Annotated in this window: 102 protein-coding genes (2 of these 102 running past the window's edge); 55 read left to right on the forward strand and 47 right to left on the reverse strand. The window is 68.5% G+C overall.

The window, feature by feature from the left end; genetic code table 11:
• The 3 genes from FGL94_RS02270 to FGL94_RS02280 all read left to right on the forward strand — a co-directional run.
• Window positions 1-1457, forward strand: partial view of a thioredoxin domain-containing protein gene (locus tag FGL94_RS02270; protein ID WP_144920532.1) — the 3' portion only. Its footprint begins 790 nt before the window's first position; only the last 1457 of its 2247 coding nucleotides appear in the window; the start codon falls outside the window, past its left edge; its stop codon occupies window positions 1455-1457.
• An 85-nt stretch (window positions 1458-1542) separates the two neighbouring features.
• The gene (locus FGL94_RS02275; RefSeq protein WP_144920534.1) at window positions 1543-2916 is read left to right on the forward strand and encodes an HAD hydrolase family protein; all 1374 of its coding nucleotides are present in this window, start codon (window positions 1543-1545) and stop codon (window positions 2914-2916) included.
• 41 nt (window positions 2917-2957) lie between these two features.
• Window positions 2958-4067: a geranylgeranyl reductase family protein gene (locus tag FGL94_RS02280; RefSeq protein WP_144920536.1), complete on the forward strand. Its 1110-nt coding sequence runs from the start codon at window positions 2958-2960 to the stop codon at window positions 4065-4067.
• A 19-nt stretch (window positions 4068-4086) separates the two neighbouring features.
• On the opposite strand, the gene FGL94_RS02285 is transcribed toward FGL94_RS02280, so the two are convergent.
• The gene (locus tag FGL94_RS02285; protein ID WP_144920538.1) at window positions 4087-4554 is read right to left on the reverse strand and encodes a TRAM domain-containing protein; all 468 of its coding nucleotides are present in this window, start codon (window positions 4552-4554) and stop codon (window positions 4087-4089) included.
• Window positions 4555-4682: 128 nt separating this feature from the next.
• On the opposite strand from FGL94_RS02285, the gene FGL94_RS02290 reads away from it, so the two are divergent.
• The 11 genes from FGL94_RS02290 to FGL94_RS02345 all read left to right on the forward strand — a co-directional run bounded on the left by FGL94_RS02290 (window position 4683) and on the right by FGL94_RS02345 (window position 17754).
• On the forward strand, window positions 4683-5921 hold the full coding sequence (locus FGL94_RS02290) for a mandelate racemase/muconate lactonizing enzyme family protein (RefSeq protein ID WP_144920540.1): 1239 nt from the start codon (window positions 4683-4685) through the stop codon (window positions 5919-5921).
• A gap of 287 nt (window positions 5922-6208) precedes the next feature.
• Window positions 6209-6559: a DUF2209 family protein gene (locus FGL94_RS02295; protein ID WP_144920542.1), complete on the forward strand. Its 351-nt coding sequence runs from the start codon at window positions 6209-6211 to the stop codon at window positions 6557-6559.
• On the forward strand, window positions 6556-7905 hold the full coding sequence (gene hflX / locus FGL94_RS02300; protein ID WP_144920544.1) for a GTPase HflX: 1350 nt from the start codon (window positions 6556-6558) through the stop codon (window positions 7903-7905). Before FGL94_RS02295 ends, hflX begins: the two co-directional genes overlap by 4 nt.
• A 153-nt stretch (window positions 7906-8058) precedes the next feature.
• Complete coding sequence (gene acs / locus FGL94_RS02305) at window positions 8059-10023, forward strand: acetate--CoA ligase (RefSeq protein ID WP_144920547.1); 1965 nt, start codon at window positions 8059-8061, stop codon at window positions 10021-10023.
• Between the two features lie 73 nt (window positions 10024-10096).
• Window positions 10097-10333, forward strand: a complete 237-nt coding sequence (locus FGL94_RS02310) for a DUF2061 domain-containing protein (protein WP_144920549.1) — start codon at window positions 10097-10099, stop codon at window positions 10331-10333.
• A 372-nt stretch (window positions 10334-10705) separates the two neighbouring features.
• A complete protein-coding gene (locus tag FGL94_RS02320) occupies window positions 10706-12496 on the forward strand; it encodes a bacterio-opsin activator domain-containing protein (protein ID WP_144920552.1) in 1791 nt (596 codons plus the stop codon).
• Window positions 12497-12594: 98 nt separating this feature from the next.
• Window positions 12595-14589 carry an acetate--CoA ligase gene (acs, locus tag FGL94_RS02325; protein ID WP_144920554.1) on the forward strand — a complete coding sequence of 665 codons (1995 nt, stop codon included), beginning with the start codon at window positions 12595-12597 and terminating at the stop codon, window positions 14587-14589.
• Between the two features lie 113 nt (window positions 14590-14702).
• The gene (locus tag FGL94_RS02330) at window positions 14703-15185 is read left to right on the forward strand and encodes a DUF4212 domain-containing protein (RefSeq protein WP_144920556.1); all 483 of its coding nucleotides are present in this window, start codon (window positions 14703-14705) and stop codon (window positions 15183-15185) included.
• Window positions 15182-16945 carry a VC_2705 family sodium/solute symporter gene (locus FGL94_RS02335; RefSeq protein WP_144920558.1) on the forward strand — a complete coding sequence of 588 codons (1764 nt, stop codon included), beginning with the start codon at window positions 15182-15184 and terminating at the stop codon, window positions 16943-16945. The genes FGL94_RS02330 and FGL94_RS02335 overlap by 4 nt, the downstream gene beginning before the upstream one ends.
• Window positions 16945-17406 carry a universal stress protein gene (locus FGL94_RS02340; RefSeq protein WP_144920560.1) on the forward strand — a complete coding sequence of 154 codons (462 nt, stop codon included), beginning with the start codon at window positions 16945-16947 and terminating at the stop codon, window positions 17404-17406. The genes FGL94_RS02335 and FGL94_RS02340 overlap by 1 nt, the downstream gene beginning before the upstream one ends.
• An 87-nt stretch (window positions 17407-17493) precedes the next feature.
• Window positions 17494-17754 (forward strand): hypothetical protein, encoded by a 261-nt coding sequence (locus tag FGL94_RS02345; protein WP_144920562.1) that lies wholly within the window; start codon window positions 17494-17496, stop codon window positions 17752-17754.
• A gap of 19 nt (window positions 17755-17773) precedes the next feature.
• Here the strand turns inward: FGL94_RS02345 and FGL94_RS02350 are convergent, their stop codons facing one another.
• Window positions 17774-18430 carry an SDR family oxidoreductase gene (locus FGL94_RS02350; RefSeq protein WP_144920564.1) on the reverse strand — a complete coding sequence of 219 codons (657 nt, stop codon included), beginning with the start codon at window positions 18428-18430 and terminating at the stop codon, window positions 17774-17776.
• A gap of 101 nt (window positions 18431-18531) precedes the next feature.
• On the opposite strand from FGL94_RS02350, the gene FGL94_RS02355 reads away from it, so the two are divergent.
• Window positions 18532-18726: a cold-shock protein gene (locus FGL94_RS02355; protein WP_144920565.1), complete on the forward strand. Its 195-nt coding sequence runs from the start codon at window positions 18532-18534 to the stop codon at window positions 18724-18726.
• Window positions 18727-18857: 131 nt separating this feature from the next.
• Here FGL94_RS02355 and FGL94_RS02360 read toward each other — a convergent pair whose 3' ends face one another.
• Window positions 18858-19826: an oxidoreductase gene (locus FGL94_RS02360; RefSeq protein WP_144920567.1), complete on the reverse strand. Its 969-nt coding sequence runs from the start codon at window positions 19824-19826 to the stop codon at window positions 18858-18860.
• A gap of 169 nt (window positions 19827-19995) precedes the next feature.
• On the opposite strand from FGL94_RS02360, the gene FGL94_RS02365 reads away from it, so the two are divergent.
• Genes FGL94_RS02365 through FGL94_RS02375 form a run of 3 tightly spaced genes read left to right on the forward strand, consistent with a single transcriptional unit; the run spans window position 19996 to window position 24567 of the window.
• Window positions 19996-22449 (forward strand): DNA topoisomerase VI subunit B, encoded by a 2454-nt coding sequence (locus FGL94_RS02365; protein WP_144920569.1) that lies wholly within the window; start codon window positions 19996-19998, stop codon window positions 22447-22449.
• Window positions 22450-23535 (forward strand): DNA topoisomerase IV subunit A, encoded by a 1086-nt coding sequence (locus FGL94_RS02370; protein ID WP_144920571.1) that lies wholly within the window; start codon window positions 22450-22452, stop codon window positions 23533-23535. It abuts the gene before it with no gap.
• Between the two features lie 12 nt (window positions 23536-23547).
• Window positions 23548-24567 carry a carbohydrate kinase family protein gene (locus FGL94_RS02375; RefSeq protein ID WP_144920574.1) on the forward strand — a complete coding sequence of 340 codons (1020 nt, stop codon included), beginning with the start codon at window positions 23548-23550 and terminating at the stop codon, window positions 24565-24567.
• A 41-nt stretch (window positions 24568-24608) separates the two neighbouring features.
• Here the strand turns inward: FGL94_RS02375 and FGL94_RS02380 are convergent, their stop codons facing one another.
• Window positions 24609-24845 (reverse strand): CDGSH iron-sulfur domain-containing protein, encoded by a 237-nt coding sequence (locus FGL94_RS02380; RefSeq protein ID WP_144920576.1) that lies wholly within the window; start codon window positions 24843-24845, stop codon window positions 24609-24611.
• 109 nt (window positions 24846-24954) lie between these two features.
• Between FGL94_RS02380 and msrB the strand changes: the two genes are divergently transcribed.
• Window positions 24955-25392 carry a peptide-methionine (R)-S-oxide reductase MsrB gene (gene msrB / locus FGL94_RS02385; protein ID WP_144920578.1) on the forward strand — a complete coding sequence of 146 codons (438 nt, stop codon included), beginning with the start codon at window positions 24955-24957 and terminating at the stop codon, window positions 25390-25392.
• A 40-nt stretch (window positions 25393-25432) separates the two neighbouring features.
• Here the strand turns inward: msrB and FGL94_RS02390 are convergent, their stop codons facing one another.
• From FGL94_RS02390 to FGL94_RS02400, 3 genes are all read right to left on the reverse strand, one after another.
• Window positions 25433-26587, reverse strand: a complete 1155-nt coding sequence (locus FGL94_RS02390) for an acyl-CoA dehydrogenase family protein (protein WP_144920580.1) — start codon at window positions 26585-26587, stop codon at window positions 25433-25435.
• Window positions 26588-27301: 714 nt separating this feature from the next.
• Window positions 27302-28444 carry a pyridoxal phosphate-dependent aminotransferase gene (locus FGL94_RS02395; protein WP_144920582.1) on the reverse strand — a complete coding sequence of 381 codons (1143 nt, stop codon included), beginning with the start codon at window positions 28442-28444 and terminating at the stop codon, window positions 27302-27304.
• Entirely contained in the window at window positions 28441-28929 is a 489-nt protein-coding gene (locus FGL94_RS02400; protein WP_144920584.1) for an Lrp/AsnC family transcriptional regulator, read from the reverse strand. Before FGL94_RS02400 ends, FGL94_RS02395 begins: the two co-directional genes overlap by 4 nt.
• A 153-nt stretch (window positions 28930-29082) precedes the next feature.
• On the opposite strand from FGL94_RS02400, the gene FGL94_RS02405 reads away from it, so the two are divergent.
• Window positions 29083-29949, forward strand: coding sequence for an aldo/keto reductase (locus tag FGL94_RS02405; protein ID WP_144920586.1), 867 nt, complete (start codon window positions 29083-29085; stop codon window positions 29947-29949).
• Window positions 29950-29978: 29 nt separating this feature from the next.
• Here the strand turns inward: FGL94_RS02405 and FGL94_RS02410 are convergent, their stop codons facing one another.
• Entirely contained in the window at window positions 29979-31331 is a 1353-nt protein-coding gene (locus FGL94_RS02410) for an adenylosuccinate synthase (protein WP_144920587.1), read from the reverse strand.
• A 269-nt stretch (window positions 31332-31600) separates the two neighbouring features.
• Here FGL94_RS02410 and FGL94_RS02415 point away from each other — a divergent pair, with 269 nt between their 5' ends.
• Window positions 31601-31906 carry a hypothetical protein gene (locus FGL94_RS02415; protein ID WP_144920589.1) on the forward strand — a complete coding sequence of 102 codons (306 nt, stop codon included), beginning with the start codon at window positions 31601-31603 and terminating at the stop codon, window positions 31904-31906.
• 219 nt (window positions 31907-32125) lie between these two features.
• Here FGL94_RS02415 and FGL94_RS02420 read toward each other — a convergent pair whose 3' ends face one another.
• From FGL94_RS02420 to FGL94_RS02430, 3 genes are all read right to left on the reverse strand, one after another.
• The gene (locus tag FGL94_RS02420; protein WP_144920591.1) at window positions 32126-34429 is read right to left on the reverse strand and encodes a DUF7527 domain-containing protein; all 2304 of its coding nucleotides are present in this window, start codon (window positions 34427-34429) and stop codon (window positions 32126-32128) included.
• A 113-nt stretch (window positions 34430-34542) separates the two neighbouring features.
• On the reverse strand, window positions 34543-35016 hold the full coding sequence (locus FGL94_RS02425) for an NUDIX hydrolase (RefSeq protein WP_144920593.1): 474 nt from the start codon (window positions 35014-35016) through the stop codon (window positions 34543-34545).
• Between the two features lie 116 nt (window positions 35017-35132).
• Entirely contained in the window at window positions 35133-36113 is a 981-nt protein-coding gene (locus tag FGL94_RS02430; protein WP_144920595.1) for a transcription initiation factor IIB, read from the reverse strand.
• A gap of 313 nt (window positions 36114-36426) precedes the next feature.
• On the opposite strand from FGL94_RS02430, the gene FGL94_RS02435 reads away from it, so the two are divergent.
• Both FGL94_RS02435 and FGL94_RS02440 read left to right on the forward strand, forming a co-directional pair.
• Complete coding sequence (locus FGL94_RS02435) at window positions 36427-37608, forward strand: M24 family metallopeptidase (RefSeq protein WP_144920597.1); 1182 nt, start codon at window positions 36427-36429, stop codon at window positions 37606-37608.
• Between the two features lie 69 nt (window positions 37609-37677).
• Window positions 37678-38862 (forward strand): MFS transporter, encoded by a 1185-nt coding sequence (locus tag FGL94_RS02440; protein WP_144920599.1) that lies wholly within the window; start codon window positions 37678-37680, stop codon window positions 38860-38862.
• A 48-nt stretch (window positions 38863-38910) separates the two neighbouring features.
• Here the strand turns inward: FGL94_RS02440 and FGL94_RS02445 are convergent, their stop codons facing one another.
• The 4 genes from FGL94_RS02445 to glpA all read right to left on the reverse strand — a co-directional run bounded on the left by FGL94_RS02445 (window position 38911) and on the right by glpA (window position 44074).
• Entirely contained in the window at window positions 38911-39147 is a 237-nt protein-coding gene (locus tag FGL94_RS02445; protein ID WP_144920601.1) for a hypothetical protein, read from the reverse strand.
• 160 nt (window positions 39148-39307) lie between these two features.
• Complete coding sequence (locus FGL94_RS02450; protein WP_144920603.1) at window positions 39308-40858, reverse strand: anaerobic glycerol-3-phosphate dehydrogenase subunit C; 1551 nt, start codon at window positions 40856-40858, stop codon at window positions 39308-39310.
• Window positions 40855-42234, reverse strand: a complete 1380-nt coding sequence (glpB, locus tag FGL94_RS02455) for a glycerol-3-phosphate dehydrogenase subunit GlpB (RefSeq protein WP_144921407.1) — start codon at window positions 42232-42234, stop codon at window positions 40855-40857. Before glpB ends, FGL94_RS02450 begins: the two co-directional genes overlap by 4 nt.
• Window positions 42221-44074, reverse strand: a complete 1854-nt coding sequence (gene glpA, locus FGL94_RS02460) for an anaerobic glycerol-3-phosphate dehydrogenase subunit GlpA (protein ID WP_144920605.1) — start codon at window positions 44072-44074, stop codon at window positions 42221-42223. The genes glpB and glpA overlap by 14 nt, the downstream gene beginning before the upstream one ends.
• Before the next feature lie 394 nt (window positions 44075-44468).
• On the opposite strand from glpA, the gene glpK reads away from it, so the two are divergent.
• Both glpK and FGL94_RS02470 read left to right on the forward strand, forming a co-directional pair.
• On the forward strand, window positions 44469-46010 hold the full coding sequence (gene glpK / locus FGL94_RS02465) for a glycerol kinase GlpK (RefSeq protein ID WP_144920607.1): 1542 nt from the start codon (window positions 44469-44471) through the stop codon (window positions 46008-46010).
• Window positions 46011-47117 carry a hypothetical protein gene (locus FGL94_RS02470; RefSeq protein WP_186313316.1) on the forward strand — a complete coding sequence of 369 codons (1107 nt, stop codon included), beginning with the start codon at window positions 46011-46013 and terminating at the stop codon, window positions 47115-47117.
• Window positions 47118-47134: 17 nt separating this feature from the next.
• Here FGL94_RS02470 and FGL94_RS02475 read toward each other — a convergent pair whose 3' ends face one another.
• Window positions 47135-47536 carry a hypothetical protein gene (locus FGL94_RS02475; RefSeq protein ID WP_144920609.1) on the reverse strand — a complete coding sequence of 134 codons (402 nt, stop codon included), beginning with the start codon at window positions 47534-47536 and terminating at the stop codon, window positions 47135-47137.
• 88 nt (window positions 47537-47624) lie between these two features.
• Here FGL94_RS02475 and FGL94_RS02480 point away from each other — a divergent pair, with 88 nt between their 5' ends.
• The 3 genes from FGL94_RS02480 to FGL94_RS02490 all read left to right on the forward strand — a co-directional run bounded on the left by FGL94_RS02480 (window position 47625) and on the right by FGL94_RS02490 (window position 49867).
• A complete protein-coding gene (locus tag FGL94_RS02480) occupies window positions 47625-47831 on the forward strand; it encodes a hypothetical protein (protein WP_144920611.1) in 207 nt (68 codons plus the stop codon).
• A gap of 88 nt (window positions 47832-47919) precedes the next feature.
• Window positions 47920-49092, forward strand: coding sequence for a Cdc6/Cdc18 family protein (locus tag FGL94_RS02485; RefSeq protein WP_144920613.1), 1173 nt, complete (start codon window positions 47920-47922; stop codon window positions 49090-49092).
• Between the two features lie 91 nt (window positions 49093-49183).
• Window positions 49184-49867 (forward strand): phosphoglycolate phosphatase, encoded by a 684-nt coding sequence (locus FGL94_RS02490; RefSeq protein ID WP_144920615.1) that lies wholly within the window; start codon window positions 49184-49186, stop codon window positions 49865-49867.
• Window positions 49868-49892: 25 nt separating this feature from the next.
• On the opposite strand, the gene hpt is transcribed toward FGL94_RS02490, so the two are convergent.
• The 3 genes from hpt to FGL94_RS02505 form a co-directional block, all read right to left on the reverse strand.
• Window positions 49893-50462 carry a hypoxanthine/guanine phosphoribosyltransferase gene (hpt, locus tag FGL94_RS02495; protein WP_007999325.1) on the reverse strand — a complete coding sequence of 190 codons (570 nt, stop codon included), beginning with the start codon at window positions 50460-50462 and terminating at the stop codon, window positions 49893-49895.
• Between the two features lie 199 nt (window positions 50463-50661).
• The gene (locus tag FGL94_RS02500) at window positions 50662-51441 is read right to left on the reverse strand and encodes an enoyl-CoA hydratase/isomerase family protein (protein ID WP_144920617.1); all 780 of its coding nucleotides are present in this window, start codon (window positions 51439-51441) and stop codon (window positions 50662-50664) included.
• A 59-nt stretch (window positions 51442-51500) separates the two neighbouring features.
• A complete protein-coding gene (locus FGL94_RS02505; RefSeq protein WP_144920619.1) occupies window positions 51501-51722 on the reverse strand; it encodes a hypothetical protein in 222 nt (73 codons plus the stop codon).
• A gap of 82 nt (window positions 51723-51804) precedes the next feature.
• On the opposite strand from FGL94_RS02505, the gene FGL94_RS02510 reads away from it, so the two are divergent.
• A complete protein-coding gene (locus FGL94_RS02510; RefSeq protein ID WP_144920621.1) occupies window positions 51805-52953 on the forward strand; it encodes a S1C family serine protease in 1149 nt (382 codons plus the stop codon).
• 90 nt (window positions 52954-53043) lie between these two features.
• A complete protein-coding gene (gene aroC, locus FGL94_RS02515; protein WP_144920623.1) occupies window positions 53044-54231 on the forward strand; it encodes a chorismate synthase in 1188 nt (395 codons plus the stop codon).
• 40 nt (window positions 54232-54271) lie between these two features.
• On the opposite strand, the gene FGL94_RS02520 is transcribed toward aroC, so the two are convergent.
• From FGL94_RS02520 to FGL94_RS02530, 3 genes are read right to left on the reverse strand one after another with little or no spacing between them, the layout of a single operon-like run.
• Window positions 54272-54481 (reverse strand): hypothetical protein, encoded by a 210-nt coding sequence (locus FGL94_RS02520; protein ID WP_144920625.1) that lies wholly within the window; start codon window positions 54479-54481, stop codon window positions 54272-54274.
• 51 nt (window positions 54482-54532) lie between these two features.
• Window positions 54533-55441 (reverse strand): ZIP family metal transporter, encoded by a 909-nt coding sequence (locus tag FGL94_RS02525; RefSeq protein ID WP_144920627.1) that lies wholly within the window; start codon window positions 55439-55441, stop codon window positions 54533-54535.
• 60 nt (window positions 55442-55501) lie between these two features.
• Entirely contained in the window at window positions 55502-56059 is a 558-nt protein-coding gene (locus FGL94_RS02530; protein ID WP_144920629.1) for a TIGR04206 family protein, read from the reverse strand.
• Between the two features lie 98 nt (window positions 56060-56157).
• Here FGL94_RS02530 and aglM point away from each other — a divergent pair, with 98 nt between their 5' ends.
• Window positions 56158-57474 (forward strand): UDP-glucose 6-dehydrogenase AglM, encoded by a 1317-nt coding sequence (gene aglM, locus FGL94_RS02535; RefSeq protein ID WP_144920631.1) that lies wholly within the window; start codon window positions 56158-56160, stop codon window positions 57472-57474.
• 58 nt (window positions 57475-57532) lie between these two features.
• Entirely contained in the window at window positions 57533-58411 is an 879-nt protein-coding gene (locus FGL94_RS02540; protein ID WP_144920633.1) for a DUF7847 domain-containing protein, read from the forward strand.
• A 224-nt stretch (window positions 58412-58635) separates the two neighbouring features.
• Here the strand turns inward: FGL94_RS02540 and FGL94_RS02545 are convergent, their stop codons facing one another.
• Both FGL94_RS02545 and FGL94_RS02550 read right to left on the reverse strand, forming a co-directional pair.
• Window positions 58636-59496 (reverse strand): GAF domain-containing protein, encoded by an 861-nt coding sequence (locus tag FGL94_RS02545; protein ID WP_241659109.1) that lies wholly within the window; start codon window positions 59494-59496, stop codon window positions 58636-58638.
• A 187-nt stretch (window positions 59497-59683) separates the two neighbouring features.
• The gene (locus FGL94_RS02550) at window positions 59684-61030 is read right to left on the reverse strand and encodes an alkaline phosphatase family protein (RefSeq protein WP_144920635.1); all 1347 of its coding nucleotides are present in this window, start codon (window positions 61028-61030) and stop codon (window positions 59684-59686) included.
• Between the two features lie 155 nt (window positions 61031-61185).
• Here FGL94_RS02550 and FGL94_RS02555 point away from each other — a divergent pair, with 155 nt between their 5' ends.
• Window positions 61186-62157, forward strand: coding sequence for a phosphoadenosine phosphosulfate reductase family protein (locus FGL94_RS02555; protein WP_144920636.1), 972 nt, complete (start codon window positions 61186-61188; stop codon window positions 62155-62157).
• 75 nt (window positions 62158-62232) lie between these two features.
• Here FGL94_RS02555 and FGL94_RS02560 read toward each other — a convergent pair whose 3' ends face one another.
• The 3 genes from FGL94_RS02560 to FGL94_RS02570 all read right to left on the reverse strand — a co-directional run bounded on the left by FGL94_RS02560 (window position 62233) and on the right by FGL94_RS02570 (window position 64980).
• On the reverse strand, window positions 62233-63156 hold the full coding sequence (locus tag FGL94_RS02560; RefSeq protein WP_144920638.1) for an NAD-dependent epimerase/dehydratase family protein: 924 nt from the start codon (window positions 63154-63156) through the stop codon (window positions 62233-62235).
• 100 nt (window positions 63157-63256) lie between these two features.
• The gene (aglF, locus tag FGL94_RS02565) at window positions 63257-64042 is read right to left on the reverse strand and encodes a UTP--glucose-1-phosphate uridylyltransferase AglF (protein ID WP_144920640.1); all 786 of its coding nucleotides are present in this window, start codon (window positions 64040-64042) and stop codon (window positions 63257-63259) included.
• 122 nt (window positions 64043-64164) lie between these two features.
• Complete coding sequence (locus tag FGL94_RS02570) at window positions 64165-64980, reverse strand: TrmB family transcriptional regulator (RefSeq protein ID WP_186313317.1); 816 nt, start codon at window positions 64978-64980, stop codon at window positions 64165-64167.
• A 386-nt stretch (window positions 64981-65366) separates the two neighbouring features.
• Here FGL94_RS02570 and FGL94_RS02575 point away from each other — a divergent pair, with 386 nt between their 5' ends.
• Window positions 65367-66152 carry a TrmB family transcriptional regulator gene (locus FGL94_RS02575; protein WP_144920642.1) on the forward strand — a complete coding sequence of 262 codons (786 nt, stop codon included), beginning with the start codon at window positions 65367-65369 and terminating at the stop codon, window positions 66150-66152.
• Between the two features lie 231 nt (window positions 66153-66383).
• Window positions 66384-66608: a HalOD1 output domain-containing protein gene (locus tag FGL94_RS02580; protein ID WP_241659110.1), complete on the forward strand. Its 225-nt coding sequence runs from the start codon at window positions 66384-66386 to the stop codon at window positions 66606-66608.
• A gap of 39 nt (window positions 66609-66647) precedes the next feature.
• Here the strand turns inward: FGL94_RS02580 and FGL94_RS02585 are convergent, their stop codons facing one another.
• Complete coding sequence (locus FGL94_RS02585; RefSeq protein WP_144920646.1) at window positions 66648-66908, reverse strand: hypothetical protein; 261 nt, start codon at window positions 66906-66908, stop codon at window positions 66648-66650.
• Between the two features lie 300 nt (window positions 66909-67208).
• On the opposite strand from FGL94_RS02585, the gene FGL94_RS02590 reads away from it, so the two are divergent.
• From FGL94_RS02590 to FGL94_RS02620, 7 genes are all read left to right on the forward strand, one after another.
• Window positions 67209-69119: a hypothetical protein gene (locus FGL94_RS02590; RefSeq protein ID WP_186313318.1), complete on the forward strand. Its 1911-nt coding sequence runs from the start codon at window positions 67209-67211 to the stop codon at window positions 69117-69119.
• 187 nt (window positions 69120-69306) lie between these two features.
• Window positions 69307-69525 (forward strand): hypothetical protein, encoded by a 219-nt coding sequence (locus FGL94_RS02595; protein ID WP_144920648.1) that lies wholly within the window; start codon window positions 69307-69309, stop codon window positions 69523-69525.
• Window positions 69522-72230: a right-handed parallel beta-helix repeat-containing protein gene (locus tag FGL94_RS02600; protein ID WP_144920651.1), complete on the forward strand. Its 2709-nt coding sequence runs from the start codon at window positions 69522-69524 to the stop codon at window positions 72228-72230. The genes FGL94_RS02595 and FGL94_RS02600 overlap by 4 nt, the downstream gene beginning before the upstream one ends.
• A gap of 126 nt (window positions 72231-72356) precedes the next feature.
• A complete protein-coding gene (locus tag FGL94_RS02605) occupies window positions 72357-73652 on the forward strand; it encodes a glycoside hydrolase family 55 protein (protein ID WP_241659112.1) in 1296 nt (431 codons plus the stop codon).
• Window positions 73653-73805: 153 nt separating this feature from the next.
• On the forward strand, window positions 73806-74591 hold the full coding sequence (locus tag FGL94_RS02610) for a ParB N-terminal domain-containing protein (protein WP_144920656.1): 786 nt from the start codon (window positions 73806-73808) through the stop codon (window positions 74589-74591).
• 154 nt (window positions 74592-74745) lie between these two features.
• Window positions 74746-75009, forward strand: a complete 264-nt coding sequence (locus FGL94_RS02615) for a hypothetical protein (RefSeq protein ID WP_241659114.1) — start codon at window positions 74746-74748, stop codon at window positions 75007-75009.
• Window positions 75006-76085 carry a glucosamine inositolphosphorylceramide transferase family protein gene (locus FGL94_RS02620; RefSeq protein ID WP_144920657.1) on the forward strand — a complete coding sequence of 360 codons (1080 nt, stop codon included), beginning with the start codon at window positions 75006-75008 and terminating at the stop codon, window positions 76083-76085. Before FGL94_RS02615 ends, FGL94_RS02620 begins: the two co-directional genes overlap by 4 nt.
• 9 nt (window positions 76086-76094) lie before the next feature.
• Here FGL94_RS02620 and FGL94_RS02625 read toward each other — a convergent pair whose 3' ends face one another.
• Both FGL94_RS02625 and FGL94_RS02630 read right to left on the reverse strand, forming a co-directional pair.
• A complete protein-coding gene (locus FGL94_RS02625) occupies window positions 76095-77294 on the reverse strand; it encodes a carboxylate--amine ligase (protein ID WP_144920659.1) in 1200 nt (399 codons plus the stop codon).
• The gene (locus FGL94_RS02630; RefSeq protein ID WP_144920661.1) at window positions 77291-77872 is read right to left on the reverse strand and encodes a low molecular weight protein-tyrosine-phosphatase; all 582 of its coding nucleotides are present in this window, start codon (window positions 77870-77872) and stop codon (window positions 77291-77293) included. The genes FGL94_RS02625 and FGL94_RS02630 overlap by 4 nt, the downstream gene beginning before the upstream one ends.
• A gap of 241 nt (window positions 77873-78113) precedes the next feature.
• Here FGL94_RS02630 and FGL94_RS02635 point away from each other — a divergent pair, with 241 nt between their 5' ends.
• The 3 genes from FGL94_RS02635 to FGL94_RS18525 all read left to right on the forward strand — a co-directional run bounded on the left by FGL94_RS02635 (window position 78114) and on the right by FGL94_RS18525 (window position 81007).
• Entirely contained in the window at window positions 78114-79295 is a 1182-nt protein-coding gene (locus tag FGL94_RS02635; protein WP_144920663.1) for a glycosyltransferase family 4 protein, read from the forward strand.
• Window positions 79292-80467: a glycosyltransferase family 4 protein gene (locus FGL94_RS02640; RefSeq protein WP_144920665.1), complete on the forward strand. Its 1176-nt coding sequence runs from the start codon at window positions 79292-79294 to the stop codon at window positions 80465-80467. The genes FGL94_RS02635 and FGL94_RS02640 overlap by 4 nt, the downstream gene beginning before the upstream one ends.
• A 177-nt stretch (window positions 80468-80644) precedes the next feature.
• On the forward strand, window positions 80645-81007 hold the full coding sequence (locus FGL94_RS18525) for a DUF7344 domain-containing protein (protein ID WP_144920667.1): 363 nt from the start codon (window positions 80645-80647) through the stop codon (window positions 81005-81007).
• Window positions 81008-81112: 105 nt separating this feature from the next.
• Here FGL94_RS18525 and FGL94_RS02650 read toward each other — a convergent pair whose 3' ends face one another.
• The 7 genes from FGL94_RS02650 to FGL94_RS02680 form a co-directional block, all read right to left on the reverse strand.
• A complete protein-coding gene (locus FGL94_RS02650; RefSeq protein ID WP_144920669.1) occupies window positions 81113-83119 on the reverse strand; it encodes an alginate lyase family protein in 2007 nt (668 codons plus the stop codon).
• Window positions 83116-84330 carry a glycosyltransferase family 4 protein gene (locus FGL94_RS02655; RefSeq protein ID WP_144920671.1) on the reverse strand — a complete coding sequence of 405 codons (1215 nt, stop codon included), beginning with the start codon at window positions 84328-84330 and terminating at the stop codon, window positions 83116-83118. Before FGL94_RS02655 ends, FGL94_RS02650 begins: the two co-directional genes overlap by 4 nt.
• 273 nt (window positions 84331-84603) lie before the next feature.
• Window positions 84604-85503 (reverse strand): NAD-dependent epimerase/dehydratase family protein, encoded by a 900-nt coding sequence (locus FGL94_RS02660; RefSeq protein ID WP_144920673.1) that lies wholly within the window; start codon window positions 85501-85503, stop codon window positions 84604-84606.
• 245 nt (window positions 85504-85748) lie between these two features.
• Window positions 85749-87560, reverse strand: coding sequence for a glutamine--fructose-6-phosphate transaminase (isomerizing) (gene glmS / locus FGL94_RS02665; protein ID WP_144920675.1), 1812 nt, complete (start codon window positions 87558-87560; stop codon window positions 85749-85751).
• Window positions 87560-88738: a sugar phosphate nucleotidyltransferase gene (locus tag FGL94_RS02670; protein WP_144920677.1), complete on the reverse strand. Its 1179-nt coding sequence runs from the start codon at window positions 88736-88738 to the stop codon at window positions 87560-87562. Before FGL94_RS02670 ends, glmS begins: the two co-directional genes overlap by 1 nt.
• 305 nt (window positions 88739-89043) lie before the next feature.
• Window positions 89044-89271 carry a HalOD1 output domain-containing protein gene (locus FGL94_RS02675; RefSeq protein WP_144920679.1) on the reverse strand — a complete coding sequence of 76 codons (228 nt, stop codon included), beginning with the start codon at window positions 89269-89271 and terminating at the stop codon, window positions 89044-89046.
• 466 nt (window positions 89272-89737) lie between these two features.
• On the reverse strand, window positions 89738-90916 hold the full coding sequence (locus FGL94_RS02680) for an alpha-D-ribose 1-methylphosphonate 5-triphosphate diphosphatase (protein ID WP_144920681.1): 1179 nt from the start codon (window positions 90914-90916) through the stop codon (window positions 89738-89740).
• 324 nt (window positions 90917-91240) lie between these two features.
• Here FGL94_RS02680 and FGL94_RS18760 point away from each other — a divergent pair, with 324 nt between their 5' ends.
• Window positions 91241-91429 (forward strand): DUF7344 domain-containing protein, encoded by a 189-nt coding sequence (locus FGL94_RS18760; protein ID WP_449405027.1) that lies wholly within the window; start codon window positions 91241-91243, stop codon window positions 91427-91429.
• Window positions 91430-91662: 233 nt separating this feature from the next.
• On the opposite strand, the gene FGL94_RS02685 is transcribed toward FGL94_RS18760, so the two are convergent.
• The 3 genes from FGL94_RS02685 to FGL94_RS02695 form a co-directional block, all read right to left on the reverse strand.
• Window positions 91663-92697: a DUF1616 domain-containing protein gene (locus FGL94_RS02685; RefSeq protein WP_144920683.1), complete on the reverse strand. Its 1035-nt coding sequence runs from the start codon at window positions 92695-92697 to the stop codon at window positions 91663-91665.
• Window positions 92698-92803: 106 nt separating this feature from the next.
• Complete coding sequence (locus FGL94_RS02690; RefSeq protein WP_144920685.1) at window positions 92804-93826, reverse strand: glycosyltransferase family 2 protein; 1023 nt, start codon at window positions 93824-93826, stop codon at window positions 92804-92806.
• Between the two features lies 1 nt (window position 93827).
• Window positions 93828-95108 (reverse strand): FG-GAP repeat domain-containing protein, encoded by a 1281-nt coding sequence (locus FGL94_RS02695; RefSeq protein WP_144920687.1) that lies wholly within the window; start codon window positions 95106-95108, stop codon window positions 93828-93830.
• 159 nt (window positions 95109-95267) lie between these two features.
• Here FGL94_RS02695 and glmM point away from each other — a divergent pair, with 159 nt between their 5' ends.
• On the forward strand, window positions 95268-96614 hold the full coding sequence (glmM, locus tag FGL94_RS02700) for a phosphoglucosamine mutase (protein ID WP_144920689.1): 1347 nt from the start codon (window positions 95268-95270) through the stop codon (window positions 96612-96614).
• A 69-nt stretch (window positions 96615-96683) separates the two neighbouring features.
• Entirely contained in the window at window positions 96684-97865 is a 1182-nt protein-coding gene (gene glmU / locus FGL94_RS02705) for a bifunctional sugar-1-phosphate nucleotidylyltransferase/acetyltransferase (RefSeq protein WP_144920691.1), read from the forward strand.
• Between the two features lie 113 nt (window positions 97866-97978).
• Here glmU and FGL94_RS02710 read toward each other — a convergent pair whose 3' ends face one another.
• A complete protein-coding gene (locus FGL94_RS02710) occupies window positions 97979-98827 on the reverse strand; it encodes an orotate phosphoribosyltransferase (protein ID WP_321168794.1) in 849 nt (282 codons plus the stop codon).
• A 315-nt stretch (window positions 98828-99142) separates the two neighbouring features.
• Between FGL94_RS02710 and FGL94_RS02715 the strand changes: the two genes are divergently transcribed.
• Window positions 99143-100348 carry a pyridoxal-phosphate dependent enzyme gene (locus FGL94_RS02715; RefSeq protein ID WP_186313319.1) on the forward strand — a complete coding sequence of 402 codons (1206 nt, stop codon included), beginning with the start codon at window positions 99143-99145 and terminating at the stop codon, window positions 100346-100348.
• Window positions 100349-100374: 26 nt separating this feature from the next.
• Here FGL94_RS02715 and FGL94_RS02720 read toward each other — a convergent pair whose 3' ends face one another.
• Together FGL94_RS02720 and FGL94_RS02725 are read right to left on the reverse strand one after the other, a co-directional pair.
• Window positions 100375-102216 (reverse strand): SLC13 family permease, encoded by a 1842-nt coding sequence (locus FGL94_RS02720; protein ID WP_144920696.1) that lies wholly within the window; start codon window positions 102214-102216, stop codon window positions 100375-100377.
• Between the two features lie 64 nt (window positions 102217-102280).
• Window positions 102281-103783: a lipopolysaccharide biosynthesis protein gene (locus FGL94_RS02725; protein ID WP_144920698.1), complete on the reverse strand. Its 1503-nt coding sequence runs from the start codon at window positions 103781-103783 to the stop codon at window positions 102281-102283.
• A gap of 536 nt (window positions 103784-104319) precedes the next feature.
• On the opposite strand from FGL94_RS02725, the gene FGL94_RS02730 reads away from it, so the two are divergent.
• Window positions 104320-105495 carry a glycosyltransferase family 4 protein gene (locus tag FGL94_RS02730; RefSeq protein ID WP_144920700.1) on the forward strand — a complete coding sequence of 392 codons (1176 nt, stop codon included), beginning with the start codon at window positions 104320-104322 and terminating at the stop codon, window positions 105493-105495.
• Window positions 105492-106388: a sugar phosphate isomerase/epimerase family protein gene (locus FGL94_RS02735; RefSeq protein ID WP_144920702.1), complete on the forward strand. Its 897-nt coding sequence runs from the start codon at window positions 105492-105494 to the stop codon at window positions 106386-106388. The genes FGL94_RS02730 and FGL94_RS02735 overlap by 4 nt, the downstream gene beginning before the upstream one ends.
• A 59-nt stretch (window positions 106389-106447) precedes the next feature.
• On the opposite strand, the gene FGL94_RS02740 is transcribed toward FGL94_RS02735, so the two are convergent.
• The 3 genes from FGL94_RS02740 to FGL94_RS02750 form a co-directional block, all read right to left on the reverse strand.
• Window positions 106448-107038 (reverse strand): metal-dependent hydrolase, encoded by a 591-nt coding sequence (locus tag FGL94_RS02740; RefSeq protein WP_144920704.1) that lies wholly within the window; start codon window positions 107036-107038, stop codon window positions 106448-106450.
• A gap of 116 nt (window positions 107039-107154) precedes the next feature.
• Entirely contained in the window at window positions 107155-107589 is a 435-nt protein-coding gene (locus tag FGL94_RS02745) for a hypothetical protein (RefSeq protein WP_144920706.1), read from the reverse strand.
• A 133-nt stretch (window positions 107590-107722) separates the two neighbouring features.
• Window positions 107723-108871 carry a Gfo/Idh/MocA family protein gene (locus tag FGL94_RS02750; RefSeq protein WP_144920708.1) on the reverse strand — a complete coding sequence of 383 codons (1149 nt, stop codon included), beginning with the start codon at window positions 108869-108871 and terminating at the stop codon, window positions 107723-107725.
• Between the two features lie 228 nt (window positions 108872-109099).
• Between FGL94_RS02750 and FGL94_RS02755 the strand changes: the two genes are divergently transcribed.
• Window positions 109100-109717, forward strand: a complete 618-nt coding sequence (locus FGL94_RS02755) for a DUF7344 domain-containing protein (RefSeq protein WP_144920710.1) — start codon at window positions 109100-109102, stop codon at window positions 109715-109717.
• Window positions 109718-109771: 54 nt separating this feature from the next.
• Here FGL94_RS02755 and FGL94_RS02760 read toward each other — a convergent pair whose 3' ends face one another.
• Window positions 109772-110302 (reverse strand): DUF7344 domain-containing protein, encoded by a 531-nt coding sequence (locus tag FGL94_RS02760; RefSeq protein WP_144920712.1) that lies wholly within the window; start codon window positions 110300-110302, stop codon window positions 109772-109774.
• 314 nt (window positions 110303-110616) lie between these two features.
• Here FGL94_RS02760 and FGL94_RS02765 point away from each other — a divergent pair, with 314 nt between their 5' ends.
• From FGL94_RS02765 to wecB, 3 genes are all read left to right on the forward strand, one after another.
• On the forward strand, window positions 110617-110901 hold the full coding sequence (locus tag FGL94_RS02765) for a PadR family transcriptional regulator (protein ID WP_144920714.1): 285 nt from the start codon (window positions 110617-110619) through the stop codon (window positions 110899-110901).
• Window positions 110902-111121: 220 nt separating this feature from the next.
• Complete coding sequence (locus FGL94_RS02770; protein ID WP_144920716.1) at window positions 111122-112231, forward strand: glycosyltransferase family 2 protein; 1110 nt, start codon at window positions 111122-111124, stop codon at window positions 112229-112231.
• Window positions 112228-112554, forward strand: partial view of a non-hydrolyzing UDP-N-acetylglucosamine 2-epimerase gene (wecB, locus tag FGL94_RS02775; protein WP_144920718.1) — the beginning only. 774 nt of this gene lie beyond the right edge of the window; only the first 327 of its 1101 coding nucleotides appear in the window; it begins with the start codon at window positions 112228-112230; the stop codon falls past the right edge of the window. Before FGL94_RS02770 ends, wecB begins: the two co-directional genes overlap by 4 nt.

Genomic DNA, 112554 nt, shown 5'->3' on the forward strand with positions numbered 1-112554 from the left:
AGATCGGCGGGGGGTTCCACCGGTACGCGGTCGACCGGCGGTGGACGGTGCCGCACTTCGAGAAGATGCTGTACGACAACGCGGAGCTCCCGATGGCGTTCCTCGACGCGTCCCGGCTCACCGGCGACGCCTCGTACGCCCGCGTCGCGAGCGAGACCCTCGGCTTTATCGACCGGGAGCTCCGCCACGACGACGGCGGCTTCTTCAGCACGCTCGACGCCCGGAGCCGACCGCCCGAGAGTCGGCGCGGAGACGCGGGCTCCGACGGGAGCGACGGGGGCGATCACGCCGCCGACGTGGAGGGGGCCTTCTACGTCTGGACGCCCGGGGAGGTCGACGCGGTCCTCGACGAGCCCGCGGCGTCGCTCGCGAAGGACCGATACGGGATCGAGTCCGGCGGGAACTTCGAGCGCGGCACCACCGTCCCGACGATCGCGGCGTCGGTCGAGGAACTCGCCGACGAGCACGACATGTCGACGGAGGCCGTCAGAGAGACCTTGACTGAAGCCCGCGTCGCGCTGTTCGAGGCGCGCGAGTCGCGGCCGCGGCCCGCCCGCGACGAGAAGGTGCTCGCGTCGTGGAACGGCCGGGCGATCTCCGCGTTCGCCGCCGCCGGACAGGTCCTCGGGGAGCCGTACGCCGAGATCGCGGCCGACGCGCTCGCGTTCTGCCGCGAGCGACTGTACGACGCGGAGACCGGGACCCTCGCGCGGCGCTGGCTCGACGGCGACGTGCGCGGACCGGGCTACCTCGACGACCACGCGTTCCTCGCGCGCGGCGCGCTCGACGCCTACGCCGCCACCGGCGATCCGGACGCGCTCGGGTTCGCGCTCGATCTGGCGGAGACGATCGGTTCGGACTTCTACGACGACGAGGACGGGACGATCTACTTCACCCGGGATCCGGACGGGACCGGCGATCAGGCCGGCGACGGGGCGGCCGGCGACGACACCCTCTTCGCCCGGCCGCAGGAGTTCACCGACCGGTCGACGCCGTCGAGCCTCGGCGTGGCGGCGGAGACGCTCGCGCTCCTCGACGGCTTCCGGACCGACCGCGAGTTCGCCGAGGTCGCGGAGCGGGTCGTGACGACCCACGCGGACCGGATCCGCGCGAGCCCGCTGGAACACGTCTCGCTGGTGCGCGCGGCCGACCGCGTCGCGTCCGGCGGGATCGAGGTGACCGTCGCCGCCGAGTCGGTGCCGGACGCGTGGCGCGAGACGCTCGGGGAGCGCTACCTGCCGGGCGCGCTCGTCGCCCCGCGCCCCCCGACGGAAGACGGGCTGGCGGCGTGGCTCGACCGACTCGGCATGGACGAGGCCCCGCCGATCTGGGCCGACCGCGACGCGGTCGACGGCGAGCCGACCGCCTACGTCTGCGAGGGCCGGACGTGCTCGCCGCCGGAGACGGACCTCGACGCGGCGCTGGAGTGGTTGGCCGCGCGGGAGCGGTCGGAGTAGCGGCGCGAATCGGAGCGGCGACGCCGGCCGCCGCCCACCGCAGGAGAGACGGCACGCTTTACGGACCGCGGCTCGGAGGGCGACCATGGAGCGGCACGATATTCTCTATCGCCTGTACGACGAGTTCGACGCGGAGACGCTCCGGGAACACCAGTCGTTCGTGGACCTCTTCCCTCCGGTCGACTCGCGGGTGGCGCTGGAACACTGGGAGGACGCGGGCGAGGAGCTCGACCGGCTGAAGCGCGGAATCCGCGAGTCGCTGCCCGCGGGCGCCACCTTCGCGGAAGTCGCCGCCTACGCCGACCGCGAGGCGGCGTTCACCGCGCTCGACCTGCACGCGCGCTACGACCGCGCCGTCAACGCCCTGGTGTTGGACGTCGACGAGACGCTCCGGTCCGCGGGGGGCACGGACAACGAGATCCCACGCGAGACGCTCCACATGCTGACGGAGCTGCACGACACCGGCGTGCCGGTCGTCATCTGCACAGGCCAGACGCTGGAGAACGTGAAGGGGTTCATGATCCAGGGACTCGGCAACGAGCTCGTCCACTCCGGGCGCTTCTCGATTGTCTACGAGGCCGGCAACGGCGTGTTCACGCCGGGGCACGGCTCCCGGACGAAGCGCCTGCTGTACGAGGACCTCGACGAGTCGGTCCGGGCGGTCTTCGACGCGGTTCGCTCGCGCGTCCTCCCCGGCGCGCCAGAGAACGTGCGCCGCGGCTGCCACCTCCAGGGCAACGAGTTCAACGTCACGCTGAAGCCGAACTTCGAGACCGGCGGCGCGGACGCCGAGGCCGTGATCGACGACGGGCTCGTTCACCTGATCGACCTGCTCGGCGAGGTGGTCGTGGATCGGGTCGCCAACGACCTCGACGCCGGCGATATCGGCGCGGCTGATCTCGACGCGAGCGACCTCGACGAGACCGACGCCGATCTCGCGGACCGCGGCGCCGCGTGGGCGCGCGCTCACTACGCGGCGGCCGACCCCGAAATTCGGGAGGTGATCGAGGCGACCGCGGCCGACGGCGACGCCGATTCCGCGGTCGCCGGCGATGGCGGTTCCGTGGTCGACGACCCGATGGACGATCCGGCCGAAGCGGAGGACGTCCCGGAGCCGGTCGCGTCGCTGTTCGACCGGATAGACGTCGGCTACTACCGCGCCGACGCCGCGGAGATCAGCTCGCTGGAGCTGAACAAGGTCGCGGGCGTCGAGGCGGCGCTCGACGTGCTCGACGTGCGGGACCCGTTCCTGCTCGTGATGGGCGACAGCAAGTCCGACCTCCGGGTGATGGAGTGGGTCGCCGAGCGGGAAACCGGGATTTCGGCGGCCCCGGAACACGCCTCCGCGGACGTGCTCTCGCACGTGCTCGACCGCGACGAGCTGGTGTTCGCGCGCGGCCAGTCCGCGACGATGCTCCGGACGGTCTACGTTCTCAACCTGCTCGCTCGCCTCGAGTAAGCCGCGTCGTAATTATATATCCCCAGCACCACGCTCCCTTCATGCACGATTTCGTCGTCGTGGGCGCGGGGCCGCCGGGGTCGCGCTTCGCTCGGCGCGCCGCCGCCGCCGGCCGCGATGTCGTCGTCTTCGAGAAGGGTTCGGTCGGGACTCCGCTGGCCTGCTCAGGACACGTCTCCGACGACGTGTGGGAGTACGTCCCGGACGACGCCCGCGACGAACTCCTCCAGAACCGGGTGTACGGCGCGCGCTTCCGCGTCGGCGGACCGGGCTCTCAGGCCTACCCGTTTTATAAGTCCGAGCCCGTCTCGAACGTGATCGACCGCGTCGGCCTCGACCGCGCCCTCGCCGACTGCGCGCGAGAGGCCGGCGCCGACGTGCGAGAGGACCACACGGTCGTCGGCGTCGAGGAGCGTTCCGACCGGGTCGTCGTCGAGGTCCGGACGGCCGCGGGCGACGTGGAGGAGGTCGAGGCGCGGATGATCGCCGGCTGCGACGGCCCGACCTCTCGCGTCCGGCGGTCGCTCGACCTCCCGGAGCCGGACGAGCTGCTCCACGGCGTGCTCGCGTTCGACGAGGCCCCCGACGACGGCGACCTCGTCGACGTCCACCTCACCGCGCCCACGTTCTTCGCGTGGCGGATCCCCCGCGGCGACGCGGGCGTGGAGTACGGGCTCGCGGCGCCGCCGAGCGACGACGTGTCCGCGATGTTCGACCGGCTCACCGGCGCCTACGACGTGACGACGGACCGCTTCTGCTCGGGGGCGATCCCCGTCGGCCCGCCGGACCGCGTGACGACGGACCGGGCGTTCCTCATCGGCGACGCCGCCGCCCAGACGAAGCCGTTCACCGGCGGCGGGATCCTCTACGGGATGACCGCGGCCGACGTGGCGGCCGAGGCGATCGACCCGCGGGACCCGGCGACGCTCGCCGACTACGAGTCGGGGTGGCGAGACGCGATCGGCACCGAAATTCGGCTCGGCTCGGCGATCCGCCGGTGTTACTCCCTCCCCGAGCCGGTCCAGCGGGCCGGGCTGTGGGCGCTGTCGGGCGAGATCGGCGTTCACATGGACCGGCCGAGCACCTTCTTCTCGCCGGCGCACCTCACGAAGCTGTTCTCGCGGAGCGACCCCGAGGACGCGCCGCGGTAGCCGGCGTCAGAGAGGAGAGCTACTCCTCGACGACTTCCGCGAACGAGACGTTCTCGCGGACGCTCGTGATCTCGACGGTCGGCTCGTCGCCCGGCTCGGAGTCCGGGACGATGACGACGTAGCCGCGCTCGATCTTCGCGATCCCGTCGCCCTTGTCGCCGAGCGTCTCGATCGTCACCTCTCGCACGTCGCCCTCGGAGACGGGCGGGCCGGATACCCCGGCGTCGCTCGACGGCCGCGTCGCCGTCGACGCCGGACTTCCCCCCGCGCCGTTGCCGGCGACGGATTGGTCCGCGGCGCCGTCGGTTGTGACAGTCGTGTCCTCGCTCTCCCCCTCGCGTTTGATGAGCGCCACGCGGTACGACTCGCCCGCCTCGACCGTGCCGTGTTCGATCTCGGTGGCGGGGATCGTGACGACGTGCTCACCGCCTCGCTCCTCGACAGTTCCGGTAAAGAGACACTTCAGCGAATCCGTGAGTTCGACCATGCGGCCAGTTGCGGGTACGTCAATGAAAAACTCCCTATTTGTACGGGGCGGAACGCGACGGTCGCGCCGAGCGAACCCCTCCCCAGAGGAACATAAACGTTTACCCTGTTCCGAATGAATCGAGAGCCATGGGCCGAAACTACGAGTCGCTTCACGACCCGAACGCGGAGTACACGATGCGGGAACTCTCCGCCGAGACGATGGGGACGACGGGGTCGCGCGGCGGCGGGCGCGACGTCGAGATCACGGACGTCCAGACGACGATGGTCGACGGGAACTTCCCGTGGACGCTGGTCCGCGTGTACACGGACGCGGGCGTCGTTGGGACGGGCGAAGCGTACTGGGGCGCCGGCGTGCCGGAGCTCATCGAGCGCATGAAGCCGTTCGTGATCGGCGAGAACCCGCTCGACATCGACCGCCTCTACGAGCACCTCATCCAGAAGATGTCGGGCGAGGGCTCCATCGAGGGCGTCACCGTCACCGCCATCTCCGGTATCGAGGTCGCGCTGCACGACGTGGCCGGCAAGATCCTCGACGTGCCCGCCTACCAGCTGCTCGGCGGCAAGTACCGCGACAAGATGCGCGTCTACTGCGACTGCCACACCGAGGAGGAGGCGGACCCCGAGGCGTGCGCCGACGAGGCCGAGCGCGTCGTCGACGAACTCGGCTACGACGCGCTGAAGTTCGACCTCGACGTGCCGAGCGGCTTCGAGAAGGACCGCGCGAACCGCCACCTGCGCCCCGGTGAGATCCGTCACAAGGCGGAGATCGTCGAGAAGGTCACCGAGCGCGTGAAGGACAAGGCCGACGTGGCCTTCGACTGTCACTGGACGTTCTCGGGCGGCTCCGCGAAGCGCCTCGCGGACGCCATCGAGGAGTACGACGTGTGGTGGCTCGAGGACCCCGTCCCGCCGGAGAACCTCGAGGTGCAGGAGGAAGTGACGAAGAACACGATCACGCCGATCACGGTCGGCGAGAACCGCTACCGCGTCACGGAGCTCCGCCGCCTCATCGAGAACCAGGCGGTCGACATCGTCGCGCCCGACCTGCCGAAGGTCGGCGGGATGCGCGAGACCCGCAAGATCGCGGACGTGGCGAACCAGTACTACGTCCCGGTCGCGATGCACAACGTCGCCTCCCCGATCGCGACGATGGCGGCGGCCCACGTCGGCACCTCCGTCCCGAACTCCCTCGCGATCGAGTACCACTCCTACGAGCTCGGCTGGTGGGAGGACCTCGTCGAGGAGGACGTCATCGAGGACGGCTACATCGAGGTGCCGGAGAAGCCCGGAATCGGCCTCACGCTCGACATGGACACCGTCGAGGAGCACATGGTCGAGGGCGAGACGCTGTTCGATCCGGCGTAAGCCGGGTCAGGCTCGCCTGACTCCGTCAGGCGTTGTTCGACGAGGCGTAAGCCTCGTCGGGCTCGATAGACGAGCGGAGCGAAGCCGAACCGGCAGCGCGGACTCATTTATAAGCGATCGTCGCAATCCGCGATTCCTTTTAAATACTTCTTCGCCGTCGACCACGGAAACGTTCAATTTGTCAGGGAATCTACCGGAGCGTATGGACACGACAGCCGCGGAAACCGATCCGCGCCCCGGCCGAACCGAGGTGGCGGGCGCCCGTCCCTGAGGTCGTCGGCGTCGACATCAGCGGCCGCCACGAGGAGGCGGGCGGGTACCTGATGGTCGCGGCCGCGGTCCACGCCCGGATCGATTCGACCCGTATCCGCTCGGTCGAGGGGTTGGGCTTCGCCGCGGTGCGCGAGGGGCCGACCCTCGACGCGACCGTCGCGCTCACGGCCGAGGCGGTCGGGAACCTCCCGGAGCCGCCCGACGGACCGATCGTCGCCGAGGGCGGCGAGTTCTACGAGGAGCCCGCGGAGCGGGTGGGGCTGAGCTTCCAACCCGAGTTTAAATACGTCGAGAGCATAGGGGAACGCGAGACAGTGCAGGCAGCACACCACGCCGCGTACGCCGCCCGCGACCTCCTGTTATGATCGGGAGCGCCGAGGGGACGAGCACCGACACCGAACCGACCGCCGCCGAGCGGCGCGCGGTCGTCGCCAAGCGCGTCGAGTCCGGATCGGCGGACCTGACGGAGATCACTCAGCTCGCGGCCGCCGCGGGCTACGACGTGGTCGGCGAACTCACCCAGACCCGCACCGAGGACGCCGCGTTCATGTTCGGGAAGGGGAAGGTCGCGGAGCTCCGCGACCTGGTTCGCCGAACCGACGCGAACGCCGTGATCGTCGACAACGACGTGGGTCCGTACCAGACGTTCAACATCGGGGGCGAGCTCCCCGAGGGCGTCGAGGTGATCGACCGATTCGCGCTTATCCTCGAAATCTTCGGCCAGCGCGCGAACACCCGAAAGGCCCAGCTGCAGGTCGAACTCGCGGAGCTGCGGTACGAGCTTCCGCGCGCGGAGGCGAAGGCGAGCCTCGCGAAGCGCGACGAGCGCCCGGGGTTCATGGGGCTCGGCGAGTACGACGAGAGCGTCGAGCGCGACATCAAACGCCAGATCTCCGAGATCCGCGACGAGCTGGAGTCGATCGCGGAGAAGGAGGAGGCGCGCCGAGAGCAGCGCCGCGACTCCGGCTTCGATCTGGTCGCGCTCGCGGGCTACACCAACGCCGGCAAGTCGACGCTGATGCGCCGGCTCGCGGCCGAGATCGATGTCGACGAGAACGCCGAGCGCCACCCCGACCTCGACACGACCGCCGAGTCGCAGGACATGCTGTTCACCACCCTCGGCACCACCACCCGCCGGGCCGAGATGGAGAAGCGCGACGTGCTCCTGACCGACACGGTCGGATTCATCGCGGACCTCCCCCACTGGCTCGTGGAGTCGTTCGAGTCGACGCTCGACTCGGTGTATCACGCCGACCTCGTGCTGCTCGTCGTCGACGCCAGCGAGTCCGTCGAGGAGATGCGCGAGAAGCTCGTCACGAGCCACGACACCCTCTACGAGCGCAACGAGGCCCCGATCGTCACCGTGTTCAACAAGGTCGACCGGCTGGCGCCGGGCGAACTGGCGGACAAACGCGCCGCGCTCTCGGGGGTCGCGCCGGACCCGGTCGCCGTCTCGGCGAAGACGGGCGCGGGCGTCGCGGAGCTCCGCGACCGCGTCGAGTCAGAGCTGCCGGACTGGGAGCGCGAGCGGCTCGTCCTCCCCCTCTCCGACGACGCGATGAGCCTCGTCTCGTGGGTCCACGACCACGGCCACGTCGAGGCGGAGACGTACGCGGACGACCAGGTCACGCTCGCATTCGAGGCGAAGCCGTCGATCGTCGCCCGCGCCCGGTCGAAGGCGGCCGGGCTCGCGCCCGCCGAGTCGACGTAGACGGCCGGGCTCGCGCCCGCCGAGTCGACGTAGACGGCCGGGCTCGCGCCCGCCGAGTCGACGTTGGTTCGGCCCGGGTCGCCGCAGTTCGATCCCTCCCACGTGCGGGACGTTCGGACAAAGTATACATTCCTTCGATTGTGAGGTAGTATCATGGATTACGCCGGAGTCGACGGCCGGCGGACGGACGAAAGCGCCGCCGGCGAGGACGACGACGTCGTCGAACCGCCCACCGCGTTCAGCGACCGGGCCGTCGCGAGCGACTCGGGGATATACGAGGCCTTCGTCGAGGAGGGGCCGGCGGCGTGGCGCCGCGCCGCCGACCTGCTCGACTGGGAGCGTCCCTACGAGACGGTGTTGGACGACGGGAACCCGCCCTTCTACGAGTGGTTCCCGGACGGGCGGCTCAACGCCGCGGCCAACTGCATCGACCGCCACCTCGACGAACGCCGGAACCAGCTCGCGATCCGCTGGTTCGGCAAGCGCGGAGAGCGCCGGTCGTACACCTACCTCGACCTCCACCGCGAGGTGAACGCGCTCGCGGCCGGGCTCCGCGATCTGGGGGTCGAGGAGGACGACGTGGTGACGCTGTACCTCCCGATGGTCCCGGAGCTGCCGATCGCGATGCTGGCCTGTGCTCGGATCGGCGCGCCCCACAACGTCGTCTTCGCGGGGCTGTCCGCGGAGGCGCTCGCGACTCGGATCGACGCCGCAGACTCGGAGTACCTCGTCACCTGCGACGGCTACTACCGGCGGGAGGACGCGTTCAACCAGAAGTCGAAGGCGGACAACGCCAGGCTTCGGGCCGACGCCGACCTGTCGGCGACGGTGGTCGTCGACCGGCTCGGCGACGCGCTCGACGTGCCCCTCGGCGACGACGAACACGAGTACGAGGCGATCGTGGAGGCGCACGACGGGGAGACGGTCGAGCCGGTCGCGCGCGACGCCACCGACCTCCTCTTCGTGATGTACACCTCCGGGACGACGGGGCGCCCGAAGGGCGTCGAGCACGCGACCGGCGGCTACCTCTCGCACGTCGCGTGGACGACCCGGAACGTGCTCGACGTGCGCCCCGACGACACCTACTGGTGCGCGGCCGACATCGGCTGGATCACGGGCCACTCCTACGGCGTGTACGGCCCCCTCTCCGTCGGGACCACGAGCGTCCTCTACGAGGGGTCGCCCGACTACCCCGACCGCGACCGCGTGTGGGACCTGATCGAGCGCAACGCCGTCAGCGTCTTCTACACCTCGCCGACCGCGATCCGGTCGTTCATGAAGTGGGGCGCGGAGTACCCCGACGCCCACGACCTGTCGTCGATCCGCCTGCTGGGAACCGTCGGCGAGTCGATCACCCCGAAGGCGTGGCGCTGGTATCGAGAACACGTCGGCGGCGGCGAGGCGCCGATCGTCGACACGTGGTGGCAGACCGAGACGGGCGCCATCTCCCTCGCGACGCTGCCGGGGATCACCCCGATGAAGCCCGGGAAGGTCGGCCCGCCGCTGCCGGGGATCGACGCGCGCGTCGTCGACGAGGACGGCGAGCCCGTCGACCCCGGCGAGCCGGGGTACCTCACGATCGCCGCGCCGTGGCCCGGGATGCTTCGCGGGCTCCGCGAGGGCGACGAGCGGTACCGGCGAGAGTACTGGCTGGAGGGCGAGGACGGCTGGCGGTACCGCACCGGCGACGGCGCCACCGTCGACGAGGACGGCTACGTGACGATCCTCGGCCGCGTCGACGACGTGATCAACGTCCGAACCCATCGCTTTAACACCGCGGGGCTGGAGTCGGCCATCGTCGAGGCCGACGGGGTCACCGAGGCCGCGGTCGTCGGGGACGGCGACGGGCAGATCGTCGCGTACGTGACGACCCGGGGCGACGTCGAACCCGACGGGACCCTCCGCGACGCGATCGGCGAGCGGCTGGCGCGGGCGGTCGGCGACGTGGCGCGCCCCGATCGGATCGTGTTCACCCCTGACCTCCCGAAAACCCGTTCCGGAAAGATCATGCGCCGGCTGCTGGAGGACATCGCGCGGGGCAACGAGTTCGGCGACGTGAGCGCTCTCCGCAATCCCGAGGTCGTCGGCGAGATCGAGTCGGCAGTTCGCAAAGAGTAACTGTTAATAGTTACTTTCTACATTTTTAGAAACGCCTATTAGTTTCTTAACGCTGTGGGCCGTCTCACGCCCCATGAGCTCTCTCGTCTCGCGCTCGGCGCTCCACGCGCGGAAGCGGGCGCTCGCGAAGACCCTCTGCTACCGGGCGCTCATGGTGGCTATCACCGTTCTGGTGGCGTGGGCCGTCGTCGGCGACGTCAGCGACGCCGTGAACATCGGACTGGTCGCCAACGTGGTGAAGACGATAACCTACTACAGTTACGAGCGACTGTGGGACCACGTGACGTGGGGCGTCGCCGAAGCGGCCTGAACCGGTGGGCGAAACGCGAGCGGAACCGAATCGCCACAGGCAGATCGAACCGGCACTGCCGATCGAACCGTCACCGGCCGGTCGGTTACGGAGAATCGAGGAGAAAGCCTCGCGCTTCAGCGCGGGGATGAATCCGACACTTCCTTTCACACTCCACCGGTCGATGGCACAGCTGGATATTCCACGCTGACGGCGACAGTCGCGTCGGACCGTTATTTCGGATACAGATGTATACCCGAAATAGATCGTCGGTTGATTCAGTGATAGTCGACCGATAAACGAGATTGAGAAACCGAACAGCGGTCGAACGCTCGACTAACGGTGTTTCTCAGGGAAAGACTTACTTCGCTTTCTCGTGTGTAAACGAAACGAATGGTCGAGGGACTGGACGCAGACGCGTACGAGGCGGTCGTGACCGCGGCGGAGACGTACCGCGCCGCGCTGGTCGTCCGCCTCGGCGGAGAGGCGGGGCTCCGGACCGGTGAGATCACGCGTGTCTCCCCGCGACACCTCAGCGAGACGGACGGCGAGGCGGACCTCTCACTCCTCGCCGTCCCGTCGGACAGCGCGGAGGCGGAGGCCGGAACGGACGACGACCCTGAAACGGAGACGGCTCTGCGAGACCGAAGCACGATCGACCGCGAGACGGTGATTCCGGCGTCGCTGGCGGCGGAAATGCGGCGGTACGCGGAGAGCGCCGACCTTGCCGACTCGGAGCCGTTCGTCGACGTGTCGCCCCGGCGCGTTCAGATGATCGTGAACGAGACCGCGGAGCGCGCGGCGGCGCGGACCGACGGTCTCGTCGACCCAGACGTGACGCCCCGGGACCTCCGGCGGACCTTCGCGCGGCGGCTCCTCGCCGACCGGGGTGTCGACCCGCACGCCGTCCGCGAGGCCGGGGGCTGGGAGACGATGGCGACGCTCGACGACTACCTCGGACCGCTCGACGGGGAGGCGATCGCCGAGGCGATCGCCGGCGATCGGGCCGGTTCGTCTCGCGGACCCGAGGGCGGCTCGGCATCGACTGCGCTCGAAGGGTTCGAGGCGCTCACCGACGGTGACGGCCGTCAGACGCCTCTCGAAACGGTTCCAGAGGGCGTGGTCGCGTCCGACCGCTGGGCCGAGGCGTGGGTCGTCCGCGGGACGGGGGACCGCGACCGCGTCGAGATCGCGGGCACCGCCGGGACCGACCGAGAGGCGCTCATCGATCGCGGCGTCACCGGCGATGGCCCGTGGCGCGACGCGGTCGAGGAGGCGGAACCGGTCGCGACCGAGGGATCGCCGGCGACCGCGGGCCGGCCGGCGATCGCGGTCCCCCTCCGGTACCGCGACGTAACGCACGGCGCGCTGTGTGTCGTCTCGGGAGAGGATATTCCCGTTTCACCGGTCGAACGCCGCGAAATAGCGGCCCTCGGACGGTGTCTCGGGTGGGCGGTAACCGCCGGGCGCTGGCGCGACCTGCTTCACTCCGACGCGGTGACTGAAGTGGAGTTTCACACCGGCGACGAGGGGGCGTTCCTCGCCCGCGCGAGCGCGGCGCTCGGCTGTCGGATCGAACTGGCCTCCACCGTGGCGGTCGACGACGCCTCCCGCTTCTACCTCTCTGTCGAAGGAACGCGCCCGCAGGCGCTGGCCGACGCGGTCGCCGGCGCGTCCGGGGTCTCGGACCTCCGCGTGATCGAGACCCGCGAGGACGGCTGTGACGTGTCCGCGCGCGTGGAGGGAGGCTCGGCGGTCCGGACGCTTACCGAACACGGCGCGACCGTCCGCGACGCGACCGCGGAGGACGGGCGGGTCCGGGTCGTCGCGGACCTCCCGGAGGGCGCCGACGTCCGCCCCGTCGCCGACGGGTTCCGAGCCGCCTTCGCCGACGCGCGGCTCGCGAGCAAGGAGTCGGTCCCGCGGTCGCCCCGGAGCGAAGACTCGCTGCGGGAAGGGGTCGCGGACCGGTTCACCGACCGCCAGTGGGCCGCGCTGTCGGCCGCGTACCACGGCGGGTACTTCGACTGGCCGCGGGGGAGCACCGCCGAGGAGGTCGCCGACGCCATGGGCGTCTCCTCGCCGACGTTCCACAACCACCTCCGGAAGGCCCAACGCGGGCTGCTCGACGAGCTCTTCGAGGACGGACGGCGGGCTCGACGCCGGGGGGAATCGGCTCCGTAGCGGCGCGAGCGCTCCGACTCACGGGGCGGATCTATCACGATTTTTCGTATTTAGCGCCATCGTTTAAGGGGCGAGATCGGTTTGCTACAGAGCGTACCATGACAGAGGGAGACGGTCAACTGGAAGCGAGATTAGCAGAGCAGGAGGTGTTCGAACCGCCGGAGTCGTTCGTCGATCAGGCGAACGTGTCGGATCCCGGGGTCTACGACGAGTTCGACGAGAACTGGCCGGAGTGCTGGGAGACGGCCGCCGATCTGCTCGACTGGGAGACGGACTACGACCAGGTACTCGACGACAGCAACCCTCCCTTCTACGAGTGGTTCACGGGCGGCGAGCTGAACGCGTCGGCCAACTGCATCGACCGCCACCTCGACGAGCGCGGCGACGAGGTCGCGATCGAGTGGGTCGGCGAGCCCGTCGACGAGGACGACCGGTCGTACACCTACGAGGAACTCCACCGCGAGGTGAACGAGTTCGCGGCCGCGCTCCGCGATCGGGGCGTCGAGGAGGACGACGTGGTGACGCTGTACATGCCGATGATCCCGGAGCTGCCGATCGCGATGCTGGCGTGCGCCCGGCTCGGCGCGCCCCACAGCGTCGTCTTCGCCGGGTTCTCGGCGGACGCGCTCGCGACGCGGATGAACTCCGCGGACTCCGAGTACCTCGTCACCTGCGACGGCTACTACCGGCGCGGCGACCCCCTCGACCACCTCGACAAGGCGAACGAGGGGCTTTCGGGCGTCGACCACGAGACGACGACGGTCGTCGTCGACCGGCTCGGCCCGAACGGCGACGACTTCGACCACGACCTCGGCGACGACCAGATCGACTACGGCGACCTCGTCGCGGACCACGAGGGCGCCGAGGTCGAGCCGGTCACTCGCGACGCCGAGGACATGCTGTTCCTGATGTACACATCGGGGACGACCGGGAAGCCGAAGGGGGTGAAACACACCACCGGCGGCTACCTCTCGTGGGTGTCGTGGACCTCGCAGTCCGTCCTCGACATCAAGCCGGATGACACGTACTTCTGCTCGGCCGACATCGGCTGGATCACGGGTCACTCCTACATCGTCTACGGGCCGCTCGCGCTCGGAACGACGACGATGATGTACGAGGGGACGCCCGATCACCCGGAGCGCGACCGACTCTGGGAGATCGTCGAGGAGCACGACGCGACCCAACTGTACACCGCGCCCACCGCGATCCGCGCGTTCATGAAGTGGGGCTCGGAGTACCCGGACCGCCACGACCTCTCTTCGCTGCGGCTGCTCGGCACGGTCGGCGAGCCGATCAACCCGCGCGCGTGGAAGTGGTACTACCAGCACATCGGTGACGAGGAGTGCCCGATCGTCGACACGTGGTGGCAGACCGAGACCGGCGGGATGATGATCACGACGCTGCCCGGGGTGAAAGACATGAAGCCCGGCGCGGCCGGACCGCCGCTCCCGGGGCTCGACGTGCAGATCCTCGACACGCTCGGCGACGAGGTAGAGCCCGGAAAGGCCGGCTACCTCACGGTACAGAAGCCGTGGCCCGGCATGCTCCGGACGCTGTACAAGAACGACGAGCGCTACATCGAGGAGTACTGGGCGGAGTACTCCGACACCGACAGCGACGACCCAGACGACTGGGTCTACTTCCCGGAGGACGGGGCGAAGATCGACGAGGACGGCTACATCACCGTCCTCGGGCGCGTCGACGACGTTCTCAACGTCTCGGGCCACCGGCTCGGGACGATGGAGATCGAGTCAGCCATCGTCGGCGTCGAGGGCGTCGCCGAGGCCGCCGTGGTCGGCGGCGACCACGACATCAAAGGCGAGGCCGTCTACGCGTACGTGACGACCGAAGACGGGTACGAGGGCAACGACGAGCTCCGCGACGCGATCGTCGCGGGCGTCGAGGACGCTATCGGCCCGATCGCCCGACCGGAACAGGTCGTGTTCACGCCCGACCTGCCGAAGACCCGGTCCGGGAAGATCATGCGCCGCCTGCTCGAGAACATCGCCGACGGCAAGGAGCTGGGTAACACCAGCACGCTCCGCAACCCGGAGATCGTCGAAGAGATCCAGCAGAAAGCGAAGGACGAGTAGCCGTCGACGGCTCCGTTTTCGAGACACCAGACGAGAGACAACGCGTGCGACTCCACGAATAAATATCACGATAAAATCGCACAAACGGACCACGACAATACACACCACAACACATGACAGACAATAGCTCACGGAATTCGGACGACGCGGCGACCGATGGGGGCCGCGCAGCGAACGACGCGGCGACCGATGGGGGCCGCGCAGCGGACGACGCGGCCACCGACGGCGGCGTCGCCACGGGCGCGGCACAGACGCACAACGACACCGACTACCTCGGAGCGGAGGTGAACATCCTGAATCCGAGCACGCCGTACATGCGCGATCACCTGCGGATCGTCTGGTCGGGGTTCGCCATCTGGGTCCTCGCGGTGTGGGGACCGGTGACCCTGACGCGGCTCGCACCGGGCCCGATGACGAGCCAGATGCCGATCCTTCAGTTCCCGCTCCACTACTTCCTCGTCGCGTTCGGCGCGCCGACCAGCGCGCTAATCTTAGCGTTCTGGTACTCGCGCAAGCGGGACGCACTCGACGAGAAGTACGGTATCGATCACGGCACCGCTGACGTCGCAGCGACCGACGGAGGGGCAGACGAATGACGGGGAGTTCGATCCTCCTGCAGAGCGACCTCCTTCCGGAGGCGCTCGACATCTCGTTCAAGCTGGCGCCGTCGATCCTCGTGATCGCGATGTTGGGGCTGTTCCTCACGATCGGCTTCGTCTTCCGCGTCGCCGACACCGAGAACATGTGGGTCGCCGGTCGGTCCATCGGGAACGTCGAGAACGGGATGGCGATCGGGGCGAACTGGATGTCCGCCGCCTCGTACCTCGGCATGGCGGCGTCCATCGCGCTCGCGGGGTTCTACGGGCTCGTGTACGTCGTCGGCTGGACGACGGGGTACTTCATCCTGCTCATCTTCCTCGCCGCGCAGCTGCGCCGGTTCGGGAAGTACACGGCGCCGGACTTCGTCGGCGACCGATTCAACTCCGACACCGCGCGCGCAATCGCGGCAGTGACGACGTTCCTCATCGGCTTCGTCTACGCCATCGGGCAGGCGAAGGGGATGGCGCTCGTCGGCCTGTACATCTTCGGTGATTACGGGGGTCTCATCCCCGGTCTCGACGGGTACCAGGTGATGGTCGTCGCCATGATGGTCGTCACCGTCGGCTACCTGACGCTGTCCGGGATGCTGGGCGCCACGAAGAACCAGGCGGTCCAGTACGTCATTCTCATCCTCGCGTTCGTCGTCGGGCTGTTCGTCGTCGGCTACACGAACGGCTACTCCACGGTGTTGCCGCAGCTCGAGTACGGTGCGCTGATCAGTCAGCTCGGGACCGAGTTCTCCGAACCGTTCGCGTCCTCGAGCTACTACCTCTGGGTCGCCACGACGTTCTCGCTGATCGTCGGCACCTGCGGACTGCCGCACGTGCTCGTCCGGTTCTACACTGTGGAAAGCGAACGGACGGCCCGCTGGTCGACGGTCTGGGGGCTGTTCTTCATCTGTATCCTCTACTGGAGCGCTCCGGCGTTCGCGGCGTTCGGGACCGACCTCTACACGCAGAACGTCGGTGCGACGTACGGCGATCCCGGGATGACGGGCGCGGCCAGCGAGGTCATCGTCGTGCTGGCGGCGCAGCTGTCCGGGCTCCCGGACTGGTTCGTCGGCATCGTCGCGGCGGGCGGTATCGCCGCGGCCATCGCGACCGTCGCCGGGCTGTTCATCGCCGGTTCGTCGGCGATCAGCCACGACATCTACACGAACATCATCAACGAGGACGCGACGCAGCGCCAGCAGATCCTCGTCGGCCGCCTCTCGATCGTCGCGCTGGGCGCGCTGACCACGCTGGCCGCGCTCAATCCCGCGTCGTCGATCGCGGCGCTCGTGGGATACGCGTTCTCGCTCGCCGGCTCCGTGCTGTTCCCGATGTTCTTCCTCGGCATGTGGTGGGAGAACGCCAACCGGCAGGGAGCGCTCGCCGGCATGACGACCGGACTGACCCTCTGGTCTATCCCGATGATCAACCAGATCGTCCCGACGTACATCGGCTCGCTCGAGGCGCCGCTGTCGGCGGGGCTGGCCCAGTGGATGCCCGCCATCGGCTCGGCGCTCATCACGCTCCCGATCGTGTTCGTCGTCACCATCGCCGTCTCGATGGCGACCGACGAGCCGTCGCTCGAAACGAAGCGGATCGTCCGGCAGTGTCACAGCCCCGAACCGATGGGGCAACAGGAGACCGCCGAGGACGTCGTCGCCGACGGCGGCGAGGACGTTGCGACTGACGGTGGCCGCGCAGTTGACGACGCGGGCGCCGACGGTGGCCGCGCAGTTGACGACGACGAAACCACGGAGGAGAGATAATGTACGAACGAATCCTCGTTCCCACGGACGGAAGCGACGTCGCAGAGGCCGCCGTCGACCACGCGCTCGACCTCGCGGAGAAGTACGACGCCGAGGTCCACGCGCTGTACGTGGTCGATATCGACTCCGTGAACTTCAGTCTCGGGACCGAACAGGTCGACCGGCTCAAACAGGGCCGGTTCGACGAGATGGGAGAGCTGAAAGAGCGGGCGGACGAGGCGACCGGCGTGGTCGCCGAACGCGGAGCCGAACGCGGCGTTGATATCGTCGAACACGTCTCGGGCGGTCGGCCGCACAAAGTGATCGGCGACTACGCCGAGAACCACGATATCGACCTCATCGTGATGGGGAGCCACGGGCGCGCGGGCGTCCGGCGAGCGCTGCTCGGGAGCGTCACCGAGCGGACGCTGCGTTCGACACACGTCCCCGTCCTCGTCGTCGACTACCTCGACGAGGACTGAATCCCGCCGAGCGCGACCCCACCCGAGGGTCGCTCGGACGCTGGACCGTTCCGGAACACCGACGTATTTCGACACCGACCTTCACCCATGACCGACGCCGATCAGCTCGACGAGCCAGACGCAGACGAGAGCCTCGCCGACCGGGTTCGGTCTCACGTCAAGGGGAACCGAACCGGGATGGTACAGGATCTCGCGTTCGCGGTCGTCTGGGTGACCCTCGTGTCGCTGCTGTACGATTTCGCGTTTTCCGCCTCGCCACGATGGGTGTTGTACATGTTCATGCTCGCGGGCATCCCGGCGTACTTCGGCTTCTTCATCTCCCTGGAGATGGCGAGAGCACAGCAGTGAGCTGACGCGTATCGGTGGTTCACCGACCGAGTTGCCGAATGTCCTCGACATCGAGCAGCGGTTCTCCCGGATCGATTGCCGCCCGGTACGCGGCCCGTGCGACCGTCTCGACGGGGAGCGGCCGCGACTCGCCGAGGCGATCCGCGATCGGGGAGACGGAGTCGACGAGTCGGAGCCCGGCGTTCAACAGCCGAGAGCCGTGGGGGCGATCGGCGCCGTACACCGGTCCCGGACGGAGCGTGACCTGCTCGAACGCCAGATCGGCGATCGCCGCCTCAGCGCGTCGCTTGGCGCTCAGGTACGCGTGGCGGGCTCGCGGCGGCGCCACCGCCGCCGAGAGAAACACGTACGTCTCGACGCCCGCGCGTTCGGCTTCCAGCGCGGTGAGAATGGCGCTGTCGCCGTTGAGTCGCTCGAAGGTGACCCCCGAGGACGGCGTTTCGTCCGTCGTGCCGACCGCGTGGATGACGGCGTCGACACCGTCCAGCCGGTCGCGCCAGGCGTTCGGTCGGAACAGGTCGGCGCTGGTCCACGAGACGCGATCGACCCACGGCGCGTCGGTGGCGGGACGACCGCCCCGAGAGACGCTCCGGACATCGTGTCCGTCGCGAACCCCGATCCGACAGGTCTCGCGACCGATGAATCCGCTACCGCCGACGACGAGGAGGGTCGACATAGTTGCGTATTCTCACGTACCGTCCTTGTCGTTTCGGTCGACGACTGCGGCCGGCGATCCGCACAACACTTATAACCCAGTCGGGAGTCCGTTGAACTGCGATGGCGACAGGTAAGGTCGACTTCTTCAACGACACCGGCGGCTACGGATTCATCGAGACTGACGACGCTGACGACGACGTGTTCTTCCACATGGAAGACGTCGGCGGCCCGGATCTCGAGGAGGGACAGGAAGTAGAGTTCGAGATCGAGGAGTCCGAGAAGGGCCCGCGAGCGACGAATCTCACCCGACTGTAACCGGTCGGCTTCGACGCCCTCGGACAGCTCTCGAAACGCGTTCCGCGTATATCACACGCCCCAGCGACGGTGCCGTCGAGCGGGATGGTACTGATGGGGTCTAAAATCCGTTCGTGAGCGCCACCGCGTCTTTAAATACGGAACGACACGCCGGTGGCCTCCGTCGAGTATTCCCAGAGTTTCCGCGCGTCGTCGCGGTCGTAGGAGGCGTCGTTCGATCGGCCGACGGTCGGGTGCCCGCGCATGTTCAACAGCCCGTCGGGCTCGATGTAGGCGCCGCCGTCGACGTCGGCGGTCGCGGCGTACAGCATCGGTTCGACCCCGATCGCGGCGTCCTGACCGAGCACCGCGTTCGCCAGCCGCATACCGACCTTCATCAGGGGGTTACCGCTCTCCGCGGCGGTGCGAAACTGGAGGTTGGTGTCGGCGTAGCCCGGGTGGCAGGCCACGCTGCGGATGTCGATATCGGCGTCGGCCTCGCGGTTCGCGGCGTCGATCCGGCGCTGGAGCTCGTAGGCGAACAGCAGGTTCGCGAGCTTGCTCCGGCCGTACGCCTTCCACTTGCCGTACGACTCCTCCCAGTTGAGGTCCGAGAAGTCCATCTCGCCGCTCTCGTGGGCGCCCGACGACTGCGTGACGACGCGCGCGACGCCGTCGACCCCTTCGGCGCCTTTTAAAAGCGAGAACAGCCGACCGGTAAGCGAGAAGTGGCCGAGGTGATTGACGCCGAGCTGCGTCTCGAAGCCGTCCTCGGTCTCGCTCCGGGGGATTGCCATCACGCCGGCGTTGTTACAGAGGACGTCGATCGCGTCGTAGTCGTCGCTCACGCTCTCGGCGAAGGCCGCCACCGAGTCGAGCGAGGCGAGGTCGCACTCGCGCACGTCGAGTGCTCCGTCGATCCCGCCGTCGCCGCCGGCGTCGGCGCGGATCTCGCCGGCCGCCGTCTCGGCGCGCTCGACGCTTCGGCACGCCATCACGACGGTGGCCCCCTTCGCGGCGAACGCGCGCGTCCCCTCGTAGCCGAGCCCGCTGTTCGCGCCGGTGACGACCACCGTCTTCCCGTCCAGTCGCGGCATGTCCTCGGCGGTCCATTCTGCCATGTCTCACGGAAGGGGCGTCGCGGGGAGAAACCTGTCGACGGGCCGGACGTTTCCGTGCTGTGCGATGCGTTCCCGAATAGGGCGACGAGACGTGCCCTCACGTCGGGATTCACTTTCACCTCGCCGGCGGTGCGTTTTTAGGTGCCTCGGTGAAAGGGGAGGGTACCGAATGACGTCCTTCCAGTCGACGATCGGCGACGAGGAGGGGATCGCGGAGGAGCTGGCCGAGGGCCAGCGCGAGATCTCCATCGCCGAGTTCTTCGAGAAGAACAAACACATGCTCGGGTTCGACTCGGGCGCCCGCGGGCTCGTCACCGCCGTCAAGGAGGCGGTCGACAACGCCCTAGACGCGACCGAGGAGGCCGGCGTCCTCCCCGACATTTACATCGAGATCGAGGAGGTGGGCGACTACTACCGGCTCGTCATCGAGGACAACGGGCCGGGCATCACGAAGGAACAGCTTCCGAAGGTGTTCGGGAAGCTCCTGTACGGCAGCCGGTTCCACGCCCGCGAGCAGTCGCGCGGTCAACAGGGGATCGGGATCTCTGCGGCCGTGCTGTACTCCCAGCTGACTTCCGGCCAGCCCGCGAAGATCACCTCGCGTCCCAAGGGGCAGTCCCGGGCGCAGTACTTCGAGCTCATCATCGACACCGACACGAACGAGCCGGAGATCAAGGCGGACGAGGAGACGACGTGGGACCGCCCCCACGGCACGCGGATCGAGTTGGAGATGGAGGGGAACATGCGCGCTCGCCAGCAGCTCCACGACTACGTGAAACACACCGCGGTCGTCAACCCCCACGCCCGGCTCGAACTGCGCGAGCCCGGGCTCGACGAGCCGATGAAGTTCGAGCGCGCGACCGACGAGCTGCCGGCGGAGACGAAGGAGATCCGCCCGCACCCCCACGGCGTCGAGCTGGGCGCGCTGATCAAGATGCTGGAGGCGACCGAGTCGTACTCCGTCTCCGGATTCCTCCAGGAGGAGTTCACGCGGGTCGGCAAGAAGACCGCGGACAGCGTGATCGACAACTTCCGCGACGTGTACTACGGCCGCGAACTGGCGTGGTCGCCCCCGCGGGCCCACGACGACCGCGACGTCGCGGCCGCGGTCGCGAACGCGGTGGCCAACAAGGGCAAAGACGCGACGAACGCCTTCTCCGAGGGGATCGCCGAGACGGTCGCGAACAACGACCGGCTCTCTCGGTCCGAACTCGCGGCGATCGTCGACAACGTCGCGGAGGCCGTCGAAGGCGACACGGGCAAGACGTTCGGCGGGACCGTCCGCGAGAACGCGGTCGACGCCGCGTGGCGGGCGATCACCGGGGCCGCCGGCGACGAGTCGGGCGGCGGCGAGGACGGCGGCGGCGAGGACGCGAGCGAGTCGCCGCTCGTCGCCGACGCCTACGCCCTCGTCGACGACGCCACCTCGACCCGGAAGGACGACGCCGCGGTGCGGGCGATGGCCGAGGCGCTCGCGCGCCGGTTCGAGAACCTCGACGGCGAGGCGTTCCGGATCCCCCGCGACGACCTCGACCGACTCGTCGCGGACGCGGCCTCGTTCGTCGCCGAGCAGCGCGACGCGACGTTCGGCGAGACCGCCCGCGGGAACGTCGTCGAGGCGTTCTGGTCGCGGGCGCGCACGGTCCCGGACGACCCGCCGAAGGTGACGGCGATCGCGGGGAGCCGCGACGCCGCGGCCGACCTGCTCGAAGCGATGCGGACGACCGACATCCTGGCGCCGCCGACCGACTGCCTCGCGCCGATCACGGCCGACCTGGTCGAGGCGGGCCTCCGCAAGGAGTACGACGCCGACTTCTACGCGGCGGCGACCCGCGACGCCGAGGTCCACGGCGGCGACCCGTTCATCGTCGAGGCCGGCATCGCCTACGGCGGCGAGATTCCGGCGGAGGGAACGGTCGAGCTCCTCCGGTTCGCGAACCGCGTCCCGCTGGTGTACCAGCGCGGCGCCTGCGCGACGACGGACGTGATCAAGAACATCGGCTGGCGCAACTACGGGCTCGACCAGCCCGGCGGGTCGGGGCTCCCCAACGGGCCGGCCGTCATCAGTATCCACGTCGCCTCCACGAACGTCCCGTTCACGAGCGAGTCGAAGGACGCGCTCGCGAACGTCCCCGCGATCGAAGACGAGATCGAACTGGCGGTGCGCGAGGCGGCCCGCGAGCTGAAGTCGTACCTCAACAAGCGGCGCTCGATGCAGCAGCGCCGGGAGAAACAGGACGTGCTCGGCAAGATCCTCCCGGAGATGGCCGACAAGGTCTCGGAGGTCACGGGCCGGCCGCGCCCCGACATCGACGGCGCGCTCGCGCGGATCATGAACAACGTCAGCGTCGAGCGCGAGATGAACGGCGAGACGGTGACGCTCGTCGTCGAGAACCACTCGGACGTGAACGAGCAGCTGGAGATCACGGACATCGTCTCGACGGAGCCGACCGACCTCTCCGACGGGACGGTGGTCGACATGGACGGCGAGTGGTTCGTCCAGTGGAAGCCCGAGGTGCCCTCGGGCGACGAGCGGGAACTGACGTACGCGATCGACGGCGACGCCGACTTCGAGGTCAGCGTCGGCGGCGTGGAGACGGAGAAACTCACGGTGAACGACTAAATGACGACCGAAAGCGACGCACGAGACGAGCTGATCGACCTGGCCGCGGACTTCTACGACCAGTTCGCAGACGGGGAGATCCCGGAGATGACGCTTCCCACGCGGACGAAGAGCAACATCGAGTACGACACCGAAAGCGGCGTCTGGACCTACGGCGACCGCACGTCGACGCGCAGCGCCAACTCGGTGCGAGGCGCGCGCAAGCTGCTGAAGGCGGCGTACACGATCGAGTTCCTCGCCGATCAGCTCGACGAGGACCGCTCGTCGACCCTGCGTGAGCTGTACTACCTCTCGGAGTCGTGGGACAACGACGAGGCGCAGTTCTCCTCACAGGACGAGTCGAACGACCTCGTGGAGGACCTGGAGATCGTCACGGGCGTCACCCGCGAGGACTTCCACATGCGCCCGGAGGAGTCGGGCGCGACCCTGATGGGGCCCCTCCTCATCCGCGAGCAGACCCGCCGCGGGGAGCGCGAGATCCACTGTCAGGAGGACGTGGGCGCGGGCGGCTATCAGATCCCGAACAACCCGGACATGATCGAGTTCCTCGACGACGACATCGACTTCGCACTCGCCGTCGAGACCGGCGGGATGCGCGACCGGCTCGTCGAGAACGGGTTCGACGAGGACTACAACTGCCTCGTCATCCATTTAAAGGGCCAGCCGGCGCGGGCGACCCGCCGGATCACGAAGCGCGTCCACGACGAGCTCGACGTCCCCATCGCCGTCTTCGCCGACGGCGACCCGTGGTCCTACCGGATCTACGGCTCCGTGGCGTACGGCTCGATCAAGTCCGCCCACCTCTCGAAGTACCTCGCGACGCCGGAGGCGCAGTTCGTCGGGATCCAGCCGGAGGACATCGTCGAGTACGACCTCCCCTCGGACCCGCTCGCCGACTCCGACATCAACGCCCTCGAATCCGAGCTGGAGGACCCCCGGTTCCAGACCGACTACTGGGAGGAACAGATCGAACTGCAGCTCGACATCGGGAAGAAGTCCGAACAGCAGTCGCTCGCGAGCCGCGGGCTCGACTTCGTCACCGACACGTACCTCCCCGAGCGGCTCGGAGCGATGGGCGTGCTCTGAGGGAAGTGGAGCATGCCCTACGATCGGCTGCAGCGACGTCTCACTGAGTCGGGGTCCCCGACGGTGACGACGCTCCCCGACGGAAGCATCGACCACTTCTGTACGGTCGCCGAAGACGCCGCCGGGTCGCTCGAGACCCGTGACGCGTTCGGCCGGGAGATCCTGGGAGATCGGTCGTCGCTCTCGTTCGCCGTCGAGACGACCGAGCCCGGCGGACAAGCGGTCAACACGGCGAAACAGCTGCACGCACTCGGCGGATCGGTCACCTGTTACGGTCATCTCGACGCGCCGATATTCGAATCGCTGCCGTTCGCCACCGTGTCGATGGGAGCCCCGGCGATCGTGTACGTGTTCGGCTTCAGCGATCGGGACGTGATGTTCGTCGAGACCTCCGAGGTCGCGGAGTGGACCCTCGCGGAGTTACGCCGAGTCGGTGACCTCTCGGACGTGTTCGGGGGAGACGCTGTCTGCTGTAGTAACTGGAGCTCCGTGAAGGGGCTCGGGAGCGCGTTTCACCGGCTGAGCGACGCGGACGCGCCGCGAGTTCCGTTCGTCTTCGATCCGGGGGATATCGTCGGGTGCCGGTCCGACGAGGTCGCTGACTTACTCGACGCAGTGACCGCTCTCCAAGACACGTTCGACGTGGTCTACTCCGCCAACCGGCAGGAAGTCCGGACGACGGCCGCACCCCTGTCCGGACCGTTCGACGACGACCTCGCCAGACTCGCCGCGATCCGAGAGGAGACGGGAATCACGGCCGCGGCGATGCACGCGAGAGACGAGGCCGTCGCCGTCACGTGCGACGATCGGCTGCGGGTCAGCAACTACGGCGTCGAGCGTCCGGTGCGGCACACCGGTGGCGGCGATCGGTTCACCGGTGGGCTCGGCCACGCGCTGGCGTGCGGGTGGGAGTGGGACGTCGCGTTGGCGTGCGGAAACGCCTGTGCGGTCTACTACGTCGAGTCCGGCAGTACTGGCGGTCCGAAAGACATCGCCGCATTCCTCGACGAACAGCCCCCCGTCGAGTCCTGAGCGGACGCCTCCCCGCTAACAAGAGACCGTCTCACGTCCGCCTACCGGTCTTCGTACGCGATCTCGTCGATCTCTCGCCGATCTCCCTCGGCGTCGTCGTTCTCGTACTTGTACACGACGCCGTCCTCTTCGTCCGCGGTCGCGTTGTGCGAGCCGTCACAGAGCGGCTTCGAGTCCGACAGGCCGCACTGACAGACGTAGATCATGCCGTCGTCGCCCATGTCGGACTCGTCGAGCTTGGCCGGTCCCCGCGCGTCGTGCGTGACTTCGCGTGCCATGGTCGACGATGGGCGGCCACCGGAATACGGCTTGTGGGTGCGGGACGGGGAGACCGGCTTCCGGCTCGACCGCCGCAACCGCCTTGAGCGTGGACGCCGTATCGATGGTATGAGCAAACCCGGCGAGTCCGGCACCGACGACGTTTCGGGGTCGACCGACCCCGACGAACTGACCGACGCGGAGTGGCGCGAGCGGCTCTCCGAGGAGGAGTACCGCGTGCTCCGCGAGAGCGGCACGGAGGCGAAGTTCTCCGGCGAGTACGTCGACCACCACCCCGACGACGGGGAGTACCGCTGTCGGGCCTGCGGGACGGTGCTGTTCGACGCCGAGACGAAGTACGAGTCCGGCTGCGGCTGGCCCGCCTTCTACGCCGCCGAGGAGGAGTCGGTGACGACGACGGTCGACACGAGCCACGGGATGCGCCGCACCGAGGTCCGGTGTGCGAACTGCGACTCGCATCTGGGCCACGTGTTCGACGACGGCCCCGACCCCACGGGGAAGCGGTTCTGTATCAACTCGGTCGCGATGGAGTACGACGAGGAGTGAGTTCGGTAGGAGCCGTCGTCGACGACGACGGGTGACCGGCTTACATCCCCTCGCCGAGCAGCTCGCGGGCGATGATGTTCTTCTGGATCTCCGTGGTCCCCTCGTAGATCTGGGTGATCTTCGCGTCGCGGTAGAGCCGCTCGACGTCGTGATCGTTAACGTAGCCGGCGCCGCCGTGGACCTGGACCGCCTCGTCGGCGACGTCGACGGCGACCCGCGAGGCGAACTCCTTGGCCATCGACGCGAGCGCGGTCAGGTCGCCGGACTCGTTGTCGACGGCCCACGCGGAGCGGTAGGTGAGCCAGCGCGCGGCCTCGGTGTTGGTGTGCATCTCCGCGAGCTTGTGTTTGATCGCCTGGAAGTCGCTGATCGGGCGGTCGAACTGCTCGCGCTCCTCCGCGTACTCCAGCGCGCGCTCGGCCGCGCCGCGGGCGATCCCGACGCCCTGCGCGGCGACCGCGGTGCGCGTCTCGTCGAAGAACTGCATGAGCTGGAGGAACCCCATCCCGCGCTGCCCGATGAGGTTCTCCTCCGGCACCCTGACGTCGTCGAACCGGAGCTCCGCGGTGTCGCTCGCGCGGATGCCGAGCTTCCCGGTGATCTTGTCGCGGGTGAGCCCGTCGCGGTCGGCCTCGACGAGGATCTGCGAGTAGCCGGAGTAGCGGTCGTCGATCTCGGGGTCGGTCTCGCAGACGACGACGAAGTAGTCGGCGACGGTGCCGTTCGTGATCCACATCTTCGAGCCGTTGATCACCCACTCGTCGCCGTCCTTCTCCGCGCGGGTGGCGACCGAGGTCACGTCCGACCCCGCCTGCGGCTCCGAGATGGCCGAGCCCATCACCGCGTCGCCGGCGGTCACCTCGGGGAGGACGCGCTCCTTCTGGTCCTCGGTGCCGAACTCCATCAGCGCCTCCGCGCCGAAGCCGGCGCTGGAGACGCAGAGGCCGATCCCGGGATCGGCGGCGAACAGCTCCTCGGTGAGGATCGCGTTCTCCAGCGACGTGTAGCCGACGCCGCCGTACTCGACCGGGACGTGCGGCGCGAGCAGCCCCATGTCGGCCGCCTTCTCCATCACTTCGTAGGGGTACTCCTCCTCGACGTCGTACTCGGTCGCGACCGGCCGGATCTCCTCGTCCGCGAATCGGCGGACCTCGTCGCGTAGCTGCTTCTGTTCGTCCGTTAACTGGAACTCCATACGCGACCGTTTCGGCGAATCTATGATAATTATTCGCAAACGTTGAGGAATTCGGATCGGGTTTACAATTCTTTGATCTGGCAGCGGGAGCGATGGCGGGGATGGGTGTAGTACAACGTGAGAGTGGTCGTTTATAAGCCGGAGCGCGGTGTTGCTGTCGGCTGTTTATAAGTGTCCGGCGACGTTGGGGTGAGGACCTCCAAAGCCCCAGTCGCGACGGCTCGCGCGGCTTGCTGTGCGCTTCAGTCGCTCACTCCGTTCGCTCCTTGCAGTGCTTGCGTCGCCGTGCTTCGTCCTTCCGAGAGACTTTGTCTCTCGTCTTCCCGCTCGCTCCGCTCGCGGGAATCGCGACTGCCCCTTTGAGTCCCACCCGCCCGCAACCGCACAGCAGCCTCACACCTCCCCAGCCTCGTCACCGGACTGCGTCCGGTTGCAAGCGAGAGCTCCGCTCTCGCCCTGTCGCTGGCGCGGAACGCGCCAGCGACTCCCTCGCACCGGCGGTTCGCGGCCTATCGGCCGCTCACCGGGGCGCGCCACCGCACCGTTCTTTATAAGCGATTGTCGCTGGGGCTCACGATCGTTTAAATACTGAATCGTTGCTACCGATTTGCTTCACCCACTCCCGCTATCGACCACGCGATGAGCCCGAGGGCGGACACGACGGTCGGAGGGTCTCGGAATTCCGTCGACTGATCGAACTCCGATTGAGCCCCGTTAGTCCCGCTCCTCGACGAACGTCGCGATCCGGTCGGTGGCCTCCTTCAGTTCGCGCATCGAGGTCGCGTACGACACCCGGAGGTGACCCTCGCCGCCCTCGCCGAAGACGGATCCGGGGACGACGGCGACGCCCTGCGCCTCCAGCAGCTCCTCGGCGAAGACCTCGTCGTCGCCGCCGCAGTCCGGGAACGCGTAGAACGCGCCGCCGGGCTCGAAGGTGTCGAGGCCCATCTCGTTGAACCGGGAGACGACCAGCCGCCGCCGGCGGTTGTACTCGTCGACCATCTCGGTCACCTCCTCGTCGCAGCGGTCCAGCGCTTCGATCGCGGCGTACTGCGGCGTCGTCGGCGCCGACAGCATCGTGTACTGGTGGATCCGGTTCATCGCGTCGACGGCGTCCGCGGGGCCGAGGGCGTACCCCAATCGAAGACCGGTCATCGCGTACGCCTTCGAGAAGCCGTTGACGACGACGGTGCGCTCGCGCATCCCCGGCTGGGTCGCGATCGAGGCGTGGTCGGCGCCGTAGGTGAGCGCGGAGTAGATCTCGTCGGCGATCACCCGGAGGTCCTCGTCGCGGCAGAACGCCGCGACCTCCGCGTACTCCTCCTCGGTCATGGTCGCGCCGGTCGGGTTGTTCGGGTAACAGAGGACGAGTAGGTCGGCGGCGGCGGCGCCGGCCGCCTCCAGCGACTCCCGCGTGAGCGCGAAGTCGTCCTCGGCCCGCGTGGGGACCGTCAGCTGCTCGCCGCCCGCGAGTTCGATCCCCGGGCCGTACGAGATGTACGTCGGCTCGTGGACCGCGACCGTGTCGCCGGGATCGACCAGCGCACGGAGCGCGAGGTCGACCGCCTCGCTCGCGCCGGTGGTGACGAGAATTTCGTCGGCCGGGTCGTACGACTGGTCGTAGCGCTCGTGGTGGACGGCGATCCGCTCGCGGAGCGGGGCCATCCCGCGGTTCGAGGTGTAGGAGGTCTTCCCGCGTTCGAGCGAGTCGATCGCGGCTGTGCGGGCGGCCCACGGCGCCGAGAAGTCGGGCTCGCCGACCCCCAGCGAGATCACGTCGTCGCGGGCCTCCGCGAGTTCGAAGAACTTCCGGATCCCCGACTCCGGGAGGTCGCGCGCGCGGTCCGAGAGCCTCATGGCGAGACGGAGAGGCGGTCGTCGTCGTCGCCGTCCTCGAACCGGATCCCGCCGTCCTTGTAGGTCTCCATGATGTAGTGAGTCACCGTCTGGGTGACCTCGGGCATTGGCGCGACCTGCTCGGAGATGAACCGCGAGACGTCCTGCATCGTCTCGCCGAGCACCTCGACGGCGAAGTCGTAGTCGCCGGAGACGAGGTGGAGGGCGTCGACCGCGGGGAACTTCGCGATCTGGTCGGCGACCTGCTCGTAGCCGGTCTCGCGGTCGAGTTCGACGTTGATCTCGACGATCGCCCGGATCTTCCCCTCGTCGACGCGGTCCCAGTCGACGACCGCCTGGTAGCCGTGAACCACGTTGTCCGCCTCCAGCGCGTCGATCGCCTCCGCTACGGATTCCGCGTCGAGGCCCGTCTGGGCCGCGATGTCGTCGATGTCCTCGCGGGCGTTCCGCGCCAACACGTCGAGTACCTCGCGCTCGGCGTCCATACCCCACGATCACGCGGGAGCGGTTTATGAGTAGCGACGCGCGCAAGACGGGCGACGGACCGGGAGAGACCGGTCGAGGCGTCAGGCTGTCGGGCCGGCGCGCTCCCTTCCGCCATCCCTACGGCTTTCCGCGTGGCGCGCGATCGTACAGCTATGGCTCCAGACACCACCAGCCGGAGCGACACGTTCGACGTCGGCGGCGAACTGACCGTCAACCGCCTCGGCTTCGGCGCGATGCGGATCACGGGCGAGGACATCATCGGGCGACCGGCCGACGAGGAGGCGGCCGAGCGAGTCCTCCGACGGGCCGTCGAACTCGGCGTCGACTTCGTCGACACCGCCGACTCCTACGGGCCGGGCGTCTCGGAGCGGCTTATCGGCGAGGCGCTCGGCGACCCCGACGACGTCGTCGTCGCCTCGAAGGCCGGGCTGCTCCGCAACCGCGAGGGCGACTGGCTCCCTCACGGCGACCCGGACTTCCTGAGGAATCAGGTGCTGTGTAGCCTCGACCGACTCGACACAGACACGATCGACCTCTACCAGTACCACCGCCCGGACCCCGACAGCGACTTCGAGGAGTCGGTCCACGCGTTCGCGGAGATGAAGGACGCCGGGCAGATCGCCCACGTCGGGCTCTCGAACGTCTCCGTCGAGCAGTTGGAGACCGCGACCGATATCGTCGACGTCGCGACCGTCCAGAACCGGTACGACGTCGGCCACCGCGACGACGAGGACGTGCTCCGCGCCTGCGAGCGCAACGACGTCGGCTTCATTCCGTGGGGACCGATGTACGCCGTCGACGAGGAGAGCGTCGCGGCGGTGCTCACGGAGGTCGCCGACCGCCGCGACGCGACGACGCGACAAGTCGCGCTCGCGTGGCTGCTCGATCACTCCGACGTGACGCTCCCGATCCCGGGCACGTCGAGCGTCGACCACCTCGAATCGAACCTCGCGGCCGCGGAGCTGTCGCTGACCGACGAAGACATGGCCGCGCTGAACGAGATCGATCCGCAGGAATAGACGCCTGACGGCGTGGGTCCTCGACCGCCCTACTCGTCGAACGGGTTCGTCAGCTCGACCGTCTCCTCGCGGTCGGGGCCGACGCCGACCGCGTAGATCGGCGTGTCGATCTCGTCGGCGACGAACTCCAGGTACTCGCGGGCCGCCTCGGGGAGCGCGTCGTACCCCTCCTCGGCGACCGCGGCCGAGTCGAACGGCTCCCACGTGTCGAGGGTCTCATAGACGGGGTCACAGCGTTCCCACCGCTCGGTCGTGGTGGGGACGGTGTCGAGCTCCTCGCCATCGAGTTCGTACCCCGTACACACTTTCAGCTCGTCGAGACCCGCGAGCACGTCGACGTGGTTGACCGCGACGCCCGTGAAGCCGGAGACGCGCGCGGCGTGGCGGAGCATGGGGAGGTCGAGCCAGCCGATTCTGCGGGGGCGCCCGGTGACGGTGCCGAACTCGCCGCCCTTCTCGCGGATGTCGTCGGCGAGCGACTCCTCCTCGGCGTCGCCGTCGAGTTCCGTCGGAAGCGGCCCCTCGCCGACCCGCGAGAGGTACGCCTTCACGATGCCGACGACCTCGCCGTCGCCGACCGTGGTGACGCCGAGCCCGGAGCCGACCGACGCGGCGCCGGCGGTCGGGTTCGAGGAGGTGACGAACGGGTAGTTCCCGTGGTCGACGTCGATGTGGGTGCCCTGCGCGCCCTCGAAGAGGACCTCGTCGCCCGCCTCGCGGCGGCGGTGGAGGTAGTCGGAGCAGTTGACGGTCATCCCCTCGTCGGCGAGCCGCTCGCCGATCGCGGCGAACTCCTCGTGGATCGCGTCGACGTCGAACGCCTCGGCGCGGTCGTCACCGCCGAGATCGAGCCCGTACACGTCCTCGACGAGCGCGCGCTTCTGCGGAACGACGTACTCGAGCTTCTCGCGGAGCACGTCGGAATCCAGCAGGTCAGCGATCCGGATCCCGCGGCGTCCGGCCTTGTCCTCATAGGTCGGACCGATACCGCGGCCGGTCGTACCGACCTCGTCGCCGGCGTCGTCGTCGGCCTTGACCTCCTCCTCGATCCCGTCGAGCACGCGGTGGTACGGGAGGATGACGTGCGCCCGGCGTGCGACCCGCACGTCGGGGTCCAGCCCGCGCTCGCGCAGGTCGTCGATCTCGGTGAACAGCGTCTTCGGGTTGACGACGCAGCCGTTGCCGAGGACACCGGTCGTCCCCCGGACCGCGCCGCTCGGCACTAACGACAGCTTGTACTCCGCGCCGCCCTCGACGACGGTGTGGCCGGCGTTGTCGCCGCCCTGATAACGGACTACGACGTCCGCGTCCCCTCCCCACCGGTCGACGAGCGCACCCTTGCCCTCGTCTCCCAGCTGGGAGCCGACGATGGTGAGTGTCATACGACCCGGTGGTTCCGGGCGGGAGGTAAAACCGATTACGGTCCCGAGCCGAGAATACACCACGAATGTGCATTGGTCACTTGACGTGCGCCCGTAGCTATCCCCGTTCGTGTAGGTACTCCCGCGACAGGGACGGCTCGACGCGATCGATTCGGTGTCGACACGATCGAACGCGTTAACTACTGCCACGTCAAAGCGTCGGGTCGAGCGATTTCGGGTCATCTCCGACAGCAACTTTTAAACCGGGGCATGACGAGTTAACATGTGCCATGATAGATCGACTAGAGAAGGAGGTAGACATGCTGGAACGTCACCTCCAGGTCCTGCGGATGGTCATCGAGAACGAGCCGATCGGCATCGTGAAGATGTCGAACGAGACGGGGTACCCCCATCACAAGGTCCGCTACTCGCTGCGCGTACTCGAAGAGGAGAACCTCATCGAGCCGTCCAGCCAGGGGGCGATCACGACGGAGCGCACCCACGAGTTCGTCGACGAACTCGACGAGAAGCTCGACGAGACGGTCGATAAGCTCGGCTCCATGCGGATCGACGACGCCGCAGAACTCGAGAGCTGAACCGATTCGACTTCGCGCGAGGCGACGTACGGATCGCGTTTGGACCGCGTTTAGGTTTCGTTTAATCGCGCTTGAATCGCATTTAAATTGCGTTCGGATCGGGCTTTGCAGTTCGGTCCCGTACTGCTACGTCCTACCGTCTCGATCGTTCTTGACCCACTCCGATCTCGGTTCGGGGTCCGCCGATCGGCTCGGCGACAACAGGTTCGGAACCGCCGGCTACAGGTCGGGGACCGTCATGTGGAAGCCGCCGTCGCGGGCCTCGACCAAACAGAGGTGATACCCCTGCTTGCGCGAGAGCTTCACGAAGCTCGCGCGCTTCGACCGGCTGAACAGCCCGCCACCGACCGCGTCGCTCGCGGTCTCTAACGCCCCCGGCTCGAAGAAGCTCTCCGTCACCGCGAACGCCGCCGCGAAGGGCTCGTTCGACCCGGCGATGTCGCGGCCGTTCTCGACGAGCGACTCCAAGGTCCCCTCGGCAGTCGGGTCGCGGCTGTCGTTGAGGTCGGCGACGAACAGCGGGTTCCCCATCCGGTCGCGCAACACCAGATCGAACGAGCGCTGCTCGCGCGTCTCCTCGCCGTTTTCGCGGATCGCGATCGACACGGAGCCGCCGATCTCCGCGCGGTCGATCTCCGGGATGGCGTCGTACAGATCGCGGAGCACGCCCTGGTTGCCGGTGCCGCTCACCTCGAAGGGGAGGTCCTCGACGATCCATCGGGTGAAGCCGTACTCGATCGTGTCCTCCAAGAACTCCTCGTACGGGCGGCCGTCGACGACGAGTCCCTCCGTCTCGAAGCTCGTGTGGTGCTCGATCCGGAGGTTCTCGCGGAGCGCGTCGCGGTCGACCGCCCCCTCGTGGGCGTCTTCGAGCGTCGCGCCGCCCTTGGACTCGTACCTGACGAAGAGGTTCGTCCCGCTGCGCGCCTCCGTCGGCGATATGGTCCGATCGCTCTCGGGAAGTCGATCGCGGAGCGTCGACAGCTCCGACTCCAGCCGGTCGCGCTCCTCGCGGAGCGTCGACAGCTCCGACTCCAGCCGGTCGACCTCGGCCGCCAGCTCGTCCCGCTCCCCGGCGATCTCGTCGCGGTCGGCCGCCAGCTCGTCGCGTTCCGCCGCCAGCGACGCCCGCTTCTCCTCGGCGGCTTCGAGTTCGGCTCGGAGCTGTTCGAGCCGCTCGTCGGGCGACTCGCGCGTTCCGGCGCCCGAACCCGCACGCTGCGAGACGGCCGAGCGGTTCGATCGGTTCGCCCGGTCTCGATCGTCGGTAGAGCGCGGCTCGGGAGACCGGTCGTCGCCGTTCGCGGCGGCGGAGCCCGCGTTCCCGCGTCGGCCGGCGTTCCCGGAGCGCTGACGGTCGGTCGCCTCGCGGGAGGACCGTCCGCCTCCGTTCGCATCGGCTGCCTTGCGCCTCCGACCGCCCGGCGAATCGCTCGCTTCGGACGGGTCGAGCGCGGGGATCGACTTCTGTTCGCGCCACTGCTCTTCCTCGGAGAACACGTCGTCGTCCGGTCGGTCGCCCTCGGACTCGGGGGCGTCGGCCGGATCGGGCGCGTCAGACGGTGCGTCTCCGGTCGAGGGGTCCGTTTCCGCGCTCTCGGCGACCGCTCCCTCGGTCGTCTCCGTCGGTCGGGTCTCGGTGGCTCCGTCCGCCCGCTCTCGCGACGAGGGCGTCGGATCGTCGGACAGCGTCGAGTCACGGGGCGTCGGCTCCGCGACGCTCCGGCCGGTGCGTCGCTCGTCACCGTTGCCGTCGCCGCCGTCACCGTCGTCCCGGGCGCCGGACCTCGGCTTCGCGTCTCCGTCCGTCGGCTCCGCCTCGGGGGCCGCGTCGCGAACGGGCTCTTCCTCGACGGTCTCGTCGGCGTCCCCCTCTCCTTCGCTCCCGCTTTCGGCGGCCTCGTCTTCGGCGGCCTCGTCGGCGGTCGGTTCGGTTTCGGAGACGGCTCCGGCCTCCGCGGCGGTCGCGCCGCCGGCCCAGTCGGGGTCGGGGATCTCCCGCACGTCCAGGTCGACCTCGTAGACGGTGTAGATCCCGACCTCGTCGTCGGCCAGTTCGAAGGCGTCCTCGCCGGTTTCGAGCCGGCGCGAGTTCCCGACGTACGCCGCGGCCATCGACTCGCCCGCGGTGTACGTGACGTAGTAGTCGCCGGAGAGCACGTTCTCCGACAGCTCGACGTAGCCGGTGAACCCGCCCTGCGAGAGCTTTCGGTCGGCCTCCGAGAGCGGCGTGTCGTTCGTGTAGTACTGCGCCCGCGGCTCCCCGGCCTGTTCCTGCATAGCGAATAAGACCGGGAGGACCCCGTCGGGTGCTTTGTAAACCGTCCCAGAGGCGTCCGCGAACGCGTCGAGGTCGGCGTCGGCGGTACCGACGACGCGGCCCTCGAACACGAACAGCCACCCCGTGCCGTTCGTCACCGCGCCGGAGAACCCCCGGTCGACGAGACGCCCGAGCCCCTCGAAGCCGCCCGAGAACTCCCGGGCGTCCCACCCGGTTATCTCCGCTCTTCGCTCTGCGTCCATTTGCGTTTACGTCGCCTTCAACGACCCAAATACCTTCCGGAGCGTGAGACGGTCGTCTGACGCCTGCCGTCGGTCGATCCGCCCTCGATATCGATGTTACCCCTCGCTCCCGGCTACGCCCCGTCGACGGCGGCGATCGCCTCGCGCCCGAGTTCGATCACGTCGCGCTGGAGGTCGCTCTCGGCCAGCTCCGCCGGCGTGTACCAGCGCCAGCCGTCCGAGTCGACCTCGTCCGCGCCGTTCGGCGCGATCTCGCGGGAGCCGACTCGGGCGTAGTAGAGGTGATCGACGTGCTGGTGGCCCACCGACCCGTCCTCGTGGACGTTGATGTCGTGGAGCATGAGGTGGGCCGGCTCCGGGAGCCCGCGCGTGTTCGGCCCCTCGATCGACGACTCGGTCGCGACGAGCTCCGCCTCCAGCCCCGTCTCCTCGCGGACCTCCCGGAGCGCGGCCTCGTGGGGAAGCTCGTCGCGGTCGACGTGCCCGCCCGGCGGGAGCCGGATCCCCAGGCGCTCGTGCGCGTGGAGCGCGGTCGCGCCGTCGTTGACGACGTACGTCGTCGCCGTGAAGTGGCGAGTGGTCTCCATACGCGTGGCTCGGCCCGCTGCGGCTTGGGCGTTCGGAAAAACGGCGGAGGTCGACGGCGTCCGTTCAATCGGGCCGTCTCGGGCCGTCTCGCCCCGTCTCGGTCAGGGCGGCGGCGTCAGTTCAGCGCGACGCCGTCTTCGGCTTCGAGCAGCTCGTGGTACCGGTTCCGGATGGTGACTTCGCTGATGTTCGCGACGTCGCTGACCTCGCTCTGGGTGACCTTCTCGTTGACGAGGAGCGAGGCGGCGTAGACCGCGGCGGCGGCGAGCCCCACGGGCGACTTCCCCGAGTGGATCCCCTGCGACTTCGCGGTGTCGAGCAGCGAGCGCGCCCGGCGCTCCGCCTCGTCGGAGAGGCCCAGGTCGGAAGCGAACCGGGGGACGTAGCTCTCGGGGTCGGCGGGCTGGATCTCCAGCTTGAGCTCGCGGACGACGTAGCGGTACGTCCGGGCGATCTCGTCCTTCTCGACGCGGGAGACCGCCGAAATCTCGTCGAGGCTCCGCGGGGTCCCGGCCTGTCGCGCGGCGGCGTACAGCGACGATGTCGACACGCCCTCGATGGAGCGGCCGGGCAGGAGGTCCTCGTCGAGCGCGCGGCGGTAGATGACCGAGGCGGTCTCGCGGACGTTGTCCGGGAGGCCGAGCGCGCTGGCCATGCGGTCGATCTCGCCGAGCGCCTGTTTCAGGTTCCGCTCTTTGGAGTCGCGGGTGCGGAAGCGCTCGTTCCAGGTGCGGAGGCGCTGCATCTTCTCGCGCTGGCGGCTGGACAGCGACTTGCCGTAGGCGTCTTTGTCCTGCCAGCCGATGTTCGTCGAGAGCCCCTTGTCGTGCATCATGTTCGTCGTCGGGGCGCCCACGCGCGACTTGCTGTCCTTCTCCTTGGAGTCGAACGCGCGCCACTCCGGCCCGCGGTCGATCTCGTCTTCCTCGACGACGAGCCCGCAGTCGACGCAGACGGTTTCGCCGTGTTCCGTGTCGGTCGCGAGCTGGCCGCCGCACTCCGGGCAGCGCAGCTCCTCGTCGGCCGACTCGGTCTCGGCTTCGGACTCGGTCTCGTCGGTGTGCTCCGCCGTGTACGTTCGAACGTTTTCGCTCATTGGTTAGTTCAAGTGGAGGGAACGAGGGGACCGAGAGACGCGTCTCGGTTGGCTTTCCTCACCGTTATGTAATCGCCGAAGATATTTAAATGTTCGGGTGAATTTCGATTTGGAAAACATCAGAGAGAGCGGTTCACAAGCCTCTATTCGACGATTATTGCCGGTTTTTCGGTCAGCCTTAACGACGGGCGGATACGATCGGCGATCGGCGACCCCCACCTATATATCTATTTCGCGCGGCGAGCGACGTCTCGAACGCCGGGGAGAGTGCCGCGAGGACAACGGATTTGGGGGTCGCCCGAGCAGGTGTCGTATGAACCGCGCGCGACTCGACGACCGGCTCGCCGACCTCGAGACCGACGGCTACCTGATCGACGCCTCGCAGGACGACGCCAACCAGCTGTACCTCTCCGGGTTCACCGGTCCCGACCCGTTCCTCACGCTGTACGCCGACGGCGAGATCCACCTCCTCGTCGGCGGACTGGAGTACGGTCGCGCCCGCAAGGAGGCGACCGCCGACACGGTCGAGCGCCACGCCGACTACGACTACGAGTACGGCGACCGCGAGGCCCGCAACGACATGTACGCCCGGTTCGTTCGCGACAAGGGCGTCGACTCCGTCTCGATGCCGCCGCGCGGGCCGGTCGGCACCGCGGACGCGCTCCGCGAGCGCGGGATCGAGGTCGCGGTCGACACCGACGACCGGATCCGCGAGGTCCGGGCGGTGAAGACCGACGAGGAGGTCGACGCGATCCGCGAGGCCCAGCGCGCCAACGAGGCGGCGATGCGGGCCGCCGAGGAGCTGATCGCCGGCGCCGACGTGGCCGGCGAGGACGCCGCCGACGGCGTTATCGAACCCGGCACCCTCCTCCACGAGGGCGAGCCGCTCACCAGCGAACGGGTGACCCAGGAGATCGAGGTGACGCTGCTGCGGCACGGCTGCGCGCTCGACCAGACGATCGTCGCCGGCGGCGCGCAGGCCGCGGACCCTCACGACCGCGGGTCGGGGCCGCTCCGGGCGAACGAGGCGATCATCGTCGACATCTTCCCGCGGTCGAAGGCGACGAAGTACAACGCCGACATGACCCGGACGTTCTGCGTCGGCGAGCCGAGCGAGACGCTCCGCGAGTGGTACGACCTCACCGAGCGCGCGCTCGACGCCGCGCTCGACGCGGTCGAGCCGGGCGCGACCGGCGAGGACGTCCACGCGGCGGCCTGCGAGGTGTACGAGGACGCGGGCGAGCCGACGTTCCGAACCGACCCCGAGACGGAGACGGGGTTCATCCACTCCACCGGCCACGGCGTCGGCCTCGACGTCCACGAGTCCCCCCGGCTCGCGAGCGGCGGGGGCGAGTTGGAGCCCGGCCACGTGATCACCGTCGAGCCCGGGCTCTACGACCCCGACGTGGGCGGCGTCCGGATCGAGGACATCGCCGTCGTCACCGAGGACGGCTACGAGAACCTCACCGAGTACCCGATCGAGTTCGTGGTCTGACCGCACACCACACCCGGTCCGGCTGGCCGCGATCGGAACCCGCTTTGACCCGGGTCGAGAACGGCGACCGTGAACTGGCGGTACAAACACACCGCGCTCGCGCTCTGTACGCTCGCGTTCACCGCGACGATGGTCGCGCGCTTGGTGATCAGCCCGCTGATCCCCCAGATCCGCGTCGAGTTCGGCGTCACGAACGCGACCGTCGGCCTGGGGCTGTCGGGAATGTGGCTGGCGTACGCGCTCGCGCAGTTCCCCTCCGGCGTGCTCGGCGACCGGTACGGCGAGCGAACCGTCATCCTGACCGCCGTCGGCGCCACCGCGGTCGCCTCCCTGCTCATCGCCGTCTCCCCGTCGATCGTCGCGTTCATCGTCTTCGCCGTCGTCCTCGGCGCCGGTGCGGGGCTCCACTACTCGGTGGCGACCACCTTCCTCACCCGGCAGTTCGACGACATCGGCCGCGCCATCGGGGTCCACGTCGCCGGGGGGCCGGTCGCGGGACTCGCCGCTCCGCCGCTGGCCGCGCTCGTCGGGTCGCGGTACGGCTGGCGCGCCGGCATCGCCCTCGGCGTCGCCGTCGCAGTCCCCGTGTTCGCCCTGTTCGCGTGGCGGGTGCGACCCACCGAGCCGCTCCGCCCCGATCAGGCGATACGCGAGCGGTTCGCGCTCGGACCGCTCGTCGAGCTGCTCTCCCGGCCTCGGATCCTCTACACGACCGCGCTGGCGACGATGGGGGCGTTCACGTGGCAGGCCACCGCCTCCTTCCTCCCGAGCTTCCTGGAGTTCGGAACGGGGCTGTCTACCGGGGTGTCGGCGCTTCTGTTCTCGCTGTACTTTCTCGTCCACGGCGCGACGCAGCCGGTGACGGGGTCGGTCTCCGACCGGGTCGGCCGCGACGCGACCGTGATGGCGACGATGGCCGCCGGGATCGTCGGCTACGGGCTGCTCGTCGCGGCGGCTGAGTTCGGGTTCGGGCTCTCCGCCACCGTCGTCGGCGTCGGGTTCGTCGGCCTCGCGATGTCGTGGGGCGCGCCGCTGCAGTCGCGGTTCATGGACCTCCTCTCAGACGCCGAGCGCGGCGCGGGATTCGGGCTCGTCCGGACCGCCTACATGGTCGTCGGCGCGTCGGGGAGCGTCGTCGTCGGCGCGGTCTCCGACGCCGCCGGCTGGACGGCCGCGTTCGGACTGCTCGCCGGGGTGATGGGGATCGCGCTGGCTGCGCTGCTCGCGAACCGGGTGCTACGGCTCGGGTATTAGCGGATTGTCGTCCGTTTAAAAGGCGTCGTCGTTCGAAGGGGAATCCGACTACAGCCGGTCGTCTTCGAGGCTTCCCGGGTCCTCCGCCGTGTCGAACATGTTGTTCTCGGCGCCGTCGAGCATCTCGTCGCGGGGGTCGTCGTCGACGACGCTCACGTTGTACGCCTCGATTCCGGACGCGATCAGGTCCTCGGCGGCCTGCTCCTCGGAGACGAACTCCTGTTCGGCAAGCTGCTGGAACTCCGCGTACACGTCGTCTGACAGGTTCAGCTCGAAGGTCGGCATACCCACCCGTTCCGGCCGGACGCTTTTAAGCGTTCCCTCGCCGGCGACAGCGCGGCGCGTCGCCGCCGCGGCCCCGTTGCTTCGGGGTCGTTCGCTCGCGGCTGTCCGGTTTAAAAAAACGGGGGCGATCTGGGGAGATCGTCGGCCCGCAGTCGAGCGCTTACGCGCCGACCGCGTCTTCGAGCAGCTGAAGCGGGTGTTCGACCTCGTAGCCGGTGCCGTGTTCCATCTGCATCGCGCAGGTCGGGCACTCGGTCATCCCCACGTCGCCCTCGGCGTCCTCCATGTGATCGAACATCTCCGCGCCGATCTCCATCGACGTCTCGTACTTCTCCTCCTTCCACCCGTAGGTGCCGGAGATCCCCGAACAGGAGTCGCCGACGTCCTCCATGGTGACGCCGTCGACGTCGCGGAACGTCTCGACGGCCTGTCGGGAGAGCCCCTGATTGCGGGCGTGACACGGCGCGTGGTAGGCGAACGCCTGCTCGTCGGCGAGCTCGGTCTCGGCCAGTTCGCCCTCCAGGTCCTCGTTGATCCGGAGGTACTCCAGCGCCTCGTAGGTGTGCTCGGAGACGTCCTCGATCCCGTGGATGTCGAACAGCTCGGGGTACTCCTGCCGGAGCGACAGCGAACAGGAGGTACAGGAGGCGATCACGTCGGCGCCCTCGCCGATGGCCTCGACGAGATTCTCGACGTTCGTCTCGGCGTGCCGGCGCGCGTCCTTCAGCATGCCGTTGGCGAACATCGGCGTGCCCGAGCACTTCTGCGGGGGCACCAGCACCTCGTAGCCGAAGTGCTCGTACACCCGCACCATCGCCTTGCCGACCTCGGGCGTGTTGTAGTTGGAGTAGCAGCCGTGGAAGTAGGCGACGCGCTTGTCGGGGTTCTCCACCTGCGCGCCGCCGCGGGCCTTCCACCACTCGCGGAACGTCTGGGTGGCGAAGTCCGGGAACTCGCGGTCGCCCGCGATCCCGAGCACCTTCTCGCCGAGCTTCATCGCGCCCGGGATCTTCGTCGCGGCGTTCGCCAGCCGCGGCACCTTGCTCGCGATGGCCGCGAAGAAGCGGTAGTTCGAGAGGATGCGGTTCCGGATGTACTCCCGCGAGAGCTTCTCCATCTGCGACTCGACGAACTGCCCGCGCGCCTCGTTGTGCATCTGCGAGAGGGGCACGGAGGAGGGGCAGGCGTCGTCACAGCGCATGCAGTTCGAACAGGAGGTGATCGACTCGTCGATGTCGTGGTCCTCCTTGCGCTTGAGCCGCCACTGCTCCGGGCCCTGAAACTTCGGGCCCGGGAACTCCTCGTCGACCTCGGCGACCGGACAGGAGGTGTCACAGCTCGTGCACTTGTAACAGGAGTCGGCGCCCTCCCGGAGGTCGAGGTCGCCGCCCGGGAACACGTCGACCGGGTCGTACGCGTCCGGGTCGAGATCGGTCGAGTCGCTCCCGCCGGTCGCGCTCTCGACGCCGCCGTCGGTGGCGGCGGTGGCGGCGCGGTCCGCGGCGGGAGCGTCGCCCGCGGCGAGGTCGCCTCCGGCGTCCGCCGCCGTCCCGTCGTCGGGGACGAAGATCGGCGGCTGCTCGTCCCGGCCCGCCTCGGGGACGCCGGGGCTGGGCGTCGACCGGTCCGTGTCGGCCGCCGGCCCGTCGCCGCGCTCTCCGTCCGTTCCGTTCCCCTCCTCCGCGTCTCCGTCGTCCGTGTGTCGTGTCATTGGGTTGCCTCCGTCGCCGCCTGCCGCCCCGCCACGATCGCGGTCGCGAGCGACACCCCGCTCGCGGACTTCTCCCGCGCCACGTCCGCGCCGCCGACGACCCCGCCGGCCGCGAAGACGTTGTCGTACGCCGCCTCTCCGTCCGCGTCCAGCGCGCGCCCGTCCTCGCCGATCCGGACGCCGAACCGCGCGTACGGTTGGTCGCCGAACGCGTCGTCGACGAACCACTCGTAGCGGTCCGCCGGCTGCTCGACGTGCAGGTCGAAGACGGGCTCGCGGACGCCCTCGCGGTCCGAGTCGAGTCCCTTGCCGACGAGCCCTCCGGTCGCGAGCACGAAGGCGTCGGCGCCGTACGGCGTCTCGCGTCCCTTCCGATCGACCGCGACCGTCTCGACCCGGCCGTCCGCCTCGGTCTCGACGCCGACGACCGGGTTGCCGGTCTCGAACCGGACGCCCTCCTCGTCGAGCGCGTCGTACAGCCGGTCCTCTAACCTGAGTCCCGGGAGGCTCGGCGGTCCCATCGGGATCTCGAAGACGTCGGCGCCGAGCCGGTCGGCCAGTTCGGCGCGCACCGCGTCGCCCTCCTGATCGCCGAGGAACGCCGGGAAGCCGACGCGCTCGACGCGGTCGACGCCGCCCGTCTCGTCGACCACGTCGTGGAGGTGCGGCGCGACCGCCTTCGCCAGCGCCTCGCGGGCGGGGTCGCCGTCGATCGCCTCGTCGTGGTCGAGCGCCTTCGCGAGCCGGGTGACCTTCGTGTCGGCCCGGAACGCCTCGGCGAACTCCACCTCCGCGCCGGCGACGTCGAAGGGGACGCCGGCGGCCGCCAGCCGCTCGGCGAAGGCGCGCGCGTCGTACTCCGTGAGCGACCGGAACCCGACGATCAGCGTGGGCCGGTCGTCGCTCGCGAGCCCGGCCTCGGCGGCGGCCGGGTAGCGTGCAGCCGGCTTCACGCTCCCGCCGAACGTCGGCACGAGCGCGTTGCTGTCGGTGTGCCCCCCGCGGTACGCGTCGCCCGCGAGGTCGTCGAACAGGCCCAACCCCTCGCGGAGCGCGTCGGCGCCGAGGACCCGATAGGGGTGGGTCTCCGGGAGCCGATCGATCGCCTCGAAGGGGTCGGCGAGCGGTCCCTCCGGCTCGGGCCACTCGTCGCGGTCGAGCTCGCGGCCGGCCGTCGGCGGCCCCTCGCGCAGCGGCTCCGCGGGGTCGGTGGCCGGCACGTACCCGAGCGCGTCGATCAGTCCGGAGGCCTGTCGGAGCGTGCTCGCCTTGTGGGAGACTAAGCGCACGTCGGCGCCCTCGCGGGCCGCCGCGACCGCCGAGGTGATCGCCGCCAGCCCGCCGCCGACGACGAGCACGTCGCTATCGATCGCCATCGGCCCCTCCGTCTGCGGTCGCGTCGTCGCCTGCGCGCCCACCGTCTGCGGTCGCGTCGTCGCCTGCGCGACCGCCGTCTGTGGTCGCGTCGTCGCCTGCGCGACCACCGTCGGTGGCCGCCGTCCCGGATTCGCCGCCGCTGCCCCCACCGGACCCGGCCGATTCGGTTTCGGCACCCGAGTCGAACGCCCCGAAGTCGACCTCGCTATCGAGGTTCGCCGGGTCGCCGTCGCGGTTCATCGTCGTCGCGTGCAGCAGGTGGTTCAACATCGCCTGCGAGAGCTGGCGCCCCCACAGCGCGTGGCGCTGGCCCTTCCAGCGCTCCTGGTACAGCTCGTCTTCCGCGTCGCGGACGACCGGTTCCGGGTACTCCTGCGCGAGTTCCGCGGCGATCCGGTGCGAGCAGAACCCGCCCTGACAGTTCCCCATCGAGGCGCGAGTGCGCAGGCGGACCGCGTTGAGGTCGCTGCCCGCCTCGCCGATGGCGTCCTGTACCTCGGCGCGGGTGACGCCCTCGCACTCGCAGACGACGGGATTGGGGTCGGACGAGGAGAGCACGTCGTCGGCGCGCGAACCGAGGCGCTGGCCGGAGCGGCGGGCGACCGGGGACCGGAGCCCGAACTCGTCCATCAGCTCCTCCATGCGCGCGGGGTTCTCCGATCCCGGCAGCGGCGCGTCGGCGGTGTCGCAGGTCGCCTCGTGGCCGAGCAGGTCGCAGACGTGGTCGGAGATGGACTCTGCCATCATGCGGTAGGTGGTGAGCTTCCCGCCGACGATGGTGGTCATCCCCGGGAGGTCGTCGCGGTCGCCGTGGTCCAACAGGAAGTAGTCGCGCGTGATGTCGGTCGGGTCCTCGGTGCCGGTTCCGGGCGGTTCGTAGAGGGGACGGACGCCCCAGAAGGAGCGGAGCGTCCGGGCGTCCTTCAGCGCGGGCACCAGCTCCGAGAGCGTCTCGATCACGAGGTCGACCTCCCACTCCTCCTCGGGGTAGTCCTCGGGGTCGTCCACCTCTTCGTCGGTCGTGCCCAGGATACAGGCGGTCTCGTGGGGGACGACGATGTCGGCGTCACCCTTCGGCCGACACCGGTTGATCACGGTGTCGACCTGCCGGGTGTTCATCACCGTCATCACGCCCTTCGAGGGGCGTACCTCCACGTCGACGCCGGCCATCTCGCCGACGTTGCCCGCCCACGCGCCGGTCGCGTTGACGACGTGGCGCGCGCGGATCTCCTCGGTCGCGCCGGGCTCGCGGTGGACCCGCTCGCCGGGACCCGTCTCGTGTTCGACCTCGACGCCGACGACCTCGCCGTCCTCGACTAGCACGTCGGTCACCGGGGCGTGGGTCTCGACCCGGGCGCCGTGCTCGCGGGCGTCGGCCGCGTTGGCGACGCAGAGCCGGAAGGGGTCGATCGCGGCGTCCGGCAGGGCGATCGCCTTCTCCACGTCGCGCGCGAGGTACGGCTCGCGGCGACGCGCCTCCTCTCCGTCGATCACCTCGACGGGGATGTCGCAGGCGCGACACCCCTCCAGCTTCTCCTGGAAGTACTCCTCGGAGTCCTCCGGGCGCTTGACGAACAGCCCGCCGGTCTCCTCGACGCAGTGGCCCGCGATGTCGCGGAGCACCATGTTCTCCTCGATGCACTCCCTCGCGCTCTTCTGGTCGGAGACCGCGTATCGCCCCCCGCTGTGTAAGAGCCCGTGCATTCGCCCCGTTGTGCCGTGCGTCAGGTTCCCCTTCTCGACGAGCACCGCGTCGAGTCCCCGCCGCGCGAGGTCCCTGACGACGCCGCACCCCGTCGACCCCCCGCCGACGACGACGACGTCCACCTGTTGGTCCATGTCGATCCGGTCGGACCCCGCCCACTTTACTTTACCTCCTAGTGAGGGGTACCCATAATTATCAGGGACGTTCAAGTAGTACAATCGTTGTCGACGCCGGTTCATTTATATACTCATTTTTTCGATCCCGGCGTATCCCGGATTTTAACACGAAGATTATTATGGTAGTACATTATGTTCACGAGTGGCGTGGTAGCTTCCGTGAAGATATATCGCGACGCCGCGTCGACACCGTCTCATCGGCCGAGACGCGGACGGTGGCTCGGCCGGTTTCGAGGCAGACGCGGCGTCGCGATCGACGGTCCGGGGGACGAACGGCTCTCCCGGCCAGCGCCCGTCGTGCGGTCGGCGCCGACGCCGCGAGCGGACCAGCGCCACAGGAGGGATCCAACACATGACACAGTATGTCGGTGCGATAGACCAGGGGACGACCGGGACCCGATTCATGGTTTTCGACCATGAGGGCCAGGTCGTCGCGAACGCGTACGAACAGCACGAACAGATCTACCCCAACCCGGGTTGGGTCGAGCACGATCCCATCGAGATATGGGAGAACACCCAACAGGTCGTCCTCGACGGGCTCGCCGACGCGGGGCTGGACGCGGACCAGCTCGAAGCGATCGGGATCACGAACCAGCGCGAGACGACGATCGTCTGGGACAAAGACTCCGGACGGCCGGTCCACAACGCCCTCGTGTGGCAGGACCGCCGGACGACCGATCGCGTCGAAGAACTTCAGGAGGCCGATAAAGTCGAAGAGATCCGCGAGAAGACCGGGCTCGAGGCCGACGCGTACTTCTCCGCGACCAAGACCGAGTGGATCCTCGACAACGCCGAGCCGCTCAAGATGCAGAGCTCTCGGGGTGGCGACCTCCGCGACCGCGCCCGCGACGGCGAACTCGTCATGGGGACGATCGACGCGTGGCTCATCTACAACCTGACGGGCAACCACATCACCGACGTCACCAACGCCTCCCGGACGATGCTGTACAACATCCGGGAGCTAGAGTGGGACGACGGGCTTCTCGAGGAGTTCGGCGTCCCGAAGGAGATGGTTCCCGAGGTACGACCCTCCTCCGACGAGGACTACTACGGGCACACCGACGCCGACGGCTTCCTCGGCGAGGAGGTCCCGGTCGCCGGCGCCCTGGGCGACCAGCAGGCCGCGCTGTTCGGCCAGACCTGCTTCGACGAGGGCGACGCGAAGAACACCTACGGCACCGGGTCGTTCTACCTGATGAACACGGGCAACGAGGCCGTCGAGTCCGACCACGGGCTCCTGACGACCATCGGGTTCCAGATGTCCGGCGAGCCCGTCCAGTACGCGCTGGAGGGGTCCATCTTCATCACCGGCGCCGCGATCGAGTGGCTCGAGGACGTCGACCTCATTAACAACGCCGCCCAGACCGCGGAGCTGGCCCGCTCGGTCGACTCGACCGACGGCGTCTACATGGTTCCGGCGTTCACCGGGCTCGGCGCCCCGCACTGGGACGGACGCGCACGCGGCACCATCGTCGGGATGACCCGCGGGACGAGCAAAGAGCACATCGTCCGGGCGACGCTGGAGAGCATCGCCTACCAGACCCGCGACGTCGCCGAGGCCATGGAGGCCGACTCCGGCGTCGAGACGACCAGCCTCCGCGTCGACGGCGGCGCGGTCAAGAACAACTTCCTCTGCCAGCTTCAGTCGGACATCATCCAGACGGAGATCGCCCGACCGGAGGTGGACGAGACGACCGCCCTCGGCTCGGCGTACGCCGCCGGCCTCGCCGTCGGCTACTGGGACACCGTCGACGAGCTCCGCGACAACTGGCAGGTGGACCGCGAGTTCACCCCCGAGAAGGACCAGGCGGAGGTCGACAAGCTGTACAGCCGGTGGGACGACGCGGTGGAACGGTCCCTCAACTGGGCGCAGGACGACGAGGAGGACGAGTAAATGAGCGTCGAGGCTTCGGCGTTGCTCGCGTCGGGCGACCTGCTCGCGCAGTCGGGCGGGGCGCTCGCACAGTGGAACGCGGGCTCGATCGGCGCGGTGCTCGACATCCTGCTCGATCCGACCATCTGGCTCGGCGCGGCGGCCGGCGGGGCGTTCGGCGCCGCGCTCGGTGCGCTCCCGGCGTTCATCTTCACCGGCTTCCTCGTCGTCGCCGGCGTGTGGGGCGGCGACGCCGCCATGGGGTCGGGCGTCGGCGTCGGGTTCGGTCCGGTCTTCGGGCCGCACATCTCCTTCGCGGGCGGTGCGGCGGCGGCGGCGTACGCGGCGAAGAACGGCGCGATGGAGTCCGGCTTCGACTACCACAACGGGAAGGACATCGGCTTCGCGCTAGGGAGCCGGCCGGACATCCTCGCGGTCGGTGCGGCGTTCGGCGTCTTCGGCATCGTGCTCGAGCAGACGCTCCGGAACCTGGCGATCCCGACGGACCCGATCGCGTTCACGGTCGTCGCCAGCGCGCTGGTCCACCGGGCGGTGTTCGGTTACTCCGTGATCGGTAACGTCAGCGACAAGGCGAGCGGCTTCTTCGACATGGGACCGTTCGAGCGCGGTGAGATGCGCGAGCCGAACGAGGTGCCCAGCGACGGCGACAAGTCCAGCGAGGACCGGCTCGCGGTCGAGCCGTGGCTGCCGAACATGTACAAGTGGTCACACGTCGCCGCGATCGGGGTGGCCGCCGGGGTGGCGGCGTCGTACGCCGCGATCCAGACCGGGAACGTGTTCCTCGGGTTCGGTATCAGTGCGGCGACGCTGCTGTTCCTGAACCTCGGCGTCGACCGGATCCCGGTCACGCACCACATGACGCTTCCGGGCGCGACGGCGTGGGCGGCGTTCACCGGCGCGGGCTTCAGCGGCACCGTCGGACTGATCGCCGGGGGCGCGTTCGGCCTGCTCGGCGCGGTGATCGGCGAGGCCTTCCAGCGCGTCTTCTACGCGCACGGTGACACGCACGTGGACCCGCCGGCGGCGGCGATCTTCATCACGGCCTCGATCCTGGCGGTCCTGTCGATCCTGGGCGTTCTCGGGTCGATCTGGGTGCCGGGCACCTGAACCGCCGGCTCGGTTTTTTATTGAGCCGGAAGCACCGAGGCGAGCACCACATACGAGACGACACCAGCGATGATCCCGACACCAACCGAGGTGACGAACCCTTGAGTGAACGCGAACGCGGCGACGGCGACGACCGACAGCACGGCCAGCCCGACGCCGGCGGCGCCGTGGTGATACGCGCCGACCGTCGGGTGTTCGCCGAGCGACGTCCGATCCGACTCCGGAACCCGTACGCTCGCGTGGTACGGGATGTACAGCCGAGCGCCGACGCCGGCGGCCGCCGCGACGATCGAGGCGAACTGGACGTCGACGACGAGCTCGCGGGCGAGGAGGAACGCGGCGATCGCGACGATCAACGCGACCGCCTTGCTCCGCTTGTCGGCCCTGACGACCGACTCGTCGAACTCTGGTTCGGACATACCCCGCGAGAAGCGGGCGGACCGGTTAAATTTGTGGACGACGGGGCGACCGGGGTGGATTTAACGTCGCTCGACGTGAGTCCCGGGTATGGACGTGGGCACGCTGGGACTCGAGAGACGGGACGGTCGCAACATGCTCGTGGTCGCGGGGATCGTCGCGCTCGTCGTGACGGTGACCGCGGAGGGTCCGGTCGGCGCACGCGTCGTCGCCGGCGCGATCGTCGGCGGCGTCGCCGCCGTCGTCTTCGCCGTCTCAACGCTGCTCATCAATCGGTACAAGCCCGATCACTGGTGAGGCCGCGTCGGTCGCTCACCCGGGACCCCCGGCGACTGCGCCGGCGAGCTTCGCACCGGTTTTATCGGAGCACCGTGGAGGGCCGCCCGTGAACATCGACGACCGGATCGAGCGGCGGCTCGGCTACGATGTGGGGGCCGGCGTCATCGTGGACATCGACGCCGTCTCACCGGTGTCACACACCAGGTCACCGGTCGGTCGAGGGCCGGCGATCGAGCGGCTCCTCGACGTGTTCGAGCCGGCCTTCGCCGGATCGCTCCCCCCGAACGCTTACGTTCACGGGCCGAAGGGAAGCGGGAAGTCGGCGATCGTCACCGAGCTGTTCCGGCGTCTCGCGTCCCACAGCGGCCCGCGGCGAGCGATCCAGACGTCGACGCGCGCGGTCGAGCCGACGCTTCCCGGGTTCGTCTACGTCGACGCCCGCCGCGCGTCGACGCGGTTCCGGCTCTGTCACGCCGCGCTCGACGCGGTCAGCGACGACGCAGTCCCCGAACACGGGGTCGGTACGGACGAGCTGGCCGAGTCGCTGCGGGACGCCGTCGACACCGGCCCCGACCTGGTCGTCGCGGTCGACCACGTCAACGAGCCGGAGACGCCGACCGCGACGACGGTCGTCGAATGGCTCACGGCCGTCAGCGACCGGGTGGTCCCGGTGTGTCTCGGCCGCGAGGAGCCGACAGCGATCGAGTGGGAACCGGAGGAGGCGGTGACATTCGAGCCGTACCGCCGGCACGTGCTCGTCGAGCTGCTGACGAGCCGATGTTCTACCGGGCTCGGACGCGACGCGCTCACCCACGACCAGATCCGCGAGGTCAGCGAGTGGGCCGAGGGCGACGCGCACGACGCGCTCGCCGCGGTCGTCGGCGGGGCCGTCACCGCGGAGCGCGCGGGCGCCTCGACGGTGCGGCCGGCGGATCTCGACGCGGGGATCGAGGCGGTCCCGCGACCGGGAGTCGCGCTCGGACGGGTCCTCGCGCTCTCGGAGAGCCGACGGCGACTCCTCTACGAGCTCGTGAGCCTGACCGACGACGACCGGGCGTCGGTGAGCGCCGCGACCGAGACGATCGCCTCGCGGGAGGCGGTCGACCTGTCTGCCTCCACGGTGCGGCGCGTGCTCTACGAGCTCGCGGACGCGGGCCTGCTCGATCGGGTGACGGCCCGCCAGAGCGCCGGAAAGGGGCGGCCGCCGAGCCGACTCGTCCCGCGGTTCCCGACGCTCGTGTTCCGCGAGCTGTTCGATCGGCTCTCGTGGTCGGTCTGAGGCGCCTCCATCGCCTCTTCTCGCCTTTTCCGTCTCCCGCCCGGTCGTTCGCGAACGCAAGACAGTTGCGCGTCGTCGCCGCACGTCCGGTATGGTTCCGCCTCTCGCGTTGGACATCGACGGGACGCTGACGACGGCGAGCGGCCGGATCGACGCGCGCGTCTTCGAGCTGTTGCCGCACTGGGATGCTCCGGTGGTGCTCGCGACCGGGAAGGCGTTCCCGTACCCGGTCGCGCTGGCGCACTTCCTCGGTCGCGCCGAGACCGTCATCGCCGAGAACGGCGGCGTCGTGCACGTCGACGGCGAGACGGCGGTCCTCGGCGACCCCGAGGCCCCGCGGGCCGTCGTCGAGGCGTTCCGGGAGCGCGGCGGCGACCCCGGCTGGGGCGACCGCGACACGGTGAACCGCTGGCGCGAGACGGAGGTCGCGCTGTCGCTCGACGCCGACGAGACCCTGCTGCGCGAGGTCGCCGCGGCCGCCGGCGGCGACGTGGAGGTCGTCGACACCGGCTACGCGTACCACGTCAAATCGACGGGCGTGAGCAAGGGCCGGGGGCTCGAACGCGTCGCCGACGCGCTCGGTATCGACCCCGGCGAGTTCGTCGCGATCGGCGACAGCGAGAACGACGTGTCAACCTTCGCGGTCGCCGGCGAGTCGTACGCGGTCGCCAACGCCGACGGGGCCGCGCGCGACGCGGCCGACATCGTGTTAGCGGAGTCGTACACGGACGGCACCGCCGGCGTGCTCGCCGACCTTCGGAAGCGGAGTGAGTAGGGGTAGGTTCGGGAAGGAGCGGCGTCTAGTCGTCTCCCTGCGCGTCGACGATCACGACCTCGCCGTCCTCGACGGTGACGTTGATCAGCGTCTTCACGTTGTAGTCGGTCTGGTCCAGCTCGTTCTCGCCCGCCTTCTTGATCACGGCGACGACGTCGACGACGTCCGCGCCGACCTCGTTGGTGAGCGCGTCGAGGATCGCCTTCATCGTGCCGCCCGTCGAGAGCACGTCGTCGAGGACGAGGACGCGGTCGCCCTCCTCGACGTCGTTGATGTACATCTCCGACTCGGAGTAGCCGGTCTCCTGGAACAGCGGGACCTCGCCGTCGAGGCCGTACTGGCGCTTGCGGATGACCACGAGCGGGATGTCGGTCATCAGAGAGAGCGCGGTGGAGATGTGGATCCCCATCGCCGCGGGGGTAACGATCTTGTCGACGTTCTCCAGCTCCGCCTTCCGGATGATCCGGATGACGATCTCCCGGAGGAGCTCCGGTTTGAGCATGGGAACGCCGTCGCTGATCGGGTGGACGAAGTACTGGTACTCGCCTTTCTCGATGATCGGCGCGTCGAGGAGCGACTGCCGCAACTGGTCCATGTCGCCGGTACTCGGGCGGATTAATAAAGCGTGGCGATCCCCCGGTTCCGTGGACCCCGATCGCACGGGGCGTGACGGGCGCTCCGCGAGCGACTCGCGCCGCTCGAACACCGGGCGCGCTACCGGAACTCCGGGCGTGCGGCTCGAACACCGGGCGCGCTACCGGAACTCCGGGCGTGCGGCTCGAACACCGGGCGCGCTACTCGAAGTCGGGATCGCGCTTCTCCAAGAACGCCGCCATCCCCTCGCGCTGGTCGTGCGTGCCGAAAATTCCGGACCACGCTCGTCGTTCCAAGGCGAGCCCGCCCGCCTTCGACCCGTCGCGGGCGGCGTTGATCGCCTCCTTCGCCGCGCGCATCGCGAACGCCGGCTTCGCGGCCAGCTCCCCCGCCAGATCGTCGATCCGGGCGTCGAAGGCGTCGTCCGGAACGACCTCGCCGACGAGTCCGATCTCGGCCGCATCGCTCGCGTCGATCCGCTCGCCGAGGAAGACGAGCCGCTTCGCGGTCTCGTCGCCGACCAGCCGCGAGAGTCGCTGAGTCCCGCCCCAGCCGGGGATTATCCCGAGGTCGATCTCCGTCTGCCCGATCACGGCGCGCTCGGCGGCGACGCGGAGGTCACACGCCAACGCCATCTCACAGCCGCCGCCGAACGCGTAGCCGTCGATCGCCGCGACCGTCGGCGCCGGGAACGACTCGATCGCGTCCGCGACGCGGTGGCCGAGTTCCGCGTACGCCTGCGCCTCCGGCGTCGACAGCTCGACCATGTAGGAGATGTCCGCGCCCGCGACGAACGCCTCGTCGCCCGCGCCGGCCAGCACGAGCGCGCGGGCGTCGGCCGCCTCGGCCTCCGCGAGCGCCTCCTCGATCGCTTCGAGCGTGTCGACGGTGAGGGCGTTGAGCTGCTCCGGGCGGTCGACGGTGATCGTCGCGGCGTCGCTGTCGTCGTCGATGTCGAGCGTGATCGTGTCCCACGTCATACCGACCCCTCGCTCGCCGACGTGAAAGTCGTTCGGCAGGCGGAACCCGAGTGAACCCCTCAGATCTCTTCGCGGCTATCGATCTCCGTGTAGATGTACCACGCCGTGGTGTACGCGCCGATAAACAGCAGGTATCCGAACACGAGTCCGACGAGCTGGCGGGAGCCGAGCCCGTCCGGCAGTGTCCGCGAGAGGATCCCCAGCGCCACGGCGAACACAACCAACGAGAACAGGCCAGACAGGGCGTACACGCCCAGATCGGAGGTGAGACGATCGCGCACGCTCACGCCAACGCGGGCCGCTGATAAACCATCTCCGGTCCCGTCCGGCGGCTTAAATCGATCAAATCCGTTAGTGGAAGTGATGACGCGAACCCGACGCGAAGTCCTCGGAATCGGCGCGGCGCTCGCGGGCGCATCGGCCGCCGGCTGTCTCGGGCGGATCCGCGGCTCGGCGAACGGCCGGAGCGACGCCGGAGGGACCGACCGAGGGGGCGACCAACAGATCGATCCGCCGCTCGACGACGCCGAGAGCGGGACCGGCTACGACGAGGTGTACGACGCGGTCGCCCCCTCCGTCGCCCGCGTGCAGACGTACGTGGAGAGCCGCGAGACGGTCTTCGGCCCGAGCGAGGGCGGCGAGGCCGGACAGGGCTCGGGATTCCTGTACGACGAGGCCCACCTTATCACGAACGACCACGTCATCGGCGATCCGGACACGGTCCGCGTGCAGGGCGCCGACGAGGCGTGGCTCGACGCTACCGTCGTCGGCCGCGACCCGTACAGCGACCTCGCGGTCGTCGAGCTCGACGGTGACCTCCCCGGCGATCCGCTCCCGGTCGCGTCCGAACTCCCCGCAATCGGCACAGAGGTGCTCGTCGTCGGCGCGCCCCTCGGACTGGAGGGGTCGGCGACGCAGGGGATCGTCAGCGGCCGGAACCGGACGATTCCTGCGTCGTCGACCGCGCGTGGGCGGTTCTCGATCGCCGACGCGATCCAGACCGACGCGGCGCTGAACCCCGGCAACAGCGGGGGACCGGTCGTCACTCTCGACGGCACCGTGATCGCGGTCGCGACCGCGACGCAGGGTGAGAACCTCGGGTTCGGCGTCTCGGCGCGGCTCGTGAACGAGGTGGTGCCCGCGTTGATCGAAACCGGAAGTTACGAGCACTCCTACCTCGGCGTGAGCGTCTTGCCGGTCGAGCCGCTGCTCGCGGCGGGCAACGACCTCGACGAGGCGCGCGGCGTGTACGTCGCCGAGGTCGTCGACGGCGGCCCCGCCGACGGCGCCCTCCGCGGCTCGACCGGCGAGACGACCGTCGAGGGCGCGGCGGTCCCGACCGGCGGCGACACCATCGTCGCGCTCGACAACACGCCGATCGCCGAGAACGCCGACCTCTCACAGTTCCTCGCCCTCGAGACGCGTCCCGGCGACACGGTCGGCGTCACGGTCGTGCGCGACGGGAGCGAGGAGGCGGTCGAAGTGGAGCTGGGCGCCCGCCCGGAACCCTGATTCGGGGGAGGGACAGACGCGGAGCGTCCCGCCCCGCCGTCCGGTTGCGCGGATTGCAACCACTATATGCCCTCGGACATACGGTCGCGTATGAACGGGAACCGGTTCGGTCGGCTCTTCCAGGTGACGACGTACGGCGAGAGCCACGGCGACGCGATGGGCGTGACGGTCTCGGGCGTGCCCGCCGGCGTCGAGCTCGACGAGGAAGCCATTCAGGCGCAGCTCGACCGGCGCAAGCCGGGGCAGTCGATGATCACGACCTCCCGGGGCGAGCCCGACGAGGTCGTCGTCAACTCCGGCGTGCAGGACGGCTACACCACCGGGACGCCGATCGGCATGGTGATCCAGAACAAGGACGCGCGCTCGGGGAAGTACGAGCCGTACGTCACCGCGCCGCGTCCCTCGCACGGCGACTACACCTACTCCGCGAAGTTCGGCACGCGCAACTGGGGCGGCGGCGGGCGCTCCTCCGCGCGCGAGACGGTGAACTGGGTCGCGGCCGGCGCGGTCGCCGAGCAGGTGCTCGACGCCTCGGAGTACGACGTGGAGATCAAAGCGCACGTCAACCGCATCGGCGACGTGGAGGCCGACGGGGTGAGCTTCGAGCAGCTTCTGGAAAACTCGGAGGAGAACGACGTGCGCTGTGCCGACCCCGAGGCCGCCGCCGAGATGCAGGAGCTGATCGAGGAGTACCAGGAGGAAGGCGACTCCATCGGCGGCTCCATCTACTTCGAGTGTCGGGGCGTCCCGCGCGGGCTCGGCGCGCCGCGCTTCGACGGCTTCCCGTCCCGGCTCGGGCAGGCGATGTTCTCCATCCCGGCGACCACGGGCGTCGAGTTCGGGCTCGGGACGGACGCCGTGAACGTGTCGGGCAGCGAGCGCAACGAGGACTGGACGTTCGACGACGGCGAGTCGTTCGACCACGTCGAGAGCGACGAGGGCGACCCCGTCCCGGTCGGCAACGACCACGGCGGGCTTCAGGGCGGGATCACGACCGGTGAACCGATCTACGGCGAGGCGACGTGGCACGCGCCCACCTCGATCCCCAAGAAGCAGCGCTCCGCGGACTGGGAGACGGGCGAGGAGAAGGAGGTGCAGGTCGTCGGCCGCCACGACCCCGTCCTCCCGCCGCGGGCCGTCCCCGTCGTCGAGGCGATGCTGTACTGCACCGTCCTCGACTTCATGCTGCTCGCCGGCCGGATCAACCCCGACCGCGTCGACGGCAACCCGGGCCAGTACGACACCGACTACCACCCGAGCAGCCCGGACAACGAGTAGCGAATCGCCTCGCCTCTCGGGACCGATCGTTCGACTCGCCTTATTCTCCCGGCGACCACTCACAGGCGTCGCCAGCAGTCAGATCGTTCTCGTCGACGTGCGCCGAGAGGCACGCGTAGTTACAGAAGTAGGCGGGCGAGCCGCAGTCGTCGTCGCAGTCGCGCACGCAGATCGGGTCGTGCTCGAAGATCCGCGAGCCGCAGTAGGCGCACGTCTGGTCGGCGTCGGGCGCGGCGACGGTCGTGGACATACCCGGAGCCACGGCGTATCGGCTTGAAAAGGCGTCGCGCGTCTGTGCGGCTCACACCACGACGACCGCGTCGACGACGACGAGCAGCACGAAGCCGACGAGGAACGCCCCGGTCGCGGCGTCGGCGTGACCGTGGCCGTGCGAGGAGGGGATCAGCTCCCGGAACACCACCGCGAGCATCGCGCCGGCGGCGAACCCGGAGGCGACGGGGAACAGCCCGGCCGCGAACCCGACGAGCAGGAAGCCGAACACGGAGGCGACGACCTGGGGGACGACTCCCGAGAGGGTGGTGTACCAGAGCACTCGGAGGTTCGACATCCCGGTGTCCGCCATCGGCACCGCGAAGGCGAACCCGTCGGGCACGTTCTGGAGGCCGATCACGACCGCCAGCAGCAGCGCGACCTCCTCTAACCCCGACGCGAACGCGACGCCGATCGCCAGCCCCTCCGGAGCGTTGTGAAGGGTGATCGCCCCGCCGATCAACAGCGCCTTTCGGAGCGTTACCTCCCTCTCTGCGGCGGCGTCGGCTGCGTCGGCGGCATCGCCTGCGTTGGCGGCGTTTGCGGACTCGACCGGGTCGGCGAACTCCGAGAGCTCGCGGTCCGGCCTCTCGCCCTCGTCCGATATCGCCATCGCCGCGGCGTCGTCGCCGGTCGCGCCCCCCTCGGGGAGCCACTCGCGGTACTGCGCGTGGAGGTGCGGAATGGCGTAGTTCCCGGCGAGCAGGCCGATGCCACCGAGGAGCAACCCCGTCATCACCGCCGAGAGCGTCCCCTCCTCCATCCCGGGGATGATCAGGCCGAAGACGCTGGCCGCGACCATCAGCCCGGCCGCGAGTCCCAGCGCGGCGTCGTAGGCGCGGTGCGTGACGCGAGCCCGGAAGAACACCGGGAGCGCACCGAGTCCCGTCGCGATCCCCGCCACGCCGCTCACCGTCACCACCCCGACGAGATCGGTCATGGAATCGGGTTCCGCGCCCGTGTTGTTAAACACCGCCGCACCGGCGACGCGTCGTTCGGCTCACGCCTCGACGATTCCCCGGAGGTCGCGCCCGTAGACCGCGACGGCGACCGCGAGCGTCGCGAGCGCGCCGATCGGAATCACGGCGAGCCACCCGGACGTGGTCCCGACGCCGAACCGGGTCGCGACGCCGACGGAGACCCAGAGGCTCGCGGCCGCGGCGAGCGCGAGGAGCCCGCCGGTGACGCGGCGGTCCTCCCGCCCGAGCGCGACGCCCGCCGTCGCGCTGGCCGCCGCGAGGAGGTAAAACCCGATCGCGAGCGGCCACGCCCGGATCGACGCCGGAAGCGTCCCGAACGGGCGCGGCTGTTCGAGGAAGTACGCCCACACGGGGTAGCCGCCGGCGGTGACCCCCGGGCCGGACGTGCTCAGGAAGCCCCACAGGCTCACGACCGTGAGGTCGTCGCCGGGTATCACGGCCATCGGCACCGCGAGGAGAGCGAGAACGAGGAGCCAGCCGTTCCGGCGAGTGACGCGTGCGACGCGGCAACCGCGGTCGTCCGACCGCGCTGGCCGCGTGTTCCTCGCCTCCGATCCTGGCCCCGATCCCTCGGACATATCGTCGCCTGGGTGGGCCGCGGGTAAGTATCGTCCGAAGGCGGTCTCGCGTTCGGGGACGCGCAACGTTCTTTGAGTCGGGGGTCGCTTGCTTCGGTATGCGAGTCACCGTCGTCGGAAGCGGTTACGTCGGAACGACCCTCGCGGCCTGCCTCGCGGACGCGGGTCACGACGTGACCGCCGTCGACATCGATCCGGACGTGGTCGCGGCGATCAACGACGGGCACGCCGCCATCCACGAACCCGGCCTCGACGACCTGCTGTCCGAGCACGCGGGCGACCGGCTCCGAGCCACGACCGAGTACGAGAGCGTCCCCGACGCCGACGTGACGTTCCTCGCGATCGGCACCCCGTCGAACGAGGACGGGAGCATCGACCTCGGGGCGCTCACCGCGGCCGCGGAGATGACCGGCGAGGCGCTGGCGGGAGAGGGGAACGGCTCGGGGGCGACCCCGGACGACCGCCACCTCGTCGTCGTCAAGAGTACGATCACGCCGCCGGGGGTCGGGGCGGTGCGCGAGGCGCTCCACGCGGGCGCGGGCGACGCCGCGGACCGCGTCGAACTCGCGACCAACCCGGAGTTCCTCCGCGAGGGAACCGCCGTCGACGACTTCCGGCACCCGGACAAGATCGTCTTCGGGACCGAGTCCGAGTGGGCCACGGAGCGGTTGGAGACGCTGTACGAGCCGCTCGTCGCGGCGACCGACGCGGACGTGCCGGTCATCCGGACCGACCCCGAGACGGCGGTGATGATCAAGTACGCCAACAACGCCTTCCTCGCGTCGAAGATCTCGCTGTCGAACGACCTCGGAAACATCTGCAAGCGGTTCGGGATCGACGCCTACGAGGTGATGGACGCGGTCGGACTCGACGACCGGATCGGGGCGAAGTTCCTACGCTCGGGGGTGGGTTGGGGCGGATCGTGCTTCCCCAAAGACGTCGACGCCATCCGCGCCGCGGCCCGCGAGGCGGGCTACGAGCCCGCGCTCCTCGACGCCGCGGTCGCGGTGAACGACGGCCAGCCGGAGCGCATGCTCGAACTGCTCGACGCCCACGCCGACGTCGCGGGCGGGCGCGTCGCGGTGCTCGGGCTCGCCTTTAAACCCGGCACCGACGACGTCCGGAACTCCCGCGCGATCCCGATCATCGAGGGGCTGCAAGACCGGAGCGCAGACGTAGTGGGCTACGACCCCGTCGCTGCCGAGAACACCCGCGAGCGGTTCCCCGACATCGAGTACGCGGACTCGGCCGCGGCCGCGCTCGACGGGGCGAGCGCGGCGCTCGTCGTCACCGACTGGGACGAGTTCGCGGCGCTCGACGACGCGTTCGACGCGATGGCGGATCCGGTCGTGATCGACGGCCGGCGGGTGATCGAGCGGCGAGCGGGGCTCACCTACGAGGGACTCACCTGGTAGCCGGGGCCTCTCGCGCCTCTCCCTCTTGATTTATGTGCCCCGGGAGAGATACCCGAATATGGCGGCCCTCCAATCCCTCCGCCCGGCAGCCAGTGGCGTCGTTCGCAACCCGATACTCGTGCTCATCACGGCGCTGTACGGGCTCTTTCAACTCCCGAACCTGCTCGTGGAGTCGACCAGCCCGGTGCTCGCGTCGGTGATCTCGCTCGTCACGTTCGGCGTGATGATCCTCGTCCTCCCGTTCTTCCAGGGCGGTCTGCTCGGCATGGCCGACGAAGCGGTCGCGGGCAAGACGCGTCTCGGAACGCTGCTCGCGGTCGGGAAGGCGAACTACGTCCCGCTACTCTTAGGCTACTTCGTCCTGCTCGCGGTGAACATGGTGTTCGGGTTCATCGTGTTCATGGGCGTGATCATCGTGGTTATCGGCGGGTCGGTCGCCGGGATGGACGGCGGAACTGGTGGCGGGATGGGCGGCGCCGGCACGGGCGTCGACGCGCCGGCTCTCGGATTCGATCCGACGCTGCTCGCGGTCGTCGGCATCGTCGCGGTCGGGCTCGTTCTGGTGTATCTCCTCGTCACCTTCTTCATCCAGTTTTACGCCCACGCCGTCGTCCTCGACGATACCGAGCTCGTCGACGGGTTCCGCCGCAGCGCGGGGCTCGTCCGATCGAACCTCCTCAGCGTGTTCGGCTACACGGTGCTGCTCACGACCGGCGGCGTGCTGGTCGGCGTGTTGGCCGCGGCCGGATCGCTCGTCTTCGGTCCCCAGCAGCCCGCGGGCTCCCCGTTCGCGGAGATCGTCTCGATCGAGCCGACCCCGGCGGTCGTCGCCGCGATCGCGCTCGGCTACGTCCTCCTGACCGGGGTGGCCGGCGCGTTCTACGCGACGTACTCTGTGGCGTTTTACCGGCGTATCAGCGGGACTGCGGCGGCCTGACGCGTTCGCCCTCTCGCCGCCCGCGATCGATGGTTAAGCGACCGCGGTCGACTCCGGAACCCGAAGTCGCGTACGCGTTCCCCTCTTGTGGGATGCGTTCGACGACGTCGTCCCGTCGAGATTCCCCTTTTCAAACGCAGTCGCGTCCGAAACAGCCGGTCACTGAAACGTGATTGCACTACTGAACGGTCTGACAGAACCGATCGAACGGTCACTGCAGACGCCTACTCGGGGACTCCCGTGTTATACTCTTTCAGCAGTTGAACGAGTGGTTCCACCTCGGAGAACTTCGGTCCCTTGGAGATGGTGTCCGCCTCAGTGTCCCACGCGATGTATCCGGCGTCGGCTAATTTGGGGACGTGAATGTGGTACAGCGCTACTCGGTCCTCCTCGTCGTTCAACCGTCGCTCGAGGGCGGCGATACTGGTCTCGGTGGTGTCTAACAGCGTCACGAGAAGGGTGCGTCTCACGCGACTTTTGAGTGCGTCCATCATCGAGTCGATGGCTTCCGAGGAAACGGTGCGCCCCTCGATCGTATCGATGCGCGTCTCCCGAAACAGCGGCTCGTCCCAGTGGGTCATCGTGTACCCCACCCACTGGCTGTGCATCTCGACGAGGGCTTTCTCTCTGTCGCTGATCGGCTCATCACGGGCGTCGGTGTCCGCAAAACAGAGCGTTCCGTAGAGTTCGCCGTCGACCGAGACCGTCGTCCCGAGATAACTTCCTAACCCGAATGTCTCGTATGCCGGATCACCGTCCCACCCTTCGGCGAGGGCGTCACTGACGGCCATTGTCCCTTCCGGGTCCGTGATGGTCTTCCGACAGTAGGTTTCGGAGAGCGGGACGGAGGTCCCCGAGTTGAGGTCCTCGTGGGAGCCATATACGATCTCGAAGCGTTCCGTCTCGTTTTCGAGATCGATATGCGACAGAAACGCACAGTTCAGGTCGAGCTCTTCGGTTTCGGTTTCAAACAGGCGTTCGAGTCTGGTTCTTGGGTCGGTGTTGGGCGCTAACAGCGTTCGCCAGAGGCGCTGAAAGTACGCCAATCCCTCGTTCGCTTCCGATGTACAGATGCTGTGTGACATGGAATGTGTCAGTTGGCGTGTCGGGCGGCCCGCTCCGTCCGGTTACTTTGATCGTGACTATGTCTCGTAGTGACATTTAGCTAAGGGGTAGTTAACCGCCCCTCAGAGAGCCGCTCGGCGAACGCTTCGCCTGCAAAGCCGACGACGTATTTAAAAAAACCGCGATGCGGCCGCGCGGAACGGTCAGCTACGCGTTCAGGAGGCTGTCGCCGTCGAAGTCGCCGTCGTGCTCGACGTCCATCAGATCGAGGATCGTCGGCGTCACGTCGAAGAGGTTCGAGCCCGCGACGTCGAGGTCGGGGTCGGTCGAGTACAGCAGCGAGTTCTCGAACTTATGCATCCCGTTGCGGGGGCCTTCGGTGAAGACGGCCGCTTTGCCACCGAAGCCGGACTTCAGGTCGAAGCCGTCCGCGGGGACGACCACGAGGTCGGGCGCGATCTCGTCGTGGTCGCCGTCGAAGACGGTCTCGCCTTTCACGATCCGCTTGCACACCTGCCGGCCGTCGGGACCGGTGAGCGATTCGAGGTCGTCGATGAGCTCCTCGCGGACCGCCTCGTACTCCGACTCGGGAACGACGCCCTCCGGCTCGCGGCCCTCCAGATTGAGGAAAAACCGGCCGGGAATAAGCGAGTACGCCCGGGTTTCGTCGTCGATGTCGGTGAGCGAGTCGTGGTCGTCGCCGTCGTACGAGAGCCACCCCTCGTCGGCGAGGAACTGGTTGCAGTTCACCTCCCACTCCAGCTCGGTGAACCCGTGGTCGGAGGCGACGATCAGGGTCGTGTCGTCGTCGAGCGCGTCGCGGATCTCGCCGATGTACTCGTCGAGGGTCCGGTAGAAGTCGAGGAAGGCGTCCTTGTTCTCCCCGTCGTTCTCGTAGTCGCCGAACAGGAAGTGGTTGACCCGGTCGGTGCTCATGAAGACGCCGAAGAAGAGGTCCCAGTCGTCCTGATCGAGGTAGTGAGTGAACACGTCGTAGCGGGCGTCGAGCGTCGCGTGCGCGTTCTCGATGAACTCGGTCTTGTCGTCCTCGTGGCCGAGCTTCGCGTTCACGTCGATCTGATAGTCGCGGTCCTCCAGCACCCGTCGGACCGAGTCGTCGCTCGCGGCCGCGTCGAGCGAGGGAGAGAGGAATCCGGAGACCTGGCGCTGGATCCGGCTCGACGGGGGGAACGTGACGGGGACGTTGAGCACGGTCGCGTCGCGGCCGTCGTCGGTGACGCGGTCCCACAGCCGCGTCGCCGACACGTGTTTCCCCATCGGGACGTACGTCTCGTAGGAGTCGATCTCGCGGTCCTGAAAGCCGTACACGCCGGTCGCTCCGGGGTTTTTCCCCGTCGTGAGGCTCGGCCAGCACGCGCTCGACTCGGGCGGCACGATGCTTTCCAACCGACCCGCCGAGCCCGACTCGGCGATGTCGGTCAGGTTCTCGAAGACGTCGGGGTGATCCTGGACGAGGTCGTACGGTACGCCGTCGATGCCGAGGAAGACCACGCGCTCGTCGTCGCCGCCGCGCAGCCGATCGAACAGTCCCATGGACAGGGAGTGACTTCGAGTCGACATATCCCTTGTGTTCTGGCGATTTATGCCCCAGCCGGCCGTCCGCGGCGAATCGCGCCGCAGTTCCCGTGCGCTGGCAAGCCGCGCCGATTCAGAAGGCCTATTCCCCTCGGCACAGACATATCCGGCGTATGACCGACGACTTCCCGGCGAGCGTCGACGTCGACTACGCCGACGGCGAGGGCGAGGATCCGGCGGACTACCCGTCGCTGCAACACAAACTCGAGAAGGCGATCGAGGTCACGCGTCGCGGGTTAGAGCAGTACGACACCCCGGCGGTGATGTGGACGGGCGGGAAGGACTCCACGCTGACGCTGTACTTCATCAACCAGGTCGCCGAGGAGTACGGCTACGAGAAGCCGACCGCCGTCTTCATCGACCACTTCCAGCATTTCGACGACATCACCGACTTCGTCGAACACTGGGCCGACGAGTGGGATATCGACCTCGTGTACGCCCGCAACGAGGACGTGGGCGCGTACGTCGACGAACACGGCCTCGAACCCGGCGACGACATCCCGGTCGCCGAGCTGAACGAGCAGAACCAGCACCACATTCGCGACATCCTCGAGTTCGAAGAAGACACGTTCCCGTTCCTGCTCGACACCTACGTCGGGAACCACCTGCTGAAGACGGTCGCGCTCAACAACGCCCTCGAAGAACACGACATCGACGGCGTGATTTCGGGAGTTCGCTGGGACGAACAGGAGGCGCGTGCGGACGAGACGTTCTTCTCGCCGCGTCACGATCCCGATCTCTTCCCGCCGCACGACCGCATCCAGCCCATCCTGCAGTTCGCCGAGGCCGACGTGTGGGACGCCTTCTGGAACTACGTCGTCCCCGACACCGTCGAGGCGTTCCCCGACGAGGGGTACATCCCGCAGGCCGACGACGACCTTCCCGAGGGCGTCACGCAGGAGGACGTGCCGATCTCGCCGAAGTACTTCGCCGGGTTCCGCTCGCTGGGCAGCGAGGTCAGTACGGAGAAAACGACCGAGGAGCCCGCGTGGCTCCAGAACCTCGAAGACACGACCGAGCGCGCCGGCCGCGCCCAGGACAAGGAGGACCTGATGGAGCGCCTGCGCGACCTCGGCTACATGTAACGCTCGGCGGAACCGCTCCGTTTCGGTACCGGTAGCCGTTTTTCCGATCGACGCCGAATCGCGCGCTGAGAGGGTTCAGTTCTCGTCGTCGAGGTAGGGTTCACAGACGAGTTCGACGCCCTCCTCGAAGCCGACTTCGGGCTCCCAGCCGGTGGCCTCGTGGAACGTCGAGTAGTCGGCCATGGTGTCGTGGACGTAGCCGTCGAAGGGACACTCGATGTACTCGGGATCGATATCGGTGCCGAGCGCGTCGTTGATCATGGTTACCATCTCGTTGAACGAGTAGGACTCCTGGGTGCCGACGTTGTACACACCCGTCAGCTCGTGGTCGGCCGCGAGCTCGCAGGCGCGCGCCACGTCCGAGACGTGCGTGAAGTCGCGCGTCTGGCTGCCGTCGCCGAACAGCTCGGGTGCCTCGCCGTTCGCGATCGCGTCCGCGAACTGCGCCACCGTGTTCGCGTACTCGCCTTTGTGCTCCTCGTTGCCGGCGAAGCCTTGGTAGACGGAGAAGAAGCGGAGTCCCGCCATCGCCATGTCGTGGTGGTTGGCGTAGTACTCGGCGTAGCGCTCGCGGGCGAGCTTGGAGGCCTCGTAGGCGGTGTGGGCTTCCACGTCCATGTCGACGGGAGAGGGCTCGGTGCGGCTCCCGTAGATCGAGGAGGTCGACGCGTAGACGACGGTCTCGCAGCCCTCTTTTCGGGCGCGCTCGACGGCGTTGACGAACCCCTCGACGTTGACGCGGCAGCCGCGCTGGGGATCGGTCTCGTGCATGTTCCGCGAGGAGAGCGCGGCGAGGTGGAACAGAACGTCGACGTCCGCGGGGAAGTCGTCGTCGAGCACCGAGGCCTCGACGAACTCCACGTCGTCGTCGAGGTTCTCGGGCGTCCCGAGGTAGGTGTCGTCGACCGCGATCACGTCGTTGTCGGCCGCGAGCCGGTTCGCGAGGTTCGACCCGATGAACCCCGCCCCGCCCGTGACCAAGACGCGCTGATCGTGCATGGGCGTATGTCGTTAGGACAGGTGGATTACCGCTTCGGTTTGGTTCGGCCGGGACGAACCGGGTTTCACCTTCAGCCGCTCTGCGTCGGCGTCGGATCGTCTACCCGTCGACGATAGCCTCGTCCGCGTTCGCCTCGCTCTCCGTGTCGTCTTCGCTCTCGGCATCGGTCTCGGCCAGTTCGTCGAGGCGCTCTTCGGCGCGGTCGCGGTCTTCGGGATAGCCCACGTCGATGCGCCAGCCGTCGAGCCGGATCGCGTCGATGGTGCGGCCGGACTGGATGAGCAGATCGATCGCGTCGGGGAGCTCGTACTCGCCTCGATCGGAGGGCTGGACGAGATGGCACGCGTGGAAGATCGCGGGCGTGAACGTGTAGAAGCCGGTCATCACGAGGTTGCTCGGCGGGTCCTCGGGCTTCTCGACGACCTCGACGACCTCCCCGTACTCGTTGGTGTCGAGGACGCCGTACCGAGACGCCTCCTCGTAGGGCACCTCCTCGACGAGAAACGCGGCGTCGGCGCGCGCTTCCTGCTGGCGGTTGGTGACATCGGCGAGGTTGCCGCGGAACACGTTATCCCCGAGCATCAGCATGAAGTTGCCGTCGACGTGGGGTTCGGCTTGGAGGATGGCGTGTGCGAGGCCTAACTGCTCGCGCTGGTGCGCGTACGTGATCGGCACGTCGCGATACTCGTCGCCGTAGCGGTCGATGATCTGCTCGGCCTTGTAGCCGACGACGATGACGAGTTCGCTCGCGCCGGCGTCGATCAGGTTCTCGAAGACGTCCTCGATCAGCGGCGTCCCGTTGACCTCGACGAGCACCTTGGGCTTGTCGTCGGTGAGCGGTCGAAGCCGAGTCCCCTTCCCCGCCGCGAGTACCACTGCTTGCATGAGCCCCCGATCGGATCCTCGGTGTAAGGGTATACGCCGCCTAACGCGTGTCGACGGCGACCTCGAGACCGCTTCGGCGAGGTCTCGACCTCGGTCACAGATCCACAATCACGGGACCTCGGTCACGCGTCCCCGTTCGAGAGGAGCCCGGTGTACATCAGCCGGCGAACGATCGCGACGAGCCCGTTGTCGAACCCCCTCCCGAACACCGCCTGCTCGTGATCGTGGCCGATCCCCAAGTCCTCGTGAAACGAACTCACGAGGATCGTGTTGCGGTCGACGAGGAGGAGCCGGCGGATCACCGTCTCGTCGCCGGTCTCGGCCGAGCTACTCAGCCACTCCAGCCCGGAGGCGAACACCTTCGCGCCGGGGAGTTCGCGTTCGACGCGCTCTCGCAGCGGCTCGTCCGTGATCCCGATCACGACGCTGACGTCTCGATCCCCGGCGGCCTGCAGGCGTTCCTGTAGCTTCGGGGTGTACGCCGACTCGTCGCCGATCACGAGAATGACCTCGTCGCCGGACTCGTCGACGAGCTGTCGGGTCCGGCTGGTTATCGCCGAGTCCCCGGACAGCGACCACACCTCGTGGGTGACCTCCGTCTCCTCGGACGGGGCCGCCGGTTCGATCGTCCGGAGCGTCGCCCGGAGCGAATCGGTGCGTTCCTCGTACTCGCGCCTGAGCGTCTCGGCCGCCTCGTCGATGGAGACGGCGCGGAACCGCTGCGGGTTCGCGTGCTGGATCTCGACTAACCCCTTCGTTTCCAAGACTCGGACCGCGTCGTAGACCCGCGTGCGGGGAACCTCGGAGATCTCGCTGATCTCCTTCGCGGTCCCCGTCGGGAGCCGAGTGAGAGCGACGAACGCCTTGGCCTCGTACTCTTTAAGTCCGAGCTCTTGGAGCAACTCGATCGCTTGTTCGTGATTCGATAGATCATTCATGGGTCCCAACCATTCCGCTACTGACAATTGAGTAGCTACTGCGGATTTGATCTCCCACGTGAAAATCACTTCCCCTTCTGAACCCCCATCGGCGCCGAACCGCACACGCGGTGACTCCATGATCGTCCCCTATCGCGGCGCTCCGGGCTCCGAAGAGGCGTCATGGAGAGGAGAGAGATCGGCGCCCGATCGGCGCCAGTGGTCACCACAGCGATCTCGTCGGGGTCAGATCCGATCCGAATTAACTCATATAATCACAATAAGAATATATCCCGGGGACACGAAACGGTCGATGGCACACGGGTTCAGATAGGGTCCCAACCACTCTGCGCCCGCGTGCCCGACTACCCCTCGGGTAGTCTTCGACCGAGAGGACGCCCCTTCAGATGAGTTTCAACAATTCGGACGACCCGCGATCGACCGCCGTCGACCAGCTCGAAGCGTTCGGCCTGAGTACCTACGCGGCCAGGACGTTCGTCGCGCTGGCCGGTCTCGGCGAGGGGACCGCCAAGGACGTGAGCGCGCTGGCGGAGGTCCCCCGTACGCGCGTCTACGACGCGACCGCCGAACTCCGAGAGCACGGTCTCGTCGACGTTCAGCAGTCCACGCCAAAGCGGTTCACCGCGGTGTCGGCGGAGACCACCGGTCGACGGTTCCGCCGGGAGTACACGCACCGGGCGGACGCGCTGACGGAGGCGCTCGACGGGATCGAGCCGGTGACACCGAACGCGGAACAGCGCGGCGTCTGGACGGTCACGGGGCGGGAGATGGTGTCGGACCGGGTCGTGGAGTTCGTCGACGGCGCGAGCGAGGAAGTCGTCCTCGTGACGCTCGACGCCCTCCTGACCGACGACGTCGCCAGCGCCCTCCGGAGCGCGACGGACCGTGGCGTCGCCGTCCGGGTATGCGGGATGGATTTCTCGGCGACGGAGGGGAGCGGCGATCGCCTGCCGGACGGGTGCGGCTTCGAGTCTTCCCGGACGTGGAGCGGGGTCCCCGCCGGGCGGCTCCTGATGGTCGATCGCAGTCGGACGCTCGCGAGCGTGGTGGTGGACGGCGACGGAGAGCACCCGCCGGGCGAACGCGACGAGACCGCGATCTGGGGCGCCGGCGACAACAACAGCCTCGTGGTCGTGCTGAAAGCGATGTTCGCGTGGCTCAACGGCGAATAGCGAGCCGGTCTGTCACCCGTGTCCTTACAAACGTTCTTCCCCTCGGCGCCGTGATGCAGCATATAGTGGCTGACACATCCCCGGGGAGCGACGACGCAGACGGGATGGACGACTGAGATCAGCACTCGAATGGATATGACTTTCAATACCGTGAACCAAGCGGGAGACGTGGAAGATAGTGAGCCGTCGGATACCGTTCAGGCCGCGTGGGACAGTTCCGGATCCCCAAGTATGGCCGTCATGGAGGCGGTCGCGGCCGCGACCGGACGGAACACGATGGAGATGCCGAGTCTGTACGACACCCTCGACGTCGAAGCGCTGGACGGCCTCCTGACCTCCGAACGGGCCGCGGCGAACGGAAACGTCGCCGTCTCGTTTACGTACGACGGGGCGTACGTCTGGATCGACAGCAGTGGCGCGATCGAAATCGACCCGAACGCGGCTCGTTCCGAGTAAGGCGGTGGTGCCTCCGAGTGGGCCCCAGGGCCTTCGGGCTTAAATAACGGTCGTGACCCGGAGGTAGACGACGTATCCGAACACCGCGAAACAGACCGCGACGAGCGCCCGGAGCGGGAGCCACCACCGCTCGCCGCTCTCCGTCGGCGCGTACAGCTGCATGACCGACAGCAGGCCGATGAAGGAGACGACGAAGAAGTTCTGCGGAGTGAACGCGTCGAGCGCGACCAACACGCCGAGCGACGCGAGCAGCCACGCGATCAGCGTCACGAGGAACCCGTCGCGGTGTTCGGAAGCCATTGAGCGGGGTACCGCCTCGACACGGGTTGTTATATCAGCGCTAACCGGCGGGTCGTGGCGACCGGTCCAGAGTCAGCGTCGGCCGCGCCGGAGACCCCGCCGGAGACAGCGCCGATCGCCGCCGAACCCGGCACTGCGGCGCTGACGCGGTCCGTGATGCGGCCGCGATCGCGGTCCGGTACCGAGGGACCGAGCGTTATCTCGGGTATTACTACACGGACTAGGTCACTGTGTCGGGACAGGTACCGCCCGCGGGCGCTGTCGCCTGTGACCCCGCGGGCCGCCGGATTTCGATACGACATGTACGACGACACCGGGACGCTGTGGACGAAGTGGTTGGCGGCCGTCGGGACCGCGTGTCTGTTGGGGGCGGTGTGGTTCCTCTACCGGGTCCCGTCCGCGACCGGCTACGAGGTCTCGATATACCGCGCGTACCCGACGCTCTTCTGGGTGTTCCTGGTAGCGGCGATGTTCGTCGGCCAGCTCGTCGTGCTGCTGGCCGGGACCGCCGACGGACGTGACGCGGCGGACCTGCTTCCCGGGGCGGCGCTCGTCGTCGTTCCCGGATTCGTCTTAGTGCTGCTTCCGTACGTCCGCGGATATCCGGTGTACGGTCGGGGCGACGTGCTGACGCATCTCGGGCTTCTGCGAGACCTCCCTGAGCTCGGGATCGCCCTGAACATCTACCCCCCGACCCACATCCTCACCCAGGCGCTGTCGGCCGCGACCGGGCTGCCGGAGGTGAACACGATCAACCTCCTGTCGCCCGTGTTCCTCGCCGTCTACCTCGGCTCGATGGCGCTGTTAGTCGATCACCTGTTCGACGACGCCCGACGGCGGGCGTTCTGTCTGCCCGTCGTGCTGGTTCCGATCGGCGGCTCGGCCCACGTGACGGCCGTCCCGTTCGTCCTGAGCGTCCTCCTCGCCCCGTTCCTCCTCTACCTCCTCGTCAAGGAGCGGGGTTCGCACGCGGTCCCCGTCCGCGCGCTGGTGTTGATAGCGATCGCCGGCGTCGTGGTGTACCATCCGCTGACGGCCGCCTTCGCGCTGGTCGCCCTCGGCACCTACAGCGTCTTCAACAGGGTCCCGGTGATACGGACGCAGTGGAGCGGACTCCCGAACGTCACCTCGCTGGCGACCGTACTGTTCGTTTCCTGGTACGTGAAGTACACCGGGATCATCGTTCGGTTCCGGAACGTCGTCGACGACTTTCTGGGCCCGACCGGCGGCTCTTCCCCCCTCCAGTCCACCACCGAGACGGTCGAGCGCACGTCGCCCGACCTGATCGACCTGCTCAAGGTCGCGCTCATCCAGTACGGCGTCGACCTGCTGGTCTTCGGACTGGCGTCGACGTTCTTCGGTATCGCGGTCATGCTGTGGTACTACCGGAACGAACGACCGGCCGTCTTCACGTTCGCGTACGGGAGCACGACGTTTTTGTTCGGACTGATGGCGACGCTGTTCCTGACGAACGACCTCATCGCCGGGTTCGGTCGGCCGCTCCTGTTCGGGAAGCTGTTCGCCGCGTCGTTCGTCGGGGCGCTGTTTCATCTCGTCTGGCGGCGGTCGGACAGGATCGAGGTGCGCACCGTCGTCAGCGTCGTGTTCGCCGGGCTGTTGTTGGTGACGATCATGCTGTCCGTGTTCGGAATGTTCACATCCCCCATTGTGTTCGACAAGAACCACCAGGTCACCGAGATGGAACTCGACGGGACGGAGTGGCTGTTCGAGAACCGGGACTCGGACCACCTCATCGACGAGCAGGGGATCCGCCACTACCGCTTTTATCACTACTACTACGGGACAAACCAACCGGACGAAACGATCCGCTGGGAAGGAGCGTCACCCCCGGATCACTACAACTACACCGTTAACGAGCGGCTCGGCCAGAGCTACGACGACGACAGGTATCTGCTGTTGCCGCGGGCGGGACGGATCACGTATCCGGAGCGGTTCCCGGACTACCGCGAGCAGTGGCGGTTCGTCCCCGAGGACTTCGAACGACTCGAAGTCGATCGATCTGTCAACCGCGTGTACGACAACGGGGAAGTGAACGTGTACCTGGTCGAGTCCGGATCGGCGCCCGCCGAAGCCGACAGCGGGACGGACGATACTGACATGGCGGCCGGAGGCAACGAGACGGCCGGAGGGAACGGAACAGCCGGAGCCGACGGCGAGATCCCCAACCGGATCCGAGCGAAAACGAGATAACACCTCGTTAACAGCGCCTTAATATCGTCCTAACTGCTCCACGGACTGGGAGAATTCCCCGCAAAGCCGCACCTCGACGCCGAAACCGCCTCTCCGTCGATCCGGTTAGTGAGATGAACAGTCATCAAGTGATGAACATATAAGTAACGATATACTTATTGCGGTTAACCTTGGATTACCATCCGCAATGGCACACAAGCTGGCACACAACGGCGGTAGCGACCGCTCTACGACGTCATCTGACGATGGCCGGAAACGGCGACTTACCCGGCGGCAGTACGTTAAGCTCGGCAGCGCAACTGCAGCGAGTCTCCTGATCGGCGGGGCGTCGGTCAGCGGGTCGACGGGCGCGACGACGGACACCGGCGAGCTCTTCTGGACCGACTTCAGCGACGGATCGCTATGACGGTCCTGAACGTCCAAGATTTCGGCGCGGTCGGGGACGGCTCGACCGACGACACCGCCGCGATCCAAGACGCGATCGACGCGGCGGGCGACGGCGACGAGGTGTACGTCCCCGCGACCGGGAGCTCCTACCTCGTGACGGGATGGGACAGCATCATCGACGTCGATTCGTCGAACGACGGCGTCCGGCTCTACGGCAACGGCAGGGAGAGCCGGATCGAGTACGCCGGCGGTAACGACGGACGGAACGTGTTCATGGTCAGCGTCGACCCCGGAGACGAGGGCCTCGAAGGTTTCGTGCTGGAGCACCTGACGCTCGACGGGGGACTCGACAGCGTCGACGGCGACCCGAACGTCGCCTCGGCGGTCCAGGTTCGGAGCCCGGAATCCGGCGCCGAGGGCAACGTGGACATCACGGTCCGCGACGTGCGGGCGACGAACTGCTACGGCAACGGCATCGACGTCGGCGCCGCGGGAACGACGGTCGTGAACTGCACGGCCGAGAACAACCGACAGCACGGGTTCGGGATGGAGACCAGCTACGACCCGTTCCAGGACCCGCCCGTCCGGTTCGAGCGCTGTCTCTCTCGTGGAAACGGCTTCGGTGGGGGGTACTACGGCATGGACCTGTCGGGGGGAAAGGCCGTGGCCGAGGACTGCGTGCTCCGCGACAACGAGGGCGCGGGCGCGACCAAGTGCTCGGTCGGGAGCGAACACATGGTGTACCGGCGCTGTCGGCTGGCGAGCAACGAGGGTCACACCTTCCAGAACACGAGCGGAGAGGGCGCGACCGTCGTCTTCGACCGGATCGTCGCCGAGGACAACGTGGACTGCATGCGGCTGACGGAGGACGGAGTCTACCGGGTCCCGGCGGGCTCGGAGCTCGTGTTCGTCGACAACGGGCCGGACGTTCGCGGCGGGCTGTACCTCACCCACGAGTCGGTGTTGGAGGCCGGCGACGCGACGCTCTGGATCAACGGCCAGACCGGCGGGGCCGGCCTGCGCGCCAGCTCTGACGGGAGCGGGAGCCGCGTCGGGACCTACTACCACGCGAACAACGAGGACGGGGCGGTCTCGAACGATCAGCACATCTCGTTCGGGACGGTCGCGAGCGATCTGAAGACCGACCTCGACGCCGTTCCGACCGCCGATCAGGTCGGCGCGTGGACCGGCGCCAAAAGTGACGCCGGTAGTGACGACGGGACGACCGACGACGGGTCGACCGACGACTCGCCGTTCGAGGCCTGGACCCCGCGGTGGGACGCCGACGCCAGCGACTGGGGCGTCGTCGCGGGCGACGAGTACGAGGGCGGGCACGCGCTCCGGTACGACCACGACGGCACGGACGTGGCCCGGCGGGCGATCTCCTGGGACGCCGTCGGCACCCCCTCGGACGTCGAGGTCCTGGACAGGGTCCGGGTTCCGTCGTTCGACGCCGACGGGGACCGCGGGTACCACGCCCGGGTGCACCTCCGGTCGTCGTACGCCGGCGGGGAGGAGCTCGGCTACTGGATCGAACTGGAGGACGCCGAGGACGGGTTCAGGCTGGCCAAGTACTCCGCCGACGGGATGGAGACGCTGGCACGGTTCGGCACGCCCGCAGAGGGGACGTTCTTCTACCGCCGGTTCCGTGCCGAGGGCGACCGCCTCCGGGTCAAAGTGTGGGAGGCGACCGAGTCCGAACCCGACGGCTGGGACGTCGACACCACCGACGCGGACCACGCCGACGGGTGGGTCGGGCTCGGCTCCTTCGACCCGGGCGCGTTCCAGACGGACGTGCTCGGCGTCGCGACCGACGGCGGAACGGTCCAACTCGAGTCCGACGCTGCGCAGCCGACGGTGTCCTGGCGGGGTCCCGTCGACGGGGACACGGTCGGCGGGAGCGTTCCGGTGCGGATCGAGGCCGCGGACGGCGCCGGGTCCAGCGAGGGCGTGACCGTCGAGTACCGAGCCGCCGGCGGCTCCTGGACGGCGACGACCTACGACGCCGAGAGCGACACCCACGAGGCGACGTGGGACTCCACCGACGTCGCCGCGGGCGACGTCTCGCTCGAGGCGCGCGCGACGAGCGACGACGGGTCGACCGCCGGCGCGACGGTCTCGGTGACCGTCGACAACGACCCCGAGGTCGTCTCGCTGGAGGCCCGGGACCTGACGGCCGACGGAGCGACGCTCGCCGGCGACCTCCGGGACCTCGGCGGAGATGATGAGGTCCGCGTGCGCTTCGAACTGCGCGCCGCGGACACGGACGCCTGGACGGCCGTGGGCGGCGAGACGCTCGGTTCGCCGTCGGAATTCACGCACATCGTGTCGGGACTCAACCCGGGCGGCGCGTACGAGTTCCGCGCCGTCGCCGACGGGGACAACGCGACCGTTTCCGGGGAGGCCGTCCCGTTCGCGACGCGCGAGGACGCGGACGGGAACGACGCACCGACGGTCGATCGGTTCGAGGTCACCGATCGGAGCGGGAACAAGTGGACGCGGTTCGACGTCGACTGGGCGGTGACCGACGGCGACGGCGACCTCGACGCGGTCGTCTCGACGCTCAAACGCAACGGCCGAACGGTCGCCGCGGAGAGCACGACCGTGTCGGGGGACTCGGCGAGCTACACTCACGTACTCCGCGTTCGCGGGAAGGTCGACGCCGTCCACCTCTGCGTGAACGACACGTCGAACGCGACGGCGATGCGGAAGCGAGATATCTAACCGGTCGACGAGCGTCCAACGCCTCCGAGGCGTCGAACCCGCGGTCTGGGTGTTTGCCTCCTCTTAACTATCCCTCGCTGTCCCCAAACGACGCCAATGGTATCTCGCCGCCGTGCGCTCTCTCTCTTGTCCCTCTCAGCCGTGGCGCTGGCGGGCTGTAACGCGAGGGACAGCGGTTCCGGGGCCGAATCCGATCCCGACACGCGCGACGACGCGGTCTTGGACATCCGCGACTTCGGAGCCGCCGTCGACGGGACGACCGACGACACGCAGGCGGTCCGGGACGCGATCGACGCGGTCGGTGAGGGCGGCACCGTCTACTTCCCGACCGGGACGACGCTCGTGTCGGCGGACGACAGGACGGCCGAAGGGGCGAAGGCGATCGAGGTCCGCGGCGACGACCTCCCCGACGACGTGACCTTCCGCGGCGACGGCGAGGGCTCCGTGGTCCGGCTCGCCGGCGGCCACGAGGACAACCACGGGCTGTTCTCCTGGAAGCCGGAGGGAGGGATCGTCGGGCACGTCATCCGAGACCTCACGGTCGACGGCAACCGACACGAGCAGCCCGCGGATCCCGAAAACGACAAGAACGGGCTGAACCTCGGCGTGAGCGAGGCCACAAGCGACGAGTCGACCGTCGACGTCACGTTCCGCGACGTGCGGAGCGTCGACGCCAACACCGAGTGTTTCACCTTCCTCCAGGGCGGCTGCGTCGCGGACCGATGCACCGCCAGCGGCGCCGGAAAACACGGGTTCGGGATCGACACGTACGACAACGTCGGTCCGGCTCTGCCGCCCGTCGTCGTCCGGAACTCCCACGCGTACGACTGCGACGTCTACGGGATCGACTGCTCCGGGGGAACGACCCTCGTCGAGGACTGCGTCCTCGAGGAGAACGGCTGGGGAACGAAGACGACCGCCCACGTGGTCGAAGCGACGTTCCGACGGGTGCGGATAGCGAACAACGAGCAGCTCGGGTACCAGCGGAACGACGTCCCGATGGAGACCGAGGAGACCGCGACGGTACGCCTCGACGACGTCGTCGCCCAGTCGAACGGCGATCAGGGGTTCCGTTTCGGACGGGACACCGAGTACGCGGTCGGGACCGTCACCGCGCTCGGGAACAACGGCGCCGGAAACGGGAGCGGCAACATCGCGATCATGGACAACGCGAGCGTGACCGCCGACGAGATCCGCTCGTTCAACGCCGAGTTCGGTGCCGGTATCCACTACTGGAGCTCGGAGCCGTCCACGATCTCGCTGTACGTGAACTTCGGGAACCGGAACGGGCCGTTCGACGGAGAGCTCGAACGGCTCGCCGTGCGGGCCATCGACGTCGACGTGCCGAACGACGTCGTCGACTCGATCGCGACCGGCCCGGTGCCAAACTCGTCGGATGTCGGCGCGGGAACGGGCGACTGACGGAGGGCACGACCAGAACCGCTCCGAGCGAAGCGACTCCGACGAGCGGTGCCGTCGCCGACCGAGTTCCGCCCACGAGGTAACCGGACGGATATCGCGGCGTACCCCCTCTATGATCTCTATATATATGTGGGTAGCAGCGGCACACTCGGTATGATCGGGCTCTTGGGAGAGGTGGAACGGGTCCGGCGCTCGCAGGGCACGCTGACGATGGTCCGGGAGGGCGTGAACTACCTCGCGTGGCGCGGGTCTCCGGTGCTGTGGCCGCTGTTGAACCGCGGTCGGGCCGTCAGCCACCGGCTACGGTACGACGCCCCGACGAGATTGTACGAACCGATCTTCGTCTCGCCGTCGGAGATCACTCGATACACGTGGGGCGTCTCCAAGACCCTCGGGCTCGGGACGGTCCGCGGCGGCGACTGGGAGAGCGACTCGCTGCCGCTCTCCGAGAAGTGGGAGTGTCGGGGACTCGAACAGCGGTTCGTCGGCGAACTCGACTGGGGGGACACGGAGTACGTCCGGTATCCCCGCCGGGAGTACTTCGCGAAGGGAGAGGACATCTGGGGATACAGCTCCGAGGAGGAGTTCATCGATCACCGGTGTCGCTACGTGGACCGGCTCTACGAGAGCATCCGGCAAGACGGATACGTGCGGTCCGAGAACGGGACGAACGGGTTCCCGGGCATGGACATCCGCCGGATCGGCTATCACCACAACTTCGACCCGCTGATCTGTATCGGGGCGGACGGCACCGTATATCACCGGGACGGCTACCACCGGCTGATGATCGCTAAGGCCCTCGACCTCGACGCGATCCCGGTGCTGGTGCTCGCCCGACACCCGGCGTGGCAGGCGGTGCGTGAACGCGCGTACTCCGGCTGGCTCGCCGATACCGATCCTGCCCGCACGCACCCCGACATCGCGCCGCTGCTGGATTAGCGGACGTATATACATAGCCGGTGGTCCCGACGGACACAGACATGGAAACACCACCGCGCGGCGATCGAACCCGGTCGGCGGATCGGGTTCGGACGGCAGACCGAACCCGGTCGACGGACCCCGACAATCGCCCCGTCCCGGCGGCGTGACCGACATGTTCGACGGAAGCACCGGAACCCCTCTCGGTCTCTCTGCCGGGGTCTCGCGCGGTCGATCCGTCGCCCACGCCGCGCGCCGGCGGCTCCCGGCGTTCGCGGACACCGGAAGCGACGAGGAGCACCTGTCCGCTGCGGCCGACTGGCTGTTCCGCAGCCAAGACGCGGCCGACGGAGGCGAGTCGGCCGCCACGTACAACCGTGATCTGGCCGCGTACACGGAAACCCTACCGATGAGCGACCGGATGGAGGCGTCGCCGTGAGCGACCGGTTAGAGGCGCTGCGGCGAGTCCCGTTCGTCCTCTCCGCCGCGCGATCGGCGGGGAAGCTGGTCAACCACACGGTCCCGGACCTGCTGCGTCCCGACGTCGACCCCGCCGCGGTCGACCGGTCGGCGGTCGATCCCGCGGCCGCCGCGCCGGCGACCTCGCTCGGACCGGGGGCGCGCGACGAGACGGACCTGCCCCTGACACCCGCGGAGATCCCGGCCGCGCGGAATCCGGCGTTCACCGCGGAGGACGTGACGGACTTCGGGTCGGTGGACTTCGTCGCGGACCCGTTCATGCTTCCCGGACCGGACCGCTGGCACCTCTTCTTCGAGGTGTGCAACTACGCCCGCGACCCGGACGCCGTCATCGGGCACGCGACCAGCCCCGACGGGCTCCGCTGGGAGTACGACCGCGCCGTGTTGAACACCGGCGAGCACCTCTCTTTCCCCTACGTGTTCGAGTGGGAGGGAACGCGCTACATGGTGCCCGAGGAGGGCGGATCGCATGGCCGGTCGATTCGGCTCTACGAGGCGACGGACTTCCCCGGGGAGTGGGAGCCCCGCGCGACGCTCGTGTCCGCGGACCACCGCACCGACGACACGGTCCTGTTCAGGTGGCGCGACCGCTGGTGGCTGCTCGTCGGCGACGGAGACGTGGCCGGAATCCGGGCCTACCACAGCGACTCGCTCGTCGCCGACGACTGGGTGCCGCACGGGGACAACCCGGTCGTCACCGGGCGCCCCGCCGCGTTCCGGCCCGGCGGGCGGCCGATCGTCGGCTCCGACGGCGTCGTCGTCTTCTTCCAGGACTGCGAGCGGCGGTACGGCGAGGCCGTCCGCGCGTTCGAGGTCACGGATCTGGGACCGGAAACGTACGCCGACGAGGATCGACCGGAGTCGCCGATCCTCGAAGGGACGGGCGCGCGGTTCGGCTGGAACTCCGGCCGGATGCACCACGTCGACCCGTGGTACGTCGACGGCCGCTGGCTCTGCGTCGCCGACGGCAACGTCGCCAACAGCGCGGTGTTCACCGGTCGCCACTGGGCGCTCGGGATGTACTCGGCCGACTGAGCGCAGCGCTCACCGGCGGACCGCGTCGACGACCCGCGACCCGAGCGTCGCGGCCATCCCGATCCCGTCGGCGACGAACGGTAGCGGGTCGTCGAGCGAGAGCAGATCGAAGTTGGGATTCCGGTACAGCGAGGTCGCCAGCGCGGCGACCTCGCGGCCGATCGGAGGCGGGTCGCCGTGGCCGTCGGCCCGAAGCACGTTGTAGAGGTACGCGAACTCCCCGCTGAGAAGGTGCGAGCCGACGCCGACCCGGTATTCGGGCAAGCCTCCCTCCGGACGCTGCCCGGCGGCGAGGGCGGCGTAGTGACGCGGGAAGTCGACGCCGGCGTGAACCGGAAGCGCCAGCGACCCCCAAAACCGGGGGTTGATCTCCATGAGCCTGAAGGAGCCGTCGCGCGCGTCGCGCCGGAACTCCACCATCGCCGGGCCGTGCCAGTCCAGCGCCGACAGGAGGGCGGTGCCGTGCTCGCGCAGTTCCGCCCCGTCGACCGCCTCCCGGTAGACGCTCGCGCCGCCGGAGTAGGTGAAGCTCCGGATCCGGCGGTGCTGGAACGTCGCGACCGGCTCGCCGCGGTCCATCAGCGCGAAGAAGCCGTACTCCCCGTCGCTCGGCACGAACTCCTGTGTGACGGGCACGTGGCCCATCTCGTCGACGACCGACTGGACCGGCGGTCGCTCCCCGGCGTCGAGGAGCCGGACGTCGGGCTCGTGAGAGCCCCCGCCGTCCTCGTCCACCACGATGGTGTACCGCGGTTTGACGACCAGCGGCCCGTCGTCGTCCGGCCAGTCGGTGAGCGGTCGCGTTCGCGGGACCGGGATGTCGAGGCCCTCGGCGATCGAAAAGAGGGCCCGTCGGTCCTGCGCGCTCCGGAGCGTGTCGAAGTCGGGCCACACGGGGTCGAGGTGCGTCGAGAGCTCCTCGCGCCGCGACGCGAGCGCGTACGCGTCCGCCTCGCGCAGCGGGAGGACCGTCGTCACGTCGTCGCGCGCGGCGAGGTCGACCAGCGCGTCCGCGTACCCGCGCATCGACTCGGTCGGGTCGGGGACGTCGACGGCCTCCGCACGGTGCTTCGACGAGAGCGCCGGGGACCGCTGGCCGTCGGACGCGAGGACGGGCGCGACTCCCGCACGGGCGAGCGACCGCACCGCGACGACGCTGCTCTGAGTGCCGATCGCCGGGACGACCGCCGCCGGCCGGTCGGCGGTCATCGCTCGGACTCCAGCGTCTCGGCGAGCCCGTCCACCGCCCGGACCACGTCGACGTACAGGGTTCGGAACCCGTCGAGCCCCTTCCCGTACGGGTCGCTGATCTCGTATCCCTCGCCCGAAAAGATCCCGAGGAACCGCGTCTTGTCGTCGAGGTCGCCGAACCCCCGACGGAGGTCGTGGTAGTTGAGAAGGTCCATCACCACGATGAGATCGCTCCGTTCGAGCTGCTCGGCCGTGACCGGCTTCGAGCGATGGTCGGAGAGGTCGACGCCGAGCTCGTCGGCCACCTGAACCGCGTCGTCCGGGCTGGCGCGGCCGGCCGTCGTTCGGAGTCCGGCGGAGTCGACGGAGAGCCCGTCGATCCCCCGGTCTGCGGCCACCGATTCGAGGTATCGCTCCGCGAGGGGGCTCCGACAGATGTTCCCGTAACAGAGGAACAGCACGTTCAGGTCGCTCGACGCGGCGCCGTCCGGCGGCGATACGTCGAGGACCGACGGCGACCGCGCGAGCGCGAGGCGCAGGCGCTGGGTTTCGATGGCGGCGTGATTCCGTGCGGCCGAGAGGTATGAGCGGATCATTGATGAGCGGGCGTTGGTCGGGCGCGACCGGTGGGGCCGCGGTGCTAGATATCGGAGTAGAGCGCTCCGAGACGCTTCGTTACGAAGACGCTAATCCGCGGACGAGGAGTCGAACCGACCGCCAGTGGTCACGCGGAGGAGACCGGGAATCGGTGTCGACCGACGGAGAGAGCCTCGATCCGCCGATAGCCGGCGGATACCTTTATCGGCCCCAGACGGAGGGGCAGTCGAGCCGTTTCGAATGTACACCATCCTCGCGAGCGCCGTCAACCACCCGGACACGATCGAGCGCTACACCGGCCTGTTCAACCACCGCATCCTCCGCTCGCTCGCGGAGGCCGGCACCGACTTGAACGTGGTGTCGCCCCGACCGTTCGCCCCGCCGATCGGTCCGTACGCCGAGTACGGGTCGATCCCGACCGTCGAAGACTGGGGGGCGTACGAGGTCCGTCACCCCCGGTTCTGGTACCTGCTCCCGAAGCGGTTCTTCTACGGGCTCGCCGGCGACTCGTTCGCCCGACGGGTTCCCCCGTACGCGGACCGAGCGTTCGAGACCCCCGACGTGGTCCACGCCTGTCACATCTATCTCGACGGCTACGGGATTCTCCCGTACGTCCGCGAGCACGACCTCCCGCTGTTCGTCGTCGCCCACGGGACGATCCTCAACTCGTACGACGACCTCGCGCGGGGGGTCCGCGAGCGCGTCCGCGAGACCGTGAGGGAGGCGACCGGCGTCCTCTGCGTGAGCGACGCGCTCGCCGAGCGCGCGGGCGAACTGACCGACCCCGCGAAGGTCTCGACGGTCCCGCTCGGCGCCGACCCGGAGCGCTTCCCGGTCGACCGGCGCGAGGAGCTCCGGCGCGAACTGGGCGTCGACTCCGACGCGACGGTGGTCCTCTTCGTCGGGCAGTTCCTGAAGCGCAAGGGCGTCGAGGAGGCGATCGACGTCGTCCGGCGCGTCGACGACCCGGACGCGACGTTCGTCTTCGTCGGCCACGGCGGCGACCTCGCCGACGAGGTGCGCGACGCGCTCGCTGACACGGGACGGTCCCCGCGGCTCGTGTTCGACGGCCTCCCGCCGGTCGCGCTCCGCCGGTGGTTCGCGCTCGCCGACGTGCTGTGGCTGCCGAGCCACACGGAGGGCCGACCCACCGTCATCTACGAGGCGATGGCGAGCGAGACCGCCGTGTTGGCGTCGTCTGTCGGTGGGGTCCCGGAGCAGGTGGTCGACGGCGAGACCGGACTGCTGGTCGATCCGGTCGACGTCGACGGGCTGGAGGCCGGGCTCCGGTCGCTGCTCGCGGACCGGAACCGCACCCGAGCGATGGGGCGAGCGGGCCGCGACAGGCTCCTCGAACGAGGGTGGACGTGGGAGGCCCACGCCGAGCGGGTCCGACAGCTCCACGAGGGGGCGATCGAATGAGGGATTCGACGGGTGAGCAGGCGACCGACCTCTCCCTCCTCGTCTTCACCTCCCACCGACCCGAGGAGGTCGTGGAGCCGCTCCGCGAGACGGCCCTCGACGTGGCCGTCGTCAGCGTCGACGACGGCGGGTCGCTTCCCTCGCGGTCCGTGGCCACCGTCCGGCGGACGCGGCGCGCGCTCGCGGCGCACGACCCCGACGCGGTCCTGCTCGACTGCTACGAGGCGATGGGCGCGCTGGTCACGCTGCTGGCGGACCGACGTGGCGTCCCGGTCGTCGACCGGCTCGTGGGCGACACGTGGCTGCGGTTCGAGAACGGGACCCGGGAGGCGAAGGCCGACGGGGAGTGGGGGCGCGTCGCGGCCTACCGAGCGATCCTCGGGGTCGACGAGTTCGTCTTCTCCCGCGCGAGCGGGTTCGTCGTCGTCTCCGACCAGCTCGGGGAGGTCGTCCGCCGGCGGACCGGCTGTCCTCCGGACCGCGTCGGGAAGGTGCCCGTGCCGGCGCCGGGGGGAGGAGGGAGGGCGGAAGAAGGCACGGAGGCGGAAGGAGGCACTGGGACGATCGCGCCGTCAGACGACGGCGACCGGTTCGGGGTCGACGCGGACCGCGTCCTGCTGACGGTGACGAACCTGAAGTACCGGGCGAAGCTCCGCGGGGTCGAGACGGCGCTGGAGGAGGTTCTCCCGCTGCTCGAAGCCGACCCGGACCTCGCGTACGTCGTCGCCGGCGGCGGCGAGTACGCATCGGAGTTCCGGGCGACGCTCGACGAGCGCGTCGACGACTCGAACGTTCGGCGGCGGATCCGCGCGCTGGGGTTCGTCGACGGCGTCGCCGACCTCTACGCGCTGGCGGACGTGTTCGTCTACGTCTCGTACCTCGACGGCTACCCGCGCGTCGTGCTGGAGGCGCAGGAGGCCGGGCTCCCGGTCGTCGCGAACGACGCGTACGGGATGCGCGAACAGGTCCGAGACGGCGAGAGCGGGTTTCTGATCGACCCGGGGGAGACCGGAGCGCTTCGCGAGGCCGTCTCCGATCTCCTTGCGGACCCCGAGGCCCGACGCCGATACGGGCAGCGCGGCCGCGATCGCGTCGCGAGAGAGAACGCGCCCGAGGTGGTGGGACGACAGTTGGAGGCGTTTCTTCGGCGGCTGATGACGGACCTCGACTGATCGGCGGCTCTCGTCCGGTTCCCCCCCCGAGATGTTGACTACCCGCCGTGGACGTTGTTGCGCTTTTTTAGGCACAGGACAGAGCGAATATATAGCTACTAACGGCTGCTTATTTATTTATCAACAAGTTTGTATAATTACCATAGAATATTATAGTCATTAGTTAACATGTGTGCTATGCTGGGGTACAGGCCTAACTCGGAGGAGACGGATCGCGCACTGAATGCGTTGTCTCACGCCGGTCGCCGTCGGTTGCTGTTCGAACTCTACGAGCAAGCGGACGCGGAAGGGGAGCGCGTCTGCTATACCGACATTCCGCAGTTCAGGGCTCAGAGAAGACGCGTCCTACTGTATCATTCCCATCTCCCCAAACTCGAAGCGGCCGGATACATCAACTGGAACGAGGCCGAGAAGACGATACAGAAAGGGCCTCAATGGGAAGAGATCGAACCGCTTCTCGAACTCATCTATACGCATCTGTACGAACTCCCGCCGTTTCTCCAAGGGAAACCATCTGACAATACCGAAACGCAATGCTAAATCGTTCGTCCGCTGTCGACCGCAGGCGGGCGGAATGAACCATCGATCACGGCCGTAACGGAGCCTCATCCTTCGAGTTCCACCTACTCGTCCGCCGAGTCCCGCCTACCCGTCCGCCGAGTCGATCGACAGCAGCGACCGCACCTCGCCGTCCGTCGGCTTCGTGACCGCGATCATCGGCCGGAGCAGCTCCCGGCCGTACTCGGGGAAGTATGGGGACGCCGTGAGTCGCACGCGCTCCGTTCCGGGGAACCGAATCGACCCGAGCCGCTCCCCGTCCGCGCGGATCGCGAAGCCGTCCGTCCCGGACCGAAGCTCGCTGTCGGGGCCGGGATCGGCGTCCGGCGCCGCGTCGGGGGGCGTCACGGGCGATCCCCGCACGTCGACGTCCGGATGGAAGTGGTAGCGGACCGTGTACGTCGCGTCCGGATCGCCCGTGACGCGGTCGGTGATCCGCCAGCCCGACGCCGACCCCGACGCCGCCTTCCCACCCGATACCGACGCCGCTCCCGACACCGCCGCCATCGTCGATATCGATCGGCGGTGTTCGTACGAGGGGGCACCGAACGAGTTCCGGGCGTGGCTGGCGGCGATCCGGTCGCTCTCGTCGGCGTCGACGGTGACGCTCGTGCGCTTGCCCAGCATGTAGCTGCCGCCGGTCGGAATTGGCTCGACCCCGTCGTACTGCGCGGTGTTGTGGGCGGCGACACTGCGGGCGTACTGCCTGCGCGCGTTCGCCCCGTAGTCGTACACGCCGGTGTCCGCGAGCACCTGTCGGCCGTCGATCCACAGCAGGACGCCGAGTTGGTCGTTGTGCGAGTGCGCCGGGAGATGCGGCGGTCCCACGTCGCCGACGTCGAAGAGGAGAGTCCCGTCGCCCGTGGAGAGCGTCCGATACCCGGAGCCATCGGGGTGGTGTCGCGAGCGCGACGACGGCGTCAGCGAGCAGGCCCGACAGTACGCCAGACAGGAGGCCGCGCGGATCGCCTCCCCGCGGACCGAGTCGTTCAACAGCGGGATTTCCCCCGAGGGCTCGACGAGCGACGAGAGGAACCCCATGGCGTGTTCGGCAACCGTCCCGACCGCGGTCGTCGGGAGCCCGACCGCCGACAGGAGGTCGGTCGCGGTCGCGTACCGCCGGAGGACCGTGACGTGGTACATCGGGCTCCGCTCGAAATGCCCGCCGTCGGCGAGGAACTGTCGGTTTCCGGCGCGTTTGAACAGGTCTCGCCCCGTCCGCACCCATCCGGTGTCGTGGTCCCGGAAGAGCACGCCCGCAACGATCAGCGCCGCGGCGTTCTCGATCAGGTGGTTGCCGCCGATCTCGTGTTCGACGTGGTTCGCGAGGAACAGGGCGTTCCGGTAGATCATCCGCACCAGTCGATCGGGGGCCTCGGCCTCGTCGTCGCCGTCGCACCAGGCGACGTAGCGGGACCAGCCGAGTATCCGAAGCGACACCGAGTGGGGCGTCCACGAGCGGCGGAGGTAGGCCTCCTCGCCGATCGGGCACGACCCGCTCCAGTCGTACGCCTGCGCCTCGAGCCGCGACCGGACGCCGTCGAGCCTCGCCGGCGACTCGTGGCCGAGTACGAGCCACTCGAACCCCTCGAACGAGGCGAGCTTCAGCCGCCAGAAGAGCGGCTCCTCGTCGATCCCCTCGTGGTCCCAGTCGATGCGGTCGCCGAACGATATCGTCCGGTCGAGGTACGTGTACCGACCGTCCGCCGCCTCGTCGGCCGCCGCGCGGTAGTCCGCGCGCTCGGTTTCGGAGAGGCTCTCCCGGAGCCGATCGAGATTGGCGCGGATCGGGTCGGGCGTGATGGAGAGATCGTCGGGGACCCGTCGGTCGTACCGCTCGTCGAAGTCGATCGGGAGCCGTGGAACGACGGCGTGTCGGAGCCGACGTTCGACGATCCCGGCGAGCTGGATCGGCTTCATGTTGTAGACCGTGTGAGACGCGACCGACCACTCTCCGGGCCGTCGGAGCAGGCCTCGCCCGTCATCCGAGCCGTCGCGTTTGAGGTCCGAACCGCCGCGGTCCCACTCCGATTCGGCCGGCGTCTCTCCGCCGGCCCCGCGTCGCTCCGCGGGCGTTCGGAACGGGTCGCTCATCGGCCGGTGACCTCGTCGAGTATCCGGCCGAGTTCGCGAGCGACGGCCCCGCGGTCGTACCGCTCGACCATATGCGCCCGTCCGCTGTCGCCGAGCGCGTCCCGACGCTCCGCGTCCGACAGCAGGTCGTCGAAGGCGACCGCGAGCCGTTCCGGGTCGTTGTCGACGAACAGGCCGCCGCCCGACTCGTCGATCAGCGTCTCGACCTCCCCGATACCGGTGGCGACGACCGGGAGCTCGCAGGCCATGTATTCGTACGCCTTCGTCGGCACCGCGTACTCCAGCGTGTCGTCGCGTTTCAGCGGGGCGACGCCGATCATGGCCCCGTCGAGGACCTCCGGGATCGTCTCCCGGGGGACGAGCCCGGTGAACTCGACGCGGTCGCCCACCTCCTCCTCGGCGACCAGCCGCTCCAGCCGGTCTCTCGTGTCGCCGCCGCCGACGATCCGGAGTAGTGCGCCCGGCGACGAGACCGACGACATGGCGCGGATACAGGCGGCCAGATCCTGCGCGTGGCCGACGTTCCCGGCGTAGACGATGGTCGGCTCCCGGTTCGCTCCGTCCGGCCGGAACGTCTCGGTGTCGACCCCGTTCGGCAGGTGACGAACGGACCGCTCGTCGACGCCGTACCGGTCGACGAGGTCCTCGCCGAGCACCGTGGTCGTGACGGTGACGCGGTCCGCTGTCCGGAGGACGATCCCCTCGTACCACCTGCTGGCGCGCTCAACCACGCTCCCTTCGTCGATGAATCCGAGACCGACGGCGGCGTCGATCCAGAGGTCGCGGACGTCGACGATCCACGGCGTGTCCGTCAGCAGGCCGAACGGGAGTCCGGCAAGCCCGGTGAAGATCGGCGGAGAGGAGGTGACGATCGCGTCGTACTCGCGGTGATTGAACAGCAGCCAAAGCAGCGCGTGCAGCGGGAACAGGACGTAGTAGGCCATCCGAGCCAGGAAGCCGGGGTCCTCCGTCGCCGGCTGCCACGCCCAGAGCCGATGCGCGGTGACGCCGTCGACCGTGCGCGAAGTTTTGCGTTTCCAAGTGCGGGAGAACTGCCCGTGGGGGAACGCGGGCGGCGGGGCCACCACCGTGACGTCCCAGTCGCCCTCGGCGAGGTGCACACAGGTGTCGCCTACCCGCGAGGCGTTGCCGGACCGATCGGGCGGGTAGTGCTGGGAGACGACGACGACGCGTGGGGAATCGTCCGCCATCCGTTATCGCGTCGGCGAGGGCGGCCGAGTCGGTGAGGACCGCCGGATCGGGTGTCGTTCGGTGGGCTGTCCTCGACCGGGCGGCCGACCGGTCGGTTGGCGGCGGATCGAAGCGAGCTGTGGGTTCATGGTCGGGGCGATCGCCCGTCCCGATCGGACGCGGCGTGTCACTGTCCCGGCGTACCGCCCTCGAGGGTATTGTTACGGAGTCGCTAAGCCGTCACGGGCGCCGGTTCCCGTGGCGGCGGAGGACTCGGCGACCGAGCCGTCGCCCTACTCCTCCGAGGTGAGCGTGTCGAGTCCCGCCGCGAGGCCGACGGTCGGCTCGTAGCCGAGACGCTCGCGCGCTCGCGAGATGTCCGCCCTGCTGTGTCGGACATCGCCCTCGCGGGCGTCGGTGTGGACGATTTCCGAGTCGCTCCCGACGGCCTCCCGCACGCGCTCGGCGAGTTCGGTGATCGTCGCCGACTCGCCCGTGCCGACGTTGTAGCCGACCCCCACCTCGTCGGTCTCGGCCGCGAGGCGGTTCGCCCGAACCACGTCGTCGACGTGGACGAAGTCGCGGGTCTGCTCGCCGTCTCCGTGGACCGTCAGGGGATCGCCGCGCCGCGCCTGTTCGAGGAACGTGTCGATGACGCCGGCGTAGTCGCCGCCGGTCTGGCCGGGGCCGTACACGTTGAAGTATCGGAGCGCGACCGTCTCCACGTCGTACAGGTCGTGGTACAGCCGGGCGTAGTGGTCGCTCGCGAGCTTCTGGAGCCCGTACGGCGAGGCGGGATCGAGCGTCGCCGTCTCCGGGACGGGGACGCCGTCGGGGTCGCCGTAGATCGCGGCGCTCGACGCCAGAACGACGCGCGCGTCGTGGGTCCGGGCGGCCTCCAGCACGCGCAGCGTGCCGGTCGCGTTGACGGAGTGGCTCTCCAGGGGGCGGTCCACCGAGTCGGCGACGCTCACGAGGGCGGCCTGATGGAACACCGCGTCGACTCCGGCGACCGCCTCGTCGAGGACCTCCCGGTCCCGGATGTCGCCTTCGATCGCCCGGACGTCGTCCGGCACGTCGGACCCCGGGTCCACGTCGAGCACGCGGACCTCGGCGTCACCGCGGAGCGAGTCGACGAGCGCGCCGCCGATGAATCCGCCGCCTCCAGTAACGAGCACACGCTGTGCGTCCATGATAGCTCCCGGTTCGCCCGACGCCGGGTTTAGTAGGCGGTGCCTTTCGGGGACGGAATCGGAGGATCTGCGTCGAACTCGCCGGCCGCGACGACCGGCGTGGCGGTCGCTCAGTGCTTAAAAAGGGACCCGGACGTTGCAAAACACAGGTGCTGGCACACAAGCTGGTTTGCGGTTTTGCGACCGGTGTCCCTACCCCTTCTTCGTTGGCTAGTGATATTAAACTGCTGGAAGCGGGGGCCGCGTCACTCGACGGTGACGCTCTTCGCCAGGTTCCGCGGCTTGTCGATCGGTCGAGAGAGCTCGTCCGCGGCGAGGTACGAGACGAGCTGGAGTTGGACGTTCGCGAGGACGCCCGCCACGTCGGGATGCGTGTCCGGAATCTCGAGGACGTGATCGGCGTACTCCTCGATCCGGTCGGTCCCCTCGGCGGCCACCGCGACCACGGGCGCGCCGCGGGCGCGGATCTCCTTGACGTTGTGCAGCGTCTTGGTGTCGTCGCGGCCGGTAAACACGGCGAACACCGGCGTGTTCTCGGTGACGAGCGCCAGCGGCCCGTGTTTGAGCTCCGCCGCCGAGAACCCCTCGGCGTGGTCGTAGGTGATCTCCTTGAACTTCAGCGCGCCCTCCAGCGACACCGGGTGGCCGACGCCCCGACCGATGAAGAAGTACGAGTCGCTGTCGTGGTACTCGGCGGCGACGTCCTCCGCCGTCGACTCGTCGAGGATGCGCTGGACGTCGTCCGGCAGCACCGTGAGCGCCTCCAGGAGCTCCGCGGTCGCCCGCGGGGTCCCGCCGACGATGTCGTGGCTCAGCCGCTCGCTCAACAGGACCAGCGTCGCCACCTGCGAGGAGAACGACTTGGTCGCCGCCACGCCGATCTCCGGGCCGGCGCGGATGTAGACGGTGTCCTCGCACTCGCGGGTGATCGTCGACCCGACGACGTTCGTCACCGCCAGCGTGTGCGCGCCCGTCCCTTGGATGCTCCGGACGGCCGACAGCGTGTCGGCGGTCTCCCCGCTCTGGGTGACCGCGATCACGAGCGTCCGCTCGTCCGTCGGCGGCGGGCTCGACCCGTACTCGCCCGACAGGAACGCCTGCGCGGGGATCCCCCGGTCGGCGAGCAGCGTCTGCGTGTACAGCGCCGCGTGGTACGAGGTGCCCATCGCGACGAGGTGGACCGACTCGATCCCCTCGAAGGCGTCGCCCGCGAGCTCCTCCAGTTCGGCGCGTCCCTCGAGCGGGTCGCTCCGCCCACGGATCGACTGCCGGAGCGCGGTCGGCTGCTCGTAGATCTCCTTGAGCATGTAGTGGTCGTAGCCGCCCTTTCCCGCGTCGTCGGGGTCCCAGTCGACGGTCTCGACCTCGCGCTCGACGGCGACGCCGTCGGTGTCGGTGATCTCGTAGCCGTCCGGGTCCATGACGACGACGTCGCCGTCCTGCAGGTAGACGACCTCGTCGGTGTACTCCAGGAAGGCCGGCACGTCGCTCGCGAGGTAGCAGCTGTCGTCGGACCGGCCGAGCACCAGCGGGGAGCCGGACCGGGTCCCGTACACGGCGTCGCTCCCCTCGAAGACCGCGGCGATCGCGTAGCTCCCGGAGATCCTGTCGACCGCGCGGCGGAACGCCTGCTCCGGCGAGTAGCCGGCCGAGAGCAGCTCCTCGATCAGGTGCGGCACGACTTCGGTGTCCGTGTCGCTCGTGAACTCGTGGGTCGAGAGCTCGTCTCTGAGTTCGGTGTAGTTGTCGATGATCCCGTTGTGGACGACCGCGACCTGCCCCAGACAGTCGGTGTGGGGGTGGGCGTTCGCGTCCGTCGGCGGGCCGTGCGTCGACCACCGGGTGTGACCGATCCCGGTCGCGCCGCGCACCGAGGTCGCCTCGACAGCCTCGCACAGCGCGTCGATCTCGCCGGAGCGCTTGATCACGTCGATCCCGTCCGGCGTGACCGTGGCGACCCCGGCGGAGTCGTAGCCGCGGTATTCGAGGTTGCGGAGCCCCGAGAGGAGCTCGTCGACCGCGTCGCCCGTCCCGACGCGAGCGGTGATGCCGCACATCAGCCCATCACCTCCGCGCCCTCGGGAACGTCGTGTCTGAGCGCGACGCCGGACCCGACCGTCGCGCGCGGTCCGACCCGACAGCCGGGGGTGATCGTGACGTTCGACCCGACCGTCGCTCGGTCCGCGACGATGCCGCCGAGCCGGCGGTCGGTGTACTCGACGCCGTCTAAGACGAGCGTCGCCGAGCGGCCGGGCGAGACCGTCCCGTCACCGATCGTCGCGCCGCCGCCGACGATCGTGTCCCGAAGGACCGTCCCCGCGCCGATCCGGGCGTCCGGACCGACGATAGACCCCTCCAAGACGGCGTTCTCTCCGACGGTCGTGCTCGCGTGCAGGCACGTCCCGCTCCGGACGACCGCGCCGGCCGATACCTTGCAGTCGGGGCCGACGAGGACGTGGTCGCCGATCACCGCCGACTCGTGGACCCGGGCGGAGTCGTCGACGGGCCGGTCCGCGGCGACGAGCTCCGGGTGCGAGTACAGCAGCGTCTCGTTGGTCTCCAGCAGGTCCCACGGGTACGAGGAGTCGAACCAGACGCCGTTCGGTGCGGCGGCGACCACGGGCCCCCGCAGCTCGGCGATCGCGGCGGTGAGGGGTCGCTCGCCGTTTTCGAACCCGGTCCGGTCGAGCGCGCCGAAGATCGTCTCGTCGAACGCGTACACGCCGGTGTTGGCCCGTCCGGACCCGCTGTCGTCGCTCTCGTCGATCCGGTCGACGAGGCCGTCGCGGACGCCGACCGTGCCGTACTCGGTCGCGTCCGTCGCCGAGGTCACGGCCAGCGCGGCGGTCGCGTTCGCCTCCGCGTATCGCTCCGCGGTCCCGCGCACCATCGCCTCGTCGATGACGTTGTCTCCGTTTACGACGAGAAAGTCGCCGGCCACGTGGCCAGCGGCGACCTGAAGGGCGTGGCCGCTCCCCAGTTGGCTCTGTTGGGTCAGGTACGTGAGGTCGAGGCCGCGGTAGTCGTCGCCGAAGTGGTTCTGGATCCGCGTCTTCGCGTGGCCGACGACCATCGCGACCTCCTCGACGCCGAACGCCGCGAGGGCGTCGAGCGGGTACTCCAGTATCGGCCGGCCCGCGACGCGGAGCATCGGCTTCGGCTGGTATCGGGTCAGCGGCCGGATGCGTTTCCCCTCGCCCGCCGCGAGGACGACCGCCTGTTCGAACGAGTTCATGAGCGCAACGCGACCCCCCGAATCGGCTGCGAGCGATTAGCGTCCGCGGTGCGAACGGATGCCCGGCTCCGGTGAGGGGCTCCGAAATAAGATCGAGCCATGCCCTGCCTGTGGCGCCGGGACTGATTGTAATGCGGAACCTTTCGCCCGGCATACCTCGAGACGGGCTCACTGCGGGCCCGGCCGCATCCGTTAGGACCGTCCTACCGATCGGGTGTCGGGCGGTCCGATCGATCGGCTCCCGAGCGGCGATTGAAGCGCGAGACGGCGGCCCCCCGAACCGCCGGTCGAGCGCTACGCGGCCGTCACCGGGGGTCCAGCGTGACCGCGTCGTCGGTGACCGTGACGGCGTAGCCGCAGTAGTCGAACGAGAAGAAGACGCCGGATCGGCCGGGGCGATCGTCCTCGAACAGTTCGTCGAGCGCCTCGGGATCGATCACGTCGCTCAGTAGAGAGAGATCGCCCGGAGACGCCCCCTCGGCCTCGGCGACGGCCCGTACGACCGCGACGGTCGCGGAGGTGTCGTCCTCCATCGAAATCCGGGTACCCGGTGACTCGGCAGTTGAAACCCTCGTTCGTCGGCATTCCGCTTCGGAAGTAGTCATGAATGTGTGCCTTGTCCGGTGTAGCGACTCACTTTTATAAACAGTGTCGATCTGTATCTCTGATGCTCCGGCTACCACCGGGTTCGACCCTCGAAACGTCTATTTTTGGACAAGTCGACGCACGGGACGAGGCTAGAATCGGACCAACCGACGACGCGTCGGATCGCGTGATTTTCATCTGTTGCGTGATAAGTACGCCATATCGGTTTTAGATGATATATAGCAAAGTCTCCCTCGGTCCAATCGGGAATCGTACCGCAGTCGGACGTGAACGTCCATGACCCCGGGCGGCCCGCCTCCGCTGTGGTACCGGTCCTCGCCTTTTCGGTACGCCCGTTCCGTCAGCTGAGCGTCCGCGCCGGGGAGGTTCGTCGGCCGTCGCAAGCCGTCGTGTTCACGAGCCGGCCGGCGGCGTCCGGCGTTCGACCGTCGCGGTGCGGTCCGCCCGGATGGCCTCCGTACCGGCGACGAACACGCGGTCGACGGTCGGCGTTCCGCTCGGATCGACCACGATCAGGTCCGCGCGTGCACCCTCCTCGATCCGTCCCCTGTCGCCGAGTCCGGCGGCTTCCGCGGGGTTGCGGGTGACGCGGTTCACGCGCGTCGAAAGCGATTCGCCGGTGTCGACGAACGGGGCCGCGAGCAGCGACGGCGGGTGGTAGTCGGCACACAGCACGTCGACGAGCCCGTCGTCGACCGCGTCGCGCGCGCTGAGGTTGTCCCAGAGGCTCCCGCCGCGGACCAGGTTCGGGGCCCCCATCACGGTGGCGAGGCCGAGGTCGGTCGCGCGCCGCGCGGCCTCGCGGGTGAGCGGGTACTCGCTGATGTCGGTGCCGTGGTCCGCCATCCGCTCCACGTCGCGCGGGGACTCGTCGTCGTGGGACGCCAGCGGCACGCCCGCGCTCCGCGCCAGACCGACGATCCGGCGGATGCGGTCGTCGCGGTCGGCTCGGTCCAGCGACTGCCGCGTCTCGATCACGTCATCGACGGACTCCGCCGGCCAGTTCCGGTCTTCGACGTAGTGGCGCTCGAACTCCTCGTCGTCGTACTGCCCGTCGCCGGGCGCGTGGTGCATCACCGAGAGGAGGTCGATCCCGAACCGCTCGATGACGCCTTCGACGGCGTCGGCGCTCTCGCCCGCCAGCTCGCACCTGGCGTGCAGCCGGTTGTCGCCGAGGGTGTACTCCTCCCGGCTGATCTCGGCGGCGATCTCCTCGGCGGTCCGGAGCGTTCGGCCGTCGTCAGGCGATTCTTCGAACGCGACCGCGTGGAACTTGGTCGTGATCCCGTTGAGCAGATTCGCCCGATCGGCCGCCGTGAGGGCGGTTCGAACGTCGACGCTGGCACCCCCTCTGGGGGCGCGGTGGTGCTCGATGTCGTCGCCGTGGAGGTCGACGATCCCGGGCATCACGACTCGGTCGTCGGCGTCGACGGTCGTCGGTCCGGACGAGCCGTTGGCGGGTCCCCGGTCGACCCGGACGATCCGGTCGCCGGCGATCACGACGCGTCCGCCCTCGACGACTCCCGAGGGCGTGACGACCCGAGCGTTTTTGATCTCCGTGATACCGGTCATCGCTCGGTCACCTCGTTCGCCCCGGCCGGCCGGAACGACCCGATCGTCGAGATCGCGATCGTCGCGTTCGCAACGGTGGAAGGGCAGTGCATGACATTACCGTTATCCAGCCAAATAATTGTTAAGCGGTGACAACCGAACGCCGTCGACGCGGCGCGGACCGAGTAGGCGCCGCCTATCGCCGCGGGAGGATATCGGCTCCGGCGCGGGAGACCCCGGCGCCGGCTCGGAGAGAGGGCGGATTCGGATATCGTGTGAGTATCGGAGTGAATATCCTTCCTTATCCGTCTAGAACGTGTGTGATTTCATATCAATATTCTTGCGATCGAATCGCACGAACGGTCGGCCGACTCTGAGGGGAGCCGGGCGTCGGTCGAAATGCGTCACTCGCATCTGCCGATGTTGACAGACGCGAACGTGATCGAATACAACCGAGGACGCGATTCGATCGCCTGCCGCGGCGACGACCAGATAGAAGCGCTTCTGGAGTTCATCTCCGAGCGGCTGGAGTGAGTGTGTCGGGCTGGGTGAGTGGTTGTTTATAAGTAGTCGAGCGGTATTGCTGGCGGCTGTTTATAAGCGATCGTCGCTGTCGCTCGCAGTCGTTTAAATACCACACCGCAACCGACGAACTGCAACGCTCACTCCCGCAATCGATCGAGAAGCGGTCTCCGGCGACGAGTCGTTTCGGACTGAGAGGTGTCTGAAAAGGGGTTCCAACGGCACTGTCGGTTCCCGTTCGTCAGCTACGCGCTCGGCCCCGTCGCGCTCGCGTCACCCACGTCGACCCAGACGTGCACCGACCGGTACGCGTTCTCGCTGGCCGGGGACGTCGGCGGTGCGTCGACGTACAACAGGAAGGCGATCCGAAGTCCGTCACCCTCCATCGTCGGCTCGAACGTCCGCGTTCGTTCCACCGATTCCCCCGGCCGCAGTTGCGCGTCGAACCGATCGATCTCCGACCGCTCGACGACGCGATCCTCCCCGCCGCCGTCGCTCAAGCGCTGTAGCTGCGCCACCACCGTATACGTCTGCGCGGTCGCTTCGCGGTTCTCGATCCCGACGCGAATCGACGCCTCCTCACCGGAGTCGAGCCCCTGCGGGTACTCGTCCGCGATCGCCGCCCCGGTATCCGGGTCGTCGCCGAGGACGTACAGCTCGGTGTACCGCTCGCCGTTCGTCGCCGTCGCCGCGGCGAGCCCGATACCGGCGACGGCGACGACGAGGCCGACGACGAGGAAGACGTTGAGGGCGGTGTAGACGGGACGGTTCGGCTCGCGAACCCAGTCGTTCAATCGGGTGGGCAGCGCGAGCGAGGCGACCGCGAACCGCTCGTCCGGCGGGAGCCGAAGCCGCCGAATCGCGGCGAGCACGGAGAGGGCGACCGTCGCGGCGGCGACGCCCGGGACCATCGTCTCCGGGCGGATCCCCCACTGGGTGTAGTGCAGGAGGAAGCCGACGCAGGGGACGAGGATCACGCTGACCGCGATCGACGACACGACCCGTTCGAGTCCGGAGAGGGAGAGCGTCTCTCCCCGGCGGAACCCGAGCGTGGAGAGGCGCTCCGGGACGCTCGAGGTCCGCTGCGGCAACAGCGCGGAGACCAGCGCGTACCCCGGACAGAAGACCACGAACGCGCCGCCGAGTGCCTGGCGAACGACACCGCCCCCGCTCCCCGCGGCGGCGAGCGCGACGACCCCGACCGAGACGAGCGAGACGAGCAGAAGATCCAGGGGAAGCCGGCCGGCGAGCGGCGCGTTCCCCCGGTCATCGAACGACATGCGAGCCCGTTTCGCGCAGGGACCCAAAGGTAGGCGTCGGCTAACGGCCGGAGCGTCGATCGACGCCACTGACCCGACAGACGGGACGGTCACCGAGCCGCGCCGCTCACCCGAGCGACCGGGAGATCCCGCGCGCGAGGAGGTGCGTGGACCGCCCCCCGAGCGACGCGAGCAGGTACGTGAAGAACCGGGGCTCAAACGGGTACCGCGCGACCGCGGTGAACAGGAGCCGACGGGCGTCGCCGTAGTTGCCTGTGTACAGCGCCGACGACCCGACTCGGAACGCGGCCCACGCGCGCATCTTCCGATGGAAGGGGCGCCCGTACGCCGCCGCGACGTCGTCGAACCGGTCGAGGAAGCTGTCGTAGCCGCGCCGCTTCTTCTCGAAGTCGTCGCTCAGTCGGCCGTGCGACGTGTACTCGTAGACGACGAGCGGCTCGGGGAGCCGGACGAACGCGGCCCGCTGGGAGACCCGAACGAACCACTCCAGATCGGCCCACGCCTCGAACTCCTCGTCGAACGGGATCTCCCTCGCGAGGTCGCCCCGGACCATCACGACGGACATCGACCCGACCACGTTCCGACACAGCAGCGCCTTCGTCAGGTCGCCGTCGATCCGCGGCGGCAGCTCCTCGCGGGCGCCGTCCTCGCGGATGGCCTTCGTCCCCGAGTACACGACGCCGACGTCTTCGCCGGCCGCCTCGAACGTCTCCACGTGTCGCTCCACCTTCTCCGGGACCCACCGGTCGTCGTCGTCGAGGAAGGCGACGTACGCCCCGGATCCGGCCTCGATGCCGGTGTTCCGCGCGGCGTTGACGCCGCGGTTCGTCCCGTGCCGGACGCACCGATACCCGGCCAGCGAGCCGGTGTCGACGTCCGCCAGCGTCTCGCTCGCGGGGGTGTCGGAGCAGTCGTCGACGACGACGAGCTCGATCGGCTCGTACGTCTGTTCGAGCACGCTTTCGACGGAGTCGCGCAGGTACGAGGGCCGGTTGTACGTCGTGATAACCACGGTGACGAGCGGTCGGTCGGCGTCCCGATCGGCTCCGGCGCCCGGGCCTTCGCCGGCGTCGGTCGCCCCGGGTACAAAGCCCGGCAGTCGGTCGCGGAGGGGCGTGAGTCCGAGCATCTTACGGGCGATTGTACCAGACGTCGACGTGTGCGTGCGGTTCGAACGACTTCCCGAGGAGGTCGGGCCGACCGTTCCCGTCGACGTCGACGGCCTTCCCCTCGTGGGTCGGCACCCCGCTCTCGACGACGGTCTCCCTGAACTCCCCGCCGCCCCGATTCCGGAACAGGATGTGCTGGGCGGTCTCGTCGTTCTCCCCGAGCCCCATCTCGGCGACGTACACGTCGAGCGAGCCGTTGCCGTCGAAGTCGGCTATCTGAACCGTGTGCGGACAGTACAGGTCGTCGCGGAGGATGTGCGCGTCCCAATCGGGCGGGTCGAACCACCCGACGCGGCCCATGTGTTCGCCGAGCAGCGGCGAGTCGCCCTCCGCGAACACCACCTCCGGGTCGCCGTCGTCGTCCACGTCGCCGACGGCGACCCGCGTCCAGTCCCAGCCCGTGACGACGTGTTCTCGGGTCCACCCGTCCGACACGTCGGAGGCGTCCTCGGAGATCGAGGCGGTCGGGTCGGCTGCGGTTCCGCCCGTCGCGTCCTCGCCGGCCGCGTCCTCGCCGGCCACGCCCCCGTCAGCCACGCCCTCGTCGGCCGCGCCTCCGTCGACCTGCCGATATATCGCCGTTCCCGCGACGAGCTCGTTGTCGCCGTCGCCGTCGAGATCGGCGATCGCGAGCCCCTCGACGTTGGTGTTCCGGCTCACCACCGTGAGACAGTCGCTCGGCCACGGCGAGCGCGCGGGGTCGTCGGGGACGTCGTAGTAGAAGACCGCCTCGCTCTCCTGTGACGCGCCGACGACCTCGGGCTCCCCGTCGTTGTCGACGTCGCCGAACGCGAGGTCGTGGTACTTCGAGAAGTCGTCCGCGATCAGGTGTTTCGTCCACTGCTCTCGGGGGTCGACCGGCTGTTCGAACCAGTACACGTCGCTCCCGCCGAACCCCTGACCGACGATGAGGTCGAGCCGCCCGTCACCGTTCACGTCGCCGAGCGCCGCGCCGAGCGCGTGGAGGTCCGACGCCGACGAGATCGTGTGCCGGGTCCACGCCGCGTCCCCGTCGTGGTTCCCGTGCCCGGGGTTCTCGTACCAGAAGAGGTCGTTCTCGAGCCGCCGGAACAGCCGTCCAACGAGGGGGATCGTCCGGTCCCCCAACACCGGGAGGTCCTCGGAGCCCATCCCGCCGACGATGAGGTCCGGGAGGCCGTCGCCGACGAGGTCGACGGGCTCACACACGAAGAGGCGCCCGCACGGGGGAGAATCGTCGATCGTTTGGTGGTCGAATCTCATCTCGTCGGAGACGACCGCTCCGCGACGCCTTACTATACGCAGACTAACCGCCTCGGCGGGGCGGCCGGGCGGTGCTCGACGCGTTACTCCCGGACTATCGGCGGACACACCGTCGAAAACGGTCGACGGCTACATATTCGCTCGGACGGTTGTCACCCTATGTTCGGAACGAGCGGGATCAGGGGTCGTGTCGGCGAGTCGATCACCGCGTCGGTCGCGCTGGACGTGGGACGGGCCGTCGGAACGGACGCCGACCGAGTGCTGGTGGGGCGAGACGCGCGCGACTCCGGACGGACTCTCCGGGACGCCCTCGTCGCCGGCCTCCAGGAGACGGGAACCGACGTCGTCGACGCCGGGGTGGCGGCGACGCCGACGGTCGCCCGCGGGATCGCCTCCCGAGAGGCCGACGCCGGCGTCGTGGTGACCGCCTCGCACAACCCGCCGGAGGACAACGGCCTCAAGCTCTGGACCCCCTCGGGACAGGCGTTCTCGACGGCACGGCAGGACGAGGTCGCCGAGCGGATCCGCGAGGCCGACTTCGACCTCGCGGAGTGGGACGAGCAGGGGAGACGCCGGACCTGGGACGACGCGACCGCTCGCCACCGCGAGGCGCTCGTCGAGGCCGGGCGACGCGACGCGGCGGCGGGCGACGCCGACCTCTCGTCCCTGTCGGTCGTCGTCGACGTCGGGAACGGCACGGGCGGCGTCACGGCCGAAGCGCTGTACGAGCTCGGCGCCGACGTCGAGACGCTCAACGCGCAGCCGGACGGCAGGTTCCCCGCCCGCCCGAGCGAGCCGACGGCGGAGACGTGCGAGACGCTCGCGGCGACGGTTCCCGCCGTCGACGCCGACCTCGGGATCGCCCACGACGGCGACGCGGACCGGATGATGGCCGTGGCGGACGACGGCGAGTTCGTTCCGGGCGACCTGTTGCTCGCGCTCTTCGGGCGCGAGGAGGCCGGATCCGGGGACCGGGTCGCCGCCCCGGTCAACACGAGCCTCGCGGTCGACGACGCCCTGGAGGCGGTCGGGGCGGAGGTCGTCCACACGCGCGTCGGCGACGTGTACGTCGCGGAGCGGGCCCGCGACCCCGCCGTCGCGTTCGGCGGCGAGCCCTCCGGCGCGTGGATCTTCCCCGAGGAGACGCTCTGTCCCGACGGGCCGCTCGCCGCCGTGAAGCTCGCCGCCCTCGCCGCGGCGGAGCCGATCTCGGACCGGCTCGCGCGGATCGATCGGTACCCCATCCGTCGCGCGACCGTCGAGACGGACGCCAAGGACGCCGTGATGGACGCGGTCGACGGGCTCGTCCGCGAGCGGTACGACGAGGTCACCGCCCTCGACGGCGTTCGAGTCGAGACCGCGGACGGCTGGTTCCTGATCCGGCCGTCTGGGACGCAGCCGCTGATCCGACTGACCGCCGAGGCCCGCGACCCGGAGACCGCGACGGAGCTGCTCTCGACGGTGCGATCGCTCGTCGAGACCGCCGCCGAGACGGCCTCGACGTGAGGACAGCCCCCCGCGAATCCCGGCTATAGTCGGAGAATAGCTTTGTCCCCGCTCCGGAGTGGTCCAGTCGTGCAAACCGTCGTACTCGCGGCCGGCGAGGGGACTCGGATGCGCCCGCTGACGGACAGGCTCCCGAAACCGATGCTCCCCGTCGCCGGGGAGCCGCTCGTCGGGCACTGTATCGACGGGGCGATAGCCGCCGGCGCCTCGCGGGTCGTCGTCGTGGTCGGGTACGAGGCCGAGGCGGTCCGCGAGGCGCTCGGGAACCGGGAGTGGCCCGTCCCCGTCGAGTTCGTGGACCAGCCCGTACGGCGCGGGACCGCCGACGCCGTCCGCGCCGCCCGAGACGCGCTCCGCGACGGGCCGTTCGCGGTGCTGAACGGCGACGTCCTCTACGACGACTCGCTTCGGGACCTGTTCGAGTCGGGCCCGGCCGTCGGCTCCTTCCGCGTGGACGACCCCTCCGCGTACGGGGTGCTGGAGACCGACGGCGACCGCGTTCACGGCGTCGTCGAGAAGCCCGCGAACCCGCCGTCGGAGCTCGTGAACGCCGGCGCCTACGTCTTCCCCGAGGCCGCGCTCCCGTGGCTCGACGTCGAGGAGAGCGACCGCGGAGAGCTGGAACTGACGGACGTGCTCCAGCGGACCTGCGAGTCGTTCGACGTGACCGCGGTCCCGTTCGAGCGCTGGCTCGACGTCGGTCGGCCGTGGGAGCTGCTCGCGGCGAACGAGTGGAAGCTCCCGGAGGCGGACGGCGAACTCGCCGGCGACGTCTCGTCCGACGCCGAACTCCGCGGACGCGTCACCGTCGAGCGGGGCGCGACGATCGAACCGGGCGCCGTCATCGAGGGACCCGTCTACGTGAGTTCGGGCGCCCACGTCGGACCGAACGCGTACGTTCGGGGGGCGACGTACCTCGGCCCGGACGCGAAGGTCGGGCACGCCGTCGAGGTGAAAAACAGCGTCGTGATGGCGGGCTCGCACGTCCCCCATCTCTCCTACCTCGGGGACAGCGTCCTCGGTCGAGACGTCAACCTCGGTGCCGGGACGACCGTCGCGAACCTCCGTCACGACGGCGAACCGGTCCGGCTGACGGTCAAGGGGCGACGCGAGAGCACCGAGCGCCGCAAGTTCGGGATCGTCTGCGGCGACGACGTGAAAACGGGAATTAACAGCACCATCGACGCCGGCGTGACGCTGTCGACCGGCGCGACCGTCGGTCCGGGCGAAATCGTGCTTCGAGACCGGTGACGGCCGGAGGTGAATCGCGGTCGGGGTCGTCCACGGTTCCCGGTGTCGCTCGTGCGCGGTCAAACTCGGAGAAGGCCGTTGCGAGGGGCGCGTTCCGGATCCGGCCCGTCGGTTCACCCGTTCTCAGATTTTCGCGATCGCAGAACCCAGTGGTAACACCGAGAAGAGAGGTGATAGGCCGCTCTCGCTGGAAACATCACCGGTTCCTGTTTGATGTTGGACACGCCCTCGGTAACGCTTCGGCGTGACCGCCCGACGATCGAAGGGTTCAGCATCTCGTTCGTGTCGTAGCAGAACACCGGACGGTTCGTCTTCCGACAGATCTCCGCTGCTTGGCTCGGGTTGCTCTCGATGAAGAGATCCGCGTCGGCCGAATCATACGCGTCCGCTTTGTACTGCCCGTAATTGCCCCGTTTCTGCCGAGTCTCCATATCCGGCAGGTCCATCATGACGAGCGTGTCGTACTCGATCCCGTGTTTGTCTAACCACCTCTCGGTCTCGGGGCGGTATTTCTCCAGTCTTGAGGTCACGAGCCAGCCGATAGGCCGCTTCGGGGTGACGTTCGGTTCGACGGTTCTGAGGAACTCGCGGTAGTTCCGCCCGTCGTCGTTCTCCTCCGGAGTCGGGTCGCGACAGAGGACCCCGTCGATGTCCACACAGAAGTCCGTCAGCCTCGTGTGATGGAGAATGTTCCACTCGAATATGCGCGGTGAGGAGACGGTCTCGCTCCAGTAGTCGACGTATCGGTGACCCCGCGAGGAGATATACACGGCACCGAACGTGGTATCAAACGGAAAGTCGTGCTCGGCGACCCGCTCGCGAGTTTCCGACATCTGCCCGCCCGTTAACACGGAGTCGTCGACGACGAACACCGAATCGAACTCGTCGAAGGAGTCGCGGTGTTCGAACCTGGACCCGGTGTCGAACAGCCGCCCTTCGCAGAGCCCGTCGATATCTGTCATCGGAACGTCGAGGTGGAGACACAGGAGATTCGCGGCCAAGAGGCCACTTCTGGGTATTCCGGCTACCAGATCGATCTCCTGAGGGAGCTTCTTCGCGAGGCGGCGCGCATCCTCATTCAGTTCCGCCACGGTCTTGTAATTCATTTTATCATAATACTGCTGACCGACGTATTATTATACGGGTTATAATCGATTCGGCCGACACAGCGAGCGCGGGAAACACCCACTCGTCCGCGTCTGCAGCGCCCAGCGAAGGTGATGACGTCTCACGGAGAGCACGAAAACGTATATCTTGCTCGCCGCCGCAGCGTCGCCATGTCCTTTTCGCTGAGCTGTTACCGCTGTGGAGAGCGCTACGAGGATACCGCTCGCGTCCGGTGTGCCTGCGGGGAACCGCTTTGGGTCGACGCGCGGCCGACCGCGTTCTCGTGGGACGACTGTCGAAACCGGGACGGAATGTGGCGGTACGAGGCGCTGCTGCCGATCGATCGGCCGGAGGGCGTCGCGCGGGCCGCGGGCGGCACGCCGCTCGTCAGGAGTCCGGGACTCGACGACGTCGCCGGCGGTCGGGTGTTCGTCAAAGACGAGGGCGAAAACCCGACCGGCGCGTACAAGGACCGCGGGAGCGCGGTGGCGGTCCCGCACACGATCGCGACCGGCGACGACGTCGTCGGCACGGTCTCGTACGGGAACATGGCTATCAGCACCGCCGCTCACGCGACGAGTCTCGACCGGGAGTGTCTCGTGTTCGTCCCGGAGGGGACCTCGTCGGTACGGCTGGAGCTCATCGCTCAGTACGAGCCGACTATCGCGCAAGTCAGCGGCGAGTACGGAGCGCTGTACGGGGACGCGCTCGACCTGTCCGAACGGCTCCCGATCGACGTTCTCGTGAGCGACGCGCCGACCCGTATCAGCGGGTACAAAACGGCGCTGTTCGAGATATGCGACTCCCTCGCCCCGGAGACGCCGGACGTGATCGCGCTGCCGGCGAGTTCCGGCGGGTTCGCCTCGGGCGTCTGGCTCGGGATCCGAGACCTCGAGAGCGCGGGGCTGATCGACGAGTCGCCGCGCCTGTGTCTCGTCCAGACCGCCGCCGCCGATCCGCTGACGAGGGCGTTCGAAGACGGTGCGACGGATCCGACGCCCATGTCATCCGACGAGACCGGCGACACGATCGCTCACTCGATCGGGAACCCGGACCCGCCGAGCGGCGCTCGCGCGCTCGCCGCGGTTCGCGACACTGACGGTGCCGTCGTCTCCGTCACCGACGACGAGATACGCACCGCGCAGCGCCGGTTCGCCGTCGACGGCGGCTTCTGCGTCGAGCCCGCGTCAGCGGCGACGCTGGCGGGGGTCTCGCGCCTCGCGGAGCGGGGAGAGCTCTCCGCCGACGAGTCCGTCGTCCTCGTCCCGACCGGGACGGGATTCAAAGAGCTGGGGACCGGTGGGAGGGACGTCGCGACTGAAACGGTTCACAGAGCCGACTTACGGGACCGGCTCGAATCGCTGCTCGCTCCGTAGAGCCACGGAGGCGACACCCGAAGCGGTCAGACGCCCCAGATGACGGCGATACCGGCCGTCGCGACGACGGCGAGGAGCAGCTGGAGCGGGCCGCCGACCCGCAGGAAGTCGGCGAACTCGTAGCCGCCGGGCCCGTACACCATGAGGTTCGTCTGGTAGCCGACCGGGGTCATGAACGACGTCGCGGACGCGAACATCACCGCGAGCAGGAACGCGAACTCGTTGGCGCCGAGCCGAGCGGCCGTTGAGACGCCGACCGGGATCATCAGCACGGCCGTCGCCACCGGCGTGATAACGCTCGCCAGCAGGCCGGAGACGGCGTACAGGACGAACATGACGCCCACGGTCGGGAGGAACTCGTCGGTCGCGACGAGGAACTCCGAGACGACGGCCGCGCCGCCCGTGGACTCCAGCGCGATCCCGAGCGGGATGACCCCGGCCAGGAGGAAGATAACGTTCCACGAGACGGCGTCGTAGGCGTCGGCGGTCGTCAGGCAGCCGGTGACCACCATCGCGACGACGCCGGCCAGCGCCGCGATCACGATCGGGAGCATGTCGAGGGCGGCCAGCGCGACGACGCCGACGAGGACTCCGACGGCGATCGGGGTCTTCGGCGAGAGGGGGGCGACCTCGTCGATGTCCGCGTCGGCCAACCGGTCGAACGCGCGCTCGTCGGCGACGACGAGGTCGCCGGTGTCGGTGAAGTACCGGACGGACGCGGGCGTCGTCCGGACCAACAGCAGATCCCCTACCTCCAGCGTGCGATCGGCGAGGTCCGTGCGGAACAGCTCACCGCCCCGGCGCACGGCGAGCACGCTCGTCTCGTGGTAGTCGTGGAGGCCCGTCTCGCCGACGGTCTCGCCGACAAACGGCGACTGCTCAGAGACGACTGCCTTCGCGAGCATGCCGTCGGTGGCCGCCGACTCGAACGTGTCTTCGGTCACCGTCTCACGGGGTCGCTTCCCGAGTTTCGCCTCCTCGCGGAACCGGGCGACCGCCTGCAGAGGGCCGTGGACGACGACGCCGTCGCCCGCCTCGATGACTCGGTCGGAGTGCGGGCCGGCGTACGCCTCGCCGTCGCGTCGGATCTGCAGGATGCGGACCTCCGGGTACGCGTCGTCGAACGCCTCGACGGACAGGCCGACGGCGGCCGATCCCGGTCGAACGTACAGGTGCGTGAGGTAGTCGTCGAGGTCGAACTCCGAGACGGGGTCGCTGTCCACGGGGACGCGAGCCGGGGTCAGCCGCCAGCCGACGGTCAACAGGTACGCGATCCCGACGGCGAGCAGGACGGCTCCGAGCCCCGTGAACTCGAACATCCCGATGCCGTCGCGGCCGTCGATGAGGAGGCGCGCGAAGTCGCTGGCGAGGATGTTCGTGGAGGTCCCGATGAGGGTGAGCGTGCCGCCGAGAATGGCGGCGTACGACAGCGGGAGGAGGAGCTTCGAGGGGCTCAGCTTCGAGCTCTCGGCGAGCCCGGTGACCATCGGGATGAAGACGGCGACGACCGGCGTGTTGTTCACGAATCCCGCGATGGGGCCGGTCGTGCAGACGGTGGCGACGAGCGCGCGGTACTCCCGCCCGGCGGTGAACTCCGCGAGGGAGACGCCGAGCCGTTCGACCACCCCCGTGTTCTGGACGCCGGCGCTGAGCATGTACATCGCGATGATGGTGACCGTCGCGGGGTTCGCGAACCCCGAGATGGCGTCCCGTGCGCCGACGCCGGTCCACGGTTCGAGGACGACGAGCGCGGCGACGACGCCGATCGCGGTGACGTCGTTGGGCACGACTTCGGTGACGAACGCCACCAGCACGGCGAGGATGAGCAGGAAGACGACGGCGACGCCCGACACCTCGATGATCGGCATACCCCGACGACTCGCCTCGTTCCCTTCACTGTTCCCCCCTATCGGTCGGCAGGCCGCCGAGCCGCTATCCTCTGATCCCGTCGCTGATCATCCGCAGGTTGCGCTCGATCCCCCAGTCGAACTGCCGTTCGAGCAGGAACGCGGCCGCGAAGTACACGACCGCGCCCGACGGGATCAACACGAGGAACTCGACGATCGGAGTCAGGTCCGTCGCGAGCGCCACGTACCACAGGGTGACGAACATGGCCGAGGCGGCGACGAACGGGTAGGCGTATTCGGCGTACAGCTGTCTCTGTCGGGCCTTGACCATCCGCGCCGAGAGGTACACGTCCAGCGGGAGCATCGGGAAGACGTACACCCCGACGACGACCAGCGCGGTCCCCTCGATCCCCCACCTCGCCGTCGCCGGCCAGATGAACGCGGCGATACACGCCACGCGGATCAGCCCGGTCTTGACGATAAGGTCCGGGCGGTCGAGCGCCTTCCAGATGGCACCGAAGTTCCGCGTGATCGCGTGTAGGAGTCCGTACATCGCGAGTATCTGCATCGCCACGATCATCGGGCGCCACTCGTCGCCGAGGACGGCGGGGACGAAGCTCGGCGCCACGAGGGCGATGCCGAACGACAGCGGAAACGCGATGAACGCGGTCAGTCGGGTCGTCTGGAGCAGCGCCCCGCGGAGCTCGTCGATGTCGCCCTGAAGCTGGGAGTACGCAGGAAACGTGATCTCCGAGATGATTCCGGCGGCCTCGGACGCGGGCATGTCCGCGATCCGGTAGGCGTACTGGTAAAATCCGAGGGCGGTCGCGGAGAGGAACCAGCCGACGAACGCGTCGTCGCCCTCGCTGTAGACGAACCCGATGATCGACGCGCCGGTGATCCACTTGCCGTAGTCGATGAGCCGCCGCGCGACGGCGATATCGAAGGCCGGCCTCGGGCGGTAGTCGTGGAGGACGTACGAGAGGAGAAACTTGAAAAAGGACTTGCTGACGGTCGCGAACACGAGCGCCCAGACGGTCGGCGAGTACAGCGCGTACCCGACGCCGACCACGAACTGCACGACCGACCCGCTCGACTTGAAGACGAAGTCCTTGTGAAAGGAGAGGTCCTTCTGGAAGTAGACGATGCCGGGATTGCGGAACCCGTACAGCAGCGGGCTCAGGCCGAGTACCCGGATGAGGTTCGTCGCGTTCGGTTCGTCGAAAATCCCGGCGATGAACGGTGCCGCGACGGCCAACACGCCGAAGATGAGGAGGCCGCGAACGGCCTCGAGGGTCCACGTCGTGTTGAGGTACTCGTCGACGTTCTCCTTTTTGTCTTGGATGAGGGCCGCGTTGATTCCGATGTCGGTGAACCGCCTGATCCCGGAGAGGACGAGCAGGGCGATGCCCATCAGTCCGAAGGCGCGCGGGGAGAGCAGCCGCGCGAGGACGATCAGCATCAGGATCTGAGACAGCCGGACCGCCAGCTTCGTCGCCGTCACCCAGATCCCGCTTTTGACGGTTCGCTGGACGACGGAGCCCGACGGGACGGCGCGCTCGACGAGTTCCCGGAGGCGGTCCTTCATGGAGCGCCGTGCCCGGTCGGCCCGAGGCGCACGGCGGCTTTGCTGGAACGATTCATACCCGATATCCGGCTGATGAAGGGATTGTTATGGCGCTTGTAACGCCCGGACGCGCGGATCGGGACGTTCCCTTCCGGGATCGAGATCCGGTATCGCGTGTGCCCCGCGCTGTCGAATCCACGGAAGGCGAGGGGATAGCGTCGCTCCGAAGGCGGAAGCAAGGCGAAAGGGTCGAATGTGGCTAACCCGCTCTTCCGCCTCGGTACGTAAGCCGCGTCGCTGTCTGCCCCGATATTCGAGATTCGCGGTCTCTAGCGTCTCAGTGAGCAGTTCTTGACGCCGGGATAACATTTAAATCAAGAAACTGGTCATCTATTAAACTAGTTAACTAAACAGTATCCAACAAAGCAATTTATACTTATTCGGATTGGCGGTCTCCGCCGATACGTCGTGACACTCCTAGAGACCGATCCTCGCGCGTCGCAGTTCACTACTGGCGGACCGTCCGTCGAGGAGCCACTCGGCCGGTCCCGAGACCGATGACCGACGGCGACGACCTCACGCTGCTGTTGATGAGCGGGAGCTGGTACCCGGAGAACGCGTACATGACGCTGCTCGCGGACGCGCTCCGCGAGGCCGGCGTCGAGGTCCGGACGCCGTCGCTCCCGCTGTTCTTCCCCCTCACGCGCGCGGTCCTCGCGAACCCGGACGCCGACGCGATGCAGCTCGACTGGATCTACGACTACTACGTGACGACCGGGACGGGGTTCGGCCCCGCGAACGCGCTGGTCTCGTTTCTCCGGGCGGCCGCGTTCCTGATCGAGGTCGCACTCGTCTCCCTGCTCGGCGTCGGCGTCGTCCGGACCGTCCACAACGAGCGCCACCACGAGGAGCTGTACCCCCGAACGGAGCGGGTCGTCAACGAGTTCGTGTTCGCGGTCGCCGACGCGGTCACGGTCAAGTGCACCGCCGCGGCCGACGCGGTCGCCGCGGCGTACCGCGTCCCGGAGGCCGACGAGATGCACGTGGTCCCCGACGGGAACTTCGTCGCGGCCTACGAGAACGACGTGTCCCGCGGGGCGGCCAGGCGCGACCTCGGGATCGACGACGACGCCTTCGTGGTCCTCTTCTTCGGGCTGATCCGCGAGTACAAGGGCGTCCCGGACCTCGTCGAGGCGTTCGCCGACCTCGACGCGCCGGACGCGGAGCTGTGGCTGGTCGGGAACCCGCACGACGAGCGGATCGAGGCGCAGATCGCGGCGCTCGCGCGGAGCGACCCGCGGATCGAGACCCGCCTCGAATTCGTCTCGGACGAGCGGATCCAGTACTTCCTGAACGCCGCCGACGCGCTCGCGTTACCGTATCGCCGGATCCTCAACTCGGGGACGGCGCACCTCGGGCTCTCGTACGGTCGCCCGGTGATCGCGCCCGCGATCGGCTGTCTCCCGGAGACGGTGCCGCCCGAGAACGAGCTCCTCTACGATCCGAGCGACGACGACGCCCTTGCGGAGGCGCTGCGGCGGGCGTACGACCATCCGGACCTCGAGTCGATCGGGTGTGCGAACCACTGCCACGCTCGGTCGCAGAGCTGGGCGCAGGCGGCCGGGGCGCTGACCGACATCTATCGGGAGGCGGCCGACGGCGGTCGTCGGTCAATTCGCACGCGGATATGCGGCCCATTACTTCCGGTCGACGGACCGGACTCCGGACAATGAGCCGGTCAGAATCAGCGGAACGGGAGGCGGAGACGCGCCCGCGCCCGGCGATACAGCTGCACACGCTCCGGAACATCGACGAGCCCCTACCCGAAACGGTCCGACGGGTGGCCAACGCCGGCTTCGAGGGGGTAGAGTTCGCCGGCGCGTTCCTCGAGTCGGACCCCTACGCGGTCCGGGAGGTCCTCGACGAGACGGGCGTCGAGCCCGTGGCCGCGCACGCCGACCTGGGCCTGCTGGAGGAGGACCTGGAGTCGATCGCCGACCGCTGTCACCGCGTCGGCTGTGACCACCTCGTCATCCCCCACCTCGGCGCCGGCTACTTCCGGACGACGACGCACGTGGACGCGCTCGCGAGGCGGCTCGACGGGCTCTCGAACCGGGTGGACAGCTACGGACTCGAACTCTCGTATCACACCTCGAAGGACCCGTTCCTCCCGCTTCTCGACCGGTTCGGGCTCGGGATTCCCGCGAACCTCCCGTCTCCTGGCTTGGTCTGGGAGCAGGTGGCCGAAGCGCTTGACCTGACCGTCCGCGGAGATGACCGAACCGTGGAGACGACCGGGTTCGGTCGGCTCGTGTCTCGCACCGACGAACTCACCTTCGAGATCGACGTCGGGTGGGTCACCGCCGGCGGGTACGATCCGGTCGACGTGTTCGAACTGCTCGGGGACCGGCTGTCGCTGATCCACATCGCCGACGTCGAGCGAACGCGTCGCTTCCCGCCGGCGTTCCGATCGGTCCCGCCCGGCGAGGGACTCCTCGACCTCGAACGGGTTCTCCGGGCCTCGCGGGAGACCGACGTCGACTGGCTCGTGTTCGAGGACGACCACCCGTCGGACCCCGAAGCGGCGGTCTACCGCGGTCGGGCGACGCTCAACCGGATCGACTGACCGCGAGCGCCCCGACCCCCTCCGCGCGGCCCGCCGAGAACCCGATCGGGCCGACAGCTTCAGGCTCGAATCCGCTTGAACGCCCGCCGAAACGGACCCGTAACCAGCGAGAGACCGGGCCGTCCGTCGGCCAGCCACAGCGCGGCCCCGAACACGACCGAGCCGAGTTGGAGCGCGATGACCGGGGTGACCTCCAACGTGAGTAGTTGCGCGGCGTACTCGGTCAACAGCCCGTAGACGCCCTCGACGAAGGAGCCGCGGTCGGGCGACGGGAGGGGCTCGGCGATCGGCCACAGAACCGGAGAGGGCTCGAGTCGCCCGCGCGACAGCGACGCCGGGAGCACGTCGCCGACGAGGTGGAGCACGTACCCGATCAGGAAGGCGCCGCCGACCGCCCCCGCGCGCCGACGCTCGGCGAGCGCGTACACGACGAACGCCGCCGGGACGCCGAGGAACACCGAGTGAGCGACCGCGTACCCCGTCCCGAACACGTTGAACTCCCAGGCGAGCGGTTTGTCGATCAGGTCCGGGAGCACAGCGCCGAACGCGAGCGCGACCGCGGGGAGGTCCCCCGGTCGCAACCGATACCTGCCGTGAACGTACATCGAGTAACACACGTAAGCGAACAGCACGTGCTCCCATGGCCACATGTGATCACGGACCCGTCGGTCGGGGGTAGTTATAGATGGAGTATCGAGGGATCCGCCTCCTACCGACGCGGTCGGAGCCAGTACCGGAGTCGAAAGTGGCTCTCCGCGCGGTCCGGTTACCGTCCGAACGCCTCCCCGTCGAGCGAGACCTCGGCGTCACCGTCGACGGTGACGTCGTGGAGTTCGCCGCGGAACCGGTAGCCGCGGTCGTCGCTCGTGACCGCGCCCTCCGCGGTGGACCCCGAGATGTGGCCCGTGACCCGGCTCGTTTCATCGTCCGCGACGAGTTCCCCGCCGACGGTCACCTCGTACGTGGACGGGGTCCCCGACCCGCGGATCCGGATCCGTCGTTCCGAGTCGTCGACGTCGTCCGCCGACGCCGCGACGGTCCCGTTCGTCCGACCGGTAAGCGTCGCGAGCGTCGCGATCGCCGCCCCGCTGAGGCGGGCGTATCCCCGGCGCGTGACGCCGGTGGATCCGGACTCGTCGCGACCGTTATCAGGAGGTTCTCCCCCCGTCGACTGCAGCCTGTGTGCCAGCTTGTGTGCCATTGCGGCCGTTAATCCTATGCTAACCGCAATAAGTATTCGGTTTTTGATACATCCGGGGAAAAATGAATATCCGGTCAGATGAGAGGTGTCTGCGTCGGGATTCGACCGCGATAAACCGACTGACCGCGTTCAGTTACTCGTTGTCGGGCCAGTCGTCCATCCCGCCGAGCTGTTCGGCCTCGTACATTTCTTCGAGGGGATTACCCTCTATCTCCAGCGGGAGGTGGACGCGGCCGCGCTGTCGCGCGGACTCCCAGCTCGCGAACACCAGTTCGGTACCGCGGAGGGCGCGCCGGCCGGAAAAGGCCGGCTCCGTGTCGGTCGCCAGCGCGTCGACGAGGTGTTCGATCGCCTTGTCGTAGTGGGTCGGCGGGTCCGCAGGCCACGTCACGCCCGGCAGAACCCCGGTGACCGTACTGAGGGCCGCGCGAGCGAGCCCGGGCGTTGGACCGTACACGCTCTCGTCGGTGTCGACGGTCCGCCACTTTCCGTCGGTCCGGACCCGGAGCGGCGTCCCGTCGTCGGCTTGGACCTCTATGGTCCCGTCCTCGCCGACGACTCGGAGGTAGGCGTCGACGCTGGTCACCCCGTCCTCCGCCGTCGACGCGACGCCGAGAGTGCCGTCGGCGTACCGCCACTGGGCGATCGACCGCGTCTCGTTGAGGGCGCCGAACCACCGGTTCTCGTGCGAGCAGTCGATCGCCGCGAGCGCCCACTCCGCGCGCGCGCCGTCCACGAAGAGGTCACAGAGGTCGAAGAGGTGCGAGCCGGCGTCGAAGAGGTTCACCTCGGACCACTCCAAGCGCTTGAGATCGCCGATCTCCCCGTCGTCGAGCAGTTCCTTCGCCCGCAGGACCGGCTCGGCCATTCGGCGCTGGTGGTCGATCGTCAGCTGGACGCCCTCGCGGTCGCAGACGTCCACCATGCGTCGGCAGTCCTCCCACGCCGTCGCCATGGGCTTCTCGCAGTGGACCGCGTCGACCGAGGGCGCGGACGCGCTGTCGACGACGAGGTCGGCGTGAATCGCCGGCGGCACGCAGATGCTCACGATGTCGGGCTCGGCCTCTTCGAGCATGACTTCGTGGTCCTCGTAGACGGCGTCGAGCCCGTGATGTTCGGCGAACGCCTCGGCGTTCTCCGGGACGATATCCGCGCAGGCGACGAGCGAACACGAATCGAGCCGCTGGTACCCGGCGGCGTGGCGATACGCCATCGCGAAGCCGTCTCTATCCCGCGTTTCGGGGTTCTCTCCGGTCCCGATTATCGCGACACGGTATGTCATTATAGCCCCCACACGAGGTCGAAAGAATAGTATACGTCTGCTAACAGAACCGCCGATCGCCGAACCGGTCGGAACGCGGAGCGAACCGATCGGATCACAGCGGCGTCGACGCCGATCGAGCCGCCGGTCAGCGACGGAACACCGTGACCGCCGGTTGTCGGTGTTCCCGAACTGTTAGAACCCGTTAATATCATTATATACAAGGTAGTGTACCGTGTGGGTGGGTCCATGAGTGCGGGAAATTCGGGGTCACTTAGCGGGGATCAACTCAAGACCGATTCCGAGACATCGACCGACGACGTATCGAACTTAGAGGAGATCGGGAAGTCGTCCCGATCGAACGGGTCGGCCCTCGAAAAGGGCGAGATCTTCGATCTCTTGAAGAACAGCCGCCGGCGCAGCATCATTCAGTACCTCCGCGCGAACGACGGGTACGCGGAACTCAACGAGGTCGCCGAGCACATCGCGGCGGACGAGAACGACATCACCGTCCGGGAACTCTCGTCCGACCAGCGGAAGCGGGTGTACATCGGCCTCTACCAGTGTCACCTCCCGAAGATGGACTCGCTAGGGGTCGTCGAGTACGACAAGAACCGCGGGACGATCGAACTGCAGGACTCGGTGTCCCAGCTGTTGGCTTATATGGACCCCGTCGACGACGACGAAAGCGGGAGCTCGGACCCAGATCGGCGCTGGCTTACGCCTGCGATCGCCGCCACCGTCGTCGCTCTCGTCGGACTCGGGACGCTCGGGATCGGCGCCCTTTCGGCCGTGCCGGCGGCCGCCTGGACCGTGCTGTGCGTCGTCGGCATCCTCGCCATCATCGGAGTCCAATACCTGAACTGACCGCGGAGTACCCTCCGGGCTTTTCTCTCCCCTCCTCTCGCCCCGCCGAACGTCTCAGTCGTTCACTAACTGTTCGAGGAACGAGTACTCCCCGCGTTTGACGGTCGTCTCGTAGTACTGGAACACCGCCAGCGACAGGACGGAGCCGGCGAACAGCAGGCTCAGCACCGCCGAAATCGCACTCAGGAGCTGGGCGACGCCGATCGCTACGCCGACCAGCGCGAGCGCGCCGTAGTAGAGCGCCCACTGGCGGTCCGGCCCGGTGTCCTCGTTCAGCACGTGAGCGACGTCCGCGACCCGATCGGTGAGCGTGACGGTCTTCTCGTCGCCGTCGTACTCCACCAGCCCGACCTGTTCCAGCTTCGGAATGTGGGTCTGGTACAGCGAGATGTAGAACCGCTTAACCACGTCGCTGTCGACCGGTTCGTCCGTCTCGTCCGTCTCGTCCGCCGCCGTGTCCCGGGCTAGGGAACGAAGGTCCGCACGTCCGCCGCGCCGATGCAGGTGGTACAGGATCTGCCGGCGTCGTGAACTGCTCAATACCTCGAACACTTCGTCTTTCGTGAGTTCCTCCGTCGAGTTCATGGGGTAGTCTCGTGATCGGACGGCAACTTTCGCCCCCTCTCTCCCGGCGGGGACGGGCTGATGGCAAACACATGATGCCTCACTCAATTTGTTATCACGTCCATATCGCGGATTAGCCGAGGCGAACAGCCGTCCGCGACGAGCCCATCCCCGGTCGTCGCTCCCGTCTCGTGGCCCGGCGTCCCGGCCGTCGCTCGTCGCTCGCACCACCCGCGCCGAACCCGTGCCGCACCCGCGTTCAACCGCGGTAGTCCCCCCTGACGTTCCCGTTTATGCGTACATAACGAAACTCTTGGGGGGGCCACTGTCGCAACATGACTGATCCCCTTTTCGAACTGACTAGCTTCCAACGAGACCTCCTCTACGTGGTCGTCGGGGAGACGGACCCGTCGGGCCAGGAGATCAAAGCTGAGCTCGAGACGGTGATGGACGACATCACCCACGGACGGCTGTATCCGAACCTCGACACGCTGGTGAAGAAGGGCTACGTCGAGAAGGGGGAGATCGACCGCCGGACCAACTTCTATCAGGTGACCGAGAAGGGGTTCGAGGCGCTTCAGGCGCGGCGGGACTGGGAGGATCAGTACGTCGATCTGTGAGCCCCCGTCCACCGGCCGACCGAGTGATGCAGTGTATAACGAAGCCCGCTTCCGACGGCTATTCAGCCAGTCACCCCGCGCCGCGTCCGACCTCGCACGCGGGGGCATCACCCCAACCCATGATCGTATCCAACGTCAGAGACGCCGACCAACGCCGACGGCAGTTCCGGACCCGACCAGTCGGACCGACCGCGACCCGACACGGGGGGAGGACCTGACGATGTACGACGGACGGAGCGTCGGGGTCGTCGTTCCCGCGTACAACGAGGCGGGACACGTCGGCGAGGTGATCGAGACGATGCCGAGATACGTCGACCGGGTTTACGCGGTCGACGACGCGTCGACCGACGGGACGTGGGCAGAACTCCGCGACTGCGCCCAGCGAGTCAACGGTCGGGCCGCCGAGTCGTCTCTCGGCCGCGGTGCCGGCCCGCCGCACGTCGTCACGATCCAACACGATCGGAACCGCGGCGCCGGAGCGGCGGTAAAGACCGGCTACTCGCGCGCGCTCGACGACGGGGTCGACGTCATCGCCGTGATGGACGGTGACGGACAGATGGACCCGGCCCACCTCGAACGGATCGTCGCCCCGGTCGCCGCGGGCGAGGTGACCTACGCGAAGGGGAACCGGCTCAGCTCCCGGCGAGACTACGAGCGGATGTCGCGCTGGCGGCTGTTCGGAAACGTCGTCTTGACGCTTCTGACCCGCGTCTCCAGCGGGTACTGGGAGGTCTCCGACCCGCAGAACGGTTTCACGGCGATCTCGAACGACGCCCTCAGACGGGTCCGATTCGAGCGGCTCTACGACGAGTACGGCTTCCTCAACCACCTCCTGTTCGCGCTTAACCTCGACCGAGAGGAGATCGCCGACATCTCCCACCCCTCGGTGTACGGCGACGAGACGAGCAGCATCCGGTACTCGACGTTCGTGCCGCGACTCTCGGCGCTTCTGGCCCGGAACTTCGTCGAACGCATCGGGCGGTCGTACGTCCTCCGGCAGTTCCACCCGTTAGTCGTCTGCTACGCGCTGGGAGCGACGGTCACGCTCACCGGGATCTTCGGGGGGGCCTACGCCCTCGCGTCGGCGGGCGTCGACGCGTTCCTCGGCGGTATGATGTCGGTCTCCGTCGCGGCCATCGGCGGCCTGCTGTTGACCCTCGGAATGTGGTTCGACGTGTCGGAGAACGACGGCCTCGTTCGGTCCGTCCCCGAGCCACCGGAGCCGGGACCGGAGGTGGACGCCGACCGAGAGGTCGGAGGCGGCCAGCGGTTCCCCGTCTTCCAAGACGGCGGTGAAGTGGCCCGACCGACGGAGGGGGAAGCCGAATGACCGAAGTCGCCTTCGTCCTCGGAACGCGGCCAGAGATCATCAAGCTCGCACCCGTTATCCAGGCGTGCCAGCGGCGACGGATCGAGTACGTGATCATCCACACCGGACAGCACTACTCCGACAGCCTCGACTCGGTGTTCTTCGACCAGCTCGACCTGCCGGACCCGGACTACGAGCTGGCCGTCGGCTCCGGGTCTCACGGGGAACAGACCGCGGAGATGCTCGTCGGGGTCGAACGCGCTCTCACCGAGGCCGCGCCCGACGTCGTACTGGTCCAGGGAGACACCAACAGCGTGCTCGCCGGCGCGATCGCCGCCAGCAAG

It is taken from the genome of Halorubrum salsamenti, assembly GCF_007671685.1.
In the GTDB taxonomy this organism is placed as follows: Archaea; Halobacteriota; Halobacteria; order Halobacteriales; family Haloferacaceae; genus Halorubrum; species Halorubrum salsamenti.

What these genes read in the sequence shown, in the direction of transcription:
- FGL94_RS02275 (WP_144920534.1), top strand. Translation starts at nt 1,543, where the DNA reads ATGGAGCGGCACGATATTCTCTATCGCCTGTACGACGAGTTCGACGCG.
- FGL94_RS02280 (WP_144920536.1), top strand. Translation starts at nt 2,958, where the DNA reads ATGCACGATTTCGTCGTCGTGGGCGCGGGGCCGCCGGGGTCGCGCTTC.
- FGL94_RS02285 (WP_144920538.1), bottom strand. Translation starts at nt 4,554, where the DNA reads ATGGTCGAACTCACGGATTCGCTGAAGTGTCTCTTTACCGGAACTGTC.
- FGL94_RS02290 (WP_144920540.1), top strand. Translation starts at nt 4,683, where the DNA reads ATGGGCCGAAACTACGAGTCGCTTCACGACCCGAACGCGGAGTACACG.
- hflX (WP_144920544.1), top strand. Translation starts at nt 6,556, where the DNA reads ATGATCGGGAGCGCCGAGGGGACGAGCACCGACACCGAACCGACCGCC.
- acs (WP_144920547.1), top strand. Translation starts at nt 8,059, where the DNA reads ATGGATTACGCCGGAGTCGACGGCCGGCGGACGGACGAAAGCGCCGCC.
- FGL94_RS02310 (WP_144920549.1), top strand. Translation starts at nt 10,097, where the DNA reads ATGAGCTCTCTCGTCTCGCGCTCGGCGCTCCACGCGCGGAAGCGGGCG.
- FGL94_RS02320 (WP_144920552.1), top strand. Translation starts at nt 10,706, where the DNA reads ATGGTCGAGGGACTGGACGCAGACGCGTACGAGGCGGTCGTGACCGCG.
- acs (WP_144920554.1), top strand. Translation starts at nt 12,595, where the DNA reads ATGACAGAGGGAGACGGTCAACTGGAAGCGAGATTAGCAGAGCAGGAG.
- FGL94_RS02330 (WP_144920556.1), top strand. Translation starts at nt 14,703, where the DNA reads ATGACAGACAATAGCTCACGGAATTCGGACGACGCGGCGACCGATGGG.
- FGL94_RS02335 (WP_144920558.1), top strand. Translation starts at nt 15,182, where the DNA reads ATGACGGGGAGTTCGATCCTCCTGCAGAGCGACCTCCTTCCGGAGGCG.
- FGL94_RS02340 (WP_144920560.1), top strand. Translation starts at nt 16,945, where the DNA reads ATGTACGAACGAATCCTCGTTCCCACGGACGGAAGCGACGTCGCAGAG.
- FGL94_RS02345 (WP_144920562.1), top strand. Translation starts at nt 17,494, where the DNA reads ATGACCGACGCCGATCAGCTCGACGAGCCAGACGCAGACGAGAGCCTC.
- FGL94_RS02350 (WP_144920564.1), bottom strand. Translation starts at nt 18,430, where the DNA reads ATGTCGACCCTCCTCGTCGTCGGCGGTAGCGGATTCATCGGTCGCGAG.
- FGL94_RS02355 (WP_144920565.1), top strand. Translation starts at nt 18,532, where the DNA reads ATGGCGACAGGTAAGGTCGACTTCTTCAACGACACCGGCGGCTACGGA.
- FGL94_RS02360 (WP_144920567.1), bottom strand. Translation starts at nt 19,826, where the DNA reads ATGGCAGAATGGACCGCCGAGGACATGCCGCGACTGGACGGGAAGACG.
- FGL94_RS02365 (WP_144920569.1), top strand. Translation starts at nt 19,996, where the DNA reads ATGACGTCCTTCCAGTCGACGATCGGCGACGAGGAGGGGATCGCGGAG.
- FGL94_RS02370 (WP_144920571.1), top strand. Translation starts at nt 22,450, where the DNA reads ATGACGACCGAAAGCGACGCACGAGACGAGCTGATCGACCTGGCCGCG.
- FGL94_RS02375 (WP_144920574.1), top strand. Translation starts at nt 23,548, where the DNA reads ATGCCCTACGATCGGCTGCAGCGACGTCTCACTGAGTCGGGGTCCCCG.
- FGL94_RS02380 (WP_144920576.1), bottom strand. Translation starts at nt 24,845, where the DNA reads ATGGCACGCGAAGTCACGCACGACGCGCGGGGACCGGCCAAGCTCGAC.
- msrB (WP_144920578.1), top strand. Translation starts at nt 24,955, where the DNA reads ATGAGCAAACCCGGCGAGTCCGGCACCGACGACGTTTCGGGGTCGACC.
- FGL94_RS02390 (WP_144920580.1), bottom strand. Translation starts at nt 26,587, where the DNA reads ATGGAGTTCCAGTTAACGGACGAACAGAAGCAGCTACGCGACGAGGTC.
- FGL94_RS02395 (WP_144920582.1), bottom strand. Translation starts at nt 28,444, where the DNA reads ATGAGGCTCTCGGACCGCGCGCGCGACCTCCCGGAGTCGGGGATCCGG.
- FGL94_RS02400 (WP_144920584.1), bottom strand. Translation starts at nt 28,929, where the DNA reads ATGGACGCCGAGCGCGAGGTACTCGACGTGTTGGCGCGGAACGCCCGC.
- FGL94_RS02405 (WP_144920586.1), top strand. Translation starts at nt 29,083, where the DNA reads ATGGCTCCAGACACCACCAGCCGGAGCGACACGTTCGACGTCGGCGGC.
- FGL94_RS02410 (WP_144920587.1), bottom strand. Translation starts at nt 31,331, where the DNA reads ATGACACTCACCATCGTCGGCTCCCAGCTGGGAGACGAGGGCAAGGGT.
- FGL94_RS02415 (WP_144920589.1), top strand. Translation starts at nt 31,601, where the DNA reads ATGATAGATCGACTAGAGAAGGAGGTAGACATGCTGGAACGTCACCTC.
- FGL94_RS02420 (WP_144920591.1), bottom strand. Translation starts at nt 34,429, where the DNA reads ATGGACGCAGAGCGAAGAGCGGAGATAACCGGGTGGGACGCCCGGGAG.
- FGL94_RS02425 (WP_144920593.1), bottom strand. Translation starts at nt 35,016, where the DNA reads ATGGAGACCACTCGCCACTTCACGGCGACGACGTACGTCGTCAACGAC.
- FGL94_RS02430 (WP_144920595.1), bottom strand. Translation starts at nt 36,113, where the DNA reads ATGAGCGAAAACGTTCGAACGTACACGGCGGAGCACACCGACGAGACC.
- FGL94_RS02435 (WP_144920597.1), top strand. Translation starts at nt 36,427, where the DNA reads ATGAACCGCGCGCGACTCGACGACCGGCTCGCCGACCTCGAGACCGAC.
- FGL94_RS02445 (WP_144920601.1), bottom strand. Translation starts at nt 39,147, where the DNA reads ATGCCGACCTTCGAGCTGAACCTGTCAGACGACGTGTACGCGGAGTTC.
- FGL94_RS02450 (WP_144920603.1), bottom strand. Translation starts at nt 40,858, where the DNA reads ATGACACGACACACGGACGACGGAGACGCGGAGGAGGGGAACGGAACG.
- glpB (WP_144921407.1), bottom strand. Translation starts at nt 42,234, where the DNA reads ATGGCGATCGATAGCGACGTGCTCGTCGTCGGCGGCGGGCTGGCGGCG.
- glpA (WP_144920605.1), bottom strand. Translation starts at nt 44,074, where the DNA reads ATGGACCAACAGGTGGACGTCGTCGTCGTCGGCGGGGGGTCGACGGGG.
- glpK (WP_144920607.1), top strand. Translation starts at nt 44,469, where the DNA reads ATGACACAGTATGTCGGTGCGATAGACCAGGGGACGACCGGGACCCGA.
- FGL94_RS02470 (WP_186313316.1), top strand. Translation starts at nt 46,011, where the DNA reads ATGAGCGTCGAGGCTTCGGCGTTGCTCGCGTCGGGCGACCTGCTCGCG.
- FGL94_RS02475 (WP_144920609.1), bottom strand. Translation starts at nt 47,536, where the DNA reads ATGTCCGAACCAGAGTTCGACGAGTCGGTCGTCAGGGCCGACAAGCGG.
- FGL94_RS02480 (WP_144920611.1), top strand. Translation starts at nt 47,625, where the DNA reads ATGGACGTGGGCACGCTGGGACTCGAGAGACGGGACGGTCGCAACATG.
- FGL94_RS02490 (WP_144920615.1), top strand. Translation starts at nt 49,184, where the DNA reads ATGGTTCCGCCTCTCGCGTTGGACATCGACGGGACGCTGACGACGGCG.
- hpt (WP_007999325.1), bottom strand. Translation starts at nt 50,462, where the DNA reads ATGGACCAGTTGCGGCAGTCGCTCCTCGACGCGCCGATCATCGAGAAA.
- FGL94_RS02500 (WP_144920617.1), bottom strand. Translation starts at nt 51,441, where the DNA reads ATGACGTGGGACACGATCACGCTCGACATCGACGACGACAGCGACGCC.
- FGL94_RS02510 (WP_144920621.1), top strand. Translation starts at nt 51,805, where the DNA reads ATGACGCGAACCCGACGCGAAGTCCTCGGAATCGGCGCGGCGCTCGCG.
- aroC (WP_144920623.1), top strand. Translation starts at nt 53,044, where the DNA reads ATGAACGGGAACCGGTTCGGTCGGCTCTTCCAGGTGACGACGTACGGC.
- FGL94_RS02520 (WP_144920625.1), bottom strand. Translation starts at nt 54,481, where the DNA reads ATGTCCACGACCGTCGCCGCGCCCGACGCCGACCAGACGTGCGCCTAC.
- FGL94_RS02525 (WP_144920627.1), bottom strand. Translation starts at nt 55,441, where the DNA reads ATGACCGATCTCGTCGGGGTGGTGACGGTGAGCGGCGTGGCGGGGATC.
- FGL94_RS02530 (WP_144920629.1), bottom strand. Translation starts at nt 56,059, where the DNA reads ATGTCCGAGGGATCGGGGCCAGGATCGGAGGCGAGGAACACGCGGCCA.
- aglM (WP_144920631.1), top strand. Translation starts at nt 56,158, where the DNA reads ATGCGAGTCACCGTCGTCGGAAGCGGTTACGTCGGAACGACCCTCGCG.
- FGL94_RS02540 (WP_144920633.1), top strand. Translation starts at nt 57,533, where the DNA reads ATGGCGGCCCTCCAATCCCTCCGCCCGGCAGCCAGTGGCGTCGTTCGC.
- FGL94_RS02545 (WP_241659109.1), bottom strand. Translation starts at nt 59,496, where the DNA reads ATGTCACACAGCATCTGTACATCGGAAGCGAACGAGGGATTGGCGTAC.
- FGL94_RS02550 (WP_144920635.1), bottom strand. Translation starts at nt 61,030, where the DNA reads ATGGGACTGTTCGATCGGCTGCGCGGCGGCGACGACGAGCGCGTGGTC.
- FGL94_RS02555 (WP_144920636.1), top strand. Translation starts at nt 61,186, where the DNA reads ATGACCGACGACTTCCCGGCGAGCGTCGACGTCGACTACGCCGACGGC.
- FGL94_RS02560 (WP_144920638.1), bottom strand. Translation starts at nt 63,156, where the DNA reads ATGCACGATCAGCGCGTCTTGGTCACGGGCGGGGCGGGGTTCATCGGG.
- aglF (WP_144920640.1), bottom strand. Translation starts at nt 64,042, where the DNA reads ATGCAAGCAGTGGTACTCGCGGCGGGGAAGGGGACTCGGCTTCGACCG.
- FGL94_RS02570 (WP_186313317.1), bottom strand. Translation starts at nt 64,980, where the DNA reads ATGAATGATCTATCGAATCACGAACAAGCGATCGAGTTGCTCCAAGAG.
- FGL94_RS02575 (WP_144920642.1), top strand. Translation starts at nt 65,367, where the DNA reads ATGAGTTTCAACAATTCGGACGACCCGCGATCGACCGCCGTCGACCAG.
- FGL94_RS02580 (WP_241659110.1), top strand. Translation starts at nt 66,384, where the DNA reads ATGGCCGTCATGGAGGCGGTCGCGGCCGCGACCGGACGGAACACGATG.
- FGL94_RS02585 (WP_144920646.1), bottom strand. Translation starts at nt 66,908, where the DNA reads ATGGCTTCCGAACACCGCGACGGGTTCCTCGTGACGCTGATCGCGTGG.
- FGL94_RS02590 (WP_186313318.1), top strand. Translation starts at nt 67,209, where the DNA reads ATGTACGACGACACCGGGACGCTGTGGACGAAGTGGTTGGCGGCCGTC.
- FGL94_RS02595 (WP_144920648.1), top strand. Translation starts at nt 69,307, where the DNA reads ATGGCACACAAGCTGGCACACAACGGCGGTAGCGACCGCTCTACGACG.
- FGL94_RS02600 (WP_144920651.1), top strand. Translation starts at nt 69,522, where the DNA reads ATGACGGTCCTGAACGTCCAAGATTTCGGCGCGGTCGGGGACGGCTCG.
- FGL94_RS02610 (WP_144920656.1), top strand. Translation starts at nt 73,806, where the DNA reads ATGATCGGGCTCTTGGGAGAGGTGGAACGGGTCCGGCGCTCGCAGGGC.
- FGL94_RS02615 (WP_241659114.1), top strand. Translation starts at nt 74,746, where the DNA reads ATGTTCGACGGAAGCACCGGAACCCCTCTCGGTCTCTCTGCCGGGGTC.
- FGL94_RS02625 (WP_144920659.1), bottom strand. Translation starts at nt 77,294, where the DNA reads ATGACCGCCGACCGGCCGGCGGCGGTCGTCCCGGCGATCGGCACTCAG.
- FGL94_RS02630 (WP_144920661.1), bottom strand. Translation starts at nt 77,872, where the DNA reads ATGATCCGCTCATACCTCTCGGCCGCACGGAATCACGCCGCCATCGAA.
- FGL94_RS02635 (WP_144920663.1), top strand. Translation starts at nt 78,114, where the DNA reads ATGTACACCATCCTCGCGAGCGCCGTCAACCACCCGGACACGATCGAG.
- FGL94_RS02640 (WP_144920665.1), top strand. Translation starts at nt 79,292, where the DNA reads ATGAGGGATTCGACGGGTGAGCAGGCGACCGACCTCTCCCTCCTCGTC.
- FGL94_RS18525 (WP_144920667.1), top strand. Translation starts at nt 80,645, where the DNA reads ATGCTGGGGTACAGGCCTAACTCGGAGGAGACGGATCGCGCACTGAAT.
- FGL94_RS02650 (WP_144920669.1), bottom strand. Translation starts at nt 83,119, where the DNA reads ATGAGCGACCCGTTCCGAACGCCCGCGGAGCGACGCGGGGCCGGCGGA.
- FGL94_RS02655 (WP_144920671.1), bottom strand. Translation starts at nt 84,330, where the DNA reads ATGGCGGACGATTCCCCACGCGTCGTCGTCGTCTCCCAGCACTACCCG.
- FGL94_RS02660 (WP_144920673.1), bottom strand. Translation starts at nt 85,503, where the DNA reads ATGGACGCACAGCGTGTGCTCGTTACTGGAGGCGGCGGATTCATCGGC.
- glmS (WP_144920675.1), bottom strand. Translation starts at nt 87,560, where the DNA reads ATGTGCGGCATCACCGCTCGCGTCGGGACGGGCGACGCGGTCGACGAG.
- FGL94_RS02670 (WP_144920677.1), bottom strand. Translation starts at nt 88,738, where the DNA reads ATGAACTCGTTCGAACAGGCGGTCGTCCTCGCGGCGGGCGAGGGGAAA.
- FGL94_RS02675 (WP_144920679.1), bottom strand. Translation starts at nt 89,271, where the DNA reads ATGGAGGACGACACCTCCGCGACCGTCGCGGTCGTACGGGCCGTCGCC.
- FGL94_RS02680 (WP_144920681.1), bottom strand. Translation starts at nt 90,916, where the DNA reads ATGACCGGTATCACGGAGATCAAAAACGCTCGGGTCGTCACGCCCTCG.
- FGL94_RS02685 (WP_144920683.1), bottom strand. Translation starts at nt 92,697, where the DNA reads ATGTCGTTCGATGACCGGGGGAACGCGCCGCTCGCCGGCCGGCTTCCC.
- FGL94_RS02690 (WP_144920685.1), bottom strand. Translation starts at nt 93,826, where the DNA reads ATGCTCGGACTCACGCCCCTCCGCGACCGACTGCCGGGCTTTGTACCC.
- FGL94_RS02695 (WP_144920687.1), bottom strand. Translation starts at nt 95,108, where the DNA reads ATGAGATTCGACCACCAAACGATCGACGATTCTCCCCCGTGCGGGCGC.
- glmM (WP_144920689.1), top strand. Translation starts at nt 95,268, where the DNA reads ATGTTCGGAACGAGCGGGATCAGGGGTCGTGTCGGCGAGTCGATCACC.
- FGL94_RS02710 (WP_321168794.1), bottom strand. Translation starts at nt 98,827, where the DNA reads ATGACAGATATCGACGGGCTCTGCGAAGGGCGGCTGTTCGACACCGGG.
- FGL94_RS02715 (WP_186313319.1), top strand. Translation starts at nt 99,143, where the DNA reads ATGTCCTTTTCGCTGAGCTGTTACCGCTGTGGAGAGCGCTACGAGGAT.
- FGL94_RS02720 (WP_144920696.1), bottom strand. Translation starts at nt 102,216, where the DNA reads ATGCCGATCATCGAGGTGTCGGGCGTCGCCGTCGTCTTCCTGCTCATC.
- FGL94_RS02725 (WP_144920698.1), bottom strand. Translation starts at nt 103,783, where the DNA reads ATGAAGGACCGCCTCCGGGAACTCGTCGAGCGCGCCGTCCCGTCGGGC.
- FGL94_RS02730 (WP_144920700.1), top strand. Translation starts at nt 104,320, where the DNA reads ATGACCGACGGCGACGACCTCACGCTGCTGTTGATGAGCGGGAGCTGG.
- FGL94_RS02735 (WP_144920702.1), top strand. Translation starts at nt 105,492, where the DNA reads ATGAGCCGGTCAGAATCAGCGGAACGGGAGGCGGAGACGCGCCCGCGC.
- FGL94_RS02740 (WP_144920704.1), bottom strand. Translation starts at nt 107,038, where the DNA reads ATGTGGCCATGGGAGCACGTGCTGTTCGCTTACGTGTGTTACTCGATG.
- FGL94_RS02745 (WP_144920706.1), bottom strand. Translation starts at nt 107,589, where the DNA reads ATGGCACACAAGCTGGCACACAGGCTGCAGTCGACGGGGGGAGAACCT.
- FGL94_RS02750 (WP_144920708.1), bottom strand. Translation starts at nt 108,871, where the DNA reads ATGACATACCGTGTCGCGATAATCGGGACCGGAGAGAACCCCGAAACG.
- FGL94_RS02755 (WP_144920710.1), top strand. Translation starts at nt 109,100, where the DNA reads ATGAGTGCGGGAAATTCGGGGTCACTTAGCGGGGATCAACTCAAGACC.
- FGL94_RS02760 (WP_144920712.1), bottom strand. Translation starts at nt 110,302, where the DNA reads ATGAACTCGACGGAGGAACTCACGAAAGACGAAGTGTTCGAGGTATTG.
- FGL94_RS02765 (WP_144920714.1), top strand. Translation starts at nt 110,617, where the DNA reads ATGACTGATCCCCTTTTCGAACTGACTAGCTTCCAACGAGACCTCCTC.
- FGL94_RS02770 (WP_144920716.1), top strand. Translation starts at nt 111,122, where the DNA reads ATGTACGACGGACGGAGCGTCGGGGTCGTCGTTCCCGCGTACAACGAG.